Source organism: Lichenicola sp., assembly GCF_965198575.1.
Classification (GTDB): Bacteria; Pseudomonadota; Alphaproteobacteria; order Acetobacterales; family Acetobacteraceae; genus Lichenicola.
Genome location: NZ_OZ240671.1, coordinates 3339013 through 3453818, shown reverse-complemented (window position 1 = coordinate 3453818; position 114806 = coordinate 3339013). Strand labels below are relative to the sequence as shown.

The following is a 114806-nucleotide window of genomic DNA, read 5'->3' as shown; positions in this document are numbered from 1 at the left end:
CGATCAGCGCGCCTGCCCGCTCCTGCTCCTCCGGATCGAGGGCCGTGGCACTGAGCGCCTCGAGGGACGCACCGTCGGCGACGACAGCCTGGCGCTCCTGGGCCGGCATGGCCACGATCGCGCTGACCAGCCAGTCGAGAAAGGCACTCTGCACCTGCCTGCCATCGAGGCGGGCGGCCAGGCGTCCGGCGATTTCCACCGCAACCTCGCTCGAGCGCCTGGCCCAGGCCGCCTCGGCGTCCGACCTCGCGTTCTCGATCTCCGACTTCGCAGCCGCGACCAGGGCAGCAGCCTGTTTGGACGCATCGGCCAGCTTTGTTGCCGATGCCGCTTCTGCGGCCTCATGTGCGGCGTCGAGGATCGCTTTCCTTTCCTCCTCGAAACCGGCGCGGGTCTTGTCGATCGCGGCGAGCGCGGTCGCGGCACCGGCACGGCTTGCGGCTGCGTCGGCGACGGATTTCTCGGCAGCAGCGCGGCGCTGCTCGATCATCGCCGCGACCGGGCGCCAGAAGAAATGCTGCAACAGCCATACCAGGATCAGGACGTTGACGGTCTGTATCCCGAGCGTCCACCAGTTGATGGTCATGTCCCGTCACTTCAACAACGGGTTGGCGAAGAGCAGCAGCAGCGCGATCACCAGGCAGTAGATCGCCATGGTCTCGATCATCGCCAGGCCAACGAACAGCGTGCGAGAGATCGTGCTGGCTGATTCCGGCTGGCGGGCGATGGCGTCCATCGCCGCCGCGACAGCCCGGCCTTCGGCGAGCGCCGGGCCGATCGCGCCGAAGGAAACCGCCATCGCCGCGGAGATGATGCTGATGAAGGCGAGCCAGTTCATGGCGTTGTCCTCGGTTCGGGTTTATCGGGCGCAGGTTTTGGCTGGCTGATGGCGCCGGATATGAACACCATCGCAAGGATCGCGAAGATGTATGCCTGCACCGCACCGGTGAGCAGATCGAGCGCCATGAGCGGGATCGGCACGAGGAGGCCGGCCAGCGACAGCACGATGCCGACGACGAATACGCCACTCATGACGTTACCGAACAGGCGCACCAGCATCGAGAAGGTGCGTGTGATGGTCTCGATGAAGTTCAGCGGGACCATGAACAGGCTCGGGGTGGCGAATGTCCTGAGATAACCGCCAACGCCGCCGGCGCGGATGCCGAACCAGATGATCGCTATGAATACCGCCAGCGCCAGCGCCGCATCGGTCTCGATCTGTGCGGTCGGCGGCTTCACGCCCGGGATCAGCGATGACCAGTTGGCGACGAAGATGAAGATGAACAAGGTTCCGATGAATCCGCGATACGGAGCCGGCGCCAGCTGCATCGTGTCGCGGATCTGCCCATCCACGGTCTCGACGATCAGCTCGAACGCGACCTGCGTGCGCGATGGGACCGGTTTCAAGTGGCGGGCCACCAGCGCACCGCCCGCGACCAGCACGGCCATGATCACCCAGGTCACCACGACAGCCTCGGTGATCGGCACCGGCCCGGCGTGGAACAGCACCGCGCTGGCAAGCGGCGACATCATGCTGCGAGCCGCTTGACGCTGCGCATGATTGCGGCGCGACCCGCCAGCACGCCCAGCACCACCACGAGCAACGGCATTGCGCCGGCACGACTCGCGAGCATCAATATCGCCGCGAGACAGGCAAAGCGTGCGATCCCGAGCCCGATGGTGAGCCCAAGGCTGGCACCACCGGCAAACAGCCTGGCGTTCCACCGCAGGCCGCGGAAATACAGCAAACCGAGTGCGGTTCCGGCGCCGAACTCCACGAGCAGGATCAGGGTCGTGTGCCAGCCACTCATGCCGTTCGGCCAGATCAAGGTCATGCGCCCTGCATCCACTTCCAGGCGGACCAGCATCCGAGTGCCGTGCCGAGCATCAACAAGGGTGCCGTGCAGAACAGCCCCGAGCCGAACCGATGGTCGAGCCAGCGGCCGCTGAACACGCCGATCAGCATCGGGACGACAATCATCCATCCGAGCACGCCGATCTGGGCGAGCCGCTGTGTCACGTTGGGATCGCCGTCGCGCAGCCACCTGTTGTGGCGCTCCCCGCGCAACCGCGTCTGCGTGACGAGTTTGTCCTCTTCTGCAGGCTGTATCACAAGAAGCTCCTACCGCCGCGCCCGCCCTGGAGGTTGTTGACGATCTGCCGGATCGCGCTCAACTCCAGCCGGGTGCTGTCGACGCGCTCGGTACGCTCCGACTCGGCGTCGGCGTGGAACCGGTCGAGGATCAACGTATCGAGCGTCACCAGGTCGTCGCCTACGACCGCCTCACGCGTGGCGATGGCGACATCTCGCCCGGCGGTGACTGTCAGCACGCCGCCGCGCACCGCACAATAATGCAACGCCCCGTTGCCGCTCCTCCACCGCAGCACGGCGACCGCGAGGCTGGTCAGGAAGTCGGCGTGGCGCGGCTGGATTGCGAACCCGCCGCTGGCATCCTCGGCAGCCAGCACGAGCAATCCGTCCTCCTCGGCGACGATGGCGAGAGGCGTGGTGATCGTGAGTTTCATGATGCAGCGGCCGGCATGGTTTCGGGCGTCGGCTTCTTCGCGCCGGCCGCCTGGTGCGATGCGGCCTCCTTCTGGCGTGCCTCCTCGAAATTTCCGATCATGTAGAGCGAGCTTTCGGCCCACCCATCGGCCTCCCCGTCCAGGATCGCGCGACAACCGGCAAGGGTATCGGCGCGACTGACGCTGCGACCGGGCGTTCCGGTGAAGGCTTCCGTCACCACGAACGGCTGGCTCAGGAAGCGCTGCAGCCGGCGCGCCCGCTTGACGAGTTTCTGGTCGGCCGGTCCCAGCTCCTCCACTCCCAGGAGCGAGATGATGTCCTGCAGGTCCTTGAAACGTGCCAGCGCCTCTCTGACGCGCTCCGCCAGGCGGTAATGCTCTTCTCCCACGACGAGCGGGTCGAGCAGAACCGAGGTCGAGGAGAGCGGATCGATCGCGGGATAGAATGCCTGCGCGGCGAGCTCACGAGACAACATGATCATGCTGTCCATGTGACTGGAGATCGCGGTCACCGCGGGGTCGGTGAAATCATCGGCCGGCACGTAAACCGCCTGGATCGCGGTCACCGACGCGCCTGCCACGGACGCGATCCGTTCCTCGAGAAGTGCGACCTCGGTCGCGAGCGTCGGCTGGTATCCGACACGCGACGGCAGCCGGCCAAGCAGGCTCGACAACTCTGCACCCGCCTGGACGAACCGGAAGACGTTGTCCATCAGCAGCAGTACGTTCTGGTGCTTCTGGTCACGGAAATACTCGGCGATCGACAGCGCCGTCAACGGAACCCGCCAGCGCGCGCCGGGCGGTTCGTTCATCTGCCCATACACCAGGACGGTGCGCGCCAGCACGCCGGAGCCCTGCATGTCGGTCAGCATTTCATGACCTTCGCGCGACCGCTCGCCGACGCCGGCAAATACCGAGATACCCTTGTACTTGGCGACCGTCGCGTGGATCAGCTCCATGACAAGAACGGTCTTGCCGACGCCGGCACCTCCGAACATCGCCGCCTTGCCGCCCTGCGCCAGCGGTGCAAGCAGGTCGATGACTTTTATGCCGGTCTCGAAAAGGCTTGTCGCAGACGTCTCCTGTGCAATCGTCGGGGGCGGACCATGAATGCTCCGGCGGGGCACATCGGCAGCCAGCGGCGGCCCGCGATCGCGTACAGCGCCGACCACGTCGAGAAGACGACCAAGCACGGCCTCGCCGACAGGCACCGTCACCGGCGCTCCGGTTGCCGCCACTCGCATGCCCCGGGCCAAGCCGGACGTTGCCTGCAAGGCGATCCCGCGCACCGTATTCTCGTCGACGTGGCTGTGAACTTCCAACACGAGCGCCTCGGGACGATCCCATCTCACGATCATTTCGGTATTGACAGGCGGCAGGCCCTGTCCCGTGAAACTCACATCCACGACCGCGCCACGAACCGCGACGATGATGCCGGTAGGTGCCTTCTGTCCGCCAGCTTCTGAGCCCGTCTCCGGCTGCAGGCGGAGCGGCAGATCTCCCTTGAGCATGCTTGAAGCAGGCGGCGTCACCGCGTCTGATATCGGGCCATCAAGCATGAACGGGGGTCCCTCTGCCGGTTTGCAGATCAGGCGTCCGCATGAGCCAAATGGCCCGCTGGAGACGCCATGTGCTCGGCACCGTGCACGGGGTCGAGCCTGAGCGGGTTCGTGCCCGCAAGGATCGATTTCGCCCGCGCCATTTCGCCTGCCGTGCCATGTGCCATGACCAGGAAACCATCGGCCTTGATCGCGGTCTCATACTGGACCACGCTGTCGTGCGGGACGCCGATGCTCGCCAGTGCAGCGCCGATGGCGCTGAAACCACCGACGACGACAGCGCCCTCGGCTGCGGAAAGCGCGATTGCGGCAAGATAGCCGAGTACGACCACATGGCCGATGATCGGGATGCTCAGCAACAGCCCTCCGAAGAACAGGCCCCAGAGGCCGCCCCAGAAAGCTCCCCTCGAGCCCCAGAGCTTGACGCGATCACCCACGTTGTAGAAACCGATGACCTTCTCCTCGGTATGATAGCCTTTCCCGATGACGCTGAGATGTCGCATCTCGAAGCCGCCGGCATTCAGTCGCTTGACCGCCGCATCGGCTTCCGGATGATCCGCGTAAACGGCTACCACGGCATCAACGATATCCATCTCGACTTCTTTCCAGCTCCTCGTGGATCACCCCGGCGGACAGCACAACGCTTCCGATCCGGACACACGATTGCACGCCCTCCGTCTAGACCACGGTCGGGCACGCCGGGCAGCCTCGGAAATTACTCAGAGGCCGGGGACACGCGCTATGCCCGGTTGCCGCTCAGGGCAGATGCAGGGCGTGCCTGATCCGAAGCTCGATGCGGCCCGGCACGCTGCCAGGTCGCTCTCGGCCCTTGGAAAGTCCGGCGACCCGATTTCGACCGGCCTCGATGCGGGCCGCCATGACCTGGTCGAGGGTCGTCATCATGGCAGGCCATTTTGCAAGAATCGGCGAGATGTCCTGGCTGGAGATTTCGAAGACGACAGCCTTCGTCAAAGCCTTGAACGTGAAGGGAGACGTGCCGCCGACGACGACAGCTGCCAGTGCAAAGCAGTCGCCGGGCGCCAGGCGAAAGGCCTCGATCTCCGTCGCGCCGTAGCGCTGCGACGCCGCCAATACACCGGAGGTGAGAATCAGGAGAGCAGGTGGCGCGGCGCCTTGCTCGATGAGGGTCTCCCCCGCCTTGAAGCTGCGCCGATGCATCTTTGGAGCGAGTGTCAGCCGTTCCTCTTCCGATAGCTGCACGAACATTGGCAGGTGCCCGAGCAGTTGCCGGGCCGCGTCCTGTGGAGCCTCCGGCTTGTTCCGAAGCGGGATGGTCACGGCGCTCTCCGCCGGAGGTGCGAGCCCGATCCCTGCCGACGTGCAATGCCGGAAAATTCGATCGAACACCTCGTTCTGCGCGTCCGGGCCGTCCTCGACGGTCGCGACGAAAAACGTCAGCTCGCACTCCACGGCAATTGCGTCGAGGTGACGGATGGCAACCCTGGCTTTCGGCACGTGAAGGATACGGTCACAACTCAACATCGCAGTCTCGAGTATCTGCACAGCGGTCAGTGGCGCCATCGTGGCATCGAGCCTGACGGTAGTGGTGAGCCCGTGGATTTCGTTTGGCCGGCTCGCGTTCATCAAGGCCGCCTTTGCGATCAAGCTGTTCGGAACGATCGCAAGGCTGTTCGTCAAGGTAAGGATCTGGGTTGCACGCCAGTTCGTCTCGACCACGCTGCCTTGCAGGCCACCATCGAGGATGACCCAATCGCCCGGGTGATAGGGCTTTGCCATGTTGAGAACGACGCCGGAAAAAAGGTCGCTCAGGGTACTCTGGAGGGCAAGACCGAGAACGATCGCCACGATGCCGGAAGCAGCAAGCAGTCCGCTTATCGGCATATCGAAGACATTCGCCACGATGCCGAGTATTGCGCCGATATAGACGATCCCGGCGAGCAGATCCTGCAGAAAACGGGTCTCCATTGGCTGCCGTGTCAGGACAAAGGCCGCCCGTACAAGACCGGCAGTCAGCCATGCCGAAGCGATCCACCAAACGATCTTCAGGCTGATGACGGTGACGAATGTCACGGTGAACGCCATGATCGGCGTCGGCTTCGTCGGGATCACCCCCGCAATCACGAGCGCTGACGTGAAGCCGATGAATGTCGCGAACTGGCAGATGAATTGCGCTGCGGCGCTCTTCCAGGCGATGAAATGCGTAACCAGGAACCCGGCGATAAGAATGGCTGCTGCGAGATAGAGTGGCTCCGTGACATGCACTACAAGATAGCCCAGCCAGCTCGTGCGCATGTTACAGGGCCTGAATCACGTATCGCCCTCCCGGGACTTCGAATATTCACAGTTCTGGCACGCGCCTCGTGCATCGATTGGATGCCATCACCATCCGTAACTTGGCCAGCCGTAGTAGCGGTGGAGACTTTTCTGAAATGTGCTGTTGATGGCATCGGCCGGGTCCCAGACCGGGCCGCCCTGGACCTGGTCGCGCGTCACGTCGACCGCGATGTTACGCTCCGCCCAGCTGATGGCGCGCACCGCGTAGGGCGACAGGAGCACATGCTTGCCTGGCCACCAGTTCAGCGTGTCGATGATGAAATAGCGGATGCCCCATGTCGCATCATCGACAAGAATGTTCTCGATGTGTCCGATCGGCCCGTCCTTTGCCTGGAGGTGATAACCCGTGACGGAAGTGACGCTTCGAAGATGCGGATCACCCTTCGGCACCGGATCAGCGCGAGCCTCCTGCAACAACTCTCCATCCCCGCTGCCGGGTGTTTCCGTAACCCCGGACGCCAACCCGAATGGATAGACACCGAAATAATTCGTGCCTCCCCAGAGTGGGTCCCACCCATAATAGCCGTAGAGTTCGGTTTCCATCTGTTCGGAGACAGGTTGGTCCGAAAGAATATCGGGGCTCTCCTTCACCTGGGTCGTGGTCAGTCTGACCGATAATTCCTCCCGCCTGTAGTTCGGTTGGGAAATAGCTGAAGGGTGGATCAGGATCTTGCGCCCCTTCAGCCAGCCACCGGTATCGACCACCATCCAGCGTATCTTCCACGTCGTGTCGTCGAAGAGGAAGTCACTGATGGTGCCGATCCTGCCGTCACTGGCGTCCACGAGGAAGCCCTTGAGCGCTGAGATTGCCAACATCATCGGACTCGTCCTGTTTCTAGAAGCGGGCCTGTATGCAGGCGGCCGCCTGGTTGATGTCACTGGCAGCAGCGCTCAACGCAAAATGTGCCGGGCTTGTTCTTGAAAAGCCTTCCCGGACTAGTGCAGGCATGCAACCTGCTGGACAGTGTCGGAAACTACCTATGGCAGTCACCCGGAGCGGATCCCTGGAATCGTACCCCCGCCGATCGGCTCACAAGCCTGTCGTCGACGATGCCGCAGCTACCTCTCCCGATATCGCACCGCGCGCCGACATGACAGGTGCCGTCTCAGCGTTTCCTGTGAACCGCAGGCGAGCCGCGGACGCCGCGAAATAGGACTGCGCAGTCTCAGCCCTCCGGCCGACGAGGTTGGCGAAGTCAGGCGATACCGGGGACTGTTCGCCGGCGTCGATGGCCTGGAACCAGCCGATCTCGAGATCCTGCAGCCATGTCGGCCTGCCAGCGCGGTTCAATCGCGCGCGCATGTCCGCAATACCCTCACTCTCCTCGCGCAAGCCCAGGCCAGAATTTACCGACAGCAATCGGATCATGTCGCCGACGCCAAGCAGCTGTGGGCCCGTGATGTCCTGCGCCCGGCCTGGTTCCTGCTCAACGGCTGCGGCAACAGCCCAGGCAACATCTTCACGCGAGATGAACGCGCCACGTCCGATCCCACCGAGTGTCCGGATCACCCCGTTCGCGTCGATCTTGTCGAAAAACATGTCTTGATAGAAAGCAATCCGGAGGATCGTATGGGCCAGGCCGGTGTCGGCGAGATAACCCTCGCTGACATGATGATCCCTGCAGAATGGATAGAGCGAAACCGGACTGGCACCTTTCAGTGACAGATAGATGACATGGCGCACGGCTGCACGTGCTGCGGCCTCGAAGGCGTTGCGGTGGAGCAGTGCCCTTTCACCCGGCCTGCCCCCGGCAGAGATGATGCAGGCGACGTCGACCCCCGCGAACGCCGCCGCCAGCGTATGCGGCAGGCCGAAGTCACCCGCCAGCGTCGGGATCCCCGGAATTTTCACCCGATCGGGCCGACGTGACATCAGGCGCAACGGGACGCCCCGTCCGGCCAGCAACTCGGCAGCACGCCGGGCCACCCGGCCCGACGCGCCCGTGATCAGGATCATGCTGCCGCCGTGTCAGGCAGCATCCTTGCGGCCGTCCACTTCCTCGAACTCCGTGTCGACGACCTTATGGTCCGGATCGGCCGACGGTTGACCGCCGGGCGCCGGACCTGCGCCGGCCTGACTCGCGCTGGCAGCCATTCCGATGTTGATCAGGGCCTTCTCGAGATGGTCGATCACGACCATGAGCGCATCATGATCGCCGCCGTCCATCGCCGATTGCGCCGCCGCGACGCCCGCTTCAGCCTCGGACTTCACGGCGACAGGAACCTTGCCATCATGTTCCGCAAGCGCCTTCGCGATCTGGTCGACCAGCGCGTCGGCTTGGTTCTTGGCCTCGACGAACGCTCGGCGCTTCTTGTCCGAACCGGCATTGCTCTCCGCCTCCCGCACCATCGCCTTGATATCGGAGTCCGACAATCCGCCGCTCGACTGGATGCGGATCTGCTGCTCCTTGCCGCTGGCCTTGTCCTTGGCGGAGACCGACACGATGCCATTGGCGTCGATATCGAACGTCACCTCGATCTGCGGCACGCCACGCGGTGCTGCTGGGATACCGGTCAGGTCGAACTGGCCGAGCACCTTGTTGTCGGCCGCCATTTCCCGCTCACCCTGGAACACCTTGATACTCACGGCACCCTGGTTATCGGCAGCCGTGCTGAAGGTCTGGCTCTTCTTGGTCGGAATCGTGGTGTTGCGATCGATCAGGCGTGTGAAGATCCCGCCCAGCGTCTCGATGCCGAGCGATAGCGGGGTCACGTCGAGCAGCAGCACACCCTTGACGTCGCCGGTCAGCACGGCGCCCTGGACCGCCGCACCGATCGCCACGACCTCGTCGGGGTTCACGTTGCGTGCAGGCTCCTTGCCGAAGAACTGCTTGACCGCCTCGATGACCTTGGGCATGCGGGTCATGCCGCCCACCAGAATCACCTCCTCGATTTCCGCGGCTGTGACGCCTGCATCCTCGAGTGCCGCCGCGCATGGTCCCATCGTCCGCGCGATCAGGTCGGCGACCAGACACTCGAGTTTGGCGCGGGTCATCTTGATCACCAGGTGCTTCGGCCCGGTCGCATCGGCGGTGATGAATGGCAGGTTGATCTCGGTCTCTTTCGCGGAGGAGAGCTCGATCTTCGCCTTCTCAGCCGCCTCCTTGAGCCGCTGCAGAGCGAGCTTGTCGCTGCGCAGATTGATGCCGTGCTCGCGCTTGAACTCGTCGGCGAGGTAGTCGATCACCCGGGCATCGAAATCCTCGCCGCCGAGGAAGGTATCACCGTTGGTCGATTTCACCTCGAACACGCCGTCGCCGATCTCGAGCACCGAGACGTCGAACGTGCCACCACCGAGATCGTACACCGCGATCCGGCCGCTGGTCTTCTTGTCGAGCCCGTAGGCAAGTGCGGCCGCTGTCGGTTCATTGATGATGCGCAGCACCTCGAGACCGGCGATGCGCCCGGCATCCTTGGTAGCCTGGCGCTGGGCATCGTTGAAATAGGCGGGCACGGTGATGACAGCCTGACTGACCTTCTCGCCAAGGAATGCCTCGGCGGTCTCTTTCATCTTCACCAGAATGAAGGCGCTGATTTGTGACGGCGGATACTTCTGGCCCTTGGCCTCGACCCACGCATCGCCATTATCGCCAGATACGATGCCGTAGGGAACGAGACCCTTGTCCTTGGCAACCAGCGGATCGTCGAAGCGACGGCCGATCAGCCGCTTGACCGCATAGATGGTGTTGGTCGGGTTGGTGACCGCCTGGCGCTTCGCCGCTTGTCCGACGAGACGCTCGCCGTTATCGGAAAATGCCACGATGCTGGGAGTCGTACGCGTCCCCTCGCTGTTCTCGATGACCCGGACGTCTTTTCCCTCCATGATGGCGACACAGGAGTTCGTGGTGCCGAGATCGATCCCGATGACTTTGCTCATGATGAGTTCCCCTGGCGTTGTTTCTTGGCGAGGCTGACGCAGTGCTTGGTAATCCGCGGCGCGCCGGAGCTCCGGTCGATCACCACGGTGCGCCCCTTGGGCTCAAGCGTGATCTTCACAGCTTCGGCCAGGGTATCGCTGAAACGAATGTTTCCGGCTGCCGACTAATCGTATCTCTGCTCGAGTGTCAGGCGACTTTGGCAAGGGCATGTGGCCCCTCGATGACGCCCATCAGATCGCTCTCCTTCATGATCAGGAACTCCTCGCCGTCGATCTTGACCTCGGCCCCGGACCACTTGCCGAACAGCACACGGTCTCCCGCCGTCACATCGAGCGCCACGATGGCGCCCTCCTCACTCCGGGCACCTGGTCCGACGGCGACGATTTCGCCCTCCATCGGCTTCTCCTGGACGGTGTCCGGGATGATGATCCCGCCGGCGGACTTTTCGAGCGCGGTGACACGGCGGACGACGACCCGATCGTGCAATGGGCGGAACTTCATGTTTTCTGCTCCGACAAGGACTGGTGGATGCAAGGACCGGCGCGCCCGGCCACTGCCGCGGCAGGATGTTCTTAACCGCAACAAGGTCGAGCAGAACTGGCCAGATCGAATGTACGGCGACCGCATGAGCACCGACAGGCTCGGGAATTACCTAGGGGAGCGGGGCGGATCTGCTCGCGACGGCTCCTGGACCATGACCGGTAACGTCCGGAGCACCGCGTCGAAATCCGCCGCAAGCAGGCTTGCGCCGCCGATCAACACACCATCGACGTTCGCGAGTGATAGGATCGACTGCACGTTGTCGGACCGGACCGAACCGCCATAGAGGATGCGGATGTCGGCTCCGGACGCGCCTGCAATGTCCATCAGGCACTCCCGGATATGGCGGTGAACCTCGATGATCTGAGCCGGCACCGGGACGTGCCCGCTACCGATTGCCCAGAGCGGCTCATAGGCGATAGCAATACTGCCGGACTGCGCGACGTCTGCGGGAAGGCTGCCGGCGATCTGCCTGCCACACGCGGCAAGCGTATTGCCAGCTTCGCGTTGTGCCTGCGTCTCGCCGATGCAGATGATCGCGGCGACGCCGGATCGCCGCGCCGCACCGGCCTTCGCGGCCACCATGGCATCAGTCTCGCCGTGGTATTCGCGTCGCTCCGAATGGCCGACGATCACTGTGGTGGCGCCTGCATCCTTCAGCATGTCGGCGCTGCAATCTCCGGTGAAGGCACCCGAAGCCTGCGCGTGACAATCCTCACCGCCGACGGCAATGCGACCACCGGCAATCGACGCCGCCCTGGAGATCAAGGTGGCCGGAACGCAGATCAGCACGTCGGCTGCAGGCCTTCGCACTTGAACAAACGCGGATATGGCCTCGATCTCCGCGAGTTGCGCTGCCAAGCCATGCATTTTCCAGTTCCCTGCAATCAGCGGCCGCACCGGCATCACGTCACTCCCTGAGGCTTATGGGGACAGGAGCATTCACCGGTCACGCGCGGCCGGTGGAGTCCCGGGGACGACGGCCCGTGTCGTCGTCGATGGCGGATGATCGGTCTGCGACGTGGGACTGACCGACAGTCGGGGGATCAGAAGCAGGCTCAGCGCCATCCCGACGGCGAGAGCGCAGTACAGGATGGTGATCGGGGCGATACGCGGCGACGTCGGCGCCGACTCCGGGGCACCCGATTGCGACACCGTATGCGTGCCCGCGGGCAGCAGCTGCACCAGCCTTGCAGCACTCGCGTGGGCACCGGCAAGGGCGGCTGGCGCGAGCGGCATCTCGGCGATGCTGCGTGCCAGCGTCTCGATCACGACGGATCTCGGCAATGCCGTCCATCGCGCCGCCTCCATCCAGGGGTCCTTGCCGAGCCGCGCCAGGATCGAGAGGATCGTGAGCGTCGATCCGTTCGCCTCCGGCCCGACATCGGCGTACAGGAAGGGCTCGAGGCCGGTTTTCCTGAGGTCGAATACGTTGGGTCGCGTGGCCTGCATCGAGGGTCTCCTGTGGAAGAGCGGCTTCGCCCGCATGTCACCGTCGACTTCGTACCGCGAGCTCGCTCACTATCCATAACCGGGCCAGCCGTAATGGCCGTGCAGCTGCCTCTTGAATTGCGCGTCGATGATGTGTGCCGGATCCCAGGCCGGGCTGGATTTCACCGTTTCTAGGGTAAGGTCGAGCGTGATCTGCTGATCGGTCCAGTCCACTGCCGTCACCGCATGCGGCGAGATCAGCACATGCTGCCCGATCCACCAGTTCGAGGTCTCGACGATCAGGTAACGGACGTCCCAGCTTTCGGTCTCCACGAGGATATCACCGATATGACCGATGGTGCCGTCGATGGCGCGCACGTGGTAGCCGGTGACCTCGGCCATGCTGCGCAGGTGGGGGTCGCCCGCATCGAGATCGATCTGTCCATGCTCGGCCTCCCGCACGGCACTTGCGCCGAAGAATATCGGGGCCGACAGCGGAGCCGAGATCACACCGGTTCCGGCGCCATACATGCCGCCGCCACCGCCGGACAATGCCGAGCCCCAGGCGGGATCCCAGCCGTAATAATTATAGAGGTCGTTCTGCATCTGTCGCGAGACCGGGCGGTCCTGGAGGATGCTTGAGCTTTCCTTCACCTGCGCCGTCGACAGCGCAACGGTCAGTTCCCTCGCACCGTAATTCGCCGATACGACAGCTGAAGGATGGATCAGGACCGTTCGCCCGGCCAGCCACCGACCGGTATCGACGACCATCCAGCGCACCTTCCAGGTGCTGTCATCGAACAGGAAATCCCTGACGCTCCCGAGACTGCCATCTTTCGCCCGAAGCTCGAAGCTTTTGAGCGAGGATACGACGTTCAGCATGACCGATCCCCTGGCGGATTGATGATCGTGCACATCATGCAGCTGAGCTGGCCGTGCTTCACAGGCTCGGAAAACACTTACGCCGGCGCGGGCTTGCTGAAGACCGTGCAGTGCATCCTGCGCTGCCTGCCGGATCTGCCGAAGATGAGCCTCGCTGCGTTCCACCCATCATGCACCGCCGGCTCGAGCCCGCCGATCGCGGCACCGTCGGCCGGCACGATAGTGATGCTTGCCCGGCAGGCTCGGAAACGACGTATCGGTCCGTTCCATGCATCGGCAGCACGCAGGTAAGTAGTTTCCGATGCTTCGCCTCAAAGAGCCGCTTCGATAGCTTCCGGGCAACGGGAATGTCCGGCCATTTGGCCGGCATCGTCGTCCTCATGGGAGATCGTGATGTCGTTAGACAGTCAGCTGCAGCAATCCGTCCTGGCGGAATTCGACTGGGAGCCGAGTGTAACCGCAGGCCATATCGGCGTCACCGCCAGCGCCGGCGTCGTGACGCTTTCCGGCCATGTCGACAGCTATGCCAGGAAGCATGCCGCCGAGACCGCCGCGCGCCGGGTCAAGGGCGTGAAGGCGCTCGCCGAGGAGATCGAGGTCCGGCTGCCGTTCGAGACGCAACGCTCGGACGAGGAGATCGCCGCGGCCGCCATCGAGCGCCTGTCCTGGAATGCGTCGGTTCCCAAGGACAGCGTTCAGGTCAGGGTCGAGAACGGCTGGGTCACGCTGATGGGCGAGGTGGAATGGTGGTACCAGAAGGATGCCGCGGAGCAGGACATCCGGCCGCTGTTCGGCGTCGTCGGCATGTCGAACCAGCTGACGATCAAGCCGCGTGTCGATACCGCCAATCTCAGCGACGACATCACGCACGCCTTGCACCGCTCGTGGTTCTTCGATCCTGAAGCGGTGCATGTGCGCGCAAACGGCGGCAACGTCGTGCTCAGCGGAACGGTGCATTCCTATCACGAGCGCCAGGTCGCCGAGCGTACGGCACGAGCCGCACCAGGCACGACGGACGTCGAGAACGATATCGCCGTCGTCTGATCCGCGACGTCGGCGCCGACGGCACCGTCCGGTCGATGTGCCCCGACATTTCGGGGCACATCGGAGATCGCACGCATGAAAATGGAAATCCGGAAGGATCGCACTGTGGACTCACCGATCATAGACGTAGCATTCGGCCCCCCTGCAGGGAACCCGGCCATGCTGTCGACGGCCGGCCGCCGGACGCTCCAGGCGCTGTTCCGGCACCCGATCGCACACAACCTGCAATGGAAGCACGTCGTTGCGCTCTTCAAGATGCTGGGCACGCTCGAACAGGAGACGCACGACGCGATCGTGGTGCGTATCGGCGGCGCGCAGCACCATGTCCACAAGCCGCACTCCAAGGATATCACGGTGCACGAGCTACTCGAGTTCCGCAGTATCCTGACGCAGGCCGGTTGGTCGCCTGACGCCGAAGCCGGGCAGAACCCGCCGGCTGCCGAGCCCGCTATTACGACCTCGCCGCCCGATCTCCTGGTCACCGTCGCGCATCATGAAGCCAGGGTCTATCATCTCGACGTGCACTCAGCCGATCCGCTGGATCATGTCATCACGCCCTATGATCCGCATCATTTCCTGCATCACCTGGCGCACAAATCCCTGCCCCGCGAGCGCGGCCAGAGGGCGCCGGAGGATCCGGGCTTCTACAAGCGCCTCGCGGAAACCGTCGCGTCGGCCAGGGCAATCGTCGTGGTAGGTCATGGCGCAGGCCACAGCAACGCCGCCGACCAGCTCGTCGAATTCCTCAGGCTCCACCACCCGGAGACGTTCCGCAAGGTCGCATGCGAGGTCGTGGCCGACCTGTCCAGCCTGACACCGGCGCAACTCCTGGTACTCGGCCGGCACACGCTTTTCTCGATGACCGTGCGGACCGCATAATCCCGTGCCCGGACCGGGCGCGCTGCATGCCGCCCGGTCCCGCACGGTGCCACCCTCATTCAACGCGCCTCGGGCTGCCCGGACATGTGCCGCATGTGCAGGCCACCACCCGTCGCCGGGCCTGACTGCGCCGCCGCCAGCACGCCCGCATGTACGGCGGGCCGAGGCAGTGCCGCGACCGGCTTGGCCAGCCACAACCGCTGTCTCAGGCCGTCATGTTTCCTGCGCACGAGTGCTGCCGTGTTCACGTGCCCCGCAGGCGTTCTTCCACAGCGCGACGCCAGCACCGACCAACCCATCGCTTCGAGTACGCCGGATACGGCATCGACATGCTGCCCCTCATCGTCGCTGTCCGAGGGGTAGGAAATGATGAAGGATCCTTGCAGGGCTCCCGGCCCGGCATCGTGCGCGACCACGATCATCCCGCGGCGCCGGTCGGATCCCGGCTCGCGGACGGCATCGAGATCGGCTTCCACCCAAACCAGTGTGCTCCCATCCCGCCGCTGCAGGGGCCGGGCCGAGCCTATCCGGTTCGTTGCCTGGGCCGGGGCCAAGCCTGCGGAGGCGTGCGCCCTCGACCTGGTGTCGATCAGTGCGGCGAGGTAGGCAACCCATGAGAGCTCCCGACCGGAACCCGGTGTTCGTTGAATGCGATTCATGCCCTGCCTCCTGCGACCTATGTGGCTTCAATGGTGGGGATCGATATCTGGAACCTTGGGCCGCATCGCAACCCTAGAATCGCCCGCCCGTCCGGCGAAGGATCGGAAACTACCTAAACGCAGACACCGACAATCGCGGACGTACGGCGCCTGGTGCAGGCGGCCCGGGGTGCCGTTTACTCACGCAGCCAGCATCGGCTGGCTTGACGCGAGGGTGGGCTCGCGAAGCCACCGCAACCGTGCACGCGACCTCTGGTGACAGCGAATGCCGCAGCGGCAGCATCAGGCACCGGGGAGGCCAAGGAGTCGGAAGCCGGGCGGGAGGGGCAGCAAGGACAGGCCGTTCTCGCAGATCTCGATGACGATCTTCAGAGCATCGAGAAGGTCCTCTGCCCGGAACGGCTTCCTGATGAAGGCGGTCCCGTGCGCGCGGGTCAGCGGCGTGTCGAATACATTGTCGCTGGCAAACAGGATCCCCATGCATGTGGGGGCACCCAGCTGGCTGATGAGCGCCGTCCCGGGAAGCGCATCAGCGAGATGCAGATCAACGATCGCATGATCCGGGTCGTGCGCCCTGCAGAGCCGAACCGCCTCCGAAACCGTTCGGGCGATGCCACTCACCTCATAGCCGTTAGCCTCGAGGAGATCCCCGATCAGCTCGGCCACAACGAGATTGTCTTCAACGATCAATAACTTGATCATGGACTTTTGGCCAGCAAGGCCGTGGTGATATCATACGGAAGGATAGGCACGACCTCAACGACAGGAAAGCCTCGGCTTATACCTAAGGCCGCATCGCCCCGGCGTGTCACCCGAGGGCTGGCATGACGATCTCGCCATCGGCACCACCCCAATTCGCCGCGAGCGCCAGGCGCGCCAACGCGGGCAGCGACTTGGCGCCGGTCTTGCGCATCACCGAGGCACGATGGTTTTCGACAGTCCGTTGGCTGATCCCGAGATCGGCCGCGATATTCTTGCTCGGCTGCCCGGCAAGCACCATGACCATGATCTGGCGCTGCCGCTCCGTCAGTCCGCCAAGATGGGAGGACGCCGTTTCCCGCCACGCGGCAAGCCGTTCGAGGCCAGCCGAGCTGTCAATGGCGCGCCGGATACTCGCGAGAAGTTCCGCAGCACCGACCGGTTTCTCGATGAAATCCGATGCACCCGCCTTCATTGCAGCCACGGCCATGGCGACGTCGCTGTTTCCGGTGATCATGATCGCCGGCAGCGTGTCGCCGTCGTGGCGCAGCTGCCGCAGCAGATCGATCCCGTTCATGCCCGGCAGATAGGCGTCCACCAGGAGGCAGGCCCTCGGACCCGGTCGATAGGCGGCCATGAAAGCCTCCGACGTGGCGTAGGTTTCCACAAGCCCGCCATCCGCCTCTATGACGGTGCGGATGGCGTCGCCGATATGCTCGTTGTCATCGACAACAAGCACCAGGCACCCGGTGAGCCCGGGCTCCGTCGCTGCCTCGGCCCGGGATGCGACGGCTGTTACGCTGCGTGCCACGGAAAGCGCCCGCTGCACTGCCTGGGTCAACTCGCGCAACTTCACCGGCTTCGTGAGCCTGAGGTGGTTCGGCAGTTCCACCCCGGCAAACAATTCGGTGGAAACTTCGCCCGTCAACATGATCACCGGGATGTCGTACCCGAGCAGTTGCTGCAAGCGCATCGTGAATGCCGGTCCGTTGCGGTCGGCCGGGAGACGCGAGTCTGTCATGATCAGGTCCGGCCTCAGGTCATCGCGTTCGACCATGGCAAGCGCCAGCACGCAATCGCGAGACACCACCACCGAGTAGCCTTCGTCCTCGAGCAGCGCACTGAGACTTGCCGACGTTTCCGGATCATCCTCGATCAACAGGATGGCAATGGTGCGTCGCGCCAGCCGCGCCAGGCCATCCTCGATCACGCCCACCGCCTGATGCTTGGGAATTATCGCATCGCCGCCCGCGAGCGGAAGCTCGATCGAGAACATCGACCCGCTGCCGGGTCTGGAGCTCACCTGGATGGTATGATGCAGCAGCCCGGCAAGACGTTGCACAATGGCGAGCCCGAGGCCCAACCCATGGTTCGAGCGATGACTCCCGTATTCGAGCTGGTGATATTCCTGGAAGATCGCCTCGACCTCCAGCTGCGGAATTCCGATCCCGGTATCCCAGACTTCGAGTCTCAGCATGCCATCATGACGCCGGCATCCGAGCAAGATCTTGCCCACGTCGGTGTACTTGACGGCATTGGCAACCAGATTGCGCACCATCTGTTCCAGCAGGCGGGCATCGCTGTGCACGTAAAGACTGCACGCAACAACACGAAGCACAAGTCCCTTGGCATGGGCATCGAAGGCGAACCCGTCGATGATCCGGTCGAGGATATCCTCGATCCGGACGGCGCCGACCTCGATCCGTACCGCACCAGCCTCGATCTGGTTCAGATCCAGGAGCGAGGTCAGCATGGACGACATGGAGTCCAGCATATGCCCGAGGCGGCCTATGAGCGTTCCGGCAGCCTGGCCGTGAACCATTTTTGCCAGGGTTCCCTGCAGCAGCAGGAGAGACTGCAACGGCTGCCGGATATCGTGGCTGGCCACGGCAAGGAAGCGGGACTTCGCCGCGTTGGAGAGGTCGGCTCGCTGACGCGCGGCCATTTCCTCGAGCAGAGCCGCATTCTGTCGCTCCAGCGATGCCAGGCGGTCGCGCTCCGCCGTGACGTCGAGCTGGCTTGCAAAGAAATAGATCAGGGTGCCGCTGACATCGTGCAGCGGCACGATATGCAGGCGGTTCCAGAACGGCGTGCCGTCCTTGCAGTAATTGAGGATCTCGATATCGACCGGCTGCTGCGCGAGCACCGACCCACGCAGCTTCGTGACTTCGCCCTGATTCGTCTTCGGCCCCTGGAGCAGGCGGCAGTTCCGGCCCAGCAATTCTGAACGCGCATATCCCGTCAGTTTGCAAAAAGCATCATTGACAAAAACCAGAGGATTGTCGGCGAGACGCGGGTTCGTCACGACGATCGGCATCCTGGTGGCCCGGACCGCGGCCGCAAGGGGATCCTCGACATCACCTGTCTGCGCAAGGGCGGCATCCATCGCGGCGAGTTTGCGATCGATCCGAGCGGGCGGGAAACTCTTCAAGGATGGTACCAGCAGCGCCCGCCTCCCTCTCTCCGGCCGTTCCCGTCAAGCTCCACGCGCATCGGCACCGAACATCAACTCGGGGCGCAGGCCCCACCGGTGACATTCCGTTCGCGCTCTGGCGCCTCTCCGGATGGCCCGCATTCGAGCCCGCCCCCCATGCTGCATCATGATCGGCTGCTTCATCATCGACCTGGCGGTCGCGGAAGCATTACGCTCTGCGGCCGACCGGCGGAAGGTTCGGAAACTACTCAGGCCGCAGATCCGGGACGGGATCACGGTGCAGGCAGCCCACACCTACGATCGAGCCGATTGCCGGACCGGCGTGCGTCGGCATCCACCCGCGCCGGATCCGGCGCACCTAGGTAGTTTCCGAAGCTGACGCAGCCGCCGTCGCACGTGAGTAATTGAGCTCTGCAAGTCGATGCGGATGTCAATAGGACGATCATGGTCCAGAGCTATTGGTACAACGGCTTCATCGGCTGGGGCTGGCTGCTCTGGTTCGGCTTCATCTTCCTGATGCTGTCGAGCTTCGGGAATTGGGGCTATACCTACCGCGCCCACCAGAGATTCTCGGGCCGGCCGGAAAATCGCTCCTTCGATATTCTCGATGAGCGATATGCCCGCGGCGACATCAGTCGGGAAGATTATCTCCAACTGAAAGCCGACATCGGAGGTGGCTCGGCAATCGTCGCGGGGCGCGGTCGCACCGGCTCGAACGGCCTCGCCTCGGGGATCGACAGTCGCGCCGCCTGACCTGACCTGTCGCGAGCGACCGGTCCTGCTCGTCGGGACCGGTGGGTTCGCCACGTGACGGAAATCGACCGCTACAGAGCAAGCCGGAGCGCCGTCGCTCGTGCCGGCAGCCAGGATGGAACGTACATGGCGACGCCAGGTCACGGCCAGGCGCAGGCAAAGCCGAGGTCCCGGCTGGCCAAAGACGGCCCGGACGAGATCAGCGAGAAAGACACCGACGCGTGTCTGGAATTCCTGACGTATATCCGGGGCCCGATCCCATGGATGATCGGGTTCGCGGTGGTCCTGTCCGGTGTGGTCGCGCAACGGCAGGGATTCTGCATCATCTTGTTGCTGCTCGTCGCCGGCGCCGGCGTCAGCGTCAGCGTCAGCGTCAGCGAGGAACGTCACGCCAGGCTGGCGACTATGTCACCGGCACCGGCAGCCATTTCGGCAGGGCCGCCGAGCTGGCGGTGAACTCCACGCGCTCACTCATTCACGGCCAGAACGCCGCTCTCTTGATCGGCAACGACCGGATCATGCAAGGGTGCACGATCCGATATCCTTCCAGTTGGAGCACAGCATGCTGATCGCGGGCGACATCGGCGGGACGACCACCAGGTTGGCCCTGGTTTCCTCGGAGGCCGGCCCGCGGAACTTCCTGTCTCGACAGGATTACAAGAGCGCCGACTATACCGGGCTGCAGCCCATCGTCGAGGCGTTCCTCGCCAGTGCCGGCGGGCATCCGACCTCCGCCTGTTTCGACGTGGCGGGTCCGGTGATCGCCGGCAAGGCGCACCTGACCAACCTGCCCTGGGACCTCGAGGAGCAGGCGCTGTCCCGGGCGCTGCACCTCGATCGCGTCACCCTGCTGAACGACCTCGAGGCGATCGCACATGCCGTGCCGCATCTGCTGCCCGCGGAAATCGTCGAGATCAACGCCGGGCGTGCCGTGCCGAACACCGCGATGGCGGTCTTGGCACCGGGAACCGGGCTCGGCGAGGCGTTCCTGATCTGGAGCGGCGAGAGCTACGTGACCTGCGCCTCTGAAGGCGGCCACGCCGATTTCGCGCCGACGAACGAGATCCAGGCCGGGCTCTGGCGCTTCCTGACCGAGCGTTTCCGTCATGCCGGCTACGAGCGGGTCTGCGCCGGATCGGGCCTGCCCAACATCTACGATTACGTGCGATCGCGCGATCCCTCCTCGGAAAGCCCCGCATTCGCCGCAATCCTGCAAGCGGCGCACGATCGCACCCCGGCTATCATCGAAGCTGCCTTGCATGACCCCGACAACAACCTGCTCGCGGCGGAAACACTGCGTATCGTGATCGACGTCTGGGGCGCCGAGGCCGGCAACCTGGCGCTGAAGGTCATGGCGACCGGCGGCGTGTATCTCGCCGGCGGGCTGCCACCCCGGCTGCTGCCACAGCTGCAGGACGGCGCGTTCATGCACAGCTTCACGTCGAAAGGCCGCTTCGCCAACCTCCTGCGAGATATCCCGGTGCACGTCATCACGGTGAATGCGGCCCTGCTCGGAACTGCGATCTATGGCCTGAAGCAGGAGGCCGGGCACAAGCTGCCCCGAACCGGCGGCACAGCCCCGAGCGCGTAGTTCGTCTCCGCCTCGGCTGAGTAGTTTCCGAGGCTGCACCCGGCCAGACCCCGACCATAGTCTCCGACCCACTCGCCGCGCGGGCCCAATCCCCTCGTGCCGCGGACAGGTTGGTCGGCGCCTCCTGCCGAACATGACGGACTTCCTGCGAGGATCTGCAAATGGATACGATAGTCACCAGCCCCCGGCTCCCGGTCTCCACGACGGCAGGGCCGCCAGAGGGCGCTGTAGCCACCACCGAAGAGCTCCGGCTGATGAACGCCTACTGGCGCGCCGCGAACTATCTTTCTGTTGGCCAGATCTATCTCTACGACAATCCGCTGCTTCGTGAACCGCTCAAGGCCGCTCACGTGAAACCCCTGGTTGTCGGCCATTGGGGCACCACTCCCGGCCAGAACTTCATCTATGTCCATCTGAATCGCGTCATCAAGAAATACGACCTCGACATGTTCTATGTCGCCGGGCCCGGCCATGGCGGCCCCGCACTTGTCGCAAATACCTACCTTGAAGGCAGCTACAGCGAGATCTATCCGACGATCAGCCAGGACGAGGCCGGGATCAAGCGGCTGTTCACGCAGTTCTCGTTTCCGGGCGGCATCTCCAGCCACGTTGCGCCGACGACCCCGGGATCGATCCACGAGGGCGGCGAGCTTGGCTACTCGCTCAGCCACGCATTCGGCGCCGTCTTCGACAACCCGGATCTCATCGTCGCCTGCGTCGTGGGGGACGGCGAGGCCGAGACCGGACCCCTCGCCACGGCATGGCACTCCAACAAGCTGCTGAACCCGATCTCCGATGGCGTCGTGCTGCCGATACTGCACCTCAACGGCTTCAAGATCAGCAACCCGACGGTGCTCGCCCGAATCGACCACGATGAGCTGGAACAGTTCTTCCGGGGCTGCGGCTGGACCCCCTACTTCGTCGAGGGTGACGATCCCGAAACGATGCACGCTCTCATGGCGACCACCATGGAGCGCGTGATCGATGACATCCGGCACATCCAGGAGCAGACACGCGGGACCGGCATCGCCACCCGCCCGCGCTGGCCGATGATCGTGCTGCGTTCCCCCAAGGGTTGGACCGGCCCCAAGACGGTCGACGGGCTCAAGGTGGAAGGCACGTTCCGCTCGCACCAGGTGCCCCTTCTGGTCGATCGTGGCCATCCGGACCACGTGGCGCAGCTCGAGAGCTGGATGCGGAGCTACAGGCCGGAGGAGCTGTTCGACGCGCAGGGTCGACTGCTGCCCGAGCTGGCGGCGCTCGCACCGAAAGGCAACCGGCGCATGGGTGCCAACCCGCACACCAATGGCGGCCAGCTGCTGCGCAACTTGGTGATGCCCGACTTCCGTGTGCACGCGGTCGATGTTCCGCAGCGCGGCGCCGTCACCGCGTCGGACACGACGGTGCTCGGGCGGTTCTTCCGCGATATCGTGGCGGGGAACAGCGAGCCACGAAATTTCCGCATCTTCGGACCGGATGAGACCCTATCGAACATGCTCGGCGCCGTCTTCGAGGTCACCAACCGGCAATGGGACGGATCGGAAGTTCCAGACGACGAGTTCCTGGCGCCTGAAGGTGGTGTCATCGATTCGATGCTGAGCGAGCATCAGTGCGAGGGATTTCTCGAGGGCTACCTGCTGACCGGGCGGCATGGCCTGTTCAACAGCTACGAGGCGTTCATCCGCATCGTCGACTCCATGTTCAGCCAGCATGCGAAATGGCTCAAGGTCACCTCCGAGCTGCCCTGGCGCCGCAAGATCGCTTCGTTGAATTACCTGCTCGCCTCGCATGTCTGGCAGCAGGACCATAACGGCTTCACGCATCAGGATCCGGGTTTTCTCGACCACGTGATCAACAAGAAGGCCGACATCGTGCGCGCCTACCTGCCGCCCGATGCGAACTGCCTGCTCTCGGTGTTCGACCATTGCCTGCGCAGCCGCCACTACGTGAATGTCGTGGTCGCGGGCAAGCACCTGATGCCGCAATGGCTCACCATCGACGAGGCGGTGATCCATTGCACCCAGGGGCTCGGCATCTGGACGTGGGCCAGCAACGACCAGACCGAGGAGCCGGACGTCGTCATGGCCTGCTGCGGCGACACACCCACCCTCGAGACCCTCGGCGCGGTCTCGATCCTGCGTGAGCATCTCCCGGACCTGAAGATCCGCGTGATCAACGTGGTCGACCTGATGCGACTGCAATCCGCGAGCGAGCATCCGCACGGGCTGAGCGACGTCGAATATGACGAGCTCTTCACCAAGCAGAAGCACATCATCTTCGCCTTCCATGGCTACCCGTCGCTGGTCCACCGCCTCACCTATCGCCGCACCAACCGCAATATCCATGTGCGCGGCTACGTCGAGGAGGGCACCATCACCACCCCGTTCGATATCCGGGTGCAGAACCGGCTCGATCGGTTTCATCTGGTGCAGGACGTCGTCGATCGCGTTCCGGGCCTCGGCACCAAGGGCGCGTATCTCCGCCAGGCGATGGCCGACAAGCTGGTCGCGCACACGCATTACATCGACAAGCATGGCGAGGACCTGCCCGAGATCCTGAACTGGAAGTGGAGCGCCACAGCATGAACCGTCGTCGACTTGCGGCAACCGCGCACGCACTGGTCGCGGAGGGCAAGGGCCTGCTCGCGATGGATGAGAGCACGCCCACCTGCAACAAGCGCTTCGCCGCCGCCGGCATCCCGCAGACGGTGGATGCGAGACGGGCCTATCGCGAGTTGCTGGTCACCACGCCGGGGCTCGGCGACTGCATCAGCGGGGCGATCCTCTATGACGAGACCATCCGCCAGCAGGACAGCCACGGCGTGCTGATGGTCGAACGGCTGGTGGCGGCCGGCATCATGCCGGGGATCAAGGTCGATACCGGTGCCAAACCGCTCGCCCTGCATCCGGGCGAAACGGTCACCGAGGGGCTCGACGGACTGCGCGATCGCCTGGCCGACTACGCCCTTCTCGGGGCGCGTTTTGCCAAGTGGCGTGGCGTCATCGCGCTCGGCCAGGGTCTGCCGAGCATGGCCTGCATCAGGGCGAATGCGCAGGCCCTGGCCCGCTACGCGGCACTCTGCCAGGAGGCGGATATCGTTCCGATCGTCGAGCCCGAGGTGCTGATGACCGGCAATCACACCCTCGCACGCTGCCAGGCCGCAACCGCCGACGTTCTTGCAGCCGTGTTCGACGAACTCGCGACCCAGGGCGTGGCGTTGGATGGCCTGATCCTGAAGCCGAACATGGTCCTGGACGGGCTGGATTGCCCGGAGCAGGCGTCACTCGAGAGTGTCGCGACGGCCACCATCGCATGCCTGCTGGAGCACGTGCCTGCGGGCGTTGCCGGTATCGCGTTCCTCTCCGGCGGGCAGTCGGCCGAACTCGCATCGGCGCGACTGAACGCGATGAACATCCAGGCGCAATATGCGTGGCAGCAGCTGCCCTGGCCGCTCGTGTTCTCCTTCGCCCGCGCCATCCAGCAGCCGGCCCTGGACCTATGGCACGGCGACGCTTCCAACCGGCAGGAGGCACAGGAAGCGCTGCTTCATCGTGCGCTGTGCAACCATGCCGCACTCCGCGGGCAATACGACGCCTCGATGGAAGACCACGTCGTACCTGACGCGCTTCCGTTCCGACCGGCAAGGCTGGCGGCGCCTGGCCATCCGGGTCTCTGACGATGGAGCGGCTCTCGAGCCCGCCGGAGATGCAAGCCGACCGGAAGCCGGCGTCCATTTACCTTGTGCGTCACGGCGAGACCATCTGGAGCGCGTCCGGGCAGCATACCGGCCGCACCGACATCGCGCTGACCGACCACGGCGAGGACCAGGCTCGGGCGCTGCGTCCGATGCTGTCCGCGGTGTCGTTCGACCAGGTTTTCGTCAGCCCGGCGACACGCGCGCGCCAGACCTGCAGCCTGGCCGGTCTGGCGGATGCGGCGCAGGTGGAGCCCGATCTCGCCGAGTGGGACTACGGCAGATACGAAGGGATGCGCTCGATCGACATCCGGGCGGAGCGGCCAGGCTGGGCAGTCTATCGCGACGGCTGTCCGGGCGGCGAAACGCCTGGGGAGGTCGTCCTGCGAGCGGACCGTCTCATCGCCCGGTTGCGGGAGAGGGGCGGCACCATCGCCCTGTTCTCGCATGGCCAGATCGGCAGCACCCTGGCGGTACGATGGATCGGCCTGTCGATCATCGAGGGGCAGCATCTGGTGCTCGGCACCGCGGCCGTCGGCGTGCTGGGATATAACCCAGGTCATGCCGACATGCCGGTCATCAGCGCGTGGAACCTCGGGCCGTCGCACTGATCGGACAGGTGGACGCCGCACGGTGCGAGCCCGGCGGCCCCTGGCCAGGGCATCGCCGGCTGAAACATATACCGGGGCGTCAGGCGTTGCCCACCGGCATCCCCTTGCCGCTCGCAGCGTGGATGACGCCGTTCGGAGCCGGAGCCTTGTCGGCTTTGTCGATAATTTCCAGGAACGGCTTGATGATGTCGATCGGCATCGGGAACACCACCGTCGAATTCTGTTCCGCGCCGATTTCGGTCAGGGTCTGCAGGTAGCGCAACTGCATGGCGGCAGGAATGCTGCCGAGTATCTTCGCTGCGTCGACAAGCGTCTGTGACGCCTGGAATTCGGCTTCCGCATGGATGATCTTGGCGCGCCGGTCACGCTCCGCCTCCGCCTGCTTGGCGATCGCACGCACCATGTTGTCGGTCAGCTCGACGGTCCGGATCTCGACATTGCTGACCTTGATCCCCCAGCCCTCGGTCTGGATATCGATGATCTCCTGCACGTCGGTGCTGAGTTTCTTCCGCTCGGAGAGCATCTCGTCCAGCTCGTGCTGACCCAGAACCGCCCTGAGCGTCGTCTGGGCCAGCATGTTGGTTGCCGGCAGGTAGTTCTGCACCTGGATGATGGCGCGCTCTGGACTGACGACGTTGAAATACAGCACCGCGTCGACCTTCATCGAGACGTTGTCGCGCGAGATGACATCCTGGCTGGGGATTTCGATGACCTGCGTGCGGAGATCGACCCGAACCATCTCCTGGACGAACGGCACCAGCAGGACGAGCCCCGGGCCCCTCACCCGCTCGAAGCGCCCGAGCGTGAACACGACCGCGCGCTCATATTCCCGCAGGATCTTGATCGACGTCCTGGCCAGCAGCAGCACGAGGAAGAAGAGCACCAGGAAAAAGAAGACAAGCCCGGTGGCTCTATCCACGAGGGAAAACAACATGAACCCGTACTCCCGATCTACCATGGCAATTACGACCGCCGTACATGGACCAAGGCGATCGCCGGTCTCGATGTCGGGACGCGCTTCCATGCACTGGTCGCCGGCACCAGCCACCACCTTCAAGGCAGCAACAGCCCGGCACCGATCGCATCCGGGCGATCGCGGCCTTGCTGTCGGTGCTGATCCGGGACTGGACGATGCGCCTCGCCGCGGCGCTGCGACAGGATCGGAAACTACCTATCACGCGATCTCCTCGATCGACGGCGTCGGCTTCCGGTTGTCGAACAATGCAGCGTAATCGCGATACCGTAGGCATGGGTAATTTCCGAGGCTGCTGTCAAAACAGCCGCTTGGCTAAGCTAGATTGCTGACGAGGACGATCTGGACCACCGGACGCGACAGGAGACCTCGGCCAATGGACAATGATCTCGCGCAACCCGGCACCGGTGGATATGGCGCACCGGCTGTCCGCCTCTCGACGCTGAACCGCCGGCTTAGCCGCACGGCCGTGATCGTCGGCTCGGCGACATTCCTGGCCCCGCCATTCGAAGGTGCTGCCATGGCTCCCGCAGTCTCTCATCGAGGTGCCTTACAATGATGCAGGTTCAGAAACAGGCGGACGGGCGTTACGTGGTTCGCGACATCGGCGGACAGGCCCTGGACGATGTATTGGGTGTCTTTGCCAGTCGCCGGGAAGCGGAAGAATGGCTGCTCGATCGCGCGCTCAGGGCCGACGAGGACGGTGACGGCCTCGGCGTGATGAAGCCCGGAAGTGGCCAGGCGGTCCGTTAGCCGCGACCGCCCTGCCCAACGCCGCCGAAATCGATCACCACCCGGGACGGGACCTCGCCGCGTTCCAGCCGCCCGAGCGTCTCGTTGATGGTCGACAGCGTCTGGATCTCGATATCCGCCCTCACCCTGCCGGCGGCTGCAAATGCCAGCGCCTCGGCCATGTCCTTGCGCGTGCCGACGAATGATCCGGTGACCGAGATGCAGTTCGCCACCACATCGAACAACGGCAGCGGAAACTCCCCGGGCGGCAGGCCCACCAGCACGCACGTGCCGCGTTTGCGCGTCATCGCCACGCCCTGAGCGAACGCGCCCAGCGACGGTGCGGTAATCAGCACGCCATGCGCACCACCGCCGGTGGCTTCCTTCACGGTGGCGGCCGGATCGCCATGACGCGCATCCACCACGACATCGGCGCCGAGCCTCCTGGCATGGTCGAGCTTGCCGGCATCGATGTCGACCGCACACACCAGCAGCCCCATCGCCTTGGCATACTGGATCGCCAGGTGTCCCAGCCCGCCGGCGCCGGAGATCGCGACCCACTCACCCGGCCGCGCGTTGGTTTGCTTGAGGCCTTTATAGGTGGTGATGCCGGCGCAGATGATCGGCGCCGCCTCGGTCGCGGACAACCCAGCCGGGATATGGGCGACGTAGTCCGGGTCGGCGAGAATATATTCGGCGAAACCACCGTTCTTCGTATAGCCGCCGAACTCGGCCTGCGCGCAGACGGTTTCCCAGGCCGACAGGCAGTACTCGCAATGTCCACAGGCAGAATACAGCCACGGCACGCCCACACGATCGCCCTCACGGACGACCGTCACGCCGGCGCCGATCGCTGCCACCACGCCGATGCCCTCATGACCCGGGATGAAGGGCGGCGCCGGTTTCACCGGCCAGTCGCCGCGGGCCGCATGGACATCCGTATGGCACACGCCGCATGCCTCGGTCTTCACCACGATCTGTCCCGGACCCGGCGACGGTACCAGCCACTCCTGGAGGACCAGCGGTTTGCCGAATGCCTCGACGACCGCGGCCTGCATTGTTTTCGGCATGAGACCTCCTGTGTTCGCGCAGATCAGGCGGCGTCGATCGCAGCGATGCGTACGAGCTTCTTGTTGACGAATTCCTGGATGCCCAGGCTCGAAAGCTCACGCCCATAGCCGGACGCCTTGATGCCGCCGAACGGCAACTCCGGCATGGTCCAGGTCGGATGGTTGACGAACATCATCCCCGTCTCGACGCGGCTCGCGATGCGTCGACCCCGTTCGACATCGGCGGTGAACACCGAACCGCCGAGGCCGAAATCTGAATCGTTGGCGAGGGCGACCGCCTCGTCCTCGTTCTCGACCCGGAAGAACAAGGCGACCGGCCCAAAGAATTCCTCCCGGAAGGCAGGATTTGCTGGCTCGATATCGGTGAGGATCGTCGCCTGCATGAAGGCGCCCGGCCGATCGATCCGGTGGCCGCCCATGACCAGCGTAGCGCCATGCGCAACGGCACGGTCCACCTGGTCCAGCAACCCGACGAGCGCACGCTCGCTGGAGAGCGGGCCGAGGGTCGTGGCCAAACTCATCGGATCACCTGCCACCAGGGTCTCGAGTTGCGCCCTGAACATCTCGAGAAACGCGTCCGCCACCGCGTCCACCACGATGAAGCGTTTCGCGGCCACGCAGCACTGGCCGGTATTGTTCATCTTGGCCCAGACCGCCCATTCGACCGTCCGCGACAGATCCGCGTCCTCCAGCACGATGAAGGCGTCGCTGCCACCCAGCTCCATGGTGGATTTCTTCAGGTTCTGCCCGGCGCGCTCTGCAATGATGCGCCCCGCCGCGACACTGCCGGTCAGGGCGACGCCCTTCACGCGCGGATCGTCGATGACCCGACCTGCCTGCTCATGGGAAATGAACAGGTTGGTGTAGGCGCCGGCGGGCGCTCCTGCATCACGCCATAATTCCTCGAACAGCGAGGCGCAGCGCGGCACACTTTCCGAGTGCTTCACCATCACGACATTGCCTGCCATCAGGTTGGGGGCCGCGAAACGCGCAAGCTGGTAGTACGGGAAATTCCACGGCTCGATCCCGAACAGCACACCGATCGGATCGTTTTCGATTGCCGCTTCGCCGGAGTCCGGAGCAAGCTGCTCCGGTGCAAGGAAGCGTTCCGCATTGGTCGCGTAATATTCCAGAATGTCGGCACTCAGCGTGACTTCGCCACGCGATTCCTCGATGAGCTTGCCCATCTCGAGCGTCACCGCAAGGGCGAACTCCTCCGAGCGGTGTCGCAGGATCCGCGCGGCCCCGGAAACGATCTTCGCCCGATCCGCGAAGCTGGTCAGGCGCCATGTCGAGAAGCAGCCCGATGCGGTCTCGAGGGCATGATCGAGCTGCGCGTCGGTGATCTCCTCGAACGTCTGCAGCAACGTGCCGTTCGCCGGATTGATGCTCTGGTAGTTCACGTGGATCCTCCCAGGGATGACGCTGATCGGTCGCGGGCTTTTGCAACCTTGCCAGGCTGGATAACCGCTAGTGCGCCATCAGCAGCGGGATCTCGGCGTGCTGCAGCATGTAGCCGGTCACGCCGCCCAGTCCCGCGCCGCGCACCCGGCTGTGCGTGAAAGCCCCCATCGCGAGCAGGCTGACCCCGAGCGCCGTGGCCTCGCGTAGCAACGCCGCACCTGGACCCTCATCCGGCTGCAGCGCGACATGCCCGACGGAGGCGCGCGCCCCCTGCCACGACAGCGCCTCGACAACGTCCTCGCCGGAAATCATGCACGGATCCGCCTCGCGCGGGTGCGGGGCCGCCAAGCTGAGAATTTCGACATGTTCGGCTTCGTGCAGGAACGGCATGGCGGCGGACAGGGCACGTACTGCCGGCAGACTGCTGTTCCAGGCAACGGCGACGCGCTCCAGCAGGGGAATATCACTCGGACCCGGGACAAGGAGCAGCGGCCGGCCGCTATCGAACATCGCGGCCTCGACAAGCACGTCACCCAGGCCACCATGCCCGTCCGGCTTCATCATGACGACGAGGTCGGCGAGCCGCGCGCGTCGCAGCAGGCCGATGATCGGTGACCCTTCGCACGCGGTCCAGGTCGCGTAGGTGCTGCCCAGCATCCGGTCCACGATGCGTGCGGGAACGTCCCGGCGTTCGCGCCATGCCTCGAAGCGGGCCGCCATCGTGCGAGCGACGTCCTCGCTGTCGATCCTGATCTTCTCGATCGGGCACATCCGCGCGAGTGCTGGATAGGCGGCTGCAAGCTCGGAGAGATCCGGCTGCAGGAGCAGGACTTCCAGATGCCCCTCCATGCGCCTTGCGATCTTGAGCGCCTGATCGAGCAGCGTCTCGAGCTCCACCGCCGGATCGAGGGCCACGACTATTGTGCGGATCGGCATGATTCTGTTGTTCCTTCGGCAGGACCTCACATCGGCCGGCTCCGGAAGCCGACGCGATCCGACGGGACATCACCCTACCGGCGTGGAAAACCAGCGGCAGGCTCGGAAACTACTTATTGCCCGGCCCTGCGACGGGACGGCCATCCCCATCGAAATCGCCGGGACGCAACCCTGCGCTAGGTACTTCCCGAGCCTCACGTCGACAGGATTGCAGGCGTAGAGCCACGACATGATCGACCGTGCCGCCAGCCGACCGGGGACGATGTCCCGACAATTCCCCCCACCGCTCAGCTGACGGGACCGATCATGCACGCCATGGTGCTGAAGCAGCTGCACAGGCCGATGGAGTGGACCGAGCTGCAGGATCGCCTGCCCGGCCCCGGCCAGATCCGGATCAAGGTCGGCGCGTGTGGCGTCTGCCGCACCGATCTGCACGTCATCGACGGCGAACTGCCGGATCCGGTGCTGCCGATCATCCCGGGCCACGAGATCGTCGGCCGCATCGACGCGATCGGCGCCGGCGTCACCGGCCTGTCCGAGGGCGAGCGCGTCGGCATACCCTGGCTCGGCCACACCTGCGGCGTCTGTCCCTACTGCATGGGCGGCCGCGAGAATCTCTGCGACCATCCGCTCTTCAACGGCTACACGCGTGACGGCGGCTTCGCGACCGCGACGATCGCCGACGCACGCTTCGCGTTTCCGCTCGGCGACGCCGGAGAGGATGTCTCGTTGGCGCCGCTGCTCTGTGCCGGCCTGATCGGCTGGCGTTCGCTCGGAATCGCAGGTGGCGGAAAATCCCTCGGTCTCTACGGCTTCGGCGCCGCCGCCCATATCCTGGCGCAGGTGGCACGCTGGCAGGGCCGCTCGGTGTTCGCCTTCACCAAGCCGGGAGACACCAGGGGACAGGATTTCGCCCGCAGCCTCGGCGCCTGCTGGGCCGGTGGCTCGGACGAGATGCCGCCGGAGCCGCTCGACGCCGCGATCATCTTTGCCACCGCCGGCGCGCTCGTGCCGCTCGCCTTGAAGGCCGTGCGCAAGGGCGGCCGCGTGGTCTGCGCCGGCATCCACATGAGCGACATCCCGGCGTTTCCCTATGCGCTGCTCTGGGAGGAACGCCAGCTCGTCTCGGTCGCCAACCTGACGCGGCAGGACGGGATCGACTTTCTGAAGCTCGTCCCGGAGATCGGGATCGTCACGCAGACCACGCGCTATCCGCTGACCCGGGCCAACCAGGCGCTCGCCGATCTCCGCGCCAGCCGCTTCGAGGGCGCCGCGGTTCTCGTGCCCTGACGAACGACGAAGCCCGGGTCGATCCGCCGGACGCCTTAGGTAGTTTCCGAGCCTGCGTCGGCTGCGCATCGCGCTGATAGTTTTCACCGCATGCAGATCAGTCAGCACATCGGCCGGCCGGACCACGACGCCCCCGGGGCTCGTTGATGGGCCCCGATCCGAAGCTGGAGCTGCGCGCGACGCCGGCCAGCCTACCCACCACAAGCCTGCCCGTCGCCGGCCTGCCCGTCGCGGAAGCACTGCCCGCCGCGGGAGCACTCGCCGTCATCCCGCCGACACCGAACCTCCCTGCCGTCATCGACACGCCCGACCCGCCGCCGCAGCAACGCCGCTGGCTGAAGCCGTTGATCGCCCTCGCGGCGTTGCTGCTGGTCGCCGGTGGCACCGGCTACTGGTGGTTGAACCGCCTGCCGGGCCTGCCACCGGGATTCGCATCGGGCAACGGACGCCTCGAAGCGGACGAGATCGACATCGACACGAAATTCGCCGGCAAGATCGCCACCCTCGAGGTCGATGAAGGCAGCGTGGTGGAAGCGTCGCAGACCGTGGCTCTGATGGACAGCCAGGATCTCGAGGCGACCTTGGCGAAATCGCAGGCGCTCGTACTGCAGGCACGCCAGACCGTGCGGTCCTCGTTGGCCACACTGGCACAACAGCAAACCGAGGTCGTGTTCGCCCGCAAGGAGCTCGACCGCGCGAGCGCGTTGTTGCAGACCGGTTTCGAGACCCGCGAGATGGTCGATCAGCGGCAACAGACGCTGAGCGGTGCCGTCGATGCCGTGCGGTCCGACGTGGCGCAGACCGCGGCGGCCGCACGGGCGCTCGACGCGGCTGCCCAGGACGTCGCACTCGACCGGGTCGACATCGCCTACGACACGCTGGTCGCACCGCGCGCCGGCACGATCGAGTACCGCATCGCCAATATCGGCGAGGTGCTGCCCGCCGGCGGCAAGGTCTTCACGATGCTCGACCGGACCTACGTGTACATGGACGTCTATCTGCCGACCGCATCGGCCGGGCGCACCCGCATCGGCTCCGAGGCCCGCATCCTGCTCGACGCCTATCCGGGACACCCGATCCCGGCCAGCGTCAGCTTCGTGGCCGCACAAGCGCAATTCACCCCCAAGACGGTCGAGACCAGAACCGAACGCGACAGCCTGATGTTCCGCGTCCGCGTACGGATCGATCCCGCGCGCCTGGCGCTCCGCACGACTCCGGTGAAAAGCGGGCTGCCTGGCGAGGCGATCATCCGCACCGACAGCAACGCGGCGTGGCCCGCAACATTGCAGGTCAGCATGCCGAAATGACCGAGGCAGCGGTTCCGGCCGCACGCCTCGAGGCGGTCACGCTGCGCTACGGCCACGCTTTCGCCATCGAGGACGTGACGCTCCTGATCCCCGGCGGCTGCATGGTCGGGCTGATCGGCCCGGACGGTGTCGGCAAGTCCTCCGTGCTCAGCCTGATCGCCGGATCCAGGCGCATCCAGCAGGGATCCGTCACCGTACTCGGCGGCGACATGGCCAGCACCCGCTACCGCACGCAGCTCTGCCCGCGGGTCGCCTACATGCCGCAGGGTCTCGGCCGCAACCTCTATCCGGACCTCAGCGTCGCCGAGAACATCGCGTTCTTCAGCCGGCTGTTCGGGCAGTCGAAAACCGAACGGCTCTGGCGCACCGACGAACTTCTGGACGCCACCGGCCTCGCCCCGTTCGCCGGACGCCCCGCCAAGAAGCTGTCCGGTGGGATGCGCCAGAAGCTCGGCCTCTGCTGCTCGCTCATCCATGATCCCGAGTTGCTGATCCTGGACGAGCCCACCACCGGCGTCGATCCGCTGTCGCGCCGCCAGTTCTGGACCCTGGTGAACCTGATGCGCTCGCGCCGGCCCTCGATGAGCGTCCTGGTCGCCACCGCCTACATGGAGGAGGCCGAGCAGTTCGACTGGCTGGTCGCGATGAATGCCGGCCATGTGCTGGCACAAGGATCGGCTGCCACGCTGATGGCCTCGACGCACACCACGTCGCTGGAAGAGGCGTTCATCGCCACCCTGCCCGAGGCCCAGCGCCACGGCCACGCCGCCCTGGTGATTCCGCCGCGCGTGGCGGCCGACGCCGCGCCGATGATCGTGGCGCGCGACCTCACGGTCCGCTTCGGCGCCTTCACCGCGGTCGATCACGTCAGCTTCAACATCGAGCGTGGCGAGATCTTCGGCTTCCTGGGCTCCAACGGCTGCGGCAAGACGACCACCATGAAGGTGCTGGCCGGGCTGCTTCCCGCCACCACCGGCAGCGTGCTGCTGTTCGGCAAGCCGGTCGATATCGGCGACATGCAGACACGCGCCCGCGTCGGCTACATGTCGCAATCGTTCTCGCTCTACACCGAACTCACCGTGCGCCAGAACCTCGAGCTGCACGCTCATCTCTTCCATCTGCCGGCCGCCTCGGCGCGCACCCGCATCGCCGACCTGGTCGCCCGCTTCGGCCTGTCCGCCTATCTCGACCAGCGCACGCTCGATCTGCCGCTCGGCATCCGCCAGCGCCTGTCCCTGGCCGTGGCGATCGTGCACGACCCGGAGATCCTGATCCTCGACGAGCCCACCTCCGGCGTCGACCCGCTCGAGCGCGACCGGTTCTGGTCGCTGCTGATCGACCTGTCGCGCAACCAGGGCGTGACGATTTTCGTGTCGACGCATTTCATGAACGAGGCCGCGCGCTGCGACCGGATCTCGCTGATGGATTCCGGCCGCGTGCTGGCCACCGACACCCCGGCCGCACTCGTCGCATCGCGCCATGCGGCAGATCTGGAGGACGCGTTCATCGGCTACCTCGAGGACGCGATCAGCGCACGCGCCGGACGCACGAACGCGGCACCGCCGCATGCCATGCCGCTCCACGCCCTCACCGCGCCCCGCCGGCGCCGCGCCTTCAGCGTCCGCAGGTTGATGGCCTACACCATCCGCGAGAGCCTGGAGCTGATCCGCGACAAGGTGCGCCTCGGCTTCGGCCTGTTCGGCACGGCACTGCTGATGATCGTGTTCGGGTTCGGGATCTCGACGGACGTGGATAATCTCTCCTTCGCCGTGCTCGACCGCGACCAGTCCAGCGCCAGCCTCGCCTATCTCGGCGAATTGCGCGGCTCGACCTATTTCACCGAAAAGGCGCCCATCACCAGCTACGCCGACCAGGCCCGGCGACTGCAGAGCGGGACGGTGTCGGCCGTCATCGAGATCCCGCCAGGCTTCGGCCGCGACATCAAGCGCGGGCGCCCGGCCTTCGTGCTGGCCACCATCGACGGCGCGATGCCGTTCCGCGCCCAGACCATCCGCGGCTACCTGCAGGCGATCCAGACGCTCTACCTCGCCGACCCAACGGTCACGACCACCCAGCCTGCCCCGAGGCCGCCGGCCAGCGTCAGCATCCGCTACAAATACAACCAGAACTTCGACAGCATCTACGCGATGGTGCCGTCCAACATCTGCCTGATGCTGGCCTTGTTCCCGGCCATCCTGATGGCGCTTGCCATCGTACGGGAAAAAGAGCTCGGCTCGATCATCAATCTCTACGTCACGCCGGTCGGCCGGCTCGAATTCCTGATCGGCAAGCAGCTGCCGTACGTCGCTCTCGCCATGGCCAATTTCATGATCCTGCTGCTGATGGCGATCTTCGTGTTCCAGGTGCCGTTGAAGGGCAGCTTCCCGGTCCTGTTCCTGGGCACGCTGATCTATGTGTCGGCGACCACGGCATACGGAATGCTGATCTCGGCCTTCACGAAAACCCAGATCGCCGCCCTGTTCGGTACCGCCATCCTGACGGTTCTCCCCGCCACCCAGTTTTCCGGCATGCTGAGCCCGGTCTCCTCGCTGACCGGGGTCGCGAAATATATCGGCCTCAGCTTCCCGATGACGTATTTCGTGCCGATCAGCGTCGGCACCTTCACCAAGGGCCTCGGCTTTGCGGATCTGTCCCGCGACCTCGTCGACCTGGCGGTGTTCGTGCCGATCCTGATCGGGCTGAGCGCGCTGCTCCTTGGCAAGCAGGAACGCTGATGCCGAATCCCGTCTGGCGCAGTGCGGGCAACATCTTCTGGCTCGGAACCAAGGAACTGCGCAGTTTCATGCACGACACGGTGCTGATCCTGCTGGTGATCTATGCCTTCTCGCTCGCCATCATCAGCCAGTCGCAGAGCAACGCGCAGGAGCTGAACAAGGCATCGATCGCCTTTTCCGACGAGGACAACTCGCCACTCTCCCGCCGCATCATGCACGCCTTCCTGCCGCCGCTGTTCCTGCCGCCACGACCCATCGCGGTGAGCGCGATCATCCCCGCGCTGAATGCCGGACAATACACCTTCATAATCGACATCCCGCCGCACTTCGAACGCGACGTGCTCGCCGGCCGGTCACCAGGCCTGCAGGTGAATGTCGACGCTACCGCGATGATCCAGGCCGGCCTCGGATCGGGTTATGCCGAGCAGATCATCGATACCGAGCTGTCGGACTATCTCTCGAACACGCAGAGCGTGCCGCTTTCCACGGTCAACCTCGTCGTGCGGATCGCGTTCAATCCCAATGTCACCACGGCCTGGTTCGCCAGCGTCATGGGCATCATCAACAACGTCACCATGCTCGCCATCATCATGTCCGGAGCGGCCGTGATCCGCGAGCGCGAGCATGGCACGATGGACCATCTGCTCGCCATGCCGCTGACGCCGCTCGAGATCGCGATGTCGAAGATCTGGGCGAACGGCCTGATCATCACCCTGGCGGTCGCCGCGTCGCTATACCTGGTGGTTCGCACGATTCTCGGCGTGCCGATCGCAGGATCGATCCCGCTCTTCATGGTCGGCGTCGTGATCTACCTGTTCTTTGCGACCTCGATCGGCATCTTCCTCGGCACCGTCACCAGGTCCATGCCGCAGCTCGGCCTGCTGTTCATGCTGGTATTCCTGCCGATGAACATGCTGTCGGGCAGCAACACCCCGCTGGAAAGCATGCCGCACTCGCTCGCGACGATCATGCAGGTCTCGCCCTCGACGCATTTCGTCTCGTTCGCACAATCCATCCTGTATCGCGGTGCCGGCTTCGGCGTGGTCTGGCCACAGTTCTTCGGCATCGCGATTGTCGCCGCCCTGTTCCTGGCACTTGCTCTCTGGCGGTTCCGCTCCGTCGCCGCACAGACGGATTAAAACCGCCGAGGCGTCAGTGCACCGGGTCCGGGATCGGCAAGAGCCTGCCCGGGACAAGGACATAGGACAGAATACCGATGATGATGTCGCGCCAGGAGTGCTCCGACGACGAGCAGGTCAGCACTCCCGACCGCCCGCTCGCGCGCCGGCTATTGAGTCGCGCCGTGATCTTCTGCAGCCAGGGAAGCCGATCCGCGTCGGTCGGCAGTGTACCGCCACCGTGGTCTTGCCTGATCCGGACATTCCATCACGACGGCAATGACGGGATGGTGCATCGGATGCTCGACCACCGGCGAGCACGATCGCCGGGCGCGTCCATCGATCCCTCCCATGCCGGACCGGCATGATATCACGCGCCTGACCATGCTGCGGCGCTGCCACCGGCGTCATTCCAACCGCCCTGGAACGCAATTTCCTGAAGCCTCGGAAATACGCACGGCGCGAGCACGCGTGCCCGGATCCGCTCTCCCCGGCTTCAGGCCGGCCGGAACCGTCCTGCGTCGCGGCTGATGCAACGTTGACGACGTATTCGAAAGCCTGCTCTCGAATGACCTGTCATGCAGACGCGATGCCGCACGGGACACCCTTCATGCTGCCTTCGACCACATCTTCGCGTGTGTCAGCGCACCGATCGTTCAATCGCGGCCGGGCAGCCGGTCGGCGTTTCGCGGCATGACGATCGTGCCGAATGCGGCCCTGCTCTACCACGCGTCCGGCTTCTCGACGGCGGGCCAGCAGCTGATGGGGATCAACGCCGCATCCGAGGGCCTGCTACGGGGGCTTGCGCGGTATGCCGGCGTCGACCTGCTCACAGCACTCGTCGGTTCGATGGCCGACGGGGAGCATTTCCGCCAGGCCGTACAGGCCGCAAATCCGCTGCAGGCCACACGGCTGATCCCGCGCCAGGCGCTGGGCGAACTCGCCTCGGTCGGCGCCTTGATGCTCTCCAGCCCCGGGCTCGGCGACCATGCCTGGCAGAGACGGGCGCTCGGGGCCGCCTCGTACAGTCTGGTCGGCATCACCCACACCACCGCGACGCCGCGGGTCATGGACGCGCTCGCCGCCTACGCCACCGCACCCGTGGAGCCGTGGGACGCGCTGGTCTGCACGTCGCAGGCGGTGCGCGCGATGGTGTTCCGGCTGCTCGACGACCAGGACGACTACCTGCGCGAACGGCTGGCACTCGGAACCGGCGCCCGCTTGCCACGACCGCAACTGCCGGTGATCCCGCTCGGCATCGATTGCGACGCCTTCACCCAGGATCCGGCGCACCGCGCGGACTGGCGGTCACGCCTCGGCGTCGGCGAGAACGACGTGGTCGCGCTGTTCCTGGGACGCCTCAGCCACCACCAGAAGGCCCACCCGATCCCGCTGTTCCAGGCGCTGCAGCAGGCGTCGGCGCAGCAGGCCCCCGGGCAGCGACTGATGCTGGTCATGGCCGGATGGTTCGGCAATCCGACGATCGAGGCCGGCTTCCGCGCCGCCGCCGTGACGTTCTGCCCCGACGTGCCGGTGATCTTCATGGATGCGCGGCTGCCCGACGTGCGACGTGCCGCCTGGTCGGTGGCCGACCTGTTCGTCTCGCCGGTCGACAACGTCCAGGAGACCTTCGGCCTCACCCCCCTGGAAGCCATGGCGGCAGGACTGCCCGTGGTGGTGAGCGACTGGAACGGCTACCGCGAAACGGTCCGCGACGGCGTCGACGGCTTCCGCATCCGCACCATCGCCGCGCCGCCCGGCCTCTCCGAGGACCTCGCCTTGCGTTTCAGCGAGGGCGGCCTCGATGGCTACGAGGCGCAGGTGGGCGCGATCGGCCAGAGTGTCGCGGTCGATATCGACGCCATGGCCGGGGCGATCGGCCGCCTGGCCGCGGACCCGTCGCTGCGCCGGAGCATGGGCCGGACGGCCCAGACCCGCGCGCGCCAGGATTATGACTGGTCGGTGGTGGTGCCACGGCACCAGGCGCTGTGGGGGGAGCTGGCCGAGCGTCGTGCCGCTGCCATCAGCCCGCCAGGGACCCACCCTGCTCGGCCCGACCCGTTCCACGTCTTCCGCGGCTACCCGTCGGAGCCGCTCTCGCCCCGGCACCGCGCCTTCCCGACCGGTCGCGATCCCGGCCTGGTCGCCGAGCTGCATGACCATCCGCTGGTCCGCTTCGGCCAGCCCGCGATGCCGGACGCCGCCACCCTGCATGCGCTCCTCGCAGCCGTCGATGGCTGCACGGTGAAGACGCTGGGCGGCCGTTTCCCCAACCTGGCGCCACGCGAGATCACCCGGGCGCTCCTCTGGCTGGCGAAATACGGGCTGATCACCCTGCGCGATTGACCCGCGTCGCCAGCGCTACCGCTGCTCCTCCTGCAGCAGCTGTCGCAGCTGTTCGGCCAGGCCGTTATCCGCATGCGCCTCGATCGCATCGCGCACCCGGCGCATGTGGCGCCTGGCCGCATACACCTGGTCGAGCAGCGACAGCACCACCGGCAGCGCCTCCTCGTTGATGTGCAGGTCGTCGCGAAGCTCCAGGATCAGCCGGGCCCGCGCTTCGTCGATCGGCTCGAACAGGTAATGCCCGGGCGCACCCTCCGGACGGATCCAGGCCCGCTCGATCCAGCCCTCGAGCTCGGCTGCGCTGACCCGCTGCAGCCGGACGCACAGCATCTCGATGGTGATCATGCCGCCGTCCCCTTGCTTTCTGGCGCTTCGCTGCTTCCGGGCGACCAGCCGCGCAGGAACGCCTTCAGCGCATCGTCGGTCGGACCCAGCACCACCCGCAGCGTCACGTAGAGGTTCCCCGCCTCGCGCTTGCCATGTGCGGCCACGCCGCGCCCGCGCAGACGCAGCACGCGGCCGGTATCGGAATCGGGCGGCACGGTCATCGCCACCGCGCCGGCCGGCGTCGGCACCTGCACCGACCCACCCAGGACCGCCTGCTTCAGCGACACCGCGAGCTCGGTGCGGATGTCGTTGCCGTCGCGGGTGAAGCGCTCGTCCGGCGTGATCTGGATACGGATCAACGCATCGCCCCGCCCGGCGCCCTCCTCACCCTCGCCGCCCTTGCCGCGCAGTCGCAGGGTCTGGCCGTCTTCGATCCCGGCCGGCACCTTGACGTCGAGCGTGGCCCCGGTCGGGAGCGTGATGCGGGTGGTGGCACCGGTCATCGCGTCGGCGAACGAGACCGTCAGGCTGTAGCTGTGGTCCTCGCCCCGCTGCGGACCGCGCGGCGGTCGGCCCGAGGCCTGGCCGCGGCCGCCACGGCCGAACAGGTCGCCGAAGATGTCCCCGAGATCCTCTTCGTCCCAGCCGCCGCCCGCCGCGCCTTGGCCGAATCCTGCCCCCGCCCCGGCATTCGCGCGATACCGCCGCCCTTGCGCGCCCTGCGCCTGCTCGCGGTAGCTGCTGCGTGGCGGCGGCCTCTCCTGTCCGGAACCGTCGATCTCGCCGCGGTCGTAGCGCGCGCGCTGCTCGGGATCCGAGAGCAGGCTGTTGGCGGCACTGATCCGCTTGAACCGCTCCTCCGCAGCCGGATCGCCCGGATGCAGGTCGGGATGGCTCTCCTTGGCCAGACGGCGATAGGCCTTGCGGATCGTCTCCTTGTCGGCATCACGGCTGATCCCCAGGATGTCGTATGGTCCTGTTTCGGAAGCCCCCGGGCCCTCTTGACGATCGTCCGCCATGCCTCTCCTTGGTGCAGATTGCCGACACGATGATGGGCGGCCTGGACCTGTGGATCAACAGCATCCGCCGGCGCGATACTTGAGGGATCTTGCAGCATGGACATGACGCCGGACGGATTCGCGGCTGCAACCCCGTTCGCACCGGCTTGGCGCGCGCGCAGCGAGAGCCGCCGACGGATCACCGACGCGACGCGACGCCCCGAGCCCGAGTGTGTCGCCGAGCTGTTGCGCACCGCACCGGTCACGCCTGCATCGGCCACCGCGATCGCCACCCGCCTGGTCGAGGCGCTACGGGCCCGCGGCCGTCCGGGTCCGGTCGAGGGGCTGATGCGGGAGTACGCGCTCTCCAGCCAGGAGGGCATCGCGCTGATGTGCCTGGCCGAAGCGCTGCTGCGGATCCCCGACGCCGCCACCCGTGACCGGCTGATCCGCGACAAGATCGGCGGCGGCGACTGGCGCTCGCATCTCGGCCGCAGCCCGTCGCTGTTCGTCAACGCGGCCACCTGGGGCCTGCTGATCACCGGACGCCTGCAGGAGGGCGGCGGCGACATCGGATCCTCGAAGGCGCCCGGCCTGCAGGCGAGCCTGATGCGCGCCCTCGGACGTGGCGGCGAGCCGTTGATCCGGGCGGCGATGGACCGGGCGATGCGGGTGCTGGGCGAGCAGTTCGTGGTCGGCGAGACCATCGAAAGCGCCTTGCGGGCGGCGACGAAACGCGAGGCGCGCGGCTTCCGCTACTCGTTCGACATGCTCGGCGAGGCGGCGATGACCGAGGCCGACGCGCAACGCTACCTGCGCGACTACCAGCACGCGATCCGGGCGATCGGCGCGCACAACAAGGGCCGCGGGCTGTTCGACGGCGCCGGCATCTCGATCAAGCTGTCGGCGCTGCATCCACGCTACAGCCGGGCGCAGCAGCAGCGCGTGCGGGACGAGTTGCTGCCGCGCCTGGCCGACCTCGCCAGCCTGGCGCGGGCGCACGATGTCGGGCTGAACATCGATGCCGAGGAGGCCGATCGGCTGGAGCTCTCGCTCGACCTGCTGGAAAGCCTGTGCGAGCAGCCGGACCTCGCCGGCTGGAACGGCATCGGCTTCGTCATCCAGGCCTACAGCCGGCGCACGCCGATGGTGATCGACCACCTGGTCGAGCTGGCGCGCCGCACCGGCCATCGGCTGATGGTCCGGCTGGTGAAGGGCGCCTACTGGGACAGCGAGATCAAGAAGGCGCAGGAAGCCGGTCTGTCGGACTATCCGGTGTTCACCCGCAAGCTGCATACCGACGTGTCGTACCTGGACTGCGCCCGCCGCCTGCTGGCCGCACCCGACGCGATCTTCCCGCAATTCGCCACCCACAATGCCCAGACGGTGGGTGCCGTCATGGCGATGGCTGGCCCGGACTTCGCCGTCGGCCAGTACGAGTTCCAGTGCCTGCACGGCATGGGCGAGAGCCTCTACGAACAGGTGGTGGCGCCGGACAAGTTCGACCGGCCGTGCCGGATCTATGCGCCGGTCGGCACCCACGAGACGCTGCTCGCCTACCTCGTGCGCCGGCTGCTGGAGAACGGCGCCAACAGCTCGTTCGTCAACCGCATCGCCGATCCCGCGGTTCAGGTCGCCGACCTCGTGGCCGATCCGGTGCAGGAGGCCGCCCGTGCCGTGCCGATCGGCGCGCCGCACGCCGCAATCCCGCGCCCGGGCGAGTTGTTTGCCGCCGGGGGTGCCGAGCGTCCCCGGCGCAACTCGTCCGGCCTGGACCTGGCATCGGAAGCGACCCTGGAACAGCTTGCCGGCCTGCATGAGGCGGCCACCACGCACGCCTCGATGCCGCTTCCGGTCGCCGAACCGCTGCTGGCTTTCGAAGGAGTTGGCGCCGAGGCTGCCGGCTGGCGGGACTGCCATGATCCTGCCGACCACCGGCGGCTGATCGGGCGCTGCCGTGACACCACGGTTGCGGATGTCGGCCCTGCGATCGGGGCCGCGACCGAAGCGGCGGCACACTGGGCGGCGACCCCGGCCGCCACCCGCGCCGATTGTCTGGACCGGGCGGCCGATGCGCTGGACGGCCGGCTTGCCGAGCTGCTTGGCCCGATCATGCGCGAAGCCGGCAAGTCGGCGGCGAACGCGATCGGCGAGGTGCGCGAGGCGGTCGACTTCCTGCGCTACTACGCAGCCGCAACCCGCCGGACGGACGACCTCCAGGGCCGGGCGCTTGGCGCCGTCGTCTGCATCAGCCCTTGGAACTTCCCGCTCTCGATCTTCATCGGCCAGGTCGCGGCCTCGCTCGCCGCGGGCAACACCGTGCTGGCCAAGCCCGCCGAGCAGACCCCGCTCATCGCCACCCTCGCCACGGCCATCCTGCACCAGGCCGGCATCCCGCGCGGCGCCCTGCAGCTGCTCCCGGGCGATGGCGAGATCGGTGCCGCCCTGGTTGCGGACCCGCGGATCGGCGGCGTGCTGTTCACCGGCTCGACCGACGTGGCGCGCTCGATCGCGCAGGCGCTGGCCCCGCATGCCGACGGTCTGCGCGGCACGATTCCGCTGATCGCCGAGACCGGCGGCCAGAACGCCCTGCTGGTCGACAGCGCCGCCCTGCCCGAACAGGTGGTGACCGACGCGATCTCGTCCGCTTTCGACTCTGCCGGCCAACGCTGCTCGGCGTTGCGCGTGTTGTGCGTGCAGGAGGACGCCGCCGCGCCGATCCTGGCGATGCTGAAGGGCGCCATGGCCGAGCTGCGTGTCGGCGACCCGCTCCTGCTCGCAACCGACGTCGGCCCGGTGATCGACGAGGCCGCACGCGAACGCCTCGAGCGCCACATCGACCGGCTCGCGTCCCTCGGCTGCCGCGTGACCCGCACCCCGCTCTCCGATGACGCGGCGCGCGGCACCTTCGTGGCGCCGGCGCTGATCGAGATCGACACCCTGGAGCAGATCGGCGGCGAGGTCTTCGGCCCGGTGCTGCACGTGCTGCGCTACAGCCAGGACCGCCAGGACGCGATGGTCGATGCGATCAACGCCACCGGCTACGGCCTCACCTTCGGCGTGCACACCCGGATCGACGAGACCATGCAGCGCCTGGTCGGACGCAGCACCGCCGGCAACATCTACGTCAACCGCAACATGATCGGCGCGGTGGTGGGCAGCCAGCCATTCGGCGGCACCGGCCTGTCCGGCACCGGACCCAAGGCCGGCGGCCCGCTGATGCTGCACCGGCTGCGCACCGCCTTGCACGAGCGCGCCCTGCTGCCCGGCAGCGCGCCCGACGCCGCCGTCCGGCTGCTCGACCTGCTGGGCGACCATCCGGCCGCATCCGCCTGTGCCGCACTCGTCGCGCGCAGCCCGCTCGGCTTCTCGGAAGCGCTGCCGGGCCCGGTCGGCGAGCGCAACCTCTACAGCCTGGCGGCGCGCGGCGACGTGCTCTGCGTGGCCGACGACGAGACCGATCTCGTGCTGCAGATCACCGCCGCACTCGCCACCGGCAACCGCGCGGTGCTGCGGCTGATCGGACCGGAAGCGGATGTGACCCGGCGGCTGATGGCGGCATGTCCCGCCCTCGTCGTGCGCGAGCCCTCGCCGCCGTCACCGGTGTCGGCGGCCCTGGCGAGTGCGGCGTTGCTTCCGGCGCTGGCGATCGAGCTGGCCGAAAGGCCCGGTGCGGTGACGCCGCTGCACCGGCTGGACGCGGCGCAGACCGGACTGGCGCTCGAGTGGCTGAACCACGAACGGTCGCTCAGCATCAACACGACGGCGGCCGGCGGCAATGCCAGCCTGATGGCCTTGAGCTGACGAGGGCGGCGCTTGGAGACAGGGCGACGGCAGGCTATTGCATCGACCGGGGACACGAAGGGGAGCCGCACGGATGAAGCCTTGGATGAACGTGGTCCTGATGATCGGCGGCTTTCTCGTCTTTCTCTATCTGATGAGCCTGCTCGGCAACCGCATCCCGAGCTGAGCCGCAGCGCCGTCAGAGAATCGGTCCGTCCTTGCCGACGTCGGCCTCGAATTCGGTCTGGTTGTCGGCGATGACCGTGGCACCCTCGTCGCGGTTGCGGCGACGGCGGAGGAAATCGGCCCCGGTCGAGACGATCGCGAACACGATGACGACGCCGAGCACCAGCACCATGCCGACCAGCAGATAATAGAACCTCATGTCGCGACGGACCGATCATGGTTGTGATGGAAGCGGATACGCTTTCATCATGGCGCCCTCGCCGGTGCAACGACGTTCGGCCGCTACCTGCAGCCGTTAACCCTCCGCTAACCATCCGCCGTCTAGTCTGCCTGCGGTTCCCGAATGCGGAAGGACCGTTGCGTGGCCCTCGACCAGACGACCTGGCTGCTGCCTCCCGTGGCGGGAACGAGCGTCACGAGTGCCGTGAGCGCCCCCGCGCCGGTCGCTCCGGCCGCCACCACAACCCCGGCATTGAGGGGCGGGTTCTCGTTCCACAAGCTGTTGGCCGACCTCAACCCGCTGCAATACATCCCGGTGGTCGGCGCGATCTACCGCGCGATCACCGGCGACCAGGGCAACGCCGACCTGCGATTCGCCGTCTCGCTCGGCACCAGCTTCGCCCTCGGCGGCCCGGTCGGCGTCGGCATCACGCTCGGCGAGAAGGTGCTGGGCATCGACCCGGAGAAGATCGGCAAGTCGCTCATCGCCAGCCTGTTCCACAAGAGCCCCGCCACCCCGGGCGCCGGCACCGTAGCGCCAGCAGCAACCACAGCCCTTGCCGCCACCGATAGCCCGGCTACCTCCGCGACCGGGGCCGGCAGCGCCCGCGCCTGGACCGCCGGCGAGCTCGCCGCCTATGGCGTCAGCAAGGACGCGCGAGGGGAGCTGGCCGCCGGCACGATCACCGGCTCCGACGTGCTGAACACCCTCGAGCTGCACCGGCTTTCCGCCACCTACGCCTGAGCCGGTTTCCGCGGACGACGATCCGCCCTATCTGCAGGAGATGCCGCCCCGCAAGAAGCCTGTCCCGGATCGATCGGCGGCGCTCCCCCCCATCGGCCGGGAACCGCTGCTGCCGAAGCTGTTCGCGCAGTGGTTCGCGAAGCGCGGCTGGTCGGTGCGCCCGCACCAGCTCGCCGTCCTGCAGGCGGTCACCGGCGGATCCGACGTCCTGCTGGTTGCCCCCACCGGCGGCGGCAAGACGCTCGCCGGCTTCCTGCCGAGCCTGATCGAGCTGGCAGCACCTGCACCGGCGGGCGAGGACAACCCCGTAGAGCGCCTGCACACCCTCTATGTCAGCCCGCTGAAGGCGCTGGCCACCGACATCGCCCGCAACCTGACCGCCCCGGTCGAGGAGATGGGGCTGCGGGTCCGCATCGAGACCCGCACCGGCGACACCCCCGCCGACCGTCGCGCCCGCCAGCGCGAGCATCCGCCCGACATCCTGCTCACCACGCCGGAAAGCCTTGTGCTGCTGCTCTCCCGCCGCGACGCCCCTGCGATGTTCGGGGGCCTCCGCCGCATCGTCATCGACGAGGTGCATGCGCTGGCCGGGCTGAAGCGCGGCGACCAGCTGGCACTGTGCCTGGCACGCCTGTCGCTGCTGGCGCCGGACGCCAGGCGGATCGGCCTGTCCGCCACGGTGGCGCATCCGGAGGCGCTGCGGGCGTTCGTCGGCACCCCGGACCACCCGGCCAGGCTGATCGAGGCGCCGCCCGGCAAACCGCCTGCCTTGTCGATGATGCTGCCGGACGCGCACGTGCCGTGGTCCGGCCGGATGGGACTGGCGGGTGCCTCGGTGATCCTGGCGCGGATCGCCGCGTCCGGCATGACCATCGTGTTCGTCAACACGCGGGCACAGGCGGAACTGCTGTTCGCGGCGATCTGGCGCATCAACGACGACACCCTGCCGATCGCGCTGCATCATGGCAGCCTGGATATCGGCCAGCGCCGCAAGGTCGAGGCCGCGATGGCCCGCGGCGCCGGTGCCAAGGACGGCCTGCGCGGCGTGATCGCCACCTCTTCGCTCGATCTCGGCATCGACTGGGGCGGCGTCGACCAGGTGATCCAGGTCGGCGCACCGAAGGGCGTATCGCGGCTGCTGCAGCGGGTGGGCCGCTCCAACCACCGCATGGACGAGGCCTCCGACGCGATCCTGGTGCCGGCGAACCGCTTCGAGGTGCTGGAATGCCAGGCCGCGATGCAGGGCGTGCAGGCGATGGAGCTGGACGGCGAGGCACCGCGACCGGGCGGCCTCGACGTGCTCGCCCAGCACGTGCTGCTGATGGCCGCGAGCGCGCCGTTCACCGCCGACGCGCTGTACGACGAGGTCCGGCAGGCCGCCCCGTATGCCGAGCTCAGCCGGCGCGATTTCGACGATGTGGTCGGCTTCGTCGAGGATGGCGGCTACGCGCTGGTCGCCTACGAGCGCTACCGCAAGCTGTTCCGCGACGCCGAGGGGCTGATCGAGATCCGCGGCGAGCGGGTGGCGCGCCAGGCGCGGATGAATGCCGGCACCATCGTCGAGGCGCCGGTGCTGAAGGTGCGCCTGGGTGGTCCCCGCGGTTTCACGTTGGGCGAGGTCGAGGAGAGCTTCGCCAACCAGTTGAGCCCGGGCGACGCGTTCATCTTCGCCGGCCGCAAGCTGAAATTCGTCAAGCTGCGCGAAGCCACGGTGGAGGTCGTCGAAGGCGGCGAGCGCGAGCCGATCGTGCCGACCTATGCCGGCTCGAAGTACCCGCTGACCAGCGGCCTGGCTGCACGCGTGCGGCAGATGCTGCACGATCCGGCCGCCTGGGCGGCGTATCCCGAACCGGTGCGCGAGTGGCTGCAGCTGCAGCAGGAGCGCTCGATGCTGCCCGGCCCGGACGACCTGCTGGTGGAGATCTTCCCCCGCCACGGCCGGTTCTTCCTGGTCGCGTACTGCTTCGAGGGCCGCAACGCGCACCAGACGCTGGGCATGCTGCTGACCCGGCGGCTGTCGCGCGAGGGTGCGGCGCCGCTCGGCTTCGTTGCCACCGACTATGCGATCGCCCTCTGGTGCGCCAATCCGCCACGAGATATTCCTGCTTTGTTCGCGCCGGACATGCTGGGCGACGATCTGGAGGCGTGGATGGCGGAAAGCTCGATGCTGCGACGGACGTTCCGCAACGTCGCGGTCATCGCCGGGCTGATCGAGCGCCAGCATCCCGGCCAGACCGGAACCCGCCGCCAGGTCACGGTGAACAGCGACCTCGTGTACGACGTGCTGCGCCGCCACCAGCCCGACCATGTGCTGCTGCGTGCCACCCGGGCGGAAGCCTCGGGCGGCCTCACCGACGTCGACCGGCTGGCCGGCATGCTCGTGCGCGTCGAGCACCACATCAAGGTGGCGCGGCTCGAGCGGGTGTCGCCGCTGGCGATCCCGGTGATGCTTGATATCGGCCGTGAGTTCGTGCGCTCGTCGGAGGACGAGGACGCGCTGCTGGCCGAAACCGAGATGCTGCTGGCGGAAGCCATGGGCGAGGCCGAGCCCTCGACCGAGGAGCTTGTGGTCGCACCCGGACACGCCCAGGAATTGCGTCGCCTGACCCGCAAATCCGGCGAACGCACCGGCGGCAGCCGCTTCGGCGGCTCCAGGGAGCGCGGGATCGGCGGCGCCGGCAGATCGCGCCCGCGCAGGGTGGCGGGCCCGGCATGAACGCGGCGCCGTTCCATATCGCCGGCGAGCGGGTGATGCTCGATCCGGCCGGCGTGCTGTACTGGCCGGCCGCAAAACTGCTGGCGGTGGCCGACCTGCATCTGGAGAAAGGCAGTGCCGCGGCCAGGCGGGGTGCCCTGGTGCCGCCCTGGGACAGCCGGCTCACGCTCGATCGGCTGGTGCAGCGGGTGGCGTTCTGGCGACCGGAAATCGTCGTGGCACTCGGCGACAGCTTCCACGATCGCGACGCCGCCGCCCGTCTGCCTGCCGCCGAGGCCGACCGGCTGCGACGCATCGCCGCCACCGCACGCCTGGTCTGGGTGCTCGGCAACCACGATCCGGTGCCTCCCGAAGGCCTCCCCGGCGAGCACGGCGACAGTTTCCGGCTCGGGCCGTTGGCCTTCCGCCACGAATCGAAGGGCCCGCCCGGCAGTCGTCGAATGCTGGCGGCGCCGGGGCCGGAACGCGCGGAGATCTGCGGCCACCACCACCCCAAGGCGCGGGTGGCGACACGTGCCGGCACGATCTCCCGTCCCTGCTTCGTGGCAGACGCCGGCCGCATGATCATGCCGGCATTCGGCGCCTATACCGGTGGCCTCGACGTCATGCACCCGGCGATCGCGAGCCTGTTCCCGCGCGGCGGCCGGGCCTTCCTGCTCGGGGCGGAACGGCTGTTCAGCTTCGCGCTGGCGGAAATCCGGGCGGCGACTGTGTGACGACACCAGGCATCGGAACCGCGAAACCCGAGCCGGGCTGAAGCTGTTTCGCCTCATGCAAGACTGGAGACAATGCAAGCGATGGCGGCCCGCAAGGCGGATGCAAAGGCGAAACCCCGCAGCGGGCGGCTGGCGCTGTTATGGCTCAGGCAGGATCTGCGTCTGGCCGACAACGCGGCCCTGCAGGCTGCCCTCGGGGATGCCGACCAGGTGCTGGCGGTATTCGTGCTCGACCAGCAGGCTGGTGAACGCTGGGCGCCCGGGGCCGCGTCGCTCTGGTGGCTGCATCACAGCCTGGAATCGCTCGGCCGTGCCTTCGAGGAGCGTGGCACCCGGCTGATCCTGCGCCGCGGCGATGCCGCCTCGATCATCCCGGAGCTGGTTCGCGAGACCGATGCCGCCGTCGTGCATTGCGGCACCCCGCACGAGCCCTGGCTCCGTCGCCTGGACGACACCGTTGCCGAACGACTGCCGGAGGGGTGCCGCCTGGAGACGCACCGGGTCGCGACGCTGTTCGACCTCGACGCCATCCGATCCAAGACCGGCACCCGCTACGGCATCTACACGCCATTCGCCAACACCTGCCGGTCGCTGCCCGACCCCGAGCAGCCGCTGCCGACACCGCGCGCGATCCCGGGCCCGAAGCGCCTGCCCGCGAGCGACCGGCTGCAAGACTGGCACCTGCTGCCCACCGCGCCGGACTGGGCCCAGGGACTGCGCGACACCTGGGAGCCCGGCGAGGCCGGCGCGGCCAGGCGGCTGCACGATTTCCTGGACCACCGGCTCGACGGCTACGGCCGGTCCCGCAACGTCCCGGGCGACAACCAGGGCACATCGATGCTGTCGCCGCACCTGCATTGGGGCGAGCTCTCCGCGACCCAGGTCTGGCATGCGGCGCGGGACGCAGCCTCCAAGCTCAAGGGACCACGCGCCGGCGGCTTCGAGACCTTCCAGGGCGAGCTGCTCTGGCACGAATTCGCGGCGTATTTGCTCCGGCACAACCAGGCGATGCCCGACGAGCCGCTGCGTCCCGCGTTCGCCGCGCTCCCCTGGCGCCGTGACAAGGCGGGTCTGCGGGCCTGGACCCAGGGCCGCACCGGCATCCCGATCGTCGATGCAGGGATGCGCCAGCTCTGGCAGCTCGGCTGGATGCATAACCGAGTGCGGATGATCACCGCCTCCTACCTCACCAAGCACATGCTGCTGCCCTGGCAGGAGGGCGAAGCCTGGTTCTGGGACACGCTGGTGGATGCCGACCTCGCGACCAACGCCGCCAGCTGGCAGTGGGTCGCCGGCACCGGCACCGACAGCCAGCCCTTCTTCCGGATCTTCAATCCGGTGACGCAGGGCCGGAAGTTCGATCCGGACGGGCGCTACGTGCGCCAGTACGTGCCGGAACTCGCCCGCCTGCCGGACCGCTGGCTGCACGAGCCCTGGGCCGCGCCCACTGCGGTGCTGGAGGCGGCCCAGCTGAAGCTGGGTCGCGACTATCCGGAGCCGATCGTGTCCCTCGATCACGGTCGCGACCGCGCATTGCGGGCGTTCCGCGACACCGTGCAGCGCAAGCCGGACAAGGCGGACGCACGCCACGAGGCGGCGTCATGAACGAACCCGCAACCGACCCGCAACCGGACACCCTGCAGCAGCCGGCTCCGGACCGGAGATGGGAGATCCCGCCCGACCAGCCGCTGCGCATCGTCGGTGACGTGCATGGCGATGCGGTGGCGTTCCGGCATGCCGTCGCGACGGACCGCTTCGTGATCCAGCTCGGCGACCTGATCGACCACGGACCGGACAGCGCCGGCGTGCTGCGCACCATGTTCGGACTGATCGACCGCCGCCGCGGGCTGTTCCTGCTCGGCAACCACGATCGCAAGCTCGGACGCGCCCTCGCCGGCCGCAAGATGCGCCCCGACCCGCCGCTCGAGGCGACGCTGGCGCAGCTCGATGACGGGCTGGCGACGCGCGCCTTCGAGGAGATCGGCCGGGCCCCCGCCTGGCTCACCCGCGGCACCTCCATCTTCGTGCATGGCGGCTTCCACACCGGCATGCTGCACCAGGATCCGCCACCGGGCCTGGAGCGCGTCACCCACCTGCTCTCCCGCGCGCTGTTCGGCGAGACCACCGGGCGCATGCAGGAGGACGGTTTTCCGGAGCGCAGGCTGAACTGGATCGACCACATCCCCGAGGGGTTCACCGTCTATTGCGGGCATGACCAGCGCAGCACCGACGGCCGCCCGTGGCGCAAGCAAGGTCGCGCCGGCGGCCTGGCGATTTTCACCGACACCGGCGCCGGCAAGGGTGGCCACCTGGCCTGGATCGACCTGCCGCCGCTTGGCGGGAAAGCGTGAGGGCGACCCGGTGTTCGCCGCTCTTGATGCCGGCGCGCAAGCGGTGCAGGGATCGCCGGCGGCAGCACGCAGCGGAGGGCATAAGTGGACACGGCGACAAGACGACCGCCCACGGGCGAGCAGGACCTGCAGCAATCACCGGTCGAGATGCTGGGCACGCTCCGCCGCAGCATCGACAATATCGACGCAGCACTGATCCACATGCTGGCCGAGCGGTTCCGTTGCACCCAGGCGGTGGGGCGCTTGAAGGCGCTTCACGACATGCCGCCGGCCGATCCGGCGCGCGAGGCGCAGCAGGTCGCCCGTCTGCGTGTGCTCGCCCACGACGCGCAGCTCGATCCGGATTTCGCCGAGAAGTTCCTGGCATTCGTGATCCGCGAGGTGATCCGGCATCACGAGGCGATCCCGCGCAACGCAGCCGCCGGATGATGGACGAGCCGTCTTGAGCCGACGGTTGATGCTGCTGCGCCATGCGAAGGCGGTGGCATCGACGCATTCTGACGGGGAGGCCGGCGACCATGCCCGCGACCTCTCGGAGCGCGGCCGCGGCGAGGCTTCGGCACTGGGGCGGCGTCTGCAGCAGCGTGGCATGCAGCCTGAGGTCGCCCTCGTCAGTGGCGCGCTTCGCACCCGCCGCACCTGGGATCTACTGGCGCCGTTCACCACGCCCGAACCGCAGCTCGTCGTCTCGGATCGTCTCTATCTCGCCTCGATCGGGGAGCTTCGGGCCATGCTGCGTGAAACCTCCGACGACGTCGCGTCGCTCATCCTGGTCGGCCACAATCCGGGCCTGCACGAGCTTGCGCTGAATCTCGCCGGACATGACGGCGATCACGCGGGCCTGCCGGCCGGGCTGCCGACCTGCACCCTGATCGGCTTCGAGGTAAGTGGCCGCTGGAGCGACCTCGGTCCGGGCACCACCAGCAACCTGATGATGATGCGGCCTTGAGCCGGGTCACCAGGGCTGTCGCCCGATGGCCAGGCGACCGGCAGCCGACGGCGCTCGGTTGCCTTGGCTTTTCCTTCCCCGTTACTCTGCCCGCCGATCCTGCAACGCCGACCCGGGCCGCGCGAATGGCCCTTACTCTCGACAGGAAACTCCCATGAGCGCGACTGCCTCGTCCAACGCGACCATCAGCTACGATGGCAAGACCGCCACCGTCCCCATGCTGACCGGAACACTCGGGCCGGCCGTCGCCGATATCCGCAAGCTGCAAGGCGAGCTCGGCATCTTCACCTACGATCCGGCATACGGCACCACCGCGGCCTGCGAGAGCAAGATCACCTATATCGATGGTGACGAAGGCGTGCTGCTGCATCGTGGCTACCCGATCGACCAGCTTGCGGAACAGGCGACGTTTCCCGAGGTCGCCTACCTTCTGCTGAACGGCGAGCTGCCGACCCAGGCGCAGAACGACGCCTTCGTCGGCCAGATCAAGCAGCACACGATGCTGCACGAGCAGCTCAGGCACTTCTTCAACGGCTTCCGGCGTGACGCGCATCCGATGGCGATGCTGTGCGGCACGGTCGGCGCGCTCTCGGCATTCTATCACGACCACCTCGACATCAATGATCCGAAGCAGCGCGAGATCTCGGCGCTGCGGCTGATCGCCAAGGTGCCGACGCTGGCGGCGTGGGCGTATAAATACACGCAGGGATTTCCTTTCGTGTATCCGCGCAACGACCTGACCTACGCCGAGAACTTCCTCTACATGATGTTCGCGATGCCGTCGGAGAAGTACGAGGTGAGCCCGGTGCTTGCCCGCGCGATGGATCGCATCCTGATCCTGCATGCCGACCACGAGCAGAACGCGTCCACCTCGACGGTGCGGCTGGCCGGTTCGACCGGCGCCAATCCGTTCGCCTGCATCGCGGCCGGGATCGCCGCCCTGTGGGGCCCTGCGCATGGCGGCGCCAACGAGGCGGTGCTTAAGATGCTCGCCGAGATCGGCACGAAGGAGAACATCCCGGATTTCGTTGCCAAGGTGAAGGACAAGAACAGCGGCGTGAAGCTGATGGGCTTCGGGCATCGCGTTTACAAGAACTTCGATCCGCGCGCGAAGATCATGCAACAGACCTGTCACGAGGTGCTGTCGGAGCTCGGCATCAAGGACGAGCCGATGCTCGACCTGGCCGTCGAACTCGAGCGGGTGGCGCTGGAGGATCCGTATTTCGTGCAGCGCAAGCTATACCCGAACGTCGATTTCTATTCAGGCATCATCCTGAAGGCGATGGGCATCCCGACCAGCATGTTCACCGTGCTGTTCGCAGTCGCCCGTACCGTGGGATGGGTCAGCCAGTGGAAGGAGATGATCGAGGAGCCGGGCCAGCGCATCGGCCGTCCGCGCCAGCTCTACACCGGGGCGGCGAAGCGCGACATCGTCGGCCTTGCCGATCGAGGCTGATCCTCGCCGCCGGCCTCCCGGTTCGGACAGGTCCCGGCGACGCACCCGGTCATGAGCCCACGGGTGTCGGAGCGTCATCCAATCGACCGTGCCTGTCGGTCGGTCGGTCGGATGAAGATGCTCGGCAAAACGACGAGCTGAGGTTTCCAGCTCGACCGGAACAAGCCCTAGTCGCAGTCGCATCCCGGCGTCTGCCCGGCAGCCTGGCGCACGACGTGGTGGTCGATCCACTCGGCCACGAGCCGGCGTGCCTCGCTGATCGAGGCGTCCGGATGATGGATCCGGTACAGGGTGGTGCAGGCATGGAACGCCTGCATGTCGAGAGTGCCGCACTCGCGGAGTTCCCGGTAGGCCGTCACGACGGCGCGCTCGCAGCTTCGCGTGATGATCGGGGGGGCGCCGTTCGTGACAGGAGGCGCGCCACCCGGTAGCCGGTCCGTCTCAGGAGGCATGTTGCAAACCGTTCTCAAATGCGAGCCTGATGTTATGCACAGGCCGGAGGGGGTTATTCAAGTCCGACCTTGGTTCGGCTCTAACCCGAGGCCGGCGGACCGAAGCATCGCCCGGGGGGGATTCAGAGCATGAACCGTCGTCGGATCGCGCGGGCGATGCGGCCAGCCTCGTCGAGCGGCGTCCGCGGCCAGCCCTGGAGACTGGTCTGCAGCGGACGGGCCTGGTCGACCGCGATCAGCCGGTCCATCAGCCAGCGCCGGCGTCCACTGCCGGCCGACAGCACGAACACCGGAGCCGGCCCCGCGCAGGCCTCGCTCAAGGCCTGGGGGCTGGTCCAGGCGGCAACCACCGCTCCGGCGCCGCCCAGGAAACCCAGCGTAGGGTTCTCGCCCGGCTCGCCTTCGCGATAGACCAGGTGGATGCAGCCGGCGAGGCCGGTCACGAAGGCGTCGACGATCTCGCGCCGGCAATCGGAGGCCGCACTGACCAGGATGCAGCCCGCCTGCTCCCGGGCCATCCGCTCGAGTCGCAGCGCCGCGGCCAGCGCCTCCCGCTGATCGGACGTGCCGCTCCCGAGCAGCACCACGATGCGCGGATGCGGCAAATGGGCCAGCCGCTCCTCCCAGAGCTGGCGCGCGCGGGCCAGCAGCGCCGGCGACACCACATGCGGCGGCCCCAGCACAGGCATCAGCCGTCCGGCGAGCTCCGCACCGCGCGGCGAGGTGGCTGCCGGCTGCAACCCGGCCAGCACCATCAGGTCGAACGGATACCCCGCCAGGCGTGCCGGCACCGGCGGCCGGCTGCTGGCGCAATGCACGATACGGCAGCCGTGGCGCGCGCGCAGGAGCAAGGCCCGCGCGGCTGACCGGCTTCCCGCCGACAGCACCAGCGCCGGGCCGCTGCCTGACCGCACCGTATCCTTCGGGCCGGCGGGACCGATCCGGCGGAACGGCAGGCCGAGCCGCCCGGCAATCGCGGCCGGCTGCCCGCTTGCCGCGGCGCCCTCATCTTCCATCACCCAGACGGGCGACTCCGGTAGCATCAGCAGCCTTGCGATTTCCATCGGTGCAGGCCTCCCGATCCGCTCGGGCCGGTGGCGACGTGTGGCATGCGCTGGATGCCCGTCATGGAATTCCTTCGTTGCCTGGGACGGCGGGGACCTGGAAGGGCGCGCCCGGATAGTGGAGACTGTCAGGTGGAGATTAGGCAGGCAGGAATGAAGGGATTACGACCATGAGTGCCACGACCGACTGGGACCGTGATGCGGCACTCACCACGGCGAGGCTGCTGCTCGAGATCAAGGCGGTGAATTTCCGCCCCGAGGAGCCGTACACGCTGACCTCGGGCTGGAAGTCGCCGGTCTATATCGACTGCCGCCGCATCATCTTCTTTCCGCGCGCGCGGGCCAAGATCTGCGAGCTCGGGGTGGAGAAGATCGGCCGTCATGTCGGCTATGAGAGCATCGACGTGGTGGCCGGCGGCGAGACCGCGGGCATCCCGTTCGCCGCCTGGATCGCCGACCGGATGCTGGCGCCGATGGCCTATGTCCGCAAGAAGCCCAAGGGGTTCGGCCGCAACGCTCTCATCGAGGGTGACGTCCCGGAGGGCAAGCGCACACTCCTGGTCGAGGACCTGACCACCGACGGCGCCTCCAAGATCGTGTTCGCCAAGTCGCTGCGCGATGCCGGCGCGATCGTCGAGCACGCCTTCGTGGTGTTCTTCTACGGGGTGTTCCCGGGCGCGCATCGCACGCTGTCGGAGATGGGCATCTCGCTGCATGCGCTCTGCACCTGGTGGGACGTGCTCGAGGCCTGCGCCGAGCGTCCGTATTTCTCCGAGGCGGCGAGTGCCGAGGTCCGGCGCTTCCTGGAGGATCCGTGCGCCTGGTCGGCGAAGCATGGCGGGGTCGCCAGCGTCGAGGAAGCGCTCGCCCGCAAGTCGGCGGCACTCGCGGAAGGCTGACCCGCCGCCGTCATGCGCCGGTTGCTCGCGTTCGATTCCGGGATCGGCGGCCTGTCGGTGGTGCGCGAGTTGCGCGCGCTGCTGCCGGACACGCCGATCGACTATCTCGCCGACAACGCGGTGTTCCCGTACGGCGAACTGCCGGACCCGGTCCTGATTGCGCGCGTCTGCGTCCTGGTCGAGACAGCGCTCGCCCGGCTGCGACCGGACGCCGTGGTGATCGCCTGCAACACCGCCAGCACGGTGGCGCTGGCAGAGCTGCGGCGGCGGTTCGACGTGCCGTTCATCGGCTGCGTGCCGCCGATCAAGTGGGCGTCCGAGGTCAGCGTGACGCGGACGATCGGCCTGCTGGCGACCAGTGCGACCGTCCGGCGGCCGTATCTGCGCGACCTGCAGAGCCAATTCGCGCCGGACTGCACGCTGCTGGCGCATGGCGCGCGCGGCCTGGCCGACATCGCCGAGGCCGCGTTCCGGCACCGGGCGATCGACCGGGACAGCGTCGCGCACGAGGTTGCGCAATTGTTCGAGCAACCGGGCGGCGAGCGGATCGACGTCGTCGGCATCGGCTGCACGCATTACAGCTTCCTGCTCGACACGCTGCGGGAGCTGTCTCCGCCCGGCATCACCTGGCTCGACCCGGCAGGCGCCGTGGCGCGCCGTGCGAAGTCGGTGCTGGAGGGGCTATCGGAAGCCGCACCGGAGGGGCGTGCCGCGGTTGCCGGAAAGGCCTGGTTCACCGGCCAGCCTGCCGACGCCGACCGATTGCTGCAAGGGCTGGCCACGTTCGGCTATGGCGGCTTCCTGGAGTTTGGCAAGATGCAAGTTCAACAGTCTCGAGAGCTATAGTCTCGAGGGTTGCGTACCGGACTGAGCGGGATAGGTCGGTGATAGATGCTGCGAGCGTCGGTCATAGGTCGGAAGAGAGTCTCCGGGGCAATTAGATGGCATAGACCGACTTGAGGTTGCAGTCGGGATGCGGCAGTTTGCGCTAAGTTGTTTGCTCACAGGCACTTTTGTGCGGGTTGAGGATAAGCGAGGGACATGGCCGAAACAGTCACTGGTCCTCAGAAGCCACCGTTGGCACGGAAAGGTCGAATGTAACTTAGTCTAAGCGCGGCAGTGGATCGGTTATTCGACGGGTCAACTAATTTTCTTGCGGAGGAAGGGGCGATGCCGGTTTCGCCAAAGTGGTCTTCGACAATGACGGCCGCGTTGAAGGACCAGCGGTCGTCAATGTACGACAAGACAATCCAAACGGAATTAGACGAATATCAGCGTCGATTCGCTTCAACTCCTGGCTTTTCCAAGTTGAGCTTCGCATTGTTTAAAGCGTTGCTGCTGACGGAGAGTGGCGGGCCAACTTCGGCCGCCTGGAACACCAAGCCATGTCAGATCGGAAACCTAGGCGATCCAGGCTACGCAGTCCTGGTCGATCATGCCGAAAATTCAGCGATCATCATGAGCCCACAGTTGCAAGCAGACATAGCGAGCAAGCCGATCAACGCTCCTATACTCAATATTCGGGCAGCCATAGCGCTTACGCTCGTCAAGGCGGCACTCTTTCGACGCCAATCCGAGGTCGATGCCACTGACCAATCTCTCCATGAGCATATTGTCATCAAGGGCGACTCGTTCGGCCGTATAAGTCGAACCGAACGAACAACCGTTCCTGAAATAAAACTTAGCAATCCTACCGTGGGTGCTAACCTGAAGCCAAAGCAGAAGCTAAACTTTCACCGTGCACATATGGTAACTCAAATCACTGGTTGGCGACCGATCACCCCGCAGTTTCTCGCCGATTACTACAACGGAGGCGGTGATCCACTGTATGCGGAAAAAATAAGCTTCGTCATGGAGAAAATCCAATGATGCGTATGTTGGCATCTTTGACGGCAGTTTTCGGCACGTTTACATGTCTACTAACGGTTTCATTTGCACAGCAACATCATACGCTGACGCAGAACGATGTAGCTTCCGCATTGCAACGAGATCGTGTTCTGGTTCCCGGTCGGGTCATGATGTCTGCGAGGTTAGTGTGCACGCTTGAAATCGACCACGTGCGATTTCCAGCAATCGAGTTGGTCGAGAAGATAATTAATGGGGTAGAGACACGAAAATATAGTCGAGTCATTATCCTAAATCAGAACCTGACAAAGGCAAATGAACTTCCTTTCTATCCACCCGCTGAGCCGCAAGCATGCAAAAGAGACGTCCTCGTCTTCTCCGGTCCCGTCGAGGTTGATAACACCCTACCCGAGGGAACCGCGGTTAGATTTTCCAATGGTGCTGCGGACGCGGAGGTACTACCCGGGTTGGGTGACTAGTGGGAGTCACATCTCCCCACTGGTTTCAAAGATGGCACAGGCAGAGTGCAACTAGCACCGCAATCTCGTTCCGTTCCGCTCCGCTCTACGGTACACCGCCGCGATGCCCTTCACGTTACCTGGCGCGGCTGACCGTGTAGGCGGCGATGTCGCCGAGCAGGCGGCGGATGCGGCTGTCGGGAAAGATCTCCAACGCCGCCTGAGCGCGCCCGGCATAGGCGGCGGCGTGCTGCAGCGTGGTGGCGATCGCCGCGGTGCTTCCGATCAGATCGAGCGCGTGGTCGAGGTCGTCCGGTTCCTGGGCGCTGTCCTCGATCACCCGGCGCCAGAACACTCGGTCGGGCTCGGTGCCCGCCCCGTACGCCGCCAGCACCGGCAGGGTGATCTTGCCCTCGCGGAAATCGTCGCCGACGGTCTTGCCGAGCAGACGCTGGTCCGCGGCATAATCGAGCGCATCGTCGACCAGCTGGAAGGCCATGCCGAGATTGGTGCCGTACGCGTCGAGCGCCTGTTCCTCGGCATCCGGACGCTCGGCTACGATGGCGCCCACCCGGCAGGCGGCCGCGAACAGGGCGGCGGTCTTGCCGTGGATCACCTCGAGGTAGCGCTCCATCGAGGTCGAAAGGTCGTTCTGCGTCGCCATCTGCAGCACCTCGCCCTCGGCGATGGTGGCGGACGCCTTCGACAGGATCGCCATGACGGGGAGCGAGCCGTCCTCGGTCATCAGCTGGAACGAGCGTGCGAACAGGAAATCGCCGACCAGCACCGAAGCCTTGTTGCCGAACACCGCATTGGCGCTCGCAAGCCCCCGCCGCAGCTGGCTTTCGTCGACCACGTCGTCATGCAGCAGCGTGGCTGTGTGGATGAACTCCACGCAGGCGGCCAGATTGATGTGGCGCGTGGTGCGGCCGTCGCGGCTGGGGGTTGCGGGATAACCGCACAGCCGGGCGCTCGCGAGGGTCAGCAGGGGGCGCAGGCGCTTGCCACCGGCCGCGATCAGGTGAGCGGCCAGCTGCGGGATCAGTGCCACCGGGCTGTCCATGCGCGCCAGGATCGCCTGGTTGCAGGCCTGCATGTCGTCGGCCAGAAGCTCCGACAACGCGGTGAGCGCGCTCTCGTCGGCGCCGCCATCGGGCTCTGCGCCACGACTTGTGGTCCCGGCGGAAACCGGCAGAGTGTCGGCAGGACCCAAGCGGTTACGCTCCACGCATCTTCGGGTGTGTCGCGGGGAGTGCCACCCCAAGGACCCGGAGGCACATATGAGCGGCGGGGATTGGGTGGTCAAGGCGGCCGCGCGGCCTGGGCCCCGATGCAAGCGCTGATGCAGACGCCGACGCAAACTCCGACGCAAACGGGGGCAACCACGCTCGGCACGCTGCTGGGCGGGCGGGTGTCGTACCGGCAGTTCCGAGACGGCTATCGGACCGGCATCGAACCGGTGCTGTTGGCGGCGGCCGTGCAGGCCCGGCCAGGTTCCCGCGTGCTGGAAGCCGGATGCGGCGCCGGTGCCGGGCTGCTGTGCCTGGCTTCCAGGCTGCCCGGCGTGCATGGCAGCGGCATTGAGCGGGATGGCCCGACAGCCGCCCTGGCCCGGCATAACCTCGACGAGAACGGCCTTCCCGACTGGCCGATCATCACGGCCGGGATCGCCGATCCGGAGGTGTCGGACCTGGCGCGCGCCGCCGGGCGCTTCGACCACGCGATCGCCAACCCGCCCTGGCACCGGGCCACGGCCAGCGCCTCGCCCCTGCCAAGGCGGGATCTCGCGAAACGCGCTCCGGAGGGCACGCTTACCAGCTGGACCGACGCGCTGGCGCAGCTGCTGCAGGATGCCGGCACACTGACGATGATCCTGCCGGCCGCGTCGCATGCCGACGCCGTAGTCGCGATGAGCCGATCCGGGTTCGGCGCGATCCGGCTGCTGCCGCTCTGGCCCCTCCCCGGCCGTCCGGCGCGGATCGTGCTGGTGCAGGGTGTGCTCGGCGGCCGCGGCGATGGCGCGGTGCTGCCGGGCCTGGTCCTGCACCAGCCAGGCGGCGGCTATACCGAAGCGGCGGAAGCGATCCTGCGGTCCGGGTCACCGTTGCCGCTGGCCTGATCCTGAGCCGCAAGCACGCAGGGCCACGGCGTTACCAGCAGCGGACGTCGACGAGCTGGGCTCTTCCGCACACCATCGATGCGGACCAACGCACACCGGCCGGGGCCGCTCTCACGCAGGAGTTCGTTTCGGCAGAAGACCTTGATCCGGAAACGCGCTCGGCCAGACTCCGAATGTGGCACAGCCCGGTTTCCCAATTCCTCGTTGGTGTTGCCACGTTGCCGCCGACGATTTCGGCGAAGGCGGACATGATGCACTCATGTTCAGCGGAACGACGCGGATCGGCTGGTGCCCGTCAAGGTTCCAGGCTGCACACAACGACAAGGTCGTTCAGGCCAGGGTCGCCGCGATACCGCGCCGGGGCCCAGGCGGCGGTCGGGCGAGCCCTGCGGCATCTCCGATCATTCCGTTCCGCCCATCACCGGAGTGCGGGCAGGGCAAAGGCCAGCTACAGACCCAACTCCGACAACCCGGGATGGTCGGCGGGGCGCGGGCCCAGGCGGATCCAGTGGAACAGCCGGTCCTCCTCGTTGATCGCCAGGTCGTTGATGCTGGCGAGGCGGCGGCGCATCAGCCCGGCCTCGTCGAAATCCCAGTTCTCGTTGCCGTAGGAGCGGAACCAGTCGCCTGCAGCATTGTGCCACTCATAGGCGAACCGGACCGCGATCACCGAGCCGGTGAACGCCCAGAGCTCCTTGATCAGGCGGTACTCACGCTCAGCCTGCCACTTGCGTTGCAGGAACTGCACGATCTCGGACCGGCCATGGATGAATTCGGCGCGGTTCCGCCAGGCGCAGTCCGGCGTGTAGGCCAGTGACACGCGCTCCGGATCGCACGAATTCCAGCCATCCTCCGCACGCCGGACCTTGGCTACGGCAGTCTCATGCGAGAACGGCGGCGATAGGGGGGAGTGGTCGGGCACGGCTCGGCTCCATGGTCGGGTTGCCCTTCTCGCATGGGTGGCGGCCCGATGCACGGAAGCTCGACCGGACTGCCAGCAGCAGCGGCTCCGGCCGGTGCAGCAGGTAGCCCTGCCCGAAATCGATGCCGAGCTCGGCCAGCACCTGCCTCTGGTCGTCGCACTCGATGAACTCGGCAATCGTCTGCACGTGCAGCTTGCGGGCGACGTCGCGGAAGCAGCGGACCGCCACCACGTCCAGTCCGTCCTGGGTGATCTCCTTGATGAACTGGCCGTCGATCTTGAGGAAATCCACCGGCAGCGTCTTCAGATAGCCGAACGAGGATGCGCCGGCGCCGAAATCATCCAGCGCCACCTTCACGCCCAGGCTGCGGACCTCGTCGATGAACGATTTCGCGTCGTCGAAGCGGGTGATCGCCGCGGTCTCGGTGATCTCCAGGCAGATCTTGCGCACATCGAACTGCGCCGCCCGGATCATCGCGCAGATATCCTGGTGGAACGACGTGTCGGCGATCGACTGCCCGGACAGGTTGATCGAGATCATGTCGATGCCGTCGTGGAAGTCCGGCTCGGCCTCCATCCAGGCGAACACCTTCTCCGCCATCCTGCGGTCGATCCGCGACGCCATGTGGAAGCGTTCCGCCGCCGCCACGAACGCACCCGGCAGGGTCAGCTTGCCGTCCGGCTCGCGCAGTCGCAGCAGCACCTCGCAACGCACGCCCACGCCCGCTTCGGTCAGGCTCTCGATCCGCTGGGCGTAGAGCTCGAACTGGTCGTCGTCGAGCGCCTGCTCCAGCCGCGCCACCCACTGCATGTCGCCGAGCCGCAGGCTGGTCGAGCGGTCGGCTTCGGCCCACACGTGCACGCGGTTGCGGCCGGCATCCTTGGCGGCGTAACAGGCGGCGTCGGCTGCCTGCATCAGCAGCGCGCGGCTCGACCAGCTGCCATCGAACGCCACCAGGCCGATGCTGGTGCCGACCCGGAAGCGGCGGCTGTCCTGCTCGAACCGGTGCTGGTCGACCTGCACCCGGATCCGCTCGGCGATCTGCTCGCCGTCATGCTCCGAGCAGTTGCGCAGGATGACGCAGAACTCGTCGCCGCCGAGCCGGGCCACGGTGTCGCCGTCGCGCACGCAGCCCTTCAGCATCATGCTGACCTGGTGCAGCAGCACGTCGCCGGCGGCATGTCCGCAGCTGTCGTTCACCACCTTGAACTGGTCGAGATCGATATAGAGCAGCACGTGCGAGGAGCTGCCACCGGGCGTCGACTGCAGCAGCTGGGCGTGCGCCAGCAGATCCCGCAGCTTGGCATCGAAGCCGGACCGGTTGGCGACGCCGGTCAGCGCGTCGTGGGTCGCGCGATGCTCCATCTCGCGGCTCTGGCGCTGCTGCTCGGAGATGTCGAGGAACACCACCACGGCGCCGAGCACATGGCCGCTCCCGTCCCTGATCGGGCCCGCGGAGTCCTTGATCGAGTAGTGGCTGCCACCGCGCGACACCAGGGTCATGTTGTCGGCGAGGCTGACCACCTGGCCGAGCCTGAGGCAGCACTCGACCGTATCCTTGAGCGGCGTCCGGTTGGTCTCGTCGAGAATGACCAGCACCTCGGAGAGCGGCCGGCCCTCGGCATCGTGCTTCGTCCAGCCGGTGAGCCGCTCGGCGATCGGGTTCATCCAGGTCACCAGAGCGTCCAGGTCGGTGGTGATGATGGCGCCGCCGATCGAGTCCAGCGTCACCTGCACGAGCTCCCGGCTCTCGGCCAGGTTGCGCTCCAGCAGCTTGCGCGCGGTGATATCCTGGATCGCCCCGGCAAGGCGGATCTTGGTGCCGTTCTCGACATCCAGCGACCCGGCGACGCGGGCCCAGAACGGCCGGCCCGTCGCCGACACCAGCCGCAGCTCGAGATCATACGGCTCGCCGGTGTTGAGGCAGTGCTGCACCGCCTGTTCCAGCACCGGCCGATCCTCGGCGACGTAGTACGCGAACGCCTCCTCCAGGGTCAGCCGGTGGCCGGGCTCGCGATCATGCAGGCGGCAGGTATGGTCCGACCACGTCACCTCGCCGGTCGCGAGATCGACCTGCCAACCCCCGACCCCGGCGATCGCGCCGGTGCGTTCGAGCAGGTTCTGGCTCGATACCAGGGCGGCCAGCGCCGCATCGCGCGCGGTCACGTTCTCGATGACGCTCATCACGCGCGCCATTCTTCCACCCGCATCGCGATCGACCATCGAGGACAGCTCGACATCGATCAGGCTGCCGTCCTTGCAGATCAGCTTGGTGTGCAGGGATGCCCGCTCCGCATCGGTGCAGATGGCCTGCAGGATCCGGGTATCCGATCCGAGAGCCACGAAATCGGCGAAACGGCGCCCCACGATCTCGTCCCGCTGGTAGCCGAGCTCTGCCACCCAGCGGTCGCTGATGGTGACGAAGCGGCCATGCTGGTCGGTCGATTGCAGCATCGCCGGGGTCACGGCGTAGAGATGCTCGAGCCGGTGCCGCGCATCCTCGGCATCGAGCAGCGTGGCAACCGTACGCTCGCGGAGCTTCAGCGCCCAGATCACCACCGAAGCCAGGCGCTTCAGGGTCGCGAGCTGATACGGTTTGAGCTTCCGCGGCTCGGGGTCCAGCACGCAGAGCGCGCCGAGGCGGGTGCCGTCATCCATGGTCAGCGGCGCGCCGGCGTAGAAGCGCAGCGGGTGGTCGCCGGTGGTGAGCGGATGCAGCTTGAACCGGGCATGGGCGAGCAGGTCCTCGAACTCGAGCACCTCGTCGCCCTGCATGGCGCGCGCACAGATCGACAGGCTTCGGGGCGCCTCGCGCGGCAGCGGTCCGCCGGCGATCGCCTTCGACCACTGGCGCTCCTCGTCGACAAAATTGATCAAACCGACAGTGGTGCCGCAGAGGTCTGCTGCAATTCTGGCGATATTATCGAAAATGTCTTCGGGGTCGGTGTCGAGCACCTTCAGGGCGCGCAGCCGCCGCAGCCTGGTCGTCTCGCCTTCCGGCCGTCCTACGAGCTGATCCACGTCAGGCCTTTCCATGCGCGCGACGGCTTCCGGCAGGCGGGTCGCACTGTTCGTCGACTACACCCTACAAATTGAATTTGATGGCGCAACATTCATGATTAAGATCATGTATGGGCAAAGCCGTAACGACCCTGCTTTTTGACGACTCGTCTCAAAGTTGCCGCATGACTTCGATTTCGAGCCCGCGTTGTAGAACAGTCACGGCGGATCGGGCAGCGTCTGCCCGGATGAGCAGCCTCGACCTCGCCGCTCCGGCAACACCGACGGAACCGGGCCGCAGCACCGGTCGCAGACCGTGGCAAGTCGGCTACGGTTGACGCAGCGGTCGTCCGGCACCCGCCTCCGGAGGCCGGCGGCCGTCCTCGCCACGCGTAGTTGCCACGATAATGCTCGCCCGGGTGTCAGGGCCGAGCCGCCCGTTCCTCAGGCTTCGTGATCGGTCATCCTCAGCCTTGCGACCCGCGAGACGATTGCCGGAGCCCTGGCGTTCGGTCCGGGCCGCAACAGCGCGGGGTCGATCTTGCCGCGCATCAGGCCGGCAGCCAGGTCGGGGGAGGAACGGCTGAGGATCGTCACGACCGCCATCACGCCGGACAGCCAGTCGAACTTCAGGCCGGTCAGGAACCCAACGCGAAGGCCGTTCGCGGCGGCGCGGCGAGCGGCCTCGGCGGCGGCATCGACCTGAAGCAGGATGTGACCCGCGCATGGTCGAGGAAACGGCGGCCGACGACCGCCAGCTCGATCCCGCGCGCCGAGCGGGTCATTCGGCTGCATCCGAGCTCGGCCTCGAGGTCGCGCATCTGGCGGCTGAGCGACGCCTGCGGGATATGCAGGCCCGGACGAGCGGCAGCATCGTCAAGATCTCGTCGACATTCGGCCATGACGGCGGCGCCGGCGCCCCGATCCATGCGAGGGGCTGACCAGGTTGGTCGCACGCGAGGCCGGTGCCTATCGCGTCCGTGTGGATGCGGTGGCGCCAGGCCCGATCGATACCGGTATGCTCGATCGCGTCACCGGCGGAGCCGACGGCAAGGCCGATCTCGCCACGCTCGATCCGCAAAAACAGATCGGCAAACCTGGACGAGGTGGCCCTTGCGACCCTGTTCATCGCGTGCGGTGCGGCATCGTTGATCACCGGCCATATCCTGGGCGTCGATGGCGGCAAGTCGGCCGGCTGCGCATGCAACCTGTGCGAGAAGAGGACAACCCTCGTTGATGGACAACCCGATCAGGATCCCGGGGCCCGATCATTCGATCACGATCAAGCCGGCCCGCAAGAGGGTGCGCGTGACATGGCAGGGTCACGTCATCGCCGATACCACGCGGGCGCTCACGTTGCGCGAGGCGACCTATCCGACGTGCATTATGTTCCGCGCAAGGATGTCGGCATGTCGCTGCTGAGCCCCAGCGCGCATCAGACCGACTGCGCCTTCAAGGGTGACTGCTCGTATCTCACCCTTGCCGGCAGCGACGAGCGCGGCGTCGACGCCGTCTGGTTCTACGGGAGCCGTTCGACGCGGTCGCTCCGATCAAGCACCATCTTGCGTTCCATCCCGACCGGGTCGAGATCGAACTGATCGAACGGTCGCTCTCCTAGGCGATCAGCTTGCGGTGCTTCCAGTCGAGGCGCAGGCTGTCGAACAGCTTCGGCGCCTGGTCCCACTTCTCCTGCGGGCGCGGCACCGTGTAGGTCTGCACAGCCAGCTCCTGGGCCGACACCTCCAGCCGCATGAAGCCGAACCTGTCGTCGTAATAGCTGTTCAGCACCACGCCTGCCTCGCCCGGGACGGTGTAGGGCGTGACAAGCGGTTGGCCGTTCAGCTTCGCCATCTTGTGCAGGTTGTGATAGCCGCCCTGCCCCGCGACGATGAACGGTGTGACGCCGGAGCCGGTCGGATCGGGCACGGTGAAGCGCTGGTAGTTGTGCACATGGCCGGAAAACACGATGTCAGGGCGACGCTTCGACGCGGCTGTCGCAACCGCCAGCAGGGTTGCCATGGGTTTGCTACCGGAATGGTAGGTGTCGAGCGAATAAGGCGGGTGGTGCAGCGCCACGATCAACGCACGATCCTTTGGCGCCGCCGCGAGCTCGCCCTCGAACCAGGCGGCCTGGTCGGGCTCGACCACGCCGCCTTCGGGCACGTTGGTGTAGAGCCCGATGATGGTGGCGAACGGCGTGTTCAGCGTCCAATAGACGTTCGGCTGGATCATCGCGGTGCGCGCCATGTCACCGGCATCGGGTGATTTCATCCCTGGCGTGGCGCTGCAGAAATTGCGCACGAAGGTGGCGAGCGACGGCAGCGGGTTGGTGCGTGTGCCGTCATCGAAGACGTCGCCGTCATGATTGCCCGGGATGCCGACGATCGGCCGCGGGTAATGCGCATAGGGGTCATAGAATTGCGGCAGATACTCCGAGGCCTGGCCATCGAAATACACCACGTCGCCGAGATGGTAGAAGAATGCCGGCAACCCGAACGGGCCGGCCTGAGCGGCATCGTGCTCCATGCCGTTTGCGACCAGCGTCTGCGGATTCGGGTCCTGCACGCCGCCGGTGTCGCCGACCATGTGGAACGCGATGCCGCCGGCCTTCCGCGCCGCCGCCACCGCATCCGGGACGATCTCCTCGAGATCGAGGCGGAACGGTGAAACCCCAGTCGGCGCCGGCAACGGCTGGAACGGACTGCCCTTGAACTGCGGCGATTGCTGCGGATGCATCGGCGCACTGTTGGGTCGCCCCTGCGCGAATTGGTGCGGCGCCTTGGACGGGTGCGGGTGCCTGCTCATGTATTATGCGGATCCACGCTCTTGAAGCCGTAGGTCTCGTAACGGGTGCTCAGCCGGTTGTTCTCGACCTGCACCACGGTGAAACCCTCCGGCGTGCCGAGATGCGTGCCGTGCCACCAGTTGCCGCTGACCGCACCACTGGTGATGTAGGGAATTCCCCGCCACAGCACCGTCTCGTTGATATGCGTGTGACCCTGCAGCACGCCGAGCACGTTGTGGCCTTCCAGCAGTGCGATCACCTCGTATGCGTTGATGACGCTGTTCTTGTGGTAGGGCGACGGGTGCTCCGGGGGCGGTGCGTAGTTGTCGAAAGCGGTCACCAGCGGGATATGGCTGACGACAATCACCGGCCGACCTGCCGGGAGTGCCGCGAGATCGGCACCGAGCCACGCGATCTGCTGCGCGTCGATGCGGCCTTCGTAGTTGCGATCCGCGGTGATGCCGATGGAATCGAGCACGATGAAATGCACGCCGCGATGGTCGAACGCGTAATACAGCCTGCCGAAATGATCCTCGAAGAACTTCTTGCCGTATAGCGGATCCGTCGGCACCACGCCGCTGGCCGGATACACGCCGAAGCAGTCATGGTTGCCGATGGTGTGGTGCAGCTTCATGCCCAGATCCTGCTCGGTCCGGTCGTAGAGCGAGATCAGGCTGTCGGCGCGCGGCCGGGCGACACCCAGCGCATCGAAGATGTGGTCGCCACCCTGGATCGCGAAGTGGCCGCCGATCGTCCGCGCCTTTGCGAAACATGCATGGCAGCCCTTCGCCGCCTCGAGTTCAGGCTGAAGATGGGTGTCGGTGATGAACAGGAACGAGAAGCTCTCGTGCGACAGAATCGGCTGTTCTGCAGGCGTTCCAGCACCGGCGCCCCAGGCAGGCATCAGCCCGACGGATGCCAGGCCCGCCATCCCCGCCGCCAGCCCGGCCAGTGTCAGGAAGCCCCGGCGGCTGCTGGTCCGGTAGGGGACCGACCCGGGCGACATCGGCTGCTTCATCAGGGCTCCCTTGCTCGGGCCAGGCCCGCGCGGAAACGTCACTGCCCTAGTCCAGACCGAGGCCGGCGTAAAATGACCGTTTCATGTCGGCCCAGCGGACGGGACACGTCTCTAAACTGTCTCGGATCTGTCACCCAATCCCGCAGCGACCTCGCTAAGACGTGCGTCGAAATCCTTCGACACAAAACCGAGAGGGCCCGCTTCATGCAACCAGCCGATCGTCGAACATTCCTGAAACTGCTCGGGACCGGCAGTTTTGCCGCCGCCATGCAGGGCAGCATCGGTCGCGCCCTCGCGATTCCGGCAAACAACGTCACCGGCACCATCAACGACGTCGAACATATCATCGTGCTGATGCAGGAGAACCGCTCCTTCGACCATTATTTCGGCACGCTTCAGGGTGTTCGCGGCTACAGCGACCCGCGGGCGATGAAGCTGCACTCGGGCAACTCGGTGTTCTACCAGCCGCTGCTCGCGACCGGCGGCTCGTATGTGCTGCCGTTCCACCCGACCGCGCCGGACCTCGGCCTGCAGTTCATCGAGGACCTGGCGCATGACTGGGTGACCACGCACCTGGCATGGAACGAGGGCAATTGGGACCAGTGGGTGCCGCAGAAGGGCACCACGACGATGGCGCACCTGAACCGCTCGGACATTCCGTTCCACTACGCGTTGGCCGACGCCTTCACGATCTGCGACGCGTACCACGCCTCGCTGCTCGGCCCGACGGATCCGAACCGCTATTACATGTGGACCGGCTGGGTCGGAAACGATGGCAGCGGTGGCGGCCCGGTCGTGGACAACGCCGAGGCCGGCTATGGCTGGTCGACCTACCCCGAGCGCCTGCAGGCCGCCGGGATCACCTGGACGGTGTACCAGGATGTCGGCACCGGGCTGACCGCCGCCGGCGAATGGGGCTGGGGCTCTGACGCCTATATCGGCAATTACGGCGACAACTCGCTGCTGTATTTCCACCAGTACCAGAACGCCGCACCCGGCACGCCGCTGGCGATCGGTGCGAAAACCGGCACCGACATCGCCGTGTCCGGCACGCTCGCCGACATCTTCGCCAAGGATGTGGCCAACGGCACGCTGCCGCAGGTGTCCTACATCGTTGCCCCGGAAGCCTATTGCGAGCATCCGAACTGGCCGGCGAATTACGGCGCCTATTATGTGTCGAACGTGATCGACATCCTGACCTCCAATCCGGAAGTCTGGAGCAAGACCGTCCTGCTCATCACCTATGACGAGAATGACGGCTTCTTCGATCACATGGTGCCGCCGACGCCGCCGCAGACGGCCGCGCAAGGCAAGTCCTCGGTGTCGATCGAGAACGAGATCTTCCCGGGTAGTGCCGAATACCAGGCCGGTCCGTATGGCCTCGGCGCACGCGTGCCGATGATCATCGTGTCGCCGTGGAGCAAGGGCGGCTACGTCAACAGCCAGGTGTTCGACCACACCTCCGTCATCCGCTTCATCGAGCAGCGCTTCGGGCCGAACAACCCTGCCCTGGTCGAGAGCAACATCACCCCCTGGCGCCGTGCGGTTTCCGGCGACCTGACCTCGGCGTTCAACTTCAAGACGCCGAACGCAGCCGTCGTGCAGCTGCCGCACACCGCCAGCTACATGCCGCCGGACGCGCTTCGCCACGCCGACTACGTTCCGGTGCCGCCGGCAGTCCAGGCGCTGCCGACCCAGGAGCCCGGCGTGCGGCGCGCCCGTGCGTTGCCGTACACGCCCTATGTGCGCGGCGCCGCCGATGTCGCGGCCGGTGGCTTCCAGATCACCTTCGGCAATCCGGGCGCTGCAGGCCTGGTCTATCAGGTTCGCTCGGCCAACATCCTCGACGTGCCCCGCACCTATACCGTCACACCGGGCGCTCTGCTCGAGGATGTGTGGCATGCGACGGCACTCGGCACCTACGACCTCTCGGTCTATGGCCCGAACGGCTTCCTGCGCGCCTACAAGGGCACCGTCACCGGCTTCTCGATGGCCGACCTGGCGATCGACGCGTCGGAAGATACGGCGGATTTCGGCCTGGTCTTCGACGTGACCAACAAGGGCAGCTTCACCGTCCAGCTGAACGTGCTGAACGGCTATACCAAGAAGACCTTCGAAGTCACCCTGGCCCCCGGCCAGCGGCAGAAGCTCGGCGTGCCGTTGTCGGACCTGTATGGCTGGTACGACCTCACCGTCACCGCGAAGCAGGATCCGAGTTTCCTGTTCCACGCTGCGGGGCACCTGGAGAACGGGCAGGACAGCATCACCGATCCGGCAATCGGCGCCGCCTGAACTCTTTCTGCAGTCTGATCCAACGAGCCGGCCGGGCATCCACCCGGCCGGCTTTTTCTTTCAGATGTCGGCGTACATGTGCGTCTCGGCCGCGCCACCCGGATGCGTCACCGCACCGAGATGCGCTGGACCGACCAGCTGGGCGAATTTCCAGATCGCGCCGCTACTGTAGTCGGTGCGACGTGGTGTCCACGCAGCCCGGCGCTCGGCAAGCTCGGTGTCCGACAACGATACGTCGATGGTGCCGGCATCCGCATCGATGATGATGCGGTCACCGTTGCGCAGGAGCGCGATCGGGCCGCCCTCCGCCGCCTCCGGGCCGACATGGCCGATGCAGAAACCGCGCGTGCCGCCGGAGAACCGCCCGTCGGTGATCAGCGCGACCTTTTCGCCGAGCCCCTGGCCATAGATCGCGCCGGTCGTGGACAGCATCTCGCGCATCCCGGGGCCACCCTTCGGACCCTCGTAGCGGATGACGATCACGTCGCCTTCCTTGTAGGCACGCGCCTGCACCGCCGCGAACGCTTCCTCCTCGCTGTCGAAGCACAGCGCGCTGCCTTCGAAACGATGCTGCTTCAGTCCAGCAATTTTCACGATGGCCCCGTCAGGTGCCAGGTTGCCCTTCAGCCCGACCACGCCGCCGGTGGTCGAGATCGCCTGCGCCACCGGATAGACCACGTCCTGATCCGCCGGAAACACCACGTCCTTGAGGTTCTCGGCGAGGGTCTTGCCGCTCACCGTCATGCAGTCGCCGTGCAACAGGCCGCCATCGAGCAGCGACTTCAAGATCACCGGGATCCCGCCGACGCGATGCACGTCGAGCGCCACGTATTTTCCGCCCGGCTTCAGGTCGGCGATATAGGGCGTGCGACGCATGATCGCGACCACGTCATCCATCGTGAAGCGGATCCCCGCCTCGTGCGCGATTGCCGGAAGATGCAGGCCCGCATTGGTGGAACCGCCGGTGGCACCCACCACGACGGCGGCGTTCTCCAGCGCCTTCATCGTCACGATGTCGCGCGGACGCAGGTTGCGCTCCAGCAGCGCCATCACCGCCCGCCCGCTCTCGACGGCGAACCGATCGCGTTCCTCATACGGCGCCGGCGATCCGGCCGAGCCCGGCAAGGCGAGACCGATCGCCTCGCTGACGGTCGCCATCGTGTTGGCGGTGAACTGCCCGCCGCACGCACCGGCGGACGGACAGGCGGCGCATTCCAGCTCGAACAGGTCCTCGTCCGACATGTTGCCGGCGGCATGCTGTCCGACGGCCTCGAACACGTCGACGACGGTGACGTCACGACCCTTGAAGCGTCCGGGCAGGATCGAGCCGCCATACATGAACACCGCCGGCACGTTCAGCCGCAGCATCGCCATCATCATGCCGGGCAACGACTTGTCGCAGCCAGCCAGGCCGACCAGCGCGTCGTATGAATGGCCGCGCATGGTGAGCTCGACCGTATCGGCGATCGCGTCACGCGAGACCAGCGAGGATTTCATCCCCTGGTGGCCCATGGCGATTCCGTCGGTGACGGTGATGGTGGTGAATTCGCGTGGTGTGCCGCCCGCCTCGTTGACGCCGATCTTCACCGACTGAGCCTGCCGCGACAGCGAGATGTTGCAGGGTGCGGCTTCGTTCCAGCAAGTGGCGACGCCGATCAGCGGCTGGTGGATCTGCTCCTCGGTCAGCCCCATCGCATAATAGTAGCTGCGATGCGGCGCCCGGTCCGGACCCTCGGTCACGTGACGCGACGGCAGCCGGCTCTTGTCCCAGTGCTTGCTCATGATACTCGGTCTCCTAGCCCAAGCGCCGCAGCGCTGCATCGAGGCGTGCTGTTTCCTGCTGGAAAGCACTCAGTCTTTCACGGTTCTCTTCGACCACTTCGGGCTTCGCACGAGCCACGAAATCGGCGTTGGCCAATTTGCGCTCGACCTTCACCGCCTCGTCCACGGCGCGCGCTCGATCCTTCTGCAGCCGTGCACGCTCGGCCGCCAGATCGATGATGCCGGCGAGCGGCAGGATCAGCGTCGCCTCGTCGACCACCGCCTGTGCGGCCCCGTGCGGCATCTCGCCATCGAGCGCCGAGACACCGGAGACGCGTGCCATGCGGCCGATCGCCTCGGACCAGGTAGCCGCACGCGTCAATGTCGTCTCGCTCGCATCGCGCAGCAGCAGCTCCGTCACCTTCGAGGGTGGCACGTTCATCTCTGCCCGCACCGCGCGGATCTCGCCGATGAAACGCACCACCCAGTCTAGCTCGCGGGCGATGTCCTGCGCGTCGTCGAGACGGTGCGCCAGCGGCCAGGGGGCCCGGATCAGGCTGCCCTCGGGCCCATAACCGAACTCCGCCCACAGCGTCTCGGTGACGAACGGCATCACCGGATGCAACAGCTTCAGGATCGTGCCAAGCACATGCGCGGTGGCCGCACGCAGCTCGACCGCCTCGGCCGACCCGCCCGTGTTGAACACCGGCTTGGCGAACTCCAGGAACCAGTCGCAGAACCGGTTCCAGGTGAAGCGATAGACCGAAGCTGCGTATTCGTCGAAACGGTAGGCCTCGAGTGCGGCATCTGCTTCCGCCACCGCAGCAGCCGCCTCGTCGAGGATCCAGCGCGCAAGACGGCCTTTCGTGGCGGCCGGGTCGAACCCCTGCACCGGCCGCACGTCGTTCATCTCGCAAAACCGCGCCGCGTTCCAGATCTTGGTGACGAACGACCGGTATTCCTCGACCCGCTTCGCACCGAGCTTCACGTCGCGCCCGAGCCCGGTCAGCGCGCACACGGTGAAGCGCAACGCGTCGGCACCATAGCTGTCGATCAGCTCCAGCGGATCGATGCCGTTGCCCTTGCTCTTGGACATCTTCTGGCCGCGCTCGTCACGCACCAGGCCGTGGATGAAAACCTGGCGGAACGGCACGTCGCCCATGAAATGCAGACCCATCATCATCATCCGGGCGACCCAGAAAAAGATGATGTCGAAACCGGTGACCAGCACGTCGCCCGGATAATAGCGCGCCATCTCGGCCACGCTCTCCGGTGTCTTGTGCGGCCAGCCGAGGGTCGAGAACGGCCACAGCGCCGACGAGAACCAGGTATCCAGCACGTCGTCGTCACGCACCAGCCTCGTATCGCTGCCGTAATGCAGCAGGGCCGCGTCGACAGCCTCGGTCTCGTCATGCGCCACGAACACATGCCCGTCCGGACCGTACCAGGCGGGAATGCGGTGGCCCCACCAGAGCTGCCGGCTGATGCACCAGGGCTGGATCTCGCGCATCCAGGCGAAGAACGTGTTCTCCCACTGCCGCGGAACGAACTGCACCCGCCCGCTCTCCACGGCCTCGATCGCCGGGCCCGCGAGCTTCGCCGCGTCGCAATACCATTGCGTGGTCAGTCGCGGCTCGACGATGGCGCCGCCGCGTTCGGCATGCGGCACCTGGTGGGTGTGCGGCTCGACACGATCGAGCAGCTCCAGCCGCTCGAGTTCGGCCACGATCGACTTGCGCGCAGCCTCGCGGGATTGCCCGGCCAGGGCGTGCACGAACTCCGGATCGGCCAGGCCCGGCACCGCCTGCAGCGCGTCCTCGATCTCGTCGAGCACGATGCGCGCATCGGCGTCCAGGATCGAAGGCGTCTCCAGCCCGTGCCGCTCGCCGACCGCGAAGTCGTTGAAATCATGTGCAGGCGTGATCTTGACGGCACCGGTCCCCTTCTCCGGGTCGGAATACGTATCCGCGACGATCGGCACCCGGCGCCCGGTGAGCGGCAGGACCACGAACCGCCCCACCAGGTCGGTGTAGCGCGCATCCTCGGGATGCACCGCCACCGCGGTATCGCCGAGCATGGTTTCCGGCCGGGTCGTGGCGACGATCACCGAACGACCGTCCTCGCCCTCGACCGGATAGCGGATGTACCAGAGGTGCCCGCGCACCTCGCGGCTCTCGACCTCGAGATCGGAGATCGCGGAACGGAACGACGGGTCCCAGTTCACCAGCCGCTTCGCGCGGACGATCAGCCCCTCGCGATACAGCGTCACGAAGGTCTCGCGCACCGCATCGGACAGGCCGTCATCCATGGTGAAGCGTTCGCGCTTCCAGTCCAGCGATGCGCCCAGCCGCCGCAATTGCTGGGTGATCTCGCCGCCGGACTGCGCCTTCCAGTCCCAGACGCGGGCGATGAACGCCTCCCGGCCGAGCTCGCTGCGTCGCACGCCCTCGGCATCGAGCTGGCGTTCGACCACCAGCTGGGTGGCGATGCCGGCATGGTCGGTGCCCGGCTGCCAGAGCGCGTCGCGGCCCTGCATGCGGCGCCATCGGATCAGGATGTCCTGCAGCGTCATCGTCAAGGCGTGACCCATGTGCAGGGTCCCGGTGACGTTCGGCGGTGGGATCATGATGGTGTAGGGCACCGCCGCGTCATGGTCGGGACGTGCGGCGAACGCGTCCCCGGCCTCCCAGAGGGCATACAGGCGGGGCTCGGCCTCTTCAGGCTTGAAACTCTTGTCCAGCATCCGGCGAAACTAGAGAAAGCTGCCGGCTGCGGAAAGCCGTCACGGCGCACGCGACGGGATCGCGTGCCAGAGGGCTCATCCGCCCGCCGCGGATCAAGGCGGGCTGATCAGGCGGGGCTAATCAGGCGGGGCGGCTCAGACGGGGCGCTGCACCAGCTGCTCGATCTCCTGGCGAACGACACGCTCCACCAGGGCGGGAAGGTTGGCGTCGAGCCAGGCCTTGAGCTGCACGGCCAGCTCCTCGCGGACCATGTCCTCGATGGTCGGGCCACCGGAGCGCAGCAGGCGCAGCGCGGAGAGCGGTGCCGGCTCGGGCCTGAACGCATCCTGCAGTGCCGCCAGTGACTGCGCAGCCGCGGCCCGGGTTTCCGGAGCGATCAGTGGGGAAGCGGCTGCACCCAGCACCGGACCGGATGCCGCTGCAGGCACAGGCCGCGGTCCCGGCTCTGCGATGGTTTGCAGCGCCAGCGACTGGCTGGCGAAAGCGGCAGGGTCGAAGGCGGCAGGCGGTGGCGGCGGTGGCGCCTGGACCACCGGAAGCGCTGCGGGCTCACGAAAGGCCACGACAGCCACGGGCTCGTCATCGTCGAAGAGCGAGGCTGCCAGTTCGGCAGCACTTTTCGCGCCCGTCGGTGCAGGCACGACGCTTTCGACTGCCATCACGCTCTCCTCTGAACTGGTCGGCTGCACCCGCATCGATGGCTGCAGCACCAGAAGCTCGTCCTCCTCGGCGGTCGTTACCGGCGCCGGACCACCCTCGTCCTCTCGGATGATCCGCCGGATCGAGGCCAGGATCGTCTCCATCGAGCCATCGGACGGATCGGCCGGAAAGCCGGGAAGGTCAGCCACGGTTCACCTGCCCGGCTGCGAAACGGCGTAGTCGTTGATGCCCCAGAGCCGATCCTTGACCGCGTTGTAGTAGGCGGTCTCGTTGTAGATCGGCACCGGCAGCCGGAGGTCGCGGGCGGTCAGGCGTCCGATCGCGGCGGCGACGCCATACGACGTCAGCACCAGGTTGCTCAGGCTCTGCACGAGGGCCACCTGCGCGGAAAGCAGCGTCTGCTGCTGCTGCAGCACTTCGAGCGTGGTGCTGGTGCCGACGATCGCCTGCCGCTCGACACCATCGAGGGCGACGATGTTGGACTGGATCGCAGCGCGGTCGCTGTCGATCGAGGCGCGGAACGAGATCAGGTTCTGCCAGTTCGAGATCGCCAGCTGTGCGGCACTGCGACGCTGCACATCCACCAGCCGGCGTCCCTGCTGCTCCGTCTGCCGCGCCTGGCGGACCGTCGCGTATTCCGCGCCGCCCTGGTACAGCGGCACCGTCAGGGTGATCAGCCCCTCCTCGAGGTCGCTCTGCGCACCAATCGCACCCTGCCCCGAGCTCTTGGTGTACTGCCCCTGCAGGGACAGCTTCGGCATCAGCGCCGACATCGCCACATCCACCGCGTCCTTGTCGGACGACTGGGTGAACAGGGCATTGATCACGTTGGGGTTGTTCGAGACGGACTCGGCAACCGCCTGCTCCTGCGTCTGCACCGGCAATGCCAGCGGCTGCGGCGGGATCAGGTTCGGCGGCGGCGCGTTGCCGACCTGCTGCGTGTAGGTCGCCTGCGCGGTCTGCAACGTGCCTTCCGCCTGCTGGCGTGCAGCGCGCGCACTCGCGAGTGCGGCTTCCGCCTGCGCCACGTCGGTGCGGGTGATCTCGCCGACCCGGAAGCGGTCGTTGGTGGCGCGAAGCTGCTCCTCGAGCACCTTCTCGTTGTTGATCTGCAGCTGCAGCAGCTGCTGGTCCTCGATCACGCCGACATAGGCGTTGACCACGTTGCCGAACACCTGCTGCTCGGTGGAGATCAGGTTGGCGCGCTCTGCCATCACCCGGTTCACCGCCTGGTGCGTCTGCGCCGTCGTCTTGCCGCCCTGGTAGAGCGGCTGGCTCGCCGACACGCCGGTGGTGTAGCCGCCGATGCCGTGCAGGACCTGCGTCGAGACGCTGCGGCCGCCCGCGGTGAACGGCGTTGCCGCATTGGCAAAGGTCGTCGACGAACTGCCGTTATAGACGGTGCCGCTGGTGGTCACCGACACGGTCGGCCGCCAGCCGGCTACCGCCACCGCGACGTTCTCGTCGATCGAGCGCAGCGCCGCCCGCTCGGCCGTGAGCGTCGGGTTGGTCAGGTAGGCGGAAGTGAGGGCCTCCTCCAGCGTGTGCGGGATGAAGGTCGGCACACCGCTGCCGTCATACTTCTGGGCCAGCGCTGTCGTGCTGTACAGCAGGGCAGCCAAACCTGCGCCCACCCCTCGCTTGATCGACATTCCGAGCCCTCTCCGTCACATCCCCGGCATCCAAAGGACTTCCGGTGTTCTTCCTCTGCCACAGAACCCGACGCTGCTTCTAGCCCCGCCGGCTTTACGCCGGGTTAACGCCGCGCCTCCGTGCCTGCCGGGTCACAGGGATGGGGCATCCTCGGCAACCGGCAGCGCTCAGAAACTGAAGCCCGGCGCCGGCGCGAGCTCCGGCAGCAGCGGCGTCGCGGCATCGAATTGCGGTCGCGGCCTGATCGCGGCGCTACCAGCCACCTCGCCGGCCTCCGCCACGAACGCGGTCGAGACCCGTCCCGGCAGAGCCAGGATCCCACCCAACCGGCCGCCGGGCACCAACTGCGAGGCAAGTGCCTCGGGGACCGCCCGCACCGCGCCGTCGATCAGGATCAGGTCGAATGGCGCCTGGCCCGGGCACCCGGCTGCGAGCGGACCGGTTTCGTAACGGACCGCAGGTGCCAGCTCGGCCAGCAGTGCCTTGCCGTGCCGGCCGAGGGCCTCGTTCTGTTCGAGCGCGACGACGACCAGCCCGAGTGCCTCGAGCAGGCTTGCGGCGTATCCGGTGCCCGCCCCGACCACCAGCGCGCGCTCGCCACGACGCGGCGCCATGGCCTGGATCAGCCGGGCGATCACGCGCGGCTCGGTCAGCACGCGGCCGCCGCCGAGCGCCACATCCTGGTCCATGTAGGCGATGGCGGCGCGGCCAGGGGGCACGAACCGTTCGCGCGGCAGCTCGCGCATCGCCTTCAGGATCCGCGGGTCGTTGACCTGGACCGGCCGGATCTGCGTGTCGACCATCCGCTCTCGCGCGAACAGCATGTCCGGCAACGGACCGGGCGGGGACACGTCGTCGTCGGATACGGGGAGGGCGGACTGGCTCATGGTGCTCCGTGCGCGAGGCGGGCTGCCGGGGAGCCGAACCATAGGAGCCACGCAGGCCGTCTGCAAAGACGCACGCAGCTCAGCCGTGTCCCCGGGGAGGCCGCAGGGGCCGCGCTTGACCTTGCGGTTCGACCGCGGGATACAGCCCCCGCATCCTTCGGTCCGGTGGCAGAGTGGTGATGCAGCGGACTGCAAATCCGCGAATGTGGGTTCGATTCCCGCCCGGACCTCCAGATCAACCTTGCAAGCCAGTGTGTTCAACGACGTTCCGGTCACTCGCCGGAACTTGTCAGATCGTCGCCCGGCTCAAGGTCAGGGCTGGCAGGGAATGTGAGGACACAGCCGAGGCGGCCTCGGCTTCGCGCTAGAGATGGGCGACCACTTACCGGAGCGCATCTTGTTTGAAGGCGCGACCAGCGCGGCACGGCGCTGGATCAGACCGGTCGGTGTCCGGCAGGGGGACCTTCCGGTTCCTCACGAGCCAGCGCGCATCGCTTGAAATCTACGGCGTCGCAAGAACGGGCCGGGAACTCCGTCGAACAGTGCCGGTCGGCTATGTGCGCTATTCGTGCAGCGGCGACAGCCGAGGTTCTGTCTGCAGCCACGAACGAGCCATGCCAGCCATCACCTGTCCGCACCGCGGCGAAGCGAGGCCTCGAGCGAGGCGGCCGGGTCGCCGCAAGCAGGCGCACCATCCGGTTCGGATGGAAGATCAGGATCTGCCGCGCAGCCCCGATGCCGTGGCCGGGGCCAGAGCCAGGATTGCCTGCGGGTCGATCTCGTGCAGCACCCACACGCCGTTCGCAGCGATCGCGGATCGAAGCCGCTCAACGACAACCGGGTGCGACAGCCAGGTCATGCGCGCCTGCGGACAGGCACCATGGGCCCTGTCATTTATAATCGGCCTCCATTGTGATCCTGTTATCGAAGAGAAATCATCCCGATCGGATGCTCTGAGCGTTGGCAGGATGCGATCGATGACGGAATTTGTGTTTGCGCCACAGACCCTGAACCAGGATGTCGACTGGTCCGATCCCTCGATCTGGAAGGGAGGGGTCGTGCCCGCTACGACGGATGCGGATGTCGTCCTTCCCGAGATCTACCAGCTCGGCAACGGAACGACCGGGAGCCAGCAATACGATTATTTCGTGACCGTCGGCGCCGCCGAGAGCTATGCCGTCGATACGGTCAGCATCGCCGCCAACTATTTGATCCTGCTCGGCGCACTCTCGGTTGCAGGTGATCTGTTGCTGCAGGATGGCGGCGAGATCGACCTGACCGGTGGCAGCTTGTCTTTCGGCGCGCTGCGGAATCATGGCTATGACATCCAGGGGCAGGGCACCGTCACCAGTCCCGGGGCTATCGACAATGACGGGTTGATCGTCGGCAGCAGCTTGATCGTGTCGGTGGAATCGCTCCGGAATACCGGAAGCCTCGTGGCATCATCAGGCGGCCTTACGGTGCATGCCGAGGGTGCAGGCGGAAGTTTTCTCGATGGCACCCTGACCGGGGGCACGTATGAAGCGCTCTCCGGCGGCACGCTCGATCTCGACATGGGGGGCCCGATCGTCGGCGACGACGCAACGATCATCATCAACTCGGGCGGTGTCGTCGAAAGCGTCGATCCGGGAACCGGCACGACGCTTTCCCTGCAGCAGACTCTGCAGCAAGTCGACGGTGCGGCCAGCCTCGACCTTGTCGGCGGGAGCTACGACACCAGCAATCAGCTGACGGTTGCCGGCAGCCTCGCGCTCGGGAACGACGCGTCGTTCTCGGCAGCCCAGCTCGTCGTGGTGGGCTCCGGCACGGTCGGTGGCAACGGCACGATTTCCGGTCCGATCATCGATGACGGCACCATCACCGCGAACACTCTCGACCTGCCCTTCGCGTTTGCCGTCCTGGACCTCAAGGGAGCGGTCAGTGGAACCGGCACGCTCGTCGTCGGCCCCGCCCCCGGCATTTCGACACAAGCATACGACGGCTCTCCTGACGCCCAGTCAGGAGACGTCAAGCTCGAACTGGACGGACCGGTATCGGTCGACGTTTCGTTCGCCGATAGCAGCGGGGTCCTGATCCTCGGTGATCCGCGTGATTTCACCGGCACCATCACGACGGCCACGCCGCAATTCACCAACACCGGACACGTCCCCTCGGGCCTCGTTGCGCCGTCTTTCGTCGACAACGTGATCCAACTGACCGGCTTCTCGCTCGCCTCCGTCACGAGCGAGAGCTACACCGGCACCGCGACCGGTGGCGTGCTCAGGATCGTCGCCGGCGGCGTGACGGACAGGCTCAGCTTTGTCGGAAACTTCGACACTGCCAGTTTCGCCTTGTCCGCCGGACCGCAGGCGGTTTCTTCCGCCTCGCCAAGCCTCGACATCACGGTGGCGCCGATCCCTCCCGCACCGACGGTCGGCGTATCGCTGGACGACGGCAACAGCGCCACTTCGGTGATCGTCAACACCGGGACGCCGACCGTGACCGGGACCGTCGCGGCCGGCGCCACCCTGGCTCTCGTTGCGGACGGCAGCCTGGCCGAGGGCGCCCCGCTACCGGTGGCAGCCAATCCGGGCGATGCGATCGGCACCTACAGTGCCGCGCTGACCACCCCGCTCGATCCAGGGCTGCACCAGATCACCGCCGTGGCCACCAATCAGGCGGCCAGCGTCGCTGCCACCGGCCCGGTTTCGCTGCTAGTGCTGCCTGATCCGGTGAACGGCATCACCACGGCAGCCTCGGTCGGCTCCGCACAGATCGCGGGGCTCCTCGATGGCGGCGCCCGCATGCAATTCGTCGCCGGCACCGAGGCGATCGTCCTTACCGACGGGACCTTGTCTGTCGGTCCCGACACAGATCAGGCCCTGGTGCAGCGTCTCTATGAAGGATTGCTGGGGCGGGCTGGCGACACCGGCGGCCTCGCCGGGTTTTCGACGCAGATCGCAACAGCCGGCGCGGCCTCAGTCGCGACCGCCATGCTGGACAGCCCGGAGTTCCAGCACCTGCACGGCACGCCCGCCAGCATGAGCGACACCGGGTTCGTGACGCTGCTCTACCAGGGCCTGCTCGGGCGTGCGCCGGACGCGCCCGGGCTGGCCAACTATGTCCAGGCCCTGGCGAACGGCGCGTCGTTCGGCTCGATCGCCGCTGGCATGGCGCAATCGGACGAAGCCAGAACCCACCTCGCAGCAGACACCGCCAACGTCTGGGTGCCGGACGCGAACGGCGCGTTGATCACCGAGCTCTACGAGACGGCGTTCGGCCGCGCCCCTGACCCGGGCGGCCTCGCCGTCTTCACCCAGGCGCTCCAGGGTGGCCTCACGCCACAGCAGATCGCGCAGAGCATTGCCGCCTCGCCGGAGTTCATGGCCGATCACGCCGGGCAAGGCCCCTCGGCACTGGTTACCAGCTTGTATGCCACCGGACTTGGCCGCGTGCCGGACCAGCCAGGGCTGAACCACTGGGTCACATCGTTGCAGGCCGGGACCACGACGGGAAGCGTCCTGTCCGGCATTGCCACCTCGCCCGAAGCCTACGGGCACCTGATCAGGCCTGTCTGACACCTGGGCCAGGCAGGTATGATCCTCGGGCGTGCTGCCGGTCGGGCCGGGCTGGACCAGGTGCAGGGACGCGTCGACCCGGTCGCGGCACACTCCGGCGCATGCCTCAGTCCCCAGGACAGGATCGTCACACCGCGCGACGGCAGCCAGTCTGGGCAGCCTGGGCTTTGATCGGAGGCCACCTCACGTCGCAGGAAACCAGCGAGTTGAACTTCCGCGAGAGTTCGGCTTCGATCAGAAAGTCTTGCCGGGGTGATGCTGTCTGGCTCGGGTAGCGTCTGGTCGCGCCACCCTGCCCGCGGATCATCGATGGAACGGTCTGCGCCCGCCTCAAAAGTCAACGCCAGGTGCCTCGTGCGAGCCGATGTCGCCTTCCGATGGCCTCCGGTCGCCCTCCTCACCATCCTCCCGGAGGTCTGCACTCCGCAGGAATACCTGGACACATGAGGAACGTGCCATCGATCGAGTGCCCAGCCCGAGCCTGGCGCCTCGAACCGTCCGGGCCCGCCAGGATACATCGGTGGGGTTTCCGCCAGGACGTATAGCCCGCGGGTCCGTCGAGAGCCCTTAGCCGAACGTGAAGGTGAACGCCGACAGACCCGCCCGCGGAATGTCCAGTTCGAGCTCGTGCTCGCCGTAATCGCTGCTGTCGAAGAGGGTGTAGAGCCTGCTGCCCTGGATGGTCACGTCCGCCGCGGGCTTGCCGTCGACCGTCACCTTCACCGTGACCGGCGCAGTGCTGCTCGCCACCATGAAGATCTTGCCGGAACGGCAATGCAGCAGGATCCGGCCGCCCGGTTGAGCCAGCGTCGCGCTCTCGCCCGCCAGGCTCCAGCGTCCGACCAGCGCGAACCGGTTCAGCGGCAGCGTGGCCGGGGCGGTGTAGATCTGCGCGCCGGCACGCGGCGCCTGCGGACTGGCCAGCATCGCGACCCGCTGCAGCCCGAAATACATCTCCGGCGAGCCGATCCGGCTGAGGTCGACGCCGTTCTCCGGGCCTACCGATGAGTGGTTGCCGAGCAGCGTGCGGATCGCGTTCTCGGTGGCGCCGTACTCGCCCTCGCCGGCATGGGCAGAGACGATGTGCCCGGCGCGATCGATCAGGTACTCCGCCGGCCAGTACCGGTTGTGGAACGCGTTCCAGGTCTGCATGTCGTCATCCTCGGCGACCGGGTAGTTGATGCCGAAGCGCGAGATCGCCGACTGGATGTTGTGCGGATTGGTCTCGAACCTGAACTCCGGCGTGTGCACGCCCACCACGACCAGGCCCTGGCTGCCGTACTGGCTCTGCCATCGCTCGAGGAAGGGGAGCGTGCGGATGCAGTTGATGCAGGAATACGCCCAGAAATCGACCAGCACGACCTTGCCGCGCAGACCCGCCATGGTCAGCGGACCGCCATTCAGCCAGCCCTTGATCCCCGCGAACTCCGGCGCCGGACCGACATCCTGCCGCGGCGGCACCGGACCTGCAGCACGCGACGCGGGTGACGCGGCACAGGTGAGCATGACGGCCGCGAGGCCGCAGACGGTGGAAACGAACCGATGGCGGCGGGTCATGACGAGCCTCTGTCTGCCGTGCAGCATTCGTGGGGTCGCCGCGTGCTCAGCCTGCCGCTGCCGATGCCCGACGGATCGAACCTGAAGATCGCCCGGCGGAGGGTCAAGCACGCGAGCCACGCCATGCGGACGCCATGGTCAGGAAATGGTTGCATTTCCGGCATGATTGGCATCAGGCTTAGCCTCTGCCTGACGAGGCCATGCCGCCGGAAGCGCCGCGGCCAGGGAAGACGCGATGCCACAGACCCCCCGCCCGCCGTCATCGGCTCCGCTCGGATCCCTGATCGTCATCGCCGCCGTGCTCGGCTGCACCGCCGGCGCGTTTGCCTACACCGCGGGCTGGCTCTCGCCGCACCGGCTGACCCCGTCCCGCCTCGTGAACGGACTCGGAACGCCGGCGCCGGGAGATCTCGGCCACCGGCGCAACCATGCCAAGGGCGTCTGCTTCACCGGCCAGTTCGAGGCCGACGGGAACGGCACGGCATTGTCCCGGGCGGCGGTGTTCGTATCCGGCTCCTACCCCGTGGTGGGCCGGTTCAATCTCGGAACGCCCGATCCCGATGCGAAGGATGCCACCGTCCGGGTCCGCGGGCTCAGCATCGACATCACGCCGCCGGGTGGCCAGGAATGGCGCAGCGGCATGATCAACGCGCCGTTCTTCGCGGTCTCCACGCCCCGGGCGTTCTATGCGCTGCTGACCGCCAGCGGCTCCAAGGACCCCGGCGCGATGGGCGGCTTCATCGCGAGCCACCCCGAGTTCAAGCCGTTCCTCGGCTGGGCCAAGACCGGCCCCTGGACCGGCTCCTACGCCGAGGACCGGTACAACGGCCTGAACGCCTTCCGCTTCATCGACCGCTCCGGCACCGCGCATGCCGTGCGCTGGTCGATGCTGCCGGCGACCCAGCCAGTGACGGTGGATCCCGCCACGCTCGATGCCGGCGGGCCCGACCTGCTCGAGCAGGAGATCACGAAGCGGGTGCAGGCCGGCCCGGTGCGCTGGACCATGCAAGTGACGGTGGCCGACGCCGCCGATCCCACCGCCGATCCCACCAGGCCGTGGCCCGCGGACCGGCACGCCGTCGATGTCGGTACTTTGGTCGTGAGTGCGGTGCAGCCGGAGCGCGACGGACCCTGCCGCGACATCAATTACGACCCGACCGTGCTGCCGGACGGCATGACCACGTCGGACGATCCGTTCCCGGCGGCACGCTCGGCGGCGTATGCGGTATCCTACGACCGGCGCACGGCGGAAGCAGCCGATTATCCGCGCACGGCACCTGACCAGGGAGCCAAGCCATGAGCGCCACCACCGCCGGCGCCACCCCGGCCGGGCTGGTCGTCCCGCCCCGCTTCACCCCGCTGCAGCGGGGCATCCACTGGCTGATGGCGGCCTGCATCCTGGCCATGCTGTTCATCGGCGTCGGCATGGTCTCGACGATCAGCCAGCGCTACCTGACGCTGGTTTCCATCCACAAGCCCCTCGGCATCGCCATCCTGATCCTGGTGCTGCTGCGGATCGCGGTGCGGCTGCGGTATGGGTCGCCGCCGCTGCCGGCCGACCTGCCGGAGCCGATGAAGCTCGCGGCCCGGCTGTCGCACTACGCCTTCTATGCGCTGATGCTGGCGATGCCGCTGATCGGCTGGGGCATGCTGTCCGCAGCCGCCTACCCGGTGAAGATGCTCGGCTTCACCCTGCCGCCGATCCTGCCGCAGAGCGACACGCTGCACAGCCTGCTCTGGACCGCGCACCGCACCCTGGCGTTCGCGTTCTTCGCGCTGATCCTGCTGCATCTGGGTGCTGCGCTGTTCCACGCGCTGATCCGCCGCGACGGCGTGTTCGAGGCGATGGCACCAGTGCCTGACCGCACCGTCGCCGAGCCGGCCGAGTAGGCGCCGGCTGCCGGGACGTGCTGGCGGTCCCGTCCGACCCTGCCGTCGCTGCCGCTAGCTCGCGCCGACCAGGCGCAGCATCAGCGCCGCGATAGGCGACGGGGCGACAAGGTCGACGACGGCCTGACCTGCTACGATCGCACCCACTCCCCAGACATAAGCCGGGTGGATGCGCTTGCGAATCGACAGGTCCATCGCCGGTCCGACGAGCGCGATGAGATCGAGCACCCCGTCCGCCACGAATGGCCAGGCCGCGCCGAACAGCGGCAACGGCAGCGATCGCTCCAGCCCCGGAACGACCACGGTCATGGCGGCGCACAGGGTGAGCCGCTTGTGCCACTCGGGTTTGCGGCGCAACCGGATCGCCGCGGTGAGGAGGCCGGCAAACAAGACCAGCCCGACGATGCCACGGACAATGAAAAGGCCGGGCGGATAGAACGGCGGGAGCGATTTATGCCACAGCGCGAGCAGGATGGCGCTGCAGCCGAGGATTATCATCGCACACGCCAACCCGACGCCGACCCAGCCGAGCCGTCGATGCATCACGATGGAGCGCCTGGCGACCAGGGACGCCTGAACGATGAACAGGAGCACCCAGGCGCCAAAGATCACGGCGTGCAGCAGAAGCAGCAGCGGGAGGCCAGGCGGGGCGAGATCGAAGGGGATCGTGTGGGAGAAGCCGAACACGACGATGCAGGCGAGAACGACCGACATGATCACATAGAAGCGTGCGCTCGATTGCACCGCAGGCGGGTGACTGCTTCCCATGTCAGGGCCTCGGTGCGGCATGCCATTCCGCTTGCGTTTCGGATCAGGTCGTCAGAAAGCCGCTTCTATATACTGAGTTTTGTTGCCGGCTGCGAGCGGTCTTGCCTCATGTGACGCCGTCTCGATCCCGGAGGGTCGACCGCTCGGTCTGCACGCGTCGCGGTCGTCTGCAGACGACCGCCTTAGTAGGAGCTCCTGCCCGTCTCCGCAGGCGCCGCGCAGCCGAACCGCGCGGCCAGGCCGTCCGCGCCGCGCCTGAGCAGTCCGACATCGGTGCCGACCGCGACGAAGCGGGCGCCCTGCCCGATTGCCCGTGCCGCCAGCGCCTCGTCGCCGAGCAGGATGCCGGCCGCCTTTCCGGATGCGATGATCCGCTGGAACGCGTCGTCGATCGCCTGGACCACCGGCGCCGCGGTCGGGTCGCCGAGGAAGCCGAGCGACGCGGACAGGTCGGCCGGCCCGATGAACAGCCCGTCGATGCCGTCGATCGCGGCGATCGCGTCGAGATTCTCGAGCCCCAGCCTGGTCTCGATCTGCACCAGCAGACAGGTCTCGGCATCCGCCTGGTGCAGGTAGTCGGCGCGACGGTCCCAGCCCGAGACACGCCCGACCGCAGCGCCGACCCCGCGCACCCCGGCCGGCGGATAGCGCATGGCGGCAACCAGGGCGGCGGCCTGCTCCGGTGTCTCGACCATCGGCACCAGGATGGTCTGCGCGCCGATATCCAGCAGCTGCTTGATCATCCAGGCCTCACCCGCGACCGGCCTGACGATCGGATGCACCGGGTAGGCCGCGATCGCCTGCAGCTGCGCCAGGATGGTCGGGATGTCGTTCGGGGCGTGTTCCCCGTCGATCAGCAGCCAGTCATACCCGGCGCCGGCGCAGAGCTCCGCCGAATAGGCATTGGCCAGCGACAGCCAGAGGCCGATCTGCGCACCGGGCTGGCGAAGCCGCGCCTTGAAGGGATTGCCCGTCCTGGTCATGGCGACATTGTCCTCTGCTCATTGTTCGCGTCCATCGGAGTCGGCTCAGGATCGCCGAAAAAGTGTCCCGCACGGTCATAGGAAAAGACCTGGGTGGTGCGGGCGATCGCGCCCTGCACATGGCGCCAAGCCACCGTGTTGCCACCTGCGCCCGCATCCGGGACCCCGATCGGTGATCCCGTTCCAGGACAGAACAGGTTCGACCGGCGCCACCCATCGATGCAGACCATCCGTTGCGCGCGGGCGTAGCTGGACACGTCGACATCAACCCCCGCCTCGGCTCGCACCGCGGCGCCGAGGGCGCAGACAACTACTGCCACTTTCGGCAGCACACGGAGAGGTCTGGCCGTTCCCGCAACGCGATGTCCGTCCATGAGCTGGTGGTTCCTGGACGCTTTCGCGTCCAGCCGTTTCACGCGCCGATGCGAGCACCCGCGACATCAATGCCCGGGTGACGCCGGCAGCCGGATGGCAGGATTGGTCTCCAGGCTGGCCCGTGTCGTACCCGGATAGAGCTGCATCAGCACGGCCAGCACGCCGTTGGTCCAGCCGAAACCGACCTGCAGCGGATATTCGCCGCCACCACCACCACCGCCGTCCGAGGAGGTCCGGTCGTCGCGCACATTGTATTTCTCGAGCAGAACGCCGCTCCGCGTATAGGCCGCGATCTGGCGCTCGATCCACCGGCTGGCGATGTCGGCGGCCAGCACGTCCTTGCCGTAAGCGCGCAGGCCTACCACCGCCATCCACTGCATCGGCGCCCAGCCGTTCGGGCCGTCCCATTGCTGGCCGTCGGCGTCCAGGCTCGTCGTCATGCCACCCGGACGGAGCAGTCGCGTGCGGACCGTGTCCGCCACGCGGGCGCCCTCCTCCGGGGTCGCGAGGCCCAGGAACAGCGGCACGACGGTGGCGGCGGTGATCGTTCCGGTCTGCCGCCGATCGGTCCAGAGATAGTCGGTGAAGACGCCGTCCGCCTGGTCCCACATCAGGCGACGGATCGCTGCGATCCGCATTGCTGCACGCTGCCGGAAATAGTCGGCGCGGCGCGGCTCGCCTCTTAGCTCGTAGCCGTGCGCGAGGGTCTGTTCCATGTGCGCGATCAGGCTGTTGAGGTCGACCGGCAGCAGCTGGGTCACGCGGATCGTACCGAGCGTGCGGCCATCCGCCAGCCAGCGCGAGCTGAAATCCCAGCCGGTCTCGCCGCCGGCGCGCAGCTCGCGATAGATCTCGGCGGGCGGCCGGCCGCTCGTTTTCGCGGTGGCGACATCCTCGGCATAGCTCTCGTCCCGCGGCACGTCGCGATCGTCCCAGTAGCGATTCATGACGATCCCGTCGGCAAGCCGTACGACATGACGGTGCGCACGCCCCGGTGCCAGGTCGTCCTCGCCCTGCATCCAGTAGCGATACTCGGCGGCCAGCTCCGGCAGATAGGTGAGATACGCCTGGGGCCCGTCATGCGCCGCCATCAGGTCGATCATGCATGCAAAGAACGGCGGCTCGGAGCGGCTCAGGTAGTAGGTGCGGTTGCCGTTCGGGATATGGCCGTAGCGGTCGATCAGCGACGCCATGTTGCGGATCATGTCGGTCGCGAGATCGTGGCGTCTGTCGTGCTCGAGCCCGAGCATGGTGAAGTAGCTGTCCCAATAGTAGATCTCGCTGAACCGGCCGCCCGGAACGACATACGGATAGCGCAGCGGCAGCAGCGACGAGAATGACTGCGTGGCGTCCGGCCGGCGCTGCAGCACCGTCCACATGCGGGCGATATAGTCTGCGATCGGCTGGTCGGGCCGCGGCGTAAAATCAAGACGATCCAGCCGGGACAGGGTGAAATGCGCTGCGACGAAAGCCCGCAAATCGAAGTCCGGCTTGGCCGACGCAACCGCGTAGTCACCCATGACCTGCTCCGGCGGCTTTCGCGGCACAGCGTCCGCAAACGTCTTCTGGTCGCCGAAGACATGCTGCATCTCGACCTCGCGGTAGAGGTCGCCGAACAACACCGAGGGCGGCTGCAGCACGACCGGCGGCGGCGCGGCCCGGGTGCGCGAGGCACCGCCCGCAGCGACACTCGCGGGAGCGTGCGCAGCCGGTGTAGCCGAAGCGGACCACGCAACCAGCATTGCCAGCATTGCCATGACCGGCGGTCGCCACCCGGCCCGGGCCGCCACCCGGTACGCTGCAGTCATGCCGGGATCTTTCCGCCGCTCGCCACGGCATCCGGACACCACGCGGCGGGGGCGTGCTCGCAGCTCAGCCGGCCGGCTGCGAGGTGGCGTTGCCGGGCTGTGTTCCCAGCCGGACCAGGCTGACCGCGGCGGCCAGGATCGCGCAGACGGCGGCCACCGTGACCGACAGCGCGGTGCCCCGCATCGGCGCCAGCGAGAAGATCATCGCAACCAGGGCGGCGCCCGTGGTCTGGCCGAGCAGCCGGGCGGTGGCGAGCATCCCACCGGCGCCACCCGACCTGTGCCTGGGCGCCGCCTGCAGCATGGCGCGATTGTTAGGTGTCTGGAACAGCCCGAACCCGATGCCGCACAGCGCCAGGCGCCAGACCAGTGCCAGGTCGCCGGGATGCGCCGGCAGCTGCACGATCAGGATCAGGCCGAGCCCCATGATCAGCAGCCCGAGACCACCGAGCAGGCCGGCTGAATACCGGTCGGAGAGCCTGCCTGCGAAGGGTGCGACGACGGCAAGCGCCAGTGGCCAGGGCGTCAGCAGCAGGCCGGTCTGCACCGCAGAGCGGCCGAGCGCGTCCTGGAAATAGAACGGCAGCGCCACGAAGGCGAGCATCTGCGCTGTGAAGGACAGGATCGAGGTGAGGATCGACAGCGCGAACACCGGAATGCGCAGCAGGTCGACCGGCAGCAGCGGCGCCGTACGGCCGGCCTGCCGGCGCACCAGGAGGGTGCCGCACACCACCGTCAGCACGACCAGGCCCAGCACCATCGGCAGGTGGGCGGAGTGCCCGGCGCCGTCGATGGCGGCGATCAGCAACCCGAAGGTGGCGGCACTCAGCAGCGCGCTGCCGGTATCGAAGCGATGGCTGGCAGGCGGTGTCGTCGGCAGGCTGCGGATCGCCACCGCGAACGCCAGCACGCCGATCGGCACGTTGATGGCGAACAGCCACGGCCAGTTGCCGACCGACAGGATGGCCGCCGCAACGCTGGGCCCGAGTGCGGAGGAGATCGCCACCACCATCGCGTTGATGCCGATGCCGCGCCCGAGCAGCCGGCGTGGATAGACGAAGCGGGTCAGCGCGGCATTCACGCTCATGATGGCGGCCGCGCCGAACCCTTGCGCCACGCGGGCCAGGGTCAGCGTCAGCAGCGAGTCCGACAGGGCGCAGATTGCCGAGGCCAGGGTGAACAGCACCAGCCCGATCAGATAGACGCGCCGGTAGCCATGGATCTCGCCGAGGGCCGCGACCGGCAGCAGGCTGATGGTGATGGCGAGCTGGTAGGCGTTGACCACCCAGATGGAGTCGGCGGGGCTTGCATGCAGGTCGCGGGCGATGGTCGGCAACGCCACGTTGGCGATCGCGCCGTCCAGCACCGCCATCGTCACGGCAAGGGCGATGGCCAGCATCGCCCAATAGCGACGCGGGACCGGGAGACCATCCTCCTCGGCGACGGCCAAATTCAACGCAGCGCGCCTGGCGACATACGGCTTGGACGGCGGGGTCTAGCGCGGCCGCGGGGCGACGGAGATCCGGCCGGAGGGCGCCATCGCGGTCGGAGCCGGAGGAGGAACCCCGACACTCGGGCTCACCAGGCCGCCACCGAACGTGCCCGGAGTGCCGATCGTCGTGTTCGGTACGCCCGGATTGCTGATCGCGTTCGGATTGCTGAAGCCGGGCCCGCTGGAGGTGGAGCCCCGGATCGTCCCGGGGCTGCTCAGGCCGGTCCCGGCGCCGGTCGTGTTGATGCCGCCCGAGCTGCCGCCACCAGGGGTGCCGAGGCCGGTCTGCGCCGACGCAGGCACGCATGTCGCGCCGGCCGTCGCCGCCAGGGCAACCGCGAGCAACAAGGCGCCGCGGGGAGAGGACCGGTCTGTCATGGGAGCTGTCTCCAGAGGCCGACCGAAGCCCGCCTCGCGCGTCCGTAACGCTTGCCCTGCGGGGCGGTTCGCAGACGCCGCGAGGGCCGGTCAGTCCATGTCGTCGGTTTCGATCAGGAACACGGCGAACTCGTCGGTCTCGTCCTCGGTGATGTCGCCATCCTCAAGCGCCTCGGCCAGGCCGGCATTGTAGAGTGCGGTCTCGTCGGCATCGGCCTCACGCACCGCGAGCTTGCCCTCGCCGTTCCAGACCGGCTTGCCGTCGCGCTGGAACTCCTGCAGCGCCTCGGTGACGTTGCCGGTAGCCGCCTCCTCCTGCGCCAGCGACAGGTCGTCCTCGGGGAACACCACGATGGGCTCACCTTCGATCTCGATCACGAACAGCTTCATGGGCAACAGGCCTTCCAGGTCGGCAGGTATGAAGTAGGGGCGGTGGATCACCAACGCCGGTAGGTGCGGTCCCGGTTCCAGGCATACAGTCCGACAATCACCAGCACGACGAGAAGCACGATCTCGCCCAGGCTGAGATGGCTGAGCAGGCGGAAGATCATGCCGTAGATCAGGCCGTGGATGACCGACGAGATCACCATGTGGGTGATCCACCCGCCGCCCTGGAGATGATGCATCCCGAAACCGCCGCCGTAGCTGCGATGCATCCAGGCGACGGAATGGAGCATGTCGGGAGACCGGTTCATCGCCGCGGTTCCGCCCGGTCCGTTCAGCTGGCGGCCGGCTTGTCGGTCTTGTCGCCGGTGTTGAGCACCGGGGCGATGGTGCAGGCGCGACCGTCGGGCAGCGGCAGCGTGCCGGTCTGCCCGGGATTGACCGGATCCGGGAAGCTCAGGCTGGCGCCCCTGCCCGGCGTGGAGGTCACGTCGATCGTGGCCGCACCGGCCAGTTCCAGGCGGCCGTCACAGGTGACCGACAGGTTGGCCGTGGGTGTGGAGTGACCGCCGCCGCACGCCGACAGCAGGAGTAGAAGAGAAACAAGCCCGATCGAACGCATCGTCATCCTCGCCAGCCCGAAGCCGCGGCGACATCAGTGCCAGACGGCGGCGTAGTGGCCAAGTGCGATGATGACGCTCAGCAGGTCGAGCAGCAGGCAGCCGAGCAGCAGCGGTGGTGCCAGCCTGCCCAGGATCACGGCCCGGAACGGCCAGGCCGCGGCCAATGCGAGCAGGCACAGCAGATCGGGCAGCAGCAGGTAGCGGCCCTGCACGCCGTCGATGAAGTCCGACCCAGGCGGGCCGTAGCCGATACGGAACGCCAGCAGCAGCGCCGCCAGGTAAGCGACCGCCACCAGAAGCAGCAGCACCGGTGGTGCGGTCATCGCCATGATCCTGGCTTGCCCGATCGCCCGGGGCGAGGTGCCGGGGCCCGGGAGCGGGCGAGACGCCTCGGCCAGCGTGAGCAGCAGCAGCAGCATCAGGAACAGCTCGGCCAGCCGCTCCGGCGTGGTGAAGTGATACGGCCCCGGGCCGCCGCCATAGCGTCCCCAGCCATCGCTCCACCAGAAGCGGCTGTCGTTCCAGGCATTGGCAGCCAGGATCCGAATGCCGTGCATTGGCGCCGATAGCAGAACGCGAACCGCCGCATGTGGATCGGCGCCGGTATGCCAATAGCGGCCGGGCACGAAGGGATATGCGAGGTTCCAGCCGAGGGCGACCGCGGCGCACACGGCGATCGCCGCGATCCGGTAGGTCCATGCGGCGCGCCGTGCCCTGGCAGGTGCGCCTGCGAACAGCCGCACGGGCACCAGCAGGAGCATCGCCGACACCACGCAGCAGATCGGCTTCAGGAGCCCGACCAGCACCACCAGGCCGAACAGCCAGGCCGGCCACCGGCGTGCCAGGATCGACCCCGGTGGCGGCACGGTCACCCTGCGCAGGCGCAGGCAGCAGGCGACCAGCAGCGCCGGCAGGGCGTTGCAGACCGGATCGGCGCTGAAGCTTGCGGCCAGGTGCAGCGGCGTCGGCATGGTCAGCAGGGCCAGCACCGCCAGCCGCCCGACCGGCAGGATCAGCACCACGCACCAGACCAGCCCGAGATAGCCGGCGAGATTCGCCAGCCGCCCGGCATGCATCTGCTCGAGCGGCCCGAGCCGGAGGACGCGCGCCACGAGGATCCCGGCGGCCGAGGGCAGGTAGGCGATCGGCGAAAACGAGGCGGTGGAGGGAAACGACACCACCGGCCGGCCCGACTTGCCCTGCGGCGCGGGCGATGCGGCGAGCTGATCCGACAGCGCGTGCAGCCCGGCCACCGATAGCGGCTGCGTGGCGGCGATCGCGGCATCCGCGCGGGTTTCGAAGGCCATCTCCCGCGGATCGAGCCGGCCACCCCAGTCGTTCGGACCGAGCCGGCGACCGAACGGATGCAGGTCGGCCACCTGCAATGCGCGCCGCCAGTGGTACGCCTCGTCGAAGCCAGCCATGGGCGGCGTCCGGAACACCAGGATCACCCCCAGCATGGCGACGCAGGCGAGGAACAGCCTGATCGACGCCCGGGTGTCAGCCATAGTCGGGCGGGCGGCACTGCGCGACGCCGTGCCATTCCAGCATCGCCGCCACCCGCAGCGCCAGCCCCTCCGCCCAGGGCCGCGCAATCAGCTGGACGCCGATCGGCAGCCGGTCGGTCGCCAGTTGCACCGGGACCGTCACCACCGGCAGCCCGGCGAAGCTGATCGGCTGGGTGTAGAGCCCCATGTTGGCACGTGCCGAGACCGGCTTGCCGTCGAGCATCATCGTGGCCTGGCCGTGTGGCACGGCGGCGCACGGGGTCGCCGGTGCCAGCAGCAGGTCGACGCGCTCGAACAGCTCGGCCACCTGTGCCCGGAACCGGCTGCGCAGCCGCTGCGCCTGGATCACCACGGCAGCCGGCATCATGGCGCCCGCGATCAGCCGGTCGCGCACCGCGGGCTCGTACTCGCCGGCCCGGGTTGCGAGCCACGGCAGATGCAGCGTCCCAGCCTCGGCCCCGGTGATGCAGAACGCCGCCGACCGGGCGATCGCGGCATCGTCGAGCTGTACCGGCGCGATGGTGGCCCCGGACGCGTGCAGTGCTGCGGCGATGCTGTCGGTTGCGGCCAACGCCTGGTCGGACGCGCCGTGACGGAACCAGCCCTGCAGCACGCCGACGCGCATCCCGCCCCCGGACAGCGGCGGTTCGTGGAGCCCGGCCAGGGCCGGATCGAACACGCCCGTACAGGATTGCGCCGCCTGCACCGGGTCTCGCGGGTCGGCGCCCTGCATCAGCTCGTAGGCAAGAGCCAGGTCACGCACGCTGCGGGCGAACGGACCGACGCAATCCAGGCTGGCGGAGAGTGAAAACGCGCCCGCGCGCGACAGCCGGCCATAGGTGGGCTTCAGCCCGAACACGCCGCACAGCGACGCCGGCACCCGGATCGAGCCGTTGGTGTCGGAGCCCAGGCTCAGCGCCACCAGCCCGGCGGCGACCGCGGCGGCCGACCCACCCGACGATCCACCCGCGATCAGCGACGGATCGTGCGGATTGCCGGTGGTGCCGTAATGGGCGTTCTCGGTGGAGAAGCCATACGCGAACTCGTCCATGTTGAGCATGCCGAGCAGGATCGCGCCGGCCTGCCGCAACCGGGCGACTGCGGTGGCGTCCTCGGTCGCCGCCGCCCCGCCGGCCAGCACGCGCGATCCGGCCAGGGTGGTATGCCCGGCCACGTCGAACAGGTTCTTCACCGCGAACGGAACGCCGGCCAGCGGTCCGACCGGCTCGCCGCGGGCATGTGACGCATCCACCCGGCCGGCCTCGGCGAGAGCAGCTTCGGCGCGCACGTGGGTGAAGCAGTTGAGCAGCGTGTCGTGCCGGGCGATGCGATCGAGCGCCGACCGGGTCAGCGCCGTTGCCGACCACAGGCCGCTCCGCACACCTGCAGCAAGGTCGATCGCATCGGCCATGGGCGCCTGTGCGGTCACGGCCGGAACACCGGTGCCGACTCGATGTCAGGCGGCAGCGGCACGGCCATCACCCGTGCGACATGCTGGCGGAGCAAAGCGAGGTGCGCTGCCACGCCGTCCAGATGATCCGGATCGAGCGCCAGGCCGAGCACCCTCGCCGCCTGCACCGCCAGCTGCCGATCGTCGTCGGTCATCCCCGCACCCCGAACGCGTCGCTGACATGGCTCCAGCCTGGGCTCCGGAACACGAGCTCGCTGCCGTTCGCAGCCAGAACCCGCACCCGGGCCGGACCGGTCTCGAAGGTTCCGATCCGGGTCAGCGCCACGCCCGCAGCCGCTGCCGCGCGCAGCAATATCGCTTCCGCGTCCGCGGGGACGGCCAGCAGCAGCTCGTAGTCGTCGCCCCCGGTGAGCCTGCGCTCCAGCCAGGCAGCACCGGCGACACGGGCCGCATCGGAGGCCGGCACCAGCGTCGCCTCCACCACCGCACCGACGCCGCTTTCGCGACACAGGTGCCCGAGGTCCTGGACCAGCCCGTCGGAGACGTCGATCGCCGCATGCACGAGCCTGCTCAGCGCCAGCCCGAGCCGGGGCTGCGGCACGTGGTAGCGGTCCGCCAGGAAGCCGGTCGGATCGTCGAGCTCGCCCTGCAGGCAGGCCAGACCGAGGCTGCCGTCACCGATCGTGCCGGTCACCCAGACGCCGTCACCTGGCCGGGCGCCGTTACGCCGGACGGCCTCGCCTGGCGCCACGTGGCCCAGGATCGTCAGCGACAGCACCAGCGGGCCGGTGGTCGAGGTAGTGTCGCCGCCCAGCAGCGACAGGCCGTAGGTCGCCTGATCGGCCGCCAGCCCGGCGCTGAAGCCCTCGAACCAGTCGGATGGCAGGTCGGGCGGCACCGACACGGTCATGAGGTAGCCGAGCGGCACGGCGCCCATCGCCGCGAGGTCCGACAGGTTCACCCGCAGTAGTTTGCGGCCGATGTCATAGGACGGGTCGTCGGGGAGGAAATGCACGCCCGCCACCATCGCGTCGGCGCACACCACGAGTTCGCGGCCGGCGGGCGGCATGAACACCGCGGCGTCGTCCGACAGCGCCAATGCCCCCGGGCCGGCGAGGGACCGGAAATGCCTGGCGATGAAGGCGAACTCGCCGGCCGGCTGGCTCACGGATCGGACGGGTCCGGGGCAGTATGCTCGGGCTCGATCAGGTCCGGCGCAACCGGGTCCGGCGCCGCGTCACGTATCGGAGCGGCATCGAAGTCGGCCGGACGCAGTCGGCGGCCGAGCGCGTTCAGCAGGCCGTTCACCATGCGTGGCTCGTCGCCTGAGAAGAAGCCGTGCGCCACGTCGAGATATTCATTGATCACGACCCGGCCGGGCGGCCCGTCGGGCATCGTCAGCTCGCCGCCGGCCGCGCGCAGCAACGCCCGCAGCACCGGATCGAGCCGGCCCAGCGGCCACTCCTCCGGCAGCACCTCGACCAGCATCAGGTCGAGCCGGTCCTGCTCCAGAACAGCCGTGCGCACGATCCGCCCGAACAACCGGACGTCGGCATCCGGCACCCGACCCTCCTCGTAGCCGCCGGTCCCCGGCAGCTCGCCGAGGCGGTGACGCACGAACTGGTCGATCACGCTCTCCGCACTCTCGCCGCCCTGCTCGCTCTGGAACAGCGCCTGCACCGCACCCACCCGTGCCGCGGTGCGCGACCGGGTCCGGGCAGGTTGTCGGCGGCGATTGACTCCATCGTCGCCCTCGATCTGGCCTTCCGCCATCAGAGGGCTCCCGGGCAGCGGTTCGGTCGGCGTGCGATGACGGTCATGCGGCGCTTCATCGCGCCTTTGGACGGTCAGGTCCAGCCTCGCCGGGATCGGCGACGTCGGGTGCCGCCAGCGAGCCGAGGATGGTCTCGAAGTCCCGCGCCTCGCGGAAATCGCGATAGACGCTGGCGAACCGCACATAGGCGACCGCATCGACTTCCCGCAGCGTGTCCATCACCAGCTCGCCCAGCTGCGCGCTCGGGATATCGGTCTCGCCGGACGCCTCGAGCTGGCGCACCAGGCCGTTGACGATCCGCTCGATGCGCTCCTCGTCGACCGGCCGCTTGCGCATGGCGATGCGGATCGACCGGGCCAGCTTGTCGCGCTCGAACGGCACCCGTCGCCCGTCCGACTTCACCACCACGAGCTCGCGCAGCTGCACCCGTTCGATGGTGGTGAAGCGCTGGCCGCAGCCGGTGCAGAACCGGCGCCTGCGAATGGCGGCGCCGTCCTCGTTCGGGCGGCTGTCTTTGACCTGCGTATCCTCGTGGCCGCAGAACGGGCAGCGCATCTGGGCTCTCTTCAACTTAAATTCGGGCCAGAGGTGCTCCCGCGCGACCATCGAGACAAGTCCGGCGTTACCAGGCCAGACGGCATATGCCGGATCCACGACCTGGCGAGGCTGCCCGATGACCCGACCCCGTTGCTTTCGTCTGCTTGCCACCCTGGCCCTGCTGGGCGGCACCGCTGCGGCGCCGGCGGAGCCGCCCAAGGGTGTCTCGATCAGCGACGGCAGCTTCATCCGCATCTCGGACCACGCTGCGCGCGGCTTCTTCACCGTGACCAACACCAGCGATACCGCGGTGCTGATCACCGGCTGGCAGTCGCCCGCCTGCAGCACGCTGAGCTTTCGCGACGCCAGCGCGTCGTCGCCGGCGGACAGCCTGTCGCCGCTCGACAAGCTGACGATCCCGGCCAAGGACAAGATGGTGTTCGCGCGCGGCGGCTATCACCTGCAATGCACCAACCCGGCCGCATCCGTGCAACCCGGCGGCACGGTTCCGGTGACGGTCAGCTTCCTGAGCGGCAGGACACTCACCGCGACGTTCCAGGTTCACGCAATGCCGACCGGCAGATAGCGTTCGAGCCGACAGGCCGTAGCGTCATTCGGATTGATTTTTAGAACAACGGCTCGAACCTTGCATATCGTTATTCGGCAACTCCGGACTTCTCGACGAGGCGCGTGATTTCGACGTTCCGCCGCGATGGTGCAGCGAAATATCGCCCGCAGGAATTCGGAAATCCGTGCCGCACCGCACCAATCGGGTCACCCGTGCGGCCTTTTTCATCATGCCGAAGGCAAATACTTCCTGACTCGAGCCATGGCGTTTTCTCGGCCCAGGCAAGTGCATCTCACATGCATGATCGAGATTAAATTCCTTGACGCTGTCGATTCTGCGCCCGGATTTTGAGGAATATTATTGAATTTCTGAAGCGATCCAGATCTTGCTTGCGGACCAAAGCCTGGGCTCCTAGGTTTGTTAGTGTCGACAGTCGACAGCTAGAATCAGGGATTTTGACGCTCGATCTTTCGAGTGAAGCACAACGGGGTTCGTCACAGGGACGACGTCGTCAGTTCATACTGTCGCCAGCCCTCGCGTCTGTACTGCACAGGTCAAGATATCATCCAGGCCCTGTCACTGCCGATCCAAAATAATAGAGGAAAGTCAGGAATGATTGGCATTAATGGCTGTCATCTGGCAGCGCGACTTGCAGGAGAGCAGCGGCCTCCGGAAAGCAGGGATACCCTCAAGAACAGGCGGCATTTCCGCTGGGCCGGTGCCGCCTTGCCGGCCCTTCTCGCCGGACTGGTTCCGCTTCACACCGCAGCCGCCGGACCGGTCGGCAATCCGGCCGACTGCCCCTGGTTGAACCCGAGCCTGCCTGTCGCCACCCGCGTCGACATGCTGCTCGCGAAGATGACCGTTGCCGACGAGATCGCACTTGTGCAGGGCAATGGCACAAGCGAGAGCACGCCGCCTGCCGTACCGTACGTGTTCTTCACCGCTGCAAACACGCGGTTATGCATTCCTGGTATCGGCTACGAAGACGGACCGGCGGGCGTCGCCGACTATCTCACCGGGGTCACGCAGTTTCCCGCCGGCATCGCGGTTGCGGCGACGTTCTCCAAGACGGACGCCCTGCTCTACGGCATCACGCTCGGAGCAGAGCAGGCTGCAAAGGGTTCCGGCGCCGATCTCGGGCCCACCGTCAATATCGATCGCGACCCGCGCTGGGGCCGCACGTTCGAGAGCCTGTCGGAAGATCCGGCACTCACCGCGGGGATCGGGGCTGCCGAAATCAAGGGCATCCAGAGCGAGCGCGTGATGGCGCAGGTCAAGCATTTCGACGCCTACAACCAGGAAACCAACCGCAACACCCAGGCAGACGACGACATCGTTTCCGAACGCACCCTGCACGAAATCTACCAGCCTGCCTTCCGGGCCGCGATCAACGATGCAGGCTCGGGCTCGCTGATGTGCGCCTACTCATCGGTGAACGGTTTTTACTCTTGTGAAAGTCGCTCGCTCCTGACCGGCGTGTTGCGGAACGAGGTCAATTTCAAGGGCCTCATCATGTCGGATTACGGCGCGATCCACGACGTCAGCGCCGCGACTGCCGGCACCGATGACGAGCAGCCTGAGAACACCTATTTCGGCGCCCCACTGCAGGCCGCCGTGCAGAACGGCTCGATCTCGCGCGCCGTGCTGAACTCCCAGGTCGAGCCGATCCTGTATGAGATGTTCCGGTTCGGATTCTTCAACGATCCGCCGCCGGTCACCACCTCGGCAATCGCCACGTCACCGGAGCACGTCGCCACCAGCAATGCGCTCGCCGAGGCAGGCAGCGTGCTGCTGAAGAACCAGGGTGGGTTGCTGCCGCTGCAGGCCAGCGCGGACGTCGTCGTCATCGGCCCGGCCGCCTCGGCGCAGGTGACCAGCAGCGGCGGCGGCAGCGCCCACGTCATCCCGGGCCCCGTCGTCTCGCCACTCCAGGGCATCCAGGCCGCCTCGACCGGCAGCGTCACCTACCAGCAGGGCATCCCGACCGACGCGGAGCTCACCCCGATCCCGGCGAGCGCGCTGTCCACGCCGTATGCCGCCACCAACTACGGCGGCTCCTACAGCGCCACGCTGACCGCGCCCGAAACCGGCCCCTACATCATTGGCTTCAGCAATCCCGGCAGCTACAACGTCGCGTCGCTGACCATCAACGGCACGACGCTCATCAACAACCCGGGCACCCCGCCGGTCTCCACCTACTCGGCGTCGATCGTGCTCACGGCCGGTCAGAAATACACCCTGACCCTCGGCGGCGCCGGTCCGACCAGCAACCTCGCCTGGGCCACGCCGTCCACGCTGCTGACGTACGCTACCCCCGCCCTTGCCGCCGCCCGGGCCGCCAAGACCGCCATCGTGGTGGTCGCCGACGACACCGAGTCGGAAGCTGCCGACCGACCGAACCTGTCGCTGCCTTCGGTGCAGGATGCGATGGTCGAGGCCGTCGCCGCGGTCAATCCGCACACCATCGTCGTGGTGCAGGCGGGTGCCCCGATCACCATGCCCTGGCTCAACAGCGTCAGTGCGGTGCTCGACACCTGGTATCCCGGCCAGACCGGCGGCACCGCGCTTGCCGACCTGCTGTACGGCAAGGCGAACCCCGGCGGACACCTGCCGATCACCTTCCCGACCAGCCTCAGCGCGATCCCGACGGCATCGGTCGCGCAGTTCCCTGGTGAAAACAACACGGTCGAGTATTCGGAGGGCTTGCTGGTCGGCTATCGCTGGTACGACCAGAACAAGGTCACGCCGCTGTTCCCGTTCGGCTACGGGCTGTCCTACACGACGTTCAAGTACAGTGACCTGCAGGTCGAGAACGCGTCCGTCGACGGTGTGACGCCGGTGCACGTCAGCGCCACCATCACCAACACCGGCAAGGTCGCGGGCAGCGATGCGGCCCAGCTCTATCTCGGTTATCCCGCTGCTGCAGGTGAGCCGCCACGCAAGCTGGTCGATTTCCGGCGCGTGACCCTGGCGCCCGGCGAGTCCAAGCGCCTGACCTTCACCATCCGCCCGAGTGACGAGTGGTGGTGGAACACCAATGGCTGGGACGAGACCACCGGCACCTACAAGGTGTGGGTCGGTGACAGCTCCGCCCTTGCCGACCTTCCGGCCACCGGCAGCTACGCGATGCAGAGCGGCATCGGAAACCGCCACGTTTCCGTCACGGCGCCGCGCAGCTTCACCGTCGGCGCCTCCGGGACCGCGGTCGTCACCGTCAGCGCCGGCGGCAGTCAGACGCTGGCCGACATCAACCTCTCGCTCGCCGCCCCCGGCGGGTGGAAGGTGCAGCCGACGACCGCCACCACGTTCAGCAACGTGCTGCCGGGCCAGGCGCTCAGCGTCGCCTTCAAGCTGACGCCGCCAGAGGGGGCGGTGACGCGCGACGTCACGCTGTTCGGCACGGCCGACTTCGCGTCGGGCAGCTGCACCCAGGTGGTCGACGCGCAGGCTGCCAACCCGGCACAGCTCGCACAGGCTGCGGCAAGCGGTGTCGAGCCCTGCAAGCCGGCGGTGCGGCACGGCGGCGTGCAGGTGCGCCTGCTGAAGTAGCTGACCGGCGGCGGCTCCGGCCGTCCGTGAAAGCCGGGGAACCCCGCCGCAATCCGCGGCGGGGTTCTGCTTTTCCACGACCCCCCGACCGCCATGACACCGAGCTGTCGGCTCTCAGCTTGTGTCGCCTGGCAGGCGGTTCCGGTGGCGCCCGTCCTGGCGGTCAGGAGCCCGCCTGGGCTCGACTTGCGTCCGCGCGGCCGGTCCGGGCATGTTGAGGCCGATCCCGGATCCCGAGCCGGCAGGCCATGGACGCTCCCTGCTCCCGCACATGAAATGCTTGGCCGTCAGCCTCAGGCAAGCGAGCGCCGCCATGGCCGCGTGCCAGGTCGGCGCGACACCGTACGGCCACTGAGGAGTGGCAAAGCCCGATCGGCCCCGCCGACCTGGACAGCCGCCGGCGGCGTCGTTTGCGGGTGCATCAGTCGGCAAGCCGGCGGATGAGCAGGTGTTGCGGGCGCAAATCGAAGCGGCCCGCCTGGACCTCGCAGCCCGCCCGGACGACCTGCGCGCCCTGTTCACACTGGCCGCGCTGCTGCTGCGGGCCGGTGATCCGGATGCCGCTTCGCTGCTGCCACGGCTCGAGCGGCACGGCGAATTCGTCGGCGGCTGGCTGGCGATCGCCGATGCGCTGCTCGCCCGCGGGCGCATCGAGGCCAGCCTTGCGGCGGTCGGCCGGGCGATCCGGGCCCTCCCGACCGCGGGTGCCGGGGGCCTGCAGGGTGCCCGCGCACATCATCTGCAGGCCAGGGTGCTGCGCGCGGCGGGTCGCGACGAGGACGCCGCAGCGGCTCTGGCAAGGGCGGTCTCGACCGGAGCCGCACCGGCGGAGATCTGGTTCAGCCTGGGGTTGCTGCGCCAGGACCAGCATGACGATGCCGGCGCCACTGCGGCGTATCGCGCGGCACTCCGGATGCGGCCGGATTTCCATGAAGCGGCGCTCAATCTCGGCGTGGCGCTCGGCGAAACCGGCCAGATCGAGGCGGCTCTCGATGCCTATGCGCAGGCATGGCGATTGCGGCCGGACAGCTTCGGCAGGATCGCGCAGTCGCTGGTGTCAGGACGGGCCGGGCTGCTGTTCCTCGACCCCGCCGCCCTGCGCGCCTGCCTCGACGGGCGCGAGCGGCTCGACTGCCGCGATGCCGCCGTCGGCGTCACCTGACCGGGCGGCGCGCGACAGCTGCCGGTAATGGCCGGTCTCCTCGAGCAGAATGCGGGCCGTCGCCTCGTAGCGCTGCTGCTCGTCGGCATCGAATGCGCCGGTTTCGATCACCAGCGGGTCGCGCCGGACCGGAATGCAGTGCGCCACCGGCATGCCGCGCGGCAGGGTGCCCTCGAAGGCGGGATCGAGCCACACCGCCGGGAACAGGATGCCGACCTGGTGGAACGCATCCGCATCCACCAGCCCGGTCAGCAGGCGGAACGGCAGGTCGTCGCGATTGACCGGGTGGGTGACGAACAGCGACCAGCCCGGATCGAGGCGGATGGTCCAGAACGAGTTGAACTTCACCACCAGCTGGTCCCGACGCATGAACGGCGTCCCGCTCACCTGTGCCGCCGCATGGAACGACATCGGTGCGCGCGGGTGGGTCGCCGTATCGGGTGGCGGCAGCTGCCAGTCCCAGGACAGCCGGCCACCTTGCACCCGCACGTCGCAAGGCAGCGTCATGACGAAGCCGTGCATCATCGCATCGACGAAAGGCGGGCACTGCTTCACGGTGCGGATCGAGGCCCCACCATGCATGTCGGACGCGGCATTGGCCGGCATCGTGCGCAGCCAGTCCGGCAGCGCCTCGCGCGCCGGCACCGGTGGCGGCAGCAGCCCGAGCAGGGCCGGGTCGCAGCGGAAGCGGATGTTCACGCCGGGGGGGTCCTAGCCCTCATCCACCGCCAGGGCCAGTCGGACGGCACGCTGCCAGCCGCGATAGCGACGGTCGCGATCCTCCGAGGAGGCCGTCGGCGAGAACCGGCGATCGAGCCGCCATTGCTGCTCGAACTCCTCCGGTTCCGGATACAGCCCGGCATCGAGCCCGGCCAGATAGCCCGCACCCATCGCGGTGGTCTCGCGGAACGCCGGCCGGTCGACCGGCAGCCCGAGCGTGTCGGCCAGGAACTGCATGGTCCAGTCGCTCGCCGACATTCCGCCATCGACGCGGAACACGACCTCGTCGGTCGAGTCCGGGTCGCGCCCGTCATCGGCGAGCATCGCCGCCAGCAGATCCCGCGTCTGGAAGCCGACACTCTCGAGCGTCGCCCGGGCCAGCTCCTTTTTCGTGGTGCCACGGGTGATGCCGGTGACCAGCGCCTGCGCACGGCTTTCCCAGTGCGGTGCGCCGAGGCCGGTGAAGGCCGGCACCAGATAGACCTGCTGCGCCGGATCGGCGGCCTCTGCCAGACGCCCGGTCTCGGCGGAGTTCTCCACCAGGCCGAGCCCGTCGCGCAGCCACTGCACGGCGGCCCCCGCCGAGAAGATCGAGCCCTCCAGCGCGTAATGCCGCTCGCCGCGGCGCTGCCAGGCGATCGTCGAGAGCAGCCGGTGTGCGGAGCGTTTCATCACCGTGCCGGTGTTCAGCAGGATGAAGCCGCCGGTGCCGTAGGTCGCCTTGATGGTGCCGGGGCGGAAGCAGGCCTGGCCGATCAGCGCCGCCTGCTGGTCGCCGGCGATACCGCGGATGGCGATCGAGCCGCCGAACAGGTCGGGCAGCGTGCTGCCGAACTCGCCGGCGCTGTCACGGATCTCGGGCAGCAAGGCTGCCGGGACACGCAGCAGCCGGAGCAGCTCGAAGTCCCAGGTGCCGTTGCGGATGTCGCACAGCAGGGTCCGCGACGCGTTGGTGGCATCGATCGCGTGCACCTTGCCGCCGGTGAGGCGCCAGAGCAGGAAGCTGTCGACGGTGCCGAAGACGAGCTCGCCATTCTCCGCACGAAGGCGCGCGCCCGGAACATGGTCCAGGATCCAGGAGATCTTGGTGCCGGAGAAATACGGGTCGATGCGCAGGCCGGTGCGCTCGGCAACCAGCTCGGCGTGACCATCGCGCTCGAGCCGGTCGCAGATGTCCGCGGTGCGGCGGTCCTGCCAGACGATGGCATTGTGGATCGGACGGCCGGATGCACGGTCCCAGATCAGGGTGGTCTCGCGCTGGTTGGCGATCCCGAGTGCGGCAATATCGGAGGCGTCCAGGCCTGCCTTCTCGAGCACGGCGCGCGCGGTTCCGAGCACCGTCGCCCACAGCGTTTCCGGGTTGTGCTCGACCCAGCCGGGCTGCGGGTAGATCTGCGGAAACTCTTCCTGCGCCTGCGCGACCGGACGCATGGCGGCATCGAAGATGATTGCGCGTGTCGAGGTCGTGCCCTGGTCGATCACCAGCACATGCGATCGATCCGACATGCTGCCGGAACCCGGGAGCGCTGAACTCATGGCGGTTACTCGGAACAGAAAGCGGCCCGGACATCCAGCATCGGATGTCCGGGCCTGTTATCGTGCAGATCAGCCCTTGTTCGCGTTCGGCGCGGGCTGACCGGGCGCCCAGCTCTTGAGCAGCTCGTCATAGTCGATGGTCTGGCCCTGCGGCTTCTCGTTGGCAAGCTTGCGCTGCGGCGCCAGGTTCCCGTCCGCCTCGGACTTCTTGTACCAGTATTCAGGCGTCATCACCGGGTTCATCTTCGGCCCGAGATCGCCCTGCACGCCGGAGCGCTCGATCCGCGACATGATCGCGTCCTGGTCGCGGGCCAGCCCGTCCATCGCCTGCTGCGGCGTGACCGAGCCGGCGATCGCGTTCGACACGTTCTGCCACCAGACCTGCGCCATCTTGCCGTAATCGGGCACGTTCACGCCGGTCGGTGTCCAGTTCTTGCGAGCCGGCGACCGGTAGAACTCGACCAGGCCACCGAGTTTCGGCGCGAGGTCGGTCAGCGCCTGGCTCATGACGTCGCTCTCGCGGATGAGATGCTGCGTCGTCACCGCCTTCTTCAGGGTCACCGACTTCGAGGTGCAGAACTGGGCGTAGAGCCAGCCTGCCTTGACGCGCTGCGGATCGCCGTATTTCAGCATGGTCCAGCAGCCGCAATCCTGGTAGCCGAGCTTCTGGCCTTCCTTCCAGTAAGCGCCGTGCGGGCTCGGCGCCATGCGCCACTTCGGCGTGCCGTCGGCATTGAGCACCGCCGAGCCGGGCTTGGTCATCGACTCGGAGAAGGTCGTGTACCAGAAGATCTGCTGCGCGATATGGCCCTGCGACGGCACCGGGCCGGCCTCGAGGAAGTCCATGCCGGCGGCTTCCGGCGGGGCGTACTTCTTGAGCCACTCGACGAACTTGGTCAGTGCATAGACGGCAGCCGGCCCGTTGGCGTCGCCTCCACGGCTGACCGAGGAACCGCGCGGCCGGCCGTCCTCCATGCGGATGCCCCACTCGTCGACGGGTCGGCCATTCGGCAGACCGCGATCGCCGCCGCCGGCCATCGACAGCCACGCATCGGTGAAGCGCCAGCCGAGCGACGGGTCCTTCTTGCCGTAATCCATGTGGCCATAGACGCGCTCGCCGTCGATCGTCTTGACGTCGTTGGTGAAGAACTCGGCGATGTCCTCGTAGGCCGACCAGTTCACCGGAACGCCGAGCTCGTAGCCGAATTTCTGCTTGAACTGCGCCTTCAGCTCCGGACGGGCGAACCAGTCATGCCGGAACCAGTAGAGGTTGGCGAATTGCTGGTCGGGAAGCTGATACAGCTTGCCGTCGGTGAAGGTGCCGAACGAAAGTCCGATGAAATCCTGCAGATCGAGCGTCGGGCTGGTGACCGCCTTTCCGTCACCCGCCATGAAATCGGTCAGCGAGCCGCCGATGATGTCCTTGTAGCGCGGATGGGTGCCGATGAAGTCGCTGTCGTTCATCCAGAAATCGTAGATCGGACGGCCGGATTGCATCTCGACTTCGATCTTGTCGACCAGCAGGCCCTCGTCCATCAGGTCGTGATTGACCTGGATGCCGGTGATCTCGGCGAACGCCTTGGTCAGCGTCTTGGATTCGTACTCGTGGATATTCAGGATCTCGGAAACGCAGCTCACCTTCATGCCGACGAACGGCTTGGCGGCGCTGATGAACCACTCCATCTCCGCCATCTGCTGGTCCTTCGACAACGTCGAGGGCTGGAATTCGCTATCCACCCATTTCTTGGCAGCATCGACCTGCTGGGCATGCGACGGGCGGCTGTTGATCAGGATGCCGGCACCGGCGACGCTGGCGATCGCGGCGCCCTTGATGGCAGTGCGTCTGGTAATTTCCATGGTTTTCCTCCTCTAGGGTTTGCCGGTCCATCGCCTTCTACGGGCTGGCTCCGGCCTGGTCGGGGTCGTACTTCTGCAGGGGGTCAGGCGAACCGGAACATCGCCGCGCAGTAGATCACGGACAATATCGCAGCCGGCCACATCATGATACCGCCTGTGAAACGTATCCAGAAGATGTAGATGAACGCCGTGCCGATCAGCGACACGAAAAGCCGGTCGCCGCGTGTGGTCGGGAACCGCAGGATACCGCGGCGCGGCACCTCCGGCCGGTAGATCGCGAGCAGCGTCATGACCGTCAGCAACAAGGCGATGACGAGAAAGAACGTCGCGGTGTACCAGTTCCAGGCCATCCAGCCCATGATCGTTCTCCTCAGACCCGACCGAGGGCAAAGCCCTTGGCGATGTGGTTGCGAACGAACCAGATGACGATGGCACCGGGGATCATCGTCAGCACGCCGGCCGCCGACAGCAATCCCCAATCCAGGCCTGCCGCCGAATAGACACGGGTCATGACGGCCGCGATCGGCTTCGCGTTCACGGTCGTCAGCGTCGTCGCCAGCAGCTGTTCGACCCAGGAGAACATGAAGCAGAAGAACGCCGCGACACCGATGCCATTGGCGATCAGCGGCAGGAATATCTTCAGGAAGAAACGCGGGAACGAGTAGCCGTCGAGCGCCGCCGTCTCGTCGATCTCGCGCGGCACGCCGGAGATGAAGCCCTCCAGGATCCACACCGCCAGCGGCACGTTGAACAGGCAGTGCGCCAGGGCCACCGCCCACACGGTATCGAACAGCCCGATCGAATAATAGAAATTGAAGAACGGCATCGCATAGACGGCGGGCGGCGCCATCAGGTTCGACAGCAGCCAGAAGAACAGGTGCTTGTCGCCGATGAACCGGTAGCGGCTGAAGGCATACGCCGCCGGCAATGCCACCGTGACCGAGATCACGGTATTCAGCATGACGTAGGTCAGCGAATGCAGGAAGCCGAGATACCAGGCCGGGTCGTTGAAGATGTGGCCGTAATTGGCAAAGGTCAGCTGGTGCGGCCAGAGCGACAGCCGCGACGTGATCTCGCCGTTGGTCTTGAACGACATGTTCAGGAGCCAGTAGATCGGCAGGAACAACGCCACCAGATAGGCGGCGATGCCGATGGAACGTCCTTGCACGCGCATCACACGTCCTTCCGGCGATCGAGCTGCGTCATGACGGTGAAGAACACCCAGCAGATCGTCAGCGTGATGAGATTATAGACCAGCGACATCGCCGCCGCGTTGCCGAGATCGACCTGGCCGAGCGCGATCTTCACCAGGTCCAGCGAGAGGAAACTGGTGGACTCGCCGGGGCCGCCGCCGGTGACGATCGACGGTTCGGTATAGATCATGAAGCTGCCCATGAAGCGCAGCAGCACCGCGATCACCAGCACCTTCTGCAGCTTCGGCAGCTCGATGTTGCGGAATACCGACCAGCGGCTGGCGCCGTCGATGCGCGCCGCCTGGTAGAATGCATCGGGGATCGATTTCAGGCCTGCATAGGCGAGCAGCGCCACCATGCCGGTCCAATGCCAGACATCCATCACGACGATGGTGGCCCACGCCCCGGTCGGATCCTGGGTATCGTTGTAGGCAATGCCGAGATGATTGATCACGTAGCCGAGCAGCCCGATATCGGCACGGGCGAAGATCTGCCAGATGGTGCCGACCACATTGTACGGGATCAGCAACGGCAGCGCGATCAGCACCAGCGTGGCGCCGACCTTCCAGCCATGCCGCGGGATGCAGATCGCCGCTGCAATGCCGAGCGGCAGCTCGATCGCCAGCACCACGAAGGAAAAGATCAGGTTTCGCACCAGGGCGGCCGAGAAACGCCCACCGATATCGGTCGTCGGATCGAGCAGGTTCTGGAACCAGGCGATACCGTTGAAGAAGAAATTGTTCTGCCCCATCGTGTCCTGGACGGAGTAGTTCACGACCGTCATCAGCGGGATCAGCGACGAAAACAGGACGAACACCAGCACCGGGATCACGAAGAACCAGGCACGATTATTGAGTGGCCGGTCCATCAGGCTGCCTCGCCGGTTATGCGTTCATCATCGACATAGACGTGCAGGTGCTCGGGCGCGACCCGTAGCCGCACGATCTCGCCGTTGAGGTCGGTGCCGGCCGGTAGCGTCGCCACCAGCTCGTGCTCGCCGAGCGCCACGCGGGCGAGCCTTCGCCGACCGAGATCCTCGATCCGGCGCAAGGTGACCGGGATGCCCTCGCCGTCCGGCGCCACGGTCGCATAGTCCGGCCGGAAACCGAGCTGCACGCGTCCCGCCGGCGGCACATAGCGGCTCGCCAACGGGAACACCGCATCCGCAACACGGGCGGCACTGCCCTCGATGCTGGCAGGCAGGAAATTCATCCCCGGAGAGCCGATGAAGTAGCCGACGAATGCGTGCGCAGGCCGCTCGAACAATTCGGTCGGGGTGCCGATCTGCAGCACGCGGCCGTCATTCATCACCACCACCTCGTCGGCGAAGGTCATCGCCTCTACCTGGTCGTGGGTGACGTAGATCATCAGCATGTCGAGCGCCTCGTGCACCGCCTTCAGCTTCGAGCGCAGCTCCCACTTCAGCGCCGGATCGATGACCGTCAGCGGCTCGTCGAACAGCACCGCGGAGACGTCCGAGCGCACCAGTCCACGGCCGAGCGAGATCTTCTGCTTGGCGTCCGCGGTCAGCCCGCGGGCCCGGCGATCGAGCACCGGAACCAGATCCAGCAGGCCGGCGATCTCCATCACCCGGGCATCCGCGACACGCTTGTCGACGCCGCGATTGCGCAGCGGGAACAGCAGGTTCTGGCGCACCGTCATGGTGTCGTAGATCACCGGGAACTGGAACACCTGGGCGATGTTGCGCTTCTCGGTCGAGACATGCGTGACGTCGGTCTGGTCGAACAGCAGGCGCCCGTCCGACGGCGTCACCAGCCCGGAAATTATGTTGAGCAACGTCGTCTTGCCGCAGCCGGACGGCCCGAGCAGAGCATAGGCGCGGCCATGCTGCCAGACGTGGTGCATCGGCTTCAGGGCATAGCGCTTGGCCTCTCCCGGATCCCGGGAGGGATAAGCATGCCCGATGCCGTCGAGGGTGATGCTGGCCATCGTTTTCCTTCAGGCCCCGACGAGATGCGGCGTGGCGGCCGCCTGCGCCGAAGCGATGCGCGATCCGTCCGCCGTGAACACGAAGATCCCCGCCGGATCGACGGCAACCGCGGCCGCGGCACCCGGACGCCAGTCATGCACGCCGAGCACCAGGCATACCCAGACCGCGAAACCGAGATCGACATGCACGAAGCTTTCCGAGCCGCTGATCTCGGTCACCGAAACAGTGCCGGTGAACACGGTGCCCGGTGCGCTGCCCGCGGCCACGTCGTGCTCGACAACCGTGGTGCTCTCGACGCGGAACCCGATCCGGTAGCTGCCATCCGCCATGGCCGGCACCATGTCCGGCGGCAGCGGCGTGCCGTCACTGCGGGTCGCGCGGCCGCCCTGCATCTCGACCACGAGCTCGTTCAGCGGCGGATCGGAAAACACCCTCGCCGCATCCAGATTGTCCGGATCGCGATACAGCAGCGGCGTCGGTCCCTCCTGCGTCAGCCGACCCTGCCAGAGCGTGGCGGTACGACCGCCCAGCAGCAGCGCCTCGGACGGCTCGGTGGTGGCATAGACCAGGATCGCACCGGACGCCGCGAACAGCCGGGGCAGTTCCTCGCGCAATTCCTCGCGCAGCTTGTAATCCAGGTTGGCCAACGGCTCGTCGAGCAGCACGAGCTCGGCCTGCTTGACCAGCGCGCGGGCGATGGCGGTACGCTGCTGCTGGCCACCGGACAGTTCCGCCGGCAGACGTTTCAGGTACGGCTCGAGGCGCAACACGCGCGCCGCCTCTGCCACCCGGCGCTCGATCTCGGATTTGTCGATACCGGCGACACGCAGCGGCGACGCGATGTTCTCATACACCGTCAGCGACGGATAATTGACGAACTGCTGATACACCATGGCGACCGACCGATGCCGCACCGGCACCTTCACGACGTCCTTGCCGTCGACCAGGATGCGCCCGGAGGTCGGCCGATCGAGCCCGGCCATCAGTCTCATGAGCGTGGTCTTGCCGCTGAGCGTCGGTCCGAGCAGCACGTTCATGGTGCCACGCTCGAATGCCAGGCTGACATCGTCGATGTAGATGTCGGCGCCGACCTTCAGCCCGACATGCTCGAGGATGACGCTCATCGGGTATGCTCGATCTCGGTCGGACGGGCGACGACGGCGGATGGCGGCATAGCCAGCGGACCCGGTACCAGCTCGGCGACCAGACCGCGCATCGCCTCCTCCAGAGCTGCCTGCGCCGGCGCGTCGAGCCGCAGCCCGAGCTTGGTGCGGCGCCACAGCACGTCCGCCGCCGTCCGCGCCCACTCGTGCTGCACCAGGTAGCGCAGCTCCGCCTCGCTCAGGCCGGCGCCGAAATCACGACCCAGATCCTGTGACGAATGAGCGCCCGCCAGGATCATCTGCGACCGCGTGCCATAGAGCCGCAACAACCGACGCAGCTGCTTGCGCGGCAGGAACGGATAATCGCGCTCCAGCGCCGCAAGCTGGCTGTCGAAGCCGTCGCGCGGGAAATCGCCACCCGGCAACGGCAGCGTGCCGGTCCAGCCTGCGCTCTTCCCGGTGGCCGCCGGCAGATGCGGGTCGAGCTTGGCGAGCACGGATTCCGCCAGCCGCCGATAGGTCGTGATCTTGCCGCCGAAGATCGTCAGCAGCGGAGGCTCGCCTTCCGCCGCATCGAGCTTCAGCACGTAGTCGCGGGTGGCTGCCTGTGCCGCGGATCCGGACGCCTGCTCATGCTCGGCGTAAAGCGGACGGACGCCGGAATAGGTCCAGCACACCATGTCGGGTGTCACCGGAGTTTTCAGGTAATCGCTGGTCGAGCGGCACAGATAGGCGATCTCCTCGGCCGACGCGCGGACGTCGGCGGGGTCGCCGTGATAATCCTGGTCGGTGGTGCCGATCAAGGTGAAGTCCTGCTCATAGGGAATGACGAAGAATATGCGCTTGTCGTCATTCTGGAAGATGTAGCACCCGTCATGCTCGTACAGGCGCGGCACGACGATGTGGCTCCCCTGCACCAGCCGTACAGGGGCGCGGTTATTGTCGCGCACGACGTTCTGCACGACCTGGTCGACCCAGGGCCCGGCCGCGTTGACCAGCGTTCGCGCCTGGATCACCGCGCGCGTTCCATCCGGACCTGCAACCGTGACATCCCAGATGCCACCATGCTTTTCCGCCGAGACGCATTTCGTGCGTGGCGCGATGATGGCACCCATCGACGCGGCAGCGGACGCATTCAGTACCACCAGGCGACTATCCTCCACCCAGCAATCGGAATACTCGAAACCACGCCGGAACTCCGGCTTCAGCGGGCCACCGGTGACATCGCGGTGCAGATTGACCGACCGCGTCCGCGGCAGCAGCTTGCGGCCGCCGATATTGTCGTAGAGGAACAGCCCGAGCCGCAGCAGCCAGCGCGGCCGCAGCTTGCGGTGGTACGGCAGCACGAAACGCAGCGGCCAGACGATATGCGGCGCGATGCCCCACAGCACCTCCCGCTCGCGAAGCGCTTCGCGCACGAGACGGAATTCATAATATTCGAGGTAGCGCAGTCCGCCATGGATCAGCTTGGTGGATGCGGACGACGTGCCGGAGCCGAGATCGTTCTGCTCGCACAGGAACACGCTGCGACCGCGACCAGCAGCGTCACGCGCGATACCGCACCCGTTGATGCCACCGCCGATGATGGCGATGTCGAAGACCTGGCTTGCAGCCGGCTCGACCATGAACGTTGTTCCCGAACGTGCGCGTTATTCGCAGCGCTTGTTTCGGTTCCGAATGTCACACGCGCAAAGAGAACATGCAAGCGCGCAAATCGCGCGAGCCCCGAGCCGACCGGTCAGGCTTGCGGATCCACCTCGTCCGGACCGGTCTCGATCACCTCGACGCCGGCATTGCGGCACAAGGCGGCGAGCTCCGGGTTCGGCAACCGGTCCGTGACCAGAACGTCGATCTCTTCCAGCCGGGCGATCCGCACCGGCGCGCGGCGGGTGAATTTCGAGGAGTCCGTGACCAGCACCACGCGGCGGGCATTCTCGATGATCGCACGCGAGACCTGCACCTCGCGCAGGTCGTAATCGAGCAGCGCGCCGTCGCCGTCGATCGCCGAGGTGCCGATCACCGCGACGTCCGCCTTGAACTGCCGGAACGCGTCGGCGGCAAGGCGGCCGACGATGCCGCCATCGGAATGGCGCAACGTGCCGCCGGCGACCACCACCTGGATCGCATCGTAACGATACAGCTCCATCGCGACGTTCATGTTGTTGGTCACCACCAGCAACCCGCTCCTGCCCGCCATCGCCCGCGCCACCTCCTCGGTGGTGGTGCCGAGGTTGAGGAACACCGAGGTGTCGTCCTGGATGAGTGCCGCGGCCGCCTCGCCGATGCGTCGCTTGGCGCTGCGCGCGACCTGCTTGCGCGCCTCGTATGCGAGATTCTCGACACCCGATGCGATGATCGCGCCGCCATGCACGCGGGTGATGACGCGCGCCTCGGCAAGTTCGTTCAGGTCGCGCCGGATGGTCTGCGGCGTCACGGTGAACCGGGCGGCAAGTTCCTCGACCCCGAGCCGGCCGGTCTCGCGCAACAAGGCGGTGATGTCCTGCTGCCGGCGGGACAGGATCCGCAACGATCTCTCGTCACTCATCCGCGTCGGTCAACGTGCATTCGGCAATCCGAAATTGAATGCGAGCGAGATGCGCAGGCGGTCACCGCGATACGGCCGCACCTGGTGGAACAGCCAGGACGGAAACAGGAACAGCAACCCGGGCCGCGGCCGGATGGTCTCGCCGCTGCCGGCCGAAGCGCCATCCTCGCCAGCGAACCGCAAAGCCGGCGCATACATCCCGGGGCCGGGGCCGCGCGGATCGAGCATCTCGAACTCGCCGCCGAGCGCCGGATCATCGGCGCATCCGCCATCGTCGACGTAATAGGTGCCGGACCAGAACGCGCCAGGATGATAATGGCAGATATTGCCGTCTCCGGGACCGTTAACGTTCGCCCAGGCCTGCATCGACCAGGCCGGCCGCAACGGCTGGCCCTGGCGATCCGCGACCATCTGCGTCGCCACCTGCCGGGCCAGTTCGAGCACCTCGTTGGCCTCGACGCCTCCCCAGTCGGCGATGTCGCGGTCCGAGTGCCAGCCACCGGCGTTCGAGGCCTGCACCGATGGCGTTTCCGCCCGCCGCCGCAGGATGGTCGCGCGAAGCGCGGCGTTGCGCGCCTCGGGATCCGGGAGCTGCACCGCCGCCACCGGAGTCGCGAACAGGCCCTTCACGGCGATATCGAGACGCGCCATCGCGTCGGGCTCCTGCGAACATGGCTGGTTCGGTTTTCTGGAAACCGATCCTGATCCGAACATCATGGGCCGGAACCGCACATCGAACCAGATGCAAACGCAGAACCGATGAACCGGTCAGGCCACCTTGCCGGACAGGATCTCGAGCACGGACACGCCGTAGCGTTCCAATTTCGACGCACCGACCCCCTTGATCGCCGCGAGCCCATCGAGGCTCGAAGGGCGGTCGGCGGCGATGTCGCGCAAGGTCGCGTCGCTGAAGATCACGTAGGGCGGCACCGCCTGTCCCCTCGCCTCGGCAAGCCGCCAAGCCCGCAACACGGCAAAGCGGGCCTCGGCCTCGGTATCGAGGGAGCGCACCGCCGCCGCCGATCCGCGTGATCCGCTGCCGCCGCTGTTGGACACAGCAACCGCATCCGCCAAGGCGCCGGCAGCCGGCTCGCTCAGCAGCACCGACTGCTCGCCGCGCAGGATCGGCCGGGCGACGCTCTCTTCCAGCGCCAGGCTGGC

At 66.9% G+C, this 114806-nt stretch carries 103 protein-coding genes, 1 tRNA gene and 1 pseudogene (2 of these 105 only partly in view); 37 read left to right on the top strand and 68 right to left on the bottom strand.

Features of this window, described 5'->3' with window-relative positions:
* The 16 genes from ACOEQ2_RS15685 to ACOEQ2_RS15610 all read right to left on the bottom strand — a co-directional run.
* Positions 1-586: the 5' portion of a hypothetical protein gene (locus ACOEQ2_RS15685; RefSeq protein WP_419728889.1), read on the bottom strand. 158 nt of this gene lie to the left of the window's left edge; the window shows 586 of its 744 coding nt (coding positions 1-586); it begins with the start codon at positions 584-586; its stop codon lies beyond the left edge, outside the window.
* A gap of 6 nt (positions 587-592) precedes the next feature.
* Positions 593-838 carry a F0F1 ATP synthase subunit C gene (locus tag ACOEQ2_RS15680; RefSeq protein WP_419728888.1) on the bottom strand — a complete coding sequence of 82 codons (246 nt, stop codon included), beginning with the start codon at positions 836-838 and terminating at the stop codon, positions 593-595.
* Positions 835-1533, bottom strand: a complete 699-nt coding sequence (locus tag ACOEQ2_RS15675) for a F0F1 ATP synthase subunit A (RefSeq protein WP_419728887.1) — start codon at positions 1531-1533, stop codon at positions 835-837. Before ACOEQ2_RS15675 ends, ACOEQ2_RS15680 begins: the two co-directional genes overlap by 4 nt.
* Positions 1530-1835 carry an ATP synthase subunit I gene (locus tag ACOEQ2_RS15670; RefSeq protein WP_419728886.1) on the bottom strand — a complete coding sequence of 102 codons (306 nt, stop codon included), beginning with the start codon at positions 1833-1835 and terminating at the stop codon, positions 1530-1532. The genes ACOEQ2_RS15675 and ACOEQ2_RS15670 overlap by 4 nt, the downstream gene beginning before the upstream one ends.
* Positions 1832-2113 (bottom strand): AtpZ/AtpI family protein, encoded by a 282-nt coding sequence (locus ACOEQ2_RS15665; RefSeq protein WP_419728885.1) that lies wholly within the window; start codon positions 2111-2113, stop codon positions 1832-1834. Before ACOEQ2_RS15665 ends, ACOEQ2_RS15670 begins: the two co-directional genes overlap by 4 nt.
* Positions 2110-2526: a F0F1 ATP synthase subunit epsilon gene (locus tag ACOEQ2_RS15660; protein ID WP_419728884.1), complete on the bottom strand. Its 417-nt coding sequence runs from the start codon at positions 2524-2526 to the stop codon at positions 2110-2112. The genes ACOEQ2_RS15665 and ACOEQ2_RS15660 overlap by 4 nt, the downstream gene beginning before the upstream one ends.
* On the bottom strand, positions 2523-4037 hold the full coding sequence (atpD, locus tag ACOEQ2_RS15655) for a F0F1 ATP synthase subunit beta (protein ID WP_419728883.1): 1515 nt from the start codon (positions 4035-4037) through the stop codon (positions 2523-2525). Before atpD ends, ACOEQ2_RS15660 begins: the two co-directional genes overlap by 4 nt.
* A gap of 77 nt (positions 4038-4114) precedes the next feature.
* Entirely contained in the window at positions 4115-4678 is a 564-nt protein-coding gene (locus ACOEQ2_RS15650) for a general stress protein (RefSeq protein WP_419728882.1), read from the bottom strand.
* 163 nt (positions 4679-4841) lie between these two features.
* Positions 4842-6359 (bottom strand): mechanosensitive ion channel domain-containing protein, encoded by a 1518-nt coding sequence (locus ACOEQ2_RS15645; protein WP_419728881.1) that lies wholly within the window; start codon positions 6357-6359, stop codon positions 4842-4844.
* An 87-nt stretch (positions 6360-6446) separates the two neighbouring features.
* Complete coding sequence (locus tag ACOEQ2_RS15640) at positions 6447-7220, bottom strand: PRC-barrel domain-containing protein (protein WP_419728880.1); 774 nt, start codon at positions 7218-7220, stop codon at positions 6447-6449.
* 211 nt (positions 7221-7431) lie between these two features.
* Positions 7432-8358, bottom strand: a complete 927-nt coding sequence (locus ACOEQ2_RS15635) for an NAD(P)H-binding protein (RefSeq protein WP_419728879.1) — start codon at positions 8356-8358, stop codon at positions 7432-7434.
* 12 nt (positions 8359-8370) lie between these two features.
* Positions 8371-10278 carry a molecular chaperone DnaK gene (gene dnaK, locus ACOEQ2_RS15630; RefSeq protein WP_419728878.1) on the bottom strand — a complete coding sequence of 636 codons (1908 nt, stop codon included), beginning with the start codon at positions 10276-10278 and terminating at the stop codon, positions 8371-8373.
* 187 nt (positions 10279-10465) lie between these two features.
* Entirely contained in the window at positions 10466-10780 is a 315-nt protein-coding gene (locus tag ACOEQ2_RS15625) for a co-chaperone GroES (protein WP_419728877.1), read from the bottom strand.
* A gap of 147 nt (positions 10781-10927) precedes the next feature.
* Entirely contained in the window at positions 10928-11725 is a 798-nt protein-coding gene (tpiA, locus tag ACOEQ2_RS15620) for a triose-phosphate isomerase (protein ID WP_419728876.1), read from the bottom strand.
* A gap of 36 nt (positions 11726-11761) precedes the next feature.
* Positions 11762-12271, bottom strand: coding sequence for a hypothetical protein (locus tag ACOEQ2_RS15615; protein WP_419728875.1), 510 nt, complete (start codon positions 12269-12271; stop codon positions 11762-11764).
* Positions 12272-12340: 69 nt separating this feature from the next.
* The gene (locus tag ACOEQ2_RS15610; RefSeq protein ID WP_419728874.1) at positions 12341-13297 is read right to left on the bottom strand and encodes a PRC-barrel domain-containing protein; all 957 of its coding nucleotides are present in this window, start codon (positions 13295-13297) and stop codon (positions 12341-12343) included.
* Positions 13298-13525: 228 nt separating this feature from the next.
* On the opposite strand from ACOEQ2_RS15610, the gene ACOEQ2_RS15605 reads away from it, so the two are divergent.
* Both ACOEQ2_RS15605 and ACOEQ2_RS15600 read left to right on the top strand, forming a co-directional pair.
* Positions 13526-14176 carry a BON domain-containing protein gene (locus tag ACOEQ2_RS15605; RefSeq protein WP_419728873.1) on the top strand — a complete coding sequence of 217 codons (651 nt, stop codon included), beginning with the start codon at positions 13526-13528 and terminating at the stop codon, positions 14174-14176.
* A 159-nt stretch (positions 14177-14335) separates the two neighbouring features.
* Positions 14336-15055, top strand: a complete 720-nt coding sequence (locus ACOEQ2_RS15600) for a hypothetical protein (RefSeq protein WP_419728872.1) — start codon at positions 14336-14338, stop codon at positions 15053-15055.
* Between the two features lie 59 nt (positions 15056-15114).
* Here the strand turns inward: ACOEQ2_RS15600 and ACOEQ2_RS15595 are convergent, their stop codons facing one another.
* From ACOEQ2_RS15595 to ACOEQ2_RS15585, 3 genes are all read right to left on the bottom strand, one after another.
* Positions 15115-15531 carry a hypothetical protein gene (locus ACOEQ2_RS15595; protein WP_419728871.1) on the bottom strand — a complete coding sequence of 139 codons (417 nt, stop codon included), beginning with the start codon at positions 15529-15531 and terminating at the stop codon, positions 15115-15117.
* Between the two features lie 465 nt (positions 15532-15996).
* On the bottom strand, positions 15997-16416 hold the full coding sequence (locus ACOEQ2_RS15590; RefSeq protein WP_419728870.1) for a response regulator: 420 nt from the start codon (positions 16414-16416) through the stop codon (positions 15997-15999).
* Between the two features lie 106 nt (positions 16417-16522).
* Positions 16523-18844, bottom strand: a complete 2322-nt coding sequence (locus tag ACOEQ2_RS15585) for a response regulator (RefSeq protein ID WP_419728869.1) — start codon at positions 18842-18844, stop codon at positions 16523-16525.
* A gap of 447 nt (positions 18845-19291) precedes the next feature.
* Here ACOEQ2_RS15585 and ACOEQ2_RS15580 point away from each other — a divergent pair, with 447 nt between their 5' ends.
* The 6 genes from ACOEQ2_RS15580 to ACOEQ2_RS15555 all read left to right on the top strand — a co-directional run bounded on the left by ACOEQ2_RS15580 (position 19292) and on the right by ACOEQ2_RS15555 (position 25496).
* On the top strand, positions 19292-19600 hold the full coding sequence (locus ACOEQ2_RS15580) for an SHOCT domain-containing protein (protein WP_419728868.1): 309 nt from the start codon (positions 19292-19294) through the stop codon (positions 19598-19600).
* Positions 19601-19726: 126 nt separating this feature from the next.
* Positions 19727-20056: a hypothetical protein gene (locus ACOEQ2_RS15575; RefSeq protein ID WP_419728867.1), complete on the top strand. Its 330-nt coding sequence runs from the start codon at positions 19727-19729 to the stop codon at positions 20054-20056.
* A 106-nt stretch (positions 20057-20162) separates the two neighbouring features.
* The gene (glk, locus tag ACOEQ2_RS15570; protein ID WP_419728866.1) at positions 20163-21191 is read left to right on the top strand and encodes a glucokinase; all 1029 of its coding nucleotides are present in this window, start codon (positions 20163-20165) and stop codon (positions 21189-21191) included.
* Between the two features lie 254 nt (positions 21192-21445).
* Positions 21446-23776: a phosphoketolase gene (locus tag ACOEQ2_RS15565; RefSeq protein ID WP_419731247.1), complete on the top strand. Its 2331-nt coding sequence runs from the start codon at positions 21446-21448 to the stop codon at positions 23774-23776.
* Positions 23773-24867, top strand: coding sequence for a class I fructose-bisphosphate aldolase (locus ACOEQ2_RS15560; protein WP_419728865.1), 1095 nt, complete (start codon positions 23773-23775; stop codon positions 24865-24867). Before ACOEQ2_RS15565 ends, ACOEQ2_RS15560 begins: the two co-directional genes overlap by 4 nt.
* Before the next feature lie 29 nt (positions 24868-24896).
* Positions 24897-25496, top strand: a complete 600-nt coding sequence (locus ACOEQ2_RS15555) for a histidine phosphatase family protein (protein ID WP_419728864.1) — start codon at positions 24897-24899, stop codon at positions 25494-25496.
* Positions 25497-25575: 79 nt separating this feature from the next.
* Here the strand turns inward: ACOEQ2_RS15555 and ACOEQ2_RS15550 are convergent, their stop codons facing one another.
* Positions 25576-26520 carry a slipin family protein gene (locus ACOEQ2_RS15550; protein WP_419728863.1) on the bottom strand — a complete coding sequence of 315 codons (945 nt, stop codon included), beginning with the start codon at positions 26518-26520 and terminating at the stop codon, positions 25576-25578.
* A gap of 504 nt (positions 26521-27024) precedes the next feature.
* Between ACOEQ2_RS15550 and ACOEQ2_RS15545 the strand changes: the two genes are divergently transcribed.
* Positions 27025-27222: a hypothetical protein gene (locus ACOEQ2_RS15545; protein WP_419728862.1), complete on the top strand. Its 198-nt coding sequence runs from the start codon at positions 27025-27027 to the stop codon at positions 27220-27222.
* Here the strand turns inward: ACOEQ2_RS15545 and ACOEQ2_RS15540 are convergent.
* The 3 genes from ACOEQ2_RS15540 to ACOEQ2_RS15530 all read right to left on the bottom strand — a co-directional run bounded on the left by ACOEQ2_RS15540 (position 27219) and on the right by ACOEQ2_RS15530 (position 30611).
* Positions 27219-28271: a zinc-dependent alcohol dehydrogenase gene (locus ACOEQ2_RS15540; protein WP_419728861.1), complete on the bottom strand. Its 1053-nt coding sequence runs from the start codon at positions 28269-28271 to the stop codon at positions 27219-27221. The genes ACOEQ2_RS15545 and ACOEQ2_RS15540 overlap by 4 nt on opposite strands.
* Positions 28272-28294: 23 nt before the next feature.
* On the bottom strand, positions 28295-29674 hold the full coding sequence (locus tag ACOEQ2_RS15535; protein WP_419728860.1) for an NAD-dependent succinate-semialdehyde dehydrogenase: 1380 nt from the start codon (positions 29672-29674) through the stop codon (positions 28295-28297).
* 67 nt (positions 29675-29741) lie between these two features.
* On the bottom strand, positions 29742-30611 hold the full coding sequence (locus ACOEQ2_RS15530; RefSeq protein ID WP_419728859.1) for a universal stress protein: 870 nt from the start codon (positions 30609-30611) through the stop codon (positions 29742-29744).
* Positions 30612-30917: 306 nt separating this feature from the next.
* Here ACOEQ2_RS15530 and ACOEQ2_RS15525 point away from each other — a divergent pair, with 306 nt between their 5' ends.
* The 5 genes from ACOEQ2_RS15525 to ACOEQ2_RS15505 all read left to right on the top strand — a co-directional run bounded on the left by ACOEQ2_RS15525 (position 30918) and on the right by ACOEQ2_RS15505 (position 39407).
* Positions 30918-31901 (top strand): zinc-dependent alcohol dehydrogenase family protein, encoded by a 984-nt coding sequence (locus ACOEQ2_RS15525; protein WP_419728858.1) that lies wholly within the window; start codon positions 30918-30920, stop codon positions 31899-31901.
* A gap of 146 nt (positions 31902-32047) precedes the next feature.
* The gene (locus ACOEQ2_RS15520) at positions 32048-33208 is read left to right on the top strand and encodes an HlyD family secretion protein (protein ID WP_419728857.1); all 1161 of its coding nucleotides are present in this window, start codon (positions 32048-32050) and stop codon (positions 33206-33208) included.
* Positions 33205-35943, top strand: coding sequence for a ribosome-associated ATPase/putative transporter RbbA (gene rbbA / locus ACOEQ2_RS15515; protein WP_419728856.1), 2739 nt, complete (start codon positions 33205-33207; stop codon positions 35941-35943). Before ACOEQ2_RS15520 ends, rbbA begins: the two co-directional genes overlap by 4 nt.
* Entirely contained in the window at positions 35943-37082 is a 1140-nt protein-coding gene (locus tag ACOEQ2_RS15510) for an ABC transporter permease (RefSeq protein ID WP_419728855.1), read from the top strand. Before rbbA ends, ACOEQ2_RS15510 begins: the two co-directional genes overlap by 1 nt.
* A 672-nt stretch (positions 37083-37754) precedes the next feature.
* Positions 37755-39407: a glycosyltransferase family 4 protein gene (locus ACOEQ2_RS15505; protein ID WP_419728854.1), complete on the top strand. Its 1653-nt coding sequence runs from the start codon at positions 37755-37757 to the stop codon at positions 39405-39407.
* Positions 39408-39422: 15 nt separating this feature from the next.
* Here the strand turns inward: ACOEQ2_RS15505 and ACOEQ2_RS15500 are convergent, their stop codons facing one another.
* A complete protein-coding gene (locus ACOEQ2_RS15500) occupies positions 39423-39752 on the bottom strand; it encodes a chaperone modulator CbpM (protein ID WP_419728853.1) in 330 nt (109 codons plus the stop codon).
* The gene (locus ACOEQ2_RS15495; RefSeq protein ID WP_419728852.1) at positions 39749-40753 is read right to left on the bottom strand and encodes a DnaJ C-terminal domain-containing protein; all 1005 of its coding nucleotides are present in this window, start codon (positions 40751-40753) and stop codon (positions 39749-39751) included. The genes ACOEQ2_RS15500 and ACOEQ2_RS15495 overlap by 4 nt, the downstream gene beginning before the upstream one ends.
* Before the next feature lie 96 nt (positions 40754-40849).
* On the opposite strand from ACOEQ2_RS15495, the gene putA reads away from it, so the two are divergent.
* The gene (putA, locus tag ACOEQ2_RS15490; RefSeq protein WP_419728851.1) at positions 40850-44536 is read left to right on the top strand and encodes a bifunctional proline dehydrogenase/L-glutamate gamma-semialdehyde dehydrogenase PutA; all 3687 of its coding nucleotides are present in this window, start codon (positions 40850-40852) and stop codon (positions 44534-44536) included.
* A gap of 178 nt (positions 44537-44714) precedes the next feature.
* Here the strand turns inward: putA and ACOEQ2_RS15485 are convergent, their stop codons facing one another.
* Positions 44715-44900 carry a hypothetical protein gene (locus ACOEQ2_RS15485; protein ID WP_419728850.1) on the bottom strand — a complete coding sequence of 62 codons (186 nt, stop codon included), beginning with the start codon at positions 44898-44900 and terminating at the stop codon, positions 44715-44717.
* Between the two features lie 162 nt (positions 44901-45062).
* Between ACOEQ2_RS15485 and ACOEQ2_RS15480 the strand changes: the two genes are divergently transcribed.
* The 8 genes from ACOEQ2_RS15480 to gltA all read left to right on the top strand — a co-directional run bounded on the left by ACOEQ2_RS15480 (position 45063) and on the right by gltA (position 53853).
* Positions 45063-45665, top strand: coding sequence for a hypothetical protein (locus ACOEQ2_RS15480; RefSeq protein WP_419728849.1), 603 nt, complete (start codon positions 45063-45065; stop codon positions 45663-45665).
* Positions 45666-45705: 40 nt separating this feature from the next.
* The gene (locus ACOEQ2_RS15475; RefSeq protein WP_419728848.1) at positions 45706-48381 is read left to right on the top strand and encodes a ligase-associated DNA damage response DEXH box helicase; all 2676 of its coding nucleotides are present in this window, start codon (positions 45706-45708) and stop codon (positions 48379-48381) included.
* Positions 48378-49097, top strand: coding sequence for a ligase-associated DNA damage response endonuclease PdeM (gene pdeM, locus ACOEQ2_RS15470; RefSeq protein ID WP_419728847.1), 720 nt, complete (start codon positions 48378-48380; stop codon positions 49095-49097). The genes ACOEQ2_RS15475 and pdeM overlap by 4 nt, the downstream gene beginning before the upstream one ends.
* Positions 49098-49178: 81 nt before the next feature.
* A complete protein-coding gene (locus tag ACOEQ2_RS15465; RefSeq protein ID WP_419728846.1) occupies positions 49179-50702 on the top strand; it encodes a cryptochrome/photolyase family protein in 1524 nt (507 codons plus the stop codon).
* Positions 50699-51448: a metallophosphoesterase gene (locus ACOEQ2_RS15460; protein ID WP_419728845.1), complete on the top strand. Its 750-nt coding sequence runs from the start codon at positions 50699-50701 to the stop codon at positions 51446-51448. The genes ACOEQ2_RS15465 and ACOEQ2_RS15460 overlap by 4 nt, the downstream gene beginning before the upstream one ends.
* Positions 51449-51595: 147 nt before the next feature.
* On the top strand, positions 51596-51877 hold the full coding sequence (locus ACOEQ2_RS15455) for a chorismate mutase (protein WP_419731246.1): 282 nt from the start codon (positions 51596-51598) through the stop codon (positions 51875-51877).
* A gap of 13 nt (positions 51878-51890) precedes the next feature.
* The gene (locus ACOEQ2_RS15450) at positions 51891-52397 is read left to right on the top strand and encodes a SixA phosphatase family protein (RefSeq protein ID WP_419728844.1); all 507 of its coding nucleotides are present in this window, start codon (positions 51891-51893) and stop codon (positions 52395-52397) included.
* A 154-nt stretch (positions 52398-52551) separates the two neighbouring features.
* The gene (gene gltA / locus ACOEQ2_RS15445; protein WP_419728843.1) at positions 52552-53853 is read left to right on the top strand and encodes a citrate synthase; all 1302 of its coding nucleotides are present in this window, start codon (positions 52552-52554) and stop codon (positions 53851-53853) included.
* A 167-nt stretch (positions 53854-54020) separates the two neighbouring features.
* Here gltA and ACOEQ2_RS15440 read toward each other — a convergent pair whose 3' ends face one another.
* Together ACOEQ2_RS15440 and ACOEQ2_RS15435 are read right to left on the bottom strand one after the other, a co-directional pair.
* Positions 54021-54305 carry a hypothetical protein gene (locus ACOEQ2_RS15440; protein ID WP_419728842.1) on the bottom strand — a complete coding sequence of 95 codons (285 nt, stop codon included), beginning with the start codon at positions 54303-54305 and terminating at the stop codon, positions 54021-54023.
* Positions 54306-54427: 122 nt separating this feature from the next.
* Entirely contained in the window at positions 54428-55369 is a 942-nt protein-coding gene (locus ACOEQ2_RS15435; RefSeq protein WP_419728841.1) for an ELM1/GtrOC1 family putative glycosyltransferase, read from the bottom strand.
* Between the two features lie 170 nt (positions 55370-55539).
* On the opposite strand from ACOEQ2_RS15435, the gene ACOEQ2_RS15430 reads away from it, so the two are divergent.
* From ACOEQ2_RS15430 to ACOEQ2_RS15420, 3 genes are all read left to right on the top strand, one after another.
* Positions 55540-56268, top strand: a complete 729-nt coding sequence (locus ACOEQ2_RS15430) for an orotate phosphoribosyltransferase (protein WP_419728840.1) — start codon at positions 55540-55542, stop codon at positions 56266-56268.
* Positions 56269-56280: 12 nt separating this feature from the next.
* On the top strand, positions 56281-57114 hold the full coding sequence (gene murI, locus ACOEQ2_RS15425; RefSeq protein WP_419728839.1) for a glutamate racemase: 834 nt from the start codon (positions 56281-56283) through the stop codon (positions 57112-57114).
* 387 nt (positions 57115-57501) lie between these two features.
* Positions 57502-58137 (top strand): hypothetical protein, encoded by a 636-nt coding sequence (locus ACOEQ2_RS15420; protein WP_419728838.1) that lies wholly within the window; start codon positions 57502-57504, stop codon positions 58135-58137.
* Between the two features lie 570 nt (positions 58138-58707).
* Here ACOEQ2_RS15420 and ACOEQ2_RS15415 read toward each other — a convergent pair.
* A complete protein-coding gene (locus ACOEQ2_RS15415) occupies positions 58708-59784 on the bottom strand; it encodes a polyprenyl synthetase family protein (RefSeq protein ID WP_419728837.1) in 1077 nt (358 codons plus the stop codon).
* Between the two features lie 129 nt (positions 59785-59913).
* On the opposite strand from ACOEQ2_RS15415, the gene ACOEQ2_RS15410 reads away from it, so the two are divergent.
* Positions 59914-60690 (top strand): tRNA1(Val) (adenine(37)-N6)-methyltransferase, encoded by a 777-nt coding sequence (locus tag ACOEQ2_RS15410; protein WP_419728836.1) that lies wholly within the window; start codon positions 59914-59916, stop codon positions 60688-60690.
* Positions 60691-61138: 448 nt separating this feature from the next.
* Here the strand turns inward: ACOEQ2_RS15410 and ACOEQ2_RS15405 are convergent, their stop codons facing one another.
* The 4 genes from ACOEQ2_RS15405 to ACOEQ2_RS15390 form a co-directional block, all read right to left on the bottom strand.
* Positions 61139-61612: a DUF1348 family protein gene (locus ACOEQ2_RS15405; RefSeq protein WP_419728835.1), complete on the bottom strand. Its 474-nt coding sequence runs from the start codon at positions 61610-61612 to the stop codon at positions 61139-61141.
* Positions 61572-64634: an EAL domain-containing protein gene (locus ACOEQ2_RS15400; RefSeq protein WP_419728834.1), complete on the bottom strand. Its 3063-nt coding sequence runs from the start codon at positions 64632-64634 to the stop codon at positions 61572-61574. Before ACOEQ2_RS15400 ends, ACOEQ2_RS15405 begins: the two co-directional genes overlap by 41 nt.
* Before the next feature lie 423 nt (positions 64635-65057).
* Positions 65058-65219, bottom strand: coding sequence for a hypothetical protein (locus tag ACOEQ2_RS15395; protein ID WP_419728833.1), 162 nt, complete (start codon positions 65217-65219; stop codon positions 65058-65060).
* Between the two features lie 32 nt (positions 65220-65251).
* On the bottom strand, positions 65252-65434 hold the full coding sequence (locus ACOEQ2_RS15390) for a hypothetical protein (protein ID WP_419728832.1): 183 nt from the start codon (positions 65432-65434) through the stop codon (positions 65252-65254).
* Between the two features lie 161 nt (positions 65435-65595).
* Between ACOEQ2_RS15390 and ACOEQ2_RS15385 the strand changes: the two are divergent.
* Both ACOEQ2_RS15385 and ACOEQ2_RS15380 read left to right on the top strand, forming a co-directional pair.
* Positions 65596-65652: pseudogene (locus ACOEQ2_RS15385) on the top strand (hypothetical protein); the annotation flags it as partial.
* Positions 65653-65719: 67 nt separating this feature from the next.
* The gene (locus ACOEQ2_RS15380) at positions 65720-66211 is read left to right on the top strand and encodes a DUF427 domain-containing protein (protein ID WP_419728831.1); all 492 of its coding nucleotides are present in this window, start codon (positions 65720-65722) and stop codon (positions 66209-66211) included.
* A gap of 16 nt (positions 66212-66227) precedes the next feature.
* On the opposite strand, the gene ACOEQ2_RS15375 is transcribed toward ACOEQ2_RS15380, so the two are convergent.
* Positions 66228-67418 carry a metallophosphoesterase family protein gene (locus ACOEQ2_RS15375; protein ID WP_419728830.1) on the bottom strand — a complete coding sequence of 397 codons (1191 nt, stop codon included), beginning with the start codon at positions 67416-67418 and terminating at the stop codon, positions 66228-66230.
* Entirely contained in the window at positions 67415-68416 is a 1002-nt protein-coding gene (locus tag ACOEQ2_RS15370) for a metallophosphoesterase family protein (protein WP_419728829.1), read from the bottom strand. The genes ACOEQ2_RS15375 and ACOEQ2_RS15370 overlap by 4 nt, the downstream gene beginning before the upstream one ends.
* Before the next feature lie 204 nt (positions 68417-68620).
* On the opposite strand from ACOEQ2_RS15370, the gene ACOEQ2_RS15365 reads away from it, so the two are divergent.
* Positions 68621-70708 (top strand): phosphocholine-specific phospholipase C, encoded by a 2088-nt coding sequence (locus ACOEQ2_RS15365; RefSeq protein WP_419728828.1) that lies wholly within the window; start codon positions 68621-68623, stop codon positions 70706-70708.
* Between the two features lie 60 nt (positions 70709-70768).
* On the opposite strand, the gene ilvD is transcribed toward ACOEQ2_RS15365, so the two are convergent.
* From ilvD to ACOEQ2_RS15340, 5 genes are all read right to left on the bottom strand, one after another.
* On the bottom strand, positions 70769-72490 hold the full coding sequence (ilvD, locus tag ACOEQ2_RS15360) for a dihydroxy-acid dehydratase (RefSeq protein WP_419728827.1): 1722 nt from the start codon (positions 72488-72490) through the stop codon (positions 70769-70771).
* Positions 72491-72503: 13 nt separating this feature from the next.
* On the bottom strand, positions 72504-75212 hold the full coding sequence (locus ACOEQ2_RS15355) for a valine--tRNA ligase (protein ID WP_419728826.1): 2709 nt from the start codon (positions 75210-75212) through the stop codon (positions 72504-72506).
* A gap of 135 nt (positions 75213-75347) precedes the next feature.
* Complete coding sequence (locus ACOEQ2_RS15350) at positions 75348-76061, bottom strand: DUF2497 domain-containing protein (protein WP_419728825.1); 714 nt, start codon at positions 76059-76061, stop codon at positions 75348-75350.
* A gap of 3 nt (positions 76062-76064) precedes the next feature.
* Positions 76065-77525 (bottom strand): TolC family outer membrane protein, encoded by a 1461-nt coding sequence (locus tag ACOEQ2_RS15345; RefSeq protein WP_419728824.1) that lies wholly within the window; start codon positions 77523-77525, stop codon positions 76065-76067.
* A 168-nt stretch (positions 77526-77693) separates the two neighbouring features.
* The gene (locus ACOEQ2_RS15340) at positions 77694-78413 is read right to left on the bottom strand and encodes a protein-L-isoaspartate O-methyltransferase family protein (RefSeq protein ID WP_419728823.1); all 720 of its coding nucleotides are present in this window, start codon (positions 78411-78413) and stop codon (positions 77694-77696) included.
* 159 nt (positions 78414-78572) lie between these two features.
* On the opposite strand from ACOEQ2_RS15340, the gene ACOEQ2_RS15335 reads away from it, so the two are divergent.
* Both ACOEQ2_RS15335 and ACOEQ2_RS15330 read left to right on the top strand, forming a co-directional pair.
* Positions 78573-78646 (top strand) — tRNA-Cys (locus ACOEQ2_RS15335).
* Positions 78647-79117: 471 nt separating this feature from the next.
* Positions 79118-81970 (top strand): DUF4214 domain-containing protein, encoded by a 2853-nt coding sequence (locus tag ACOEQ2_RS15330; RefSeq protein ID WP_419728822.1) that lies wholly within the window; start codon positions 79118-79120, stop codon positions 81968-81970.
* 567 nt (positions 81971-82537) lie between these two features.
* Here ACOEQ2_RS15330 and ACOEQ2_RS15325 read toward each other — a convergent pair.
* Entirely contained in the window at positions 82538-83527 is a 990-nt protein-coding gene (locus ACOEQ2_RS15325; protein WP_419728821.1) for a redoxin domain-containing protein, read from the bottom strand.
* A gap of 235 nt (positions 83528-83762) precedes the next feature.
* On the opposite strand from ACOEQ2_RS15325, the gene ACOEQ2_RS15320 reads away from it, so the two are divergent.
* Positions 83763-84827: a catalase family peroxidase gene (locus ACOEQ2_RS15320; protein WP_419728820.1), complete on the top strand. Its 1065-nt coding sequence runs from the start codon at positions 83763-83765 to the stop codon at positions 84825-84827.
* Entirely contained in the window at positions 84824-85417 is a 594-nt protein-coding gene (locus ACOEQ2_RS15315) for a cytochrome b (protein WP_419728819.1), read from the top strand. Before ACOEQ2_RS15320 ends, ACOEQ2_RS15315 begins: the two co-directional genes overlap by 4 nt.
* 54 nt (positions 85418-85471) lie before the next feature.
* Here ACOEQ2_RS15315 and ACOEQ2_RS15310 read toward each other — a convergent pair whose 3' ends face one another.
* The 15 genes from ACOEQ2_RS15310 to nrdR all read right to left on the bottom strand — a co-directional run bounded on the left by ACOEQ2_RS15310 (position 85472) and on the right by nrdR (position 97476).
* The gene (locus tag ACOEQ2_RS15310; protein ID WP_419728818.1) at positions 85472-86104 is read right to left on the bottom strand and encodes a hypothetical protein; all 633 of its coding nucleotides are present in this window, start codon (positions 86102-86104) and stop codon (positions 85472-85474) included.
* 263 nt (positions 86105-86367) lie between these two features.
* The gene (hpaI, locus tag ACOEQ2_RS15305; protein ID WP_419728817.1) at positions 86368-87168 is read right to left on the bottom strand and encodes a 4-hydroxy-2-oxoheptanedioate aldolase; all 801 of its coding nucleotides are present in this window, start codon (positions 87166-87168) and stop codon (positions 86368-86370) included.
* Entirely contained in the window at positions 87165-87542 is a 378-nt protein-coding gene (locus ACOEQ2_RS15300; RefSeq protein WP_419728816.1) for a hypothetical protein, read from the bottom strand. The genes hpaI and ACOEQ2_RS15300 overlap by 4 nt, the downstream gene beginning before the upstream one ends.
* Before the next feature lie 66 nt (positions 87543-87608).
* Complete coding sequence (gene treF, locus ACOEQ2_RS15295; RefSeq protein WP_419728815.1) at positions 87609-89351, bottom strand: alpha,alpha-trehalase TreF; 1743 nt, start codon at positions 89349-89351, stop codon at positions 87609-87611.
* A 64-nt stretch (positions 89352-89415) separates the two neighbouring features.
* A complete protein-coding gene (locus ACOEQ2_RS15290; RefSeq protein ID WP_419728814.1) occupies positions 89416-90807 on the bottom strand; it encodes an MFS transporter in 1392 nt (463 codons plus the stop codon).
* A 39-nt stretch (positions 90808-90846) separates the two neighbouring features.
* Positions 90847-91221 (bottom strand): hypothetical protein, encoded by a 375-nt coding sequence (locus ACOEQ2_RS15285; RefSeq protein ID WP_419728813.1) that lies wholly within the window; start codon positions 91219-91221, stop codon positions 90847-90849.
* Positions 91222-91311: 90 nt separating this feature from the next.
* On the bottom strand, positions 91312-91611 hold the full coding sequence (locus ACOEQ2_RS15280; RefSeq protein ID WP_419728812.1) for a hypothetical protein: 300 nt from the start codon (positions 91609-91611) through the stop codon (positions 91312-91314).
* Between the two features lie 47 nt (positions 91612-91658).
* Positions 91659-91916, bottom strand: coding sequence for a hypothetical protein (locus ACOEQ2_RS15275; RefSeq protein ID WP_419728811.1), 258 nt, complete (start codon positions 91914-91916; stop codon positions 91659-91661).
* Between the two features lie 23 nt (positions 91917-91939).
* Positions 91940-92233: a hypothetical protein gene (locus tag ACOEQ2_RS15270; protein WP_419728810.1), complete on the bottom strand. Its 294-nt coding sequence runs from the start codon at positions 92231-92233 to the stop codon at positions 91940-91942.
* Positions 92234-92260: 27 nt separating this feature from the next.
* Positions 92261-93736, bottom strand: a complete 1476-nt coding sequence (locus ACOEQ2_RS15265) for a DUF2142 domain-containing protein (RefSeq protein ID WP_419728809.1) — start codon at positions 93734-93736, stop codon at positions 92261-92263.
* On the bottom strand, positions 93729-95147 hold the full coding sequence (locus ACOEQ2_RS15260; protein WP_419728808.1) for an AtzE family amidohydrolase: 1419 nt from the start codon (positions 95145-95147) through the stop codon (positions 93729-93731). Before ACOEQ2_RS15260 ends, ACOEQ2_RS15265 begins: the two co-directional genes overlap by 8 nt.
* Positions 95148-95161: 14 nt before the next feature.
* Complete coding sequence (locus ACOEQ2_RS15255) at positions 95162-95341, bottom strand: DUF4089 domain-containing protein (RefSeq protein ID WP_419728807.1); 180 nt, start codon at positions 95339-95341, stop codon at positions 95162-95164.
* A complete protein-coding gene (gene thiL / locus ACOEQ2_RS15250; RefSeq protein ID WP_419728806.1) occupies positions 95338-96315 on the bottom strand; it encodes a thiamine-phosphate kinase in 978 nt (325 codons plus the stop codon). Before thiL ends, ACOEQ2_RS15255 begins: the two co-directional genes overlap by 4 nt.
* Positions 96312-96920, bottom strand: coding sequence for a transcription antitermination factor NusB (nusB, locus tag ACOEQ2_RS15245; protein ID WP_419728805.1), 609 nt, complete (start codon positions 96918-96920; stop codon positions 96312-96314). The genes thiL and nusB overlap by 4 nt, the downstream gene beginning before the upstream one ends.
* A 55-nt stretch (positions 96921-96975) precedes the next feature.
* Complete coding sequence (gene nrdR, locus ACOEQ2_RS15240; RefSeq protein ID WP_419728804.1) at positions 96976-97476, bottom strand: transcriptional regulator NrdR; 501 nt, start codon at positions 97474-97476, stop codon at positions 96976-96978.
* A gap of 118 nt (positions 97477-97594) precedes the next feature.
* Between nrdR and ACOEQ2_RS15235 the strand changes: the two genes are divergently transcribed.
* The 3 genes from ACOEQ2_RS15235 (at position 97595) to ACOEQ2_RS15225 (ending at position 102740) form a co-directional block, all read left to right on the top strand.
* Complete coding sequence (locus tag ACOEQ2_RS15235) at positions 97595-98044, top strand: copper chaperone PCu(A)C (RefSeq protein WP_419728803.1); 450 nt, start codon at positions 97595-97597, stop codon at positions 98042-98044.
* 594 nt (positions 98045-98638) lie between these two features.
* Complete coding sequence (locus ACOEQ2_RS15230) at positions 98639-101578, top strand: glycoside hydrolase family 3 C-terminal domain-containing protein (protein WP_419728802.1); 2940 nt, start codon at positions 98639-98641, stop codon at positions 101576-101578.
* 451 nt (positions 101579-102029) lie between these two features.
* Positions 102030-102740, top strand: a complete 711-nt coding sequence (locus ACOEQ2_RS15225) for a tetratricopeptide repeat protein (RefSeq protein ID WP_419728801.1) — start codon at positions 102030-102032, stop codon at positions 102738-102740.
* On the opposite strand, the gene ACOEQ2_RS15220 is transcribed toward ACOEQ2_RS15225, so the two are convergent.
* From ACOEQ2_RS15220 to recQ, 12 genes are all read right to left on the bottom strand, one after another.
* Positions 102636-103439: a hypothetical protein gene (locus tag ACOEQ2_RS15220; RefSeq protein ID WP_419728800.1), complete on the bottom strand. Its 804-nt coding sequence runs from the start codon at positions 103437-103439 to the stop codon at positions 102636-102638. The genes ACOEQ2_RS15225 and ACOEQ2_RS15220 overlap by 105 nt on opposite strands.
* A gap of 12 nt (positions 103440-103451) precedes the next feature.
* Entirely contained in the window at positions 103452-104966 is a 1515-nt protein-coding gene (gene glpK / locus ACOEQ2_RS15215; RefSeq protein ID WP_419731245.1) for a glycerol kinase GlpK, read from the bottom strand.
* A gap of 99 nt (positions 104967-105065) precedes the next feature.
* Positions 105066-106853, bottom strand: coding sequence for a hypothetical protein (locus tag ACOEQ2_RS15210; RefSeq protein WP_419728799.1), 1788 nt, complete (start codon positions 106851-106853; stop codon positions 105066-105068).
* A gap of 83 nt (positions 106854-106936) precedes the next feature.
* Positions 106937-107212: a DUF2160 domain-containing protein gene (locus ACOEQ2_RS15205; RefSeq protein ID WP_419728798.1), complete on the bottom strand. Its 276-nt coding sequence runs from the start codon at positions 107210-107212 to the stop codon at positions 106937-106939.
* 11 nt (positions 107213-107223) lie between these two features.
* Complete coding sequence (locus tag ACOEQ2_RS15200) at positions 107224-108021, bottom strand: carbohydrate ABC transporter permease (RefSeq protein ID WP_419728797.1); 798 nt, start codon at positions 108019-108021, stop codon at positions 107224-107226.
* A gap of 5 nt (positions 108022-108026) precedes the next feature.
* Positions 108027-108914: a carbohydrate ABC transporter permease gene (locus ACOEQ2_RS15195; protein ID WP_419728796.1), complete on the bottom strand. Its 888-nt coding sequence runs from the start codon at positions 108912-108914 to the stop codon at positions 108027-108029.
* Positions 108914-109996, bottom strand: a complete 1083-nt coding sequence (locus ACOEQ2_RS15190) for an ABC transporter ATP-binding protein (protein ID WP_419728795.1) — start codon at positions 109994-109996, stop codon at positions 108914-108916. The genes ACOEQ2_RS15195 and ACOEQ2_RS15190 overlap by 1 nt, the downstream gene beginning before the upstream one ends.
* A 9-nt stretch (positions 109997-110005) precedes the next feature.
* Complete coding sequence (locus tag ACOEQ2_RS15185; RefSeq protein WP_419728794.1) at positions 110006-111121, bottom strand: ABC transporter ATP-binding protein; 1116 nt, start codon at positions 111119-111121, stop codon at positions 110006-110008.
* Positions 111118-112725: a glycerol-3-phosphate dehydrogenase gene (glpD, locus tag ACOEQ2_RS15180; RefSeq protein ID WP_419728793.1), complete on the bottom strand. Its 1608-nt coding sequence runs from the start codon at positions 112723-112725 to the stop codon at positions 111118-111120. The genes ACOEQ2_RS15185 and glpD overlap by 4 nt, the downstream gene beginning before the upstream one ends.
* 113 nt (positions 112726-112838) lie before the next feature.
* The gene (locus ACOEQ2_RS15175) at positions 112839-113645 is read right to left on the bottom strand and encodes a DeoR/GlpR family DNA-binding transcription regulator (protein WP_419728792.1); all 807 of its coding nucleotides are present in this window, start codon (positions 113643-113645) and stop codon (positions 112839-112841) included.
* 9 nt (positions 113646-113654) lie between these two features.
* Positions 113655-114296 carry a TIGR02466 family protein gene (locus ACOEQ2_RS15170; RefSeq protein ID WP_419728791.1) on the bottom strand — a complete coding sequence of 214 codons (642 nt, stop codon included), beginning with the start codon at positions 114294-114296 and terminating at the stop codon, positions 113655-113657.
* A gap of 117 nt (positions 114297-114413) precedes the next feature.
* Positions 114414-114806 carry the 3' end of a DNA helicase RecQ gene (gene recQ, locus ACOEQ2_RS15165; protein ID WP_419728790.1) on the bottom strand. The gene runs 1488 nt beyond the window's last position, so 393 of the gene's 1881 nt are visible here — the last part of the coding sequence; the start codon falls outside the window, past its right edge; its stop codon occupies positions 114414-114416.

Bases quoted from the DNA above. Each gene is read 5' to 3' on its own strand.
- ACOEQ2_RS15395 (WP_419728833.1), bottom strand. From the start codon at position 65,219: ATGGCGGTCGTGACGATCCTCAGCCGTTCCTCCCCCGACCTGGCTGCC.
- ACOEQ2_RS15625 (WP_419728877.1), bottom strand. From the start codon at position 10,780: ATGAAGTTCCGCCCATTGCACGATCGGGTCGTCGTCCGCCGTGTCACC.
- ACOEQ2_RS15465 (WP_419728846.1), top strand. From the start codon at position 49,179: ATGGCGGCCCGCAAGGCGGATGCAAAGGCGAAACCCCGCAGCGGGCGG.
- ACOEQ2_RS15390 (WP_419728832.1), bottom strand. From the start codon at position 65,434: ATGCGCGACCTCGAGGCCGAGCTCGGATGCAGCCGAATGACCCGCTCG.
- ACOEQ2_RS15615 (WP_419728875.1), bottom strand. From the start codon at position 12,271: ATGCAGGCCACGCGACCCAACGTATTCGACCTCAGGAAAACCGGCCTC.
- ACOEQ2_RS15185 (WP_419728794.1), bottom strand. From the start codon at position 111,121: ATGAGCGTCATCCTCGAGCATGTCGGGCTGAAGGTCGGCGCCGACATC.
- ACOEQ2_RS15255 (WP_419728807.1), bottom strand. From the start codon at position 95,341: ATGACCGACGACGATCGGCAGCTGGCGGTGCAGGCGGCGAGGGTGCTC.
- ACOEQ2_RS15315 (WP_419728819.1), top strand. From the start codon at position 84,824: ATGAGCGCCACCACCGCCGGCGCCACCCCGGCCGGGCTGGTCGTCCCG.
- ACOEQ2_RS15680 (WP_419728888.1), bottom strand. From the start codon at position 838: ATGAACTGGCTCGCCTTCATCAGCATCATCTCCGCGGCGATGGCGGTT.
- ACOEQ2_RS15565 (WP_419731247.1), top strand. From the start codon at position 21,446: ATGAACGCCTACTGGCGCGCCGCGAACTATCTTTCTGTTGGCCAGATC.
- ACOEQ2_RS15410 (WP_419728836.1), top strand. From the start codon at position 59,914: ATGCAGACGCCGACGCAAACTCCGACGCAAACGGGGGCAACCACGCTC.
- putA (WP_419728851.1), top strand. From the start codon at position 40,850: ATGGACATGACGCCGGACGGATTCGCGGCTGCAACCCCGTTCGCACCG.
- ACOEQ2_RS15600 (WP_419728872.1), top strand. From the start codon at position 14,336: ATGCTGTCGACGGCCGGCCGCCGGACGCTCCAGGCGCTGTTCCGGCAC.
- ACOEQ2_RS15510 (WP_419728855.1), top strand. From the start codon at position 35,943: ATGCCGAATCCCGTCTGGCGCAGTGCGGGCAACATCTTCTGGCTCGGA.
- ACOEQ2_RS15540 (WP_419728861.1), bottom strand. From the start codon at position 28,271: ATGCCGAAAACAATGCAGGCCGCGGTCGTCGAGGCATTCGGCAAACCG.
- ACOEQ2_RS15670 (WP_419728886.1), bottom strand. From the start codon at position 1,835: ATGACCTTGATCTGGCCGAACGGCATGAGTGGCTGGCACACGACCCTG.
- nrdR (WP_419728804.1), bottom strand. From the start codon at position 97,476: ATGCGCTGCCCGTTCTGCGGCCACGAGGATACGCAGGTCAAAGACAGC.
- ACOEQ2_RS15650 (WP_419728882.1), bottom strand. From the start codon at position 4,678: ATGGATATCGTTGATGCCGTGGTAGCCGTTTACGCGGATCATCCGGAA.
- ACOEQ2_RS15260 (WP_419728808.1), bottom strand. From the start codon at position 95,147: ATGGCCGATGCGATCGACCTTGCTGCAGGTGTGCGGAGCGGCCTGTGG.
- ACOEQ2_RS15285 (WP_419728813.1), bottom strand. From the start codon at position 91,221: ATGACAGACCGGTCCTCTCCCCGCGGCGCCTTGTTGCTCGCGGTTGCC.
- ACOEQ2_RS15485 (WP_419728850.1), bottom strand. From the start codon at position 44,900: ATGAGGTTCTATTATCTGCTGGTCGGCATGGTGCTGGTGCTCGGCGTC.
- ACOEQ2_RS15235 (WP_419728803.1), top strand. From the start codon at position 97,595: ATGACCCGACCCCGTTGCTTTCGTCTGCTTGCCACCCTGGCCCTGCTG.
- ACOEQ2_RS15555 (WP_419728864.1), top strand. From the start codon at position 24,897: ATGCAAGCCGACCGGAAGCCGGCGTCCATTTACCTTGTGCGTCACGGC.
- ACOEQ2_RS15345 (WP_419728824.1), bottom strand. From the start codon at position 77,525: ATGTCGATCAAGCGAGGGGTGGGCGCAGGTTTGGCTGCCCTGCTGTAC.
- ACOEQ2_RS15605 (WP_419728873.1), top strand. From the start codon at position 13,526: ATGTCGTTAGACAGTCAGCTGCAGCAATCCGTCCTGGCGGAATTCGAC.
- ACOEQ2_RS15500 (WP_419728853.1), bottom strand. From the start codon at position 39,752: ATGATCACCATCGAGATGCTGTGCGTCCGGCTGCAGCGGGTCAGCGCA.
- ACOEQ2_RS15495 (WP_419728852.1), bottom strand. From the start codon at position 40,753: ATGGCGGACGATCGTCAAGAGGGCCCGGGGGCTTCCGAAACAGGACCA.
- rbbA (WP_419728856.1), top strand. From the start codon at position 33,205: ATGACCGAGGCAGCGGTTCCGGCCGCACGCCTCGAGGCGGTCACGCTG.
- ACOEQ2_RS15170 (WP_419728791.1), bottom strand. From the start codon at position 114,296: ATGGCGCGTCTCGATATCGCCGTGAAGGGCCTGTTCGCGACTCCGGTG.
- ACOEQ2_RS15230 (WP_419728802.1), top strand. From the start codon at position 98,639: ATGATTGGCATTAATGGCTGTCATCTGGCAGCGCGACTTGCAGGAGAG.
- ACOEQ2_RS15275 (WP_419728811.1), bottom strand. From the start codon at position 91,916: ATGAACCGGTCTCCCGACATGCTCCATTCCGTCGCCTGGATGCATCGC.
- ACOEQ2_RS15440 (WP_419728842.1), bottom strand. From the start codon at position 54,305: ATGCCTCCTGAGACGGACCGGCTACCGGGTGGCGCGCCTCCTGTCACG.
- ACOEQ2_RS15355 (WP_419728826.1), bottom strand. From the start codon at position 75,212: ATGCTGGACAAGAGTTTCAAGCCTGAAGAGGCCGAGCCCCGCCTGTAT.
- glpD (WP_419728793.1), bottom strand. From the start codon at position 112,725: ATGGTCGAGCCGGCTGCAAGCCAGGTCTTCGACATCGCCATCATCGGC.
- ACOEQ2_RS15460 (WP_419728845.1), top strand. From the start codon at position 50,699: ATGAACGAACCCGCAACCGACCCGCAACCGGACACCCTGCAGCAGCCG.
- glk (WP_419728866.1), top strand. From the start codon at position 20,163: ATGCTGATCGCGGGCGACATCGGCGGGACGACCACCAGGTTGGCCCTG.
- murI (WP_419728839.1), top strand. From the start codon at position 56,281: ATGCGCCGGTTGCTCGCGTTCGATTCCGGGATCGGCGGCCTGTCGGTG.
- ACOEQ2_RS15550 (WP_419728863.1), bottom strand. From the start codon at position 26,520: ATGGAAGCGCGTCCCGACATCGAGACCGGCGATCGCCTTGGTCCATGT.
- ACOEQ2_RS15640 (WP_419728880.1), bottom strand. From the start codon at position 7,220: ATGATGTTGGCAATCTCAGCGCTCAAGGGCTTCCTCGTGGACGCCAGT.
- ACOEQ2_RS15545 (WP_419728862.1), top strand. From the start codon at position 27,025: ATGATGCAGGTTCAGAAACAGGCGGACGGGCGTTACGTGGTTCGCGAC.
- ACOEQ2_RS15270 (WP_419728810.1), bottom strand. From the start codon at position 92,233: ATGACGATGCGTTCGATCGGGCTTGTTTCTCTTCTACTCCTGCTGTCG.
- pdeM (WP_419728847.1), top strand. From the start codon at position 48,378: ATGAACGCGGCGCCGTTCCATATCGCCGGCGAGCGGGTGATGCTCGAT.
- ACOEQ2_RS15325 (WP_419728821.1), bottom strand. From the start codon at position 83,527: ATGACCCGCCGCCATCGGTTCGTTTCCACCGTCTGCGGCCTCGCGGCC.
- ACOEQ2_RS15280 (WP_419728812.1), bottom strand. From the start codon at position 91,611: ATGAAGCTGTTCGTGATCGAGATCGAAGGTGAGCCCATCGTGGTGTTC.
- ACOEQ2_RS15560 (WP_419728865.1), top strand. From the start codon at position 23,773: ATGAACCGTCGTCGACTTGCGGCAACCGCGCACGCACTGGTCGCGGAG.
- ACOEQ2_RS15520 (WP_419728857.1), top strand. From the start codon at position 32,048: ATGGGCCCCGATCCGAAGCTGGAGCTGCGCGCGACGCCGGCCAGCCTA.
- glpK (WP_419731245.1), bottom strand. From the start codon at position 104,966: ATGTCGGATCGATCGCATGTGCTGGTGATCGACCAGGGCACGACCTCG.
- ACOEQ2_RS15525 (WP_419728858.1), top strand. From the start codon at position 30,918: ATGCACGCCATGGTGCTGAAGCAGCTGCACAGGCCGATGGAGTGGACC.
- ACOEQ2_RS15530 (WP_419728859.1), bottom strand. From the start codon at position 30,611: ATGCCGATCCGCACAATAGTCGTGGCCCTCGATCCGGCGGTGGAGCTC.
- nusB (WP_419728805.1), bottom strand. From the start codon at position 96,920: ATGGCGGAAGGCCAGATCGAGGGCGACGATGGAGTCAATCGCCGCCGA.
- ilvD (WP_419728827.1), bottom strand. From the start codon at position 72,490: ATGAGCAAGCACTGGGACAAGAGCCGGCTGCCGTCGCGTCACGTGACC.
- ACOEQ2_RS15645 (WP_419728881.1), bottom strand. From the start codon at position 6,359: ATGCGCACGAGCTGGCTGGGCTATCTTGTAGTGCATGTCACGGAGCCA.
- ACOEQ2_RS15575 (WP_419728867.1), top strand. From the start codon at position 19,727: ATGGCGACGCCAGGTCACGGCCAGGCGCAGGCAAAGCCGAGGTCCCGG.
- ACOEQ2_RS15265 (WP_419728809.1), bottom strand. From the start codon at position 93,736: ATGGCTGACACCCGGGCGTCGATCAGGCTGTTCCTCGCCTGCGTCGCC.
- ACOEQ2_RS15365 (WP_419728828.1), top strand. From the start codon at position 68,621: ATGCAACCAGCCGATCGTCGAACATTCCTGAAACTGCTCGGGACCGGC.
- ACOEQ2_RS15300 (WP_419728816.1), bottom strand. From the start codon at position 87,542: ATGGACGGACATCGCGTTGCGGGAACGGCCAGACCTCTCCGTGTGCTG.
- ACOEQ2_RS15420 (WP_419728838.1), top strand. From the start codon at position 57,502: ATGTACGACAAGACAATCCAAACGGAATTAGACGAATATCAGCGTCGA.
- ACOEQ2_RS15375 (WP_419728830.1), bottom strand. From the start codon at position 67,418: ATGAGCAGGCACCCGCACCCGTCCAAGGCGCCGCACCAATTCGCGCAG.
- ACOEQ2_RS15330 (WP_419728822.1), top strand. From the start codon at position 79,118: ATGGAAGATCAGGATCTGCCGCGCAGCCCCGATGCCGTGGCCGGGGCC.
- ACOEQ2_RS15340 (WP_419728823.1), bottom strand. From the start codon at position 78,413: ATGAGCCAGTCCGCCCTCCCCGTATCCGACGACGACGTGTCCCCGCCC.
- ACOEQ2_RS15205 (WP_419728798.1), bottom strand. From the start codon at position 107,212: ATGGGCTGGATGGCCTGGAACTGGTACACCGCGACGTTCTTTCTCGTC.
- ACOEQ2_RS15455 (WP_419731246.1), top strand. From the start codon at position 51,596: ATGCTGGGCACGCTCCGCCGCAGCATCGACAATATCGACGCAGCACTG.
- ACOEQ2_RS15195 (WP_419728796.1), bottom strand. From the start codon at position 108,914: ATGGACCGGCCACTCAATAATCGTGCCTGGTTCTTCGTGATCCCGGTG.
- atpD (WP_419728883.1), bottom strand. From the start codon at position 4,037: ATGCTCAAGGGAGATCTGCCGCTCCGCCTGCAGCCGGAGACGGGCTCA.
- gltA (WP_419728843.1), top strand. From the start codon at position 52,552: ATGAGCGCGACTGCCTCGTCCAACGCGACCATCAGCTACGATGGCAAG.
- dnaK (WP_419728878.1), bottom strand. From the start codon at position 10,278: ATGAGCAAAGTCATCGGGATCGATCTCGGCACCACGAACTCCTGTGTC.
- ACOEQ2_RS15590 (WP_419728870.1), bottom strand. From the start codon at position 16,416: ATGATCAAGTTATTGATCGTTGAAGACAATCTCGTTGTGGCCGAGCTG.
- tpiA (WP_419728876.1), bottom strand. From the start codon at position 11,725: ATGCCGGTGCGGCCGCTGATTGCAGGGAACTGGAAAATGCATGGCTTG.
- ACOEQ2_RS15475 (WP_419728848.1), top strand. From the start codon at position 45,706: ATGCCGCCCCGCAAGAAGCCTGTCCCGGATCGATCGGCGGCGCTCCCC.
- hpaI (WP_419728817.1), bottom strand. From the start codon at position 87,168: ATGACCAGGACGGGCAATCCCTTCAAGGCGCGGCTTCGCCAGCCCGGT.
- ACOEQ2_RS15675 (WP_419728887.1), bottom strand. From the start codon at position 1,533: ATGATGTCGCCGCTTGCCAGCGCGGTGCTGTTCCACGCCGGGCCGGTG.
- treF (WP_419728815.1), bottom strand. From the start codon at position 89,351: ATGACTGCAGCGTACCGGGTGGCGGCCCGGGCCGGGTGGCGACCGCCG.
- ACOEQ2_RS15430 (WP_419728840.1), top strand. From the start codon at position 55,540: ATGAGTGCCACGACCGACTGGGACCGTGATGCGGCACTCACCACGGCG.
- ACOEQ2_RS15635 (WP_419728879.1), bottom strand. From the start codon at position 8,358: ATGATCCTGATCACGGGCGCGTCGGGCCGGGTGGCCCGGCGTGCTGCC.
- ACOEQ2_RS15370 (WP_419728829.1), bottom strand. From the start codon at position 68,416: ATGAAGCAGCCGATGTCGCCCGGGTCGGTCCCCTACCGGACCAGCAGC.
- ACOEQ2_RS15190 (WP_419728795.1), bottom strand. From the start codon at position 109,996: ATGGCCAGCATCACCCTCGACGGCATCGGGCATGCTTATCCCTCCCGG.
- ACOEQ2_RS15435 (WP_419728841.1), bottom strand. From the start codon at position 55,369: ATGGAAATCGCAAGGCTGCTGATGCTACCGGAGTCGCCCGTCTGGGTG.
- ACOEQ2_RS15320 (WP_419728820.1), top strand. From the start codon at position 83,763: ATGCCACAGACCCCCCGCCCGCCGTCATCGGCTCCGCTCGGATCCCTG.
- ACOEQ2_RS15175 (WP_419728792.1), bottom strand. From the start codon at position 113,645: ATGAGTGACGAGAGATCGTTGCGGATCCTGTCCCGCCGGCAGCAGGAC.
- ACOEQ2_RS15660 (WP_419728884.1), bottom strand. From the start codon at position 2,526: ATGAAACTCACGATCACCACGCCTCTCGCCATCGTCGCCGAGGAGGAC.
- ACOEQ2_RS15505 (WP_419728854.1), top strand. From the start codon at position 37,755: ATGACGATCGTGCCGAATGCGGCCCTGCTCTACCACGCGTCCGGCTTC.
- ACOEQ2_RS15210 (WP_419728799.1), bottom strand. From the start codon at position 106,853: ATGGAAATTACCAGACGCACTGCCATCAAGGGCGCCGCGATCGCCAGC.
- ACOEQ2_RS15580 (WP_419728868.1), top strand. From the start codon at position 19,292: ATGGTCCAGAGCTATTGGTACAACGGCTTCATCGGCTGGGGCTGGCTG.